Origin of the sequence: Enterobacter cloacae complex sp. EB5 (assembly GCF_031432835.1) — a bacterium.
Taxonomy (GTDB): domain Bacteria; phylum Pseudomonadota; class Gammaproteobacteria; order Enterobacterales; family Enterobacteriaceae; genus Enterobacter; species Enterobacter hormaechei_C.
On sequence record NZ_CP133860.1, the window covers coordinates 1,370,921 to 1,486,263 of the forward strand.

Sequence of the window (115,343 nt, forward strand, 5' to 3'; positions counted from 1 at the left end):
ATAACCGGGTTTGATGTCGCAGATGCGCTGAAAGCCAGCGGGCGGGAAATACCGATCATCTTTCTTACCGGTCACGGCACCATCCCTATGTCCGTCCGGGCGATCAAAGGCGGGGCCTACGAATTTCTCACTAAGCCCGTTGAATCCAGCGCGCTCATTGGCTCCATCGAATCCGCGCTCAGGCTGGCACAGCACAACGCCGCCCGCGTCAAAGAGCACTACGCCCTGAAACAGCGCCACATGTCCCTCACGCCGCGCGAGCACGAAGTGCTTGAGCTGGCCATCAGCGGCAAGCTCAACAAGCAGATCGCCGCCGAGCTGGGCGTCAGTGAGATTACGGTGAAAGTGCACCGCCGCCGGGTGATGGAGAAAATGCAGGTCCGCTCCGTGGCCGAGCTGGTCAGGGCCGTCGAGCGCCTGACCAAACATCAGCCAGCGGAATAACCGTTACTCCTCCTGTCCGGCAAGCGGCAACGCGAAGGTAAACACCGTGCCGTACGGCTCTCTGCGGCGCGCGCTCAGTTTCCCCCGGTGCCGTTCAATGATGCTGGCGCTGATGGTCAGCCCCATCCCCATTCCCTGCGCTTTGGTCGAATAGAACGAGTCAAAGATCCGCTCGGTGAGCGCCGGCTCAATGCCGCTGCCGGTATCGGCGATCTCGAAGATCACCTTTCCCTCGGCGCAGTTCGCGGTGGAGATCGTGATGCTGCACGGGCGATCCGTCACTTCCGCCATCGCTTCCATCGCATTCATCACCAGGTTAAGCAGCACCTGCTGGATCTGCACGCTGTCACCGATGATAAAGCTGTCGTGAGCGTTCAGGAGATAATCAACGCTTATGTGTCGCAGCTCAAGTTCGCTGCGGGAAAGCATAATGATGTGGTGGATCAGGAAGTGCAGATCGATTCGCGTAAACGTGGGGTCCTGTTTGCGCGTCAGAGACTGAATGCTGCGGATGATCTCCCCTGCTCGCTCGCCCTCGGCGGCGATCTCCTCCAGCCCCTCGCGCACCTTGTCCAGCCGCGCCGGATCGCGGTTGAGCCAGCGCAGGCTCGCGCCGGCGTTCGAGACAATCGACATCAGCGGCTGATTGATCTCGTGCGCGATCGAGGAGGTCAGTTGCCCGACGGTAGTGGCTCGTGAGACTCGCGCCAGATCCGCCTGCGCCACCCGCATCGCATCCTCTGCCGCTCGCTGGCTGGTGATGTCGGTAATGATGCCGTAATACTCATTCACCTCGCTGCCGACGCCCACCGGATCGCCAATCCCGAGGATGTAGCGAACGGAGCCGTCGGTGCGGATGATACGAAACTCCGCGCGCATCGAAAGCCCGTCACGCACGCTCTGATTAACGAGAGTGCTGATCCGCCCATAATCGTCCTCATGCACGAAGGTCAAAAACTCCGCCATTGAGATCATCTTTTGCTGCTCTGGCAGGCCAAGGATACGGGCGTACTCTTCGGACATAAACATCAGATCCTGCACTAGCTCCCAGCGCCAGCTGCCGGTATGGCTGATCTGCTCGCCCAGCATCAGCGAGGTCTGGCTGGCGCGCAGCTCTTTCTCCACCCGTCGGCGCTGGATGTTTTCCTCCAGCAGCTCGGCGTAGAGCCGCGCCGTCTCCAGCGAAACCGCCGCCTGCGCGCCCAGCAGGCTGACCACGCGCGAATGTTCGGCGGTAAACACTTCCGGCATCAGGCGGTTTTCCAGATACAGAACCCCCACCAGCCGCGCCTGTTTGAACATCGGCACGCACATCACGGCGGCGCCGGACGTCACCAGATACGGATCCTGGCTGAACGGGTGGAACTCCTCCGGTTTGCCGGTGCGGATCTCCTGCCCGGTGCGGATCACCGCGGCCAGCACCGACAGCGGCATGTCCGTCGCCATCGGTGACGCTTTCAGGATGCGCACCCGCACGCCGTCGGTACTGGTCCAGGCGCTGGCTTCAATCTCCGGGATGTGATTATCGCTGACGCGCAGCAGCAGGCCACGCTGCGCCCCGGCCCGTTCAAGCAGCAGCGTCATCAGGTTTTCGATTAAACGTTCAAGGTTGATCTCTTCGGACAAGGCGCGTGAGGCTTTGATGACGCTCTGTAAATCGCGGATCACCTCGTTCTGGGCAAACGCCGCCGTGTCATACGCGCGGCTCTGCCCGGAGGCCAGCAGATGCGGGAAATCCTGCTCCAGCTGGCGCACCTTGGCCTGCGCCCCGGCGCGCCCCCAGGCGGCAATCGCGCCGCGGAAATGGGCGTCGGAGGCGGTCGGGTAGCCGCAGGCCAGCGAGAAACGCCCTGCCAGCTCGTGCGCCAGGGCATTGATCGGGTTAAACCCGCCCTCCCGCGAGAGCCGCACCGCTTTTTCATACTGCTCCAGCGCGATGCTGTTCATGCCGTCCAGACGGACGATTTCGGCATAAATCAGCGCCTCTTTATCGGCAAACGTGCCCGGATTGATCCGCGCCCAGAGGGCAATTTTGTCGTAATGGTGATGAATACTGCGGCGATAATCCGCCGAAAAGGTTTCCGGGGTGAGCTGGCGGGAGAGCGCCAGCGCGCTGTAAAAATGGTAATCCAGCAGATGAATATGACCCGGCGCGGACCACGCATACCAGCCCGCCATTTCTAAATCCGCTTGTGCGTCGGCGTATTCGCCGCAGGAAAAGTGCGCCATCCCGCGATAGAGCCAGTACCAGAAGAGCATGGTCGAGGTCTGCTCGGGCGCCTGCTCCGGCGGCGCGGGCAGCAGATCGTCAGGCAGCGCCTGGGCGGCACTCCATGTGCCCGTCACTGGCGTGCGTAAAAACTCCACGTAGCGGCGCTGAATGTGCAGAACGGTTTCAATGTCCTGAAAATCCGTTTTGCGCACAAAGGCCAGACCGCGATCGATGCTGGTCAGCACGCCATCCAGATGATCCCCCCGGGAGAGGAAGTTAATGATCTGATGACAGGCCGCGAAGCAGGCCATCGTCATGTCGCCGTGGGTCACCGCTGAGGTAAAGCAGGCCTTGGCGCACTCGATAGTGTACGACAGCGGCTGGGTCCAGACGCTGAGCTGGTCGAGCGGCAGCAGGGTTTTGGCTTCATAGGCATCATAGCCGTGGCGGTTCACCAGCTCACGAGCCAGCGTGCCGTACTCAAACCCGAGACGGTATTCGGCGTAGCGGTGGCCAATCAGCACGCCAAACCAGGCCATCGCCGTGGTGGAGGCGCCGGTGATGCCGTGATCGAGCGTGAGGTGCATCATCCGGCACAGGAGTAAAAAGTGCAGGCGCGGGCAGGTAAAGCTGGCGAAAATACTGGCGCTGTAAAGCAGGTTCATCACCGCTTCGGTCTCTGCGTTCTCCATCAGCTTAAGCTGAGAAAACGGGTTCTGCGGCGCGTCGGCGGTGCGTTGACAGAACTGCTGCCAGGCCTCGTCACATTCGGCGTTTTCCGGGTAGCGGCTGATCTGGATCCCGAACACGCCCAGCCAGCATAACGACGCCTCCAGCGCCAGGCGGATCTCCGACTGGCGCATATAAACTTCCGCCAGCAGGTTGGCGGCCAGCGCTTTCTCCGTCAGCCCGCCCGGTGAACCGAGGATCGCATCGCACAGCGCACGCGTGCGCTCCAGGTGTCCGAGCGCAAACTCACAGCCCGCCTCTTCGATATCCAGCATAAAGTCCGAGACCGGGCCCGCATTCCCCAGCGCTCTGGCGGTCTGGATGTAGCTTAAGGCGGAAAGGTAATCGCCGGTACGCTTCGCACGCCGCGCGGCCTGAAGGCTCAGCTCCCGGAATCGCTGCCGCTGGGGTGCAGGCTGGATGCAGTCCAGCGCGGCGCTGACGTGGTGAACCGCGCGGAACAGCAGTTCGTTGCCCGCCGTCTGCCGCGCGGCATCCGCCAGCAGGCTGGCGGTGGTCAGGTGCAGATGGCTTTTCTCGCCCTCATCCAGCAGGGCAAAGGCGGCTTCCTGCACCCGATCGTGGGTAAAAGCGTACTCTTTCTCCGTCAGCACAATCAGTTGAGCAGTAACCGCCGGATGAAGCGCATAGCGGATTTCCGCCGCCGACCGCCCCACCACGCGGCACAGCATCTCCAGCTCGCCCGTGCAGCCGAGGCAGGCGATGCTGCCCAGCAGGCGGCGCGTCTCGTCGGGCATCTCCTCCAGCTGTTCAAGCACCAGCGTCACCACGTTCTCGGTGTAGTGCCGGGCGCGGATGGCCTGGAGATCGTAATGCCATTTCCCCTGATATTTGTTGTGCACCACCAGTCCGTCATCGACGATGCGGCGGAAAAATTCCTGCACGAACAGCGGGTTGCCGCCGGTTTTTTCATGGATCAGCGTGGCAAGATCGGCGGTGCCGGTACTGCGGGCATGAAAAATCTCCCCGAGCCAGCGCGCCACGGCCTTCACCGACAGCGGCTGCGGCACGATCGTCGTGGCATGCTGCGCCGCCTCCGGCAGGCTCGCCAGCGCGGTCTGCAAGGTGGGATCAGAAAGCGAACTGAGATCGCGGTGCGCCACCACCACCAGCAGCGGGATGGCGCCGCACGCGCGCAGCAGGTGATCGAGCGTTTGCAGGCTGGCAGCGTCGATCCACTGCACATCATCCAGCAGCACCAGCGGCGCGCCCTGGGTGGCGAAGGTTTTCACCAGCGCCAGCACCATATGGCTGAAGCGCGCCCGCGCGTCGATGGAAAAGGTATCCGCAGAGAAACGCGGTTTGTTCTCAAGGAGTAAATTCAGCTCCGGCACCAGACTGACGGCCAGCTCTTCGTAGCCTTCCAGCGCGCGCGACAGACGGATTTTCCACGTCGCTACCTCCCCGGCTGGCAGCCCGAGCAGGTGCAGCGTGAGCGTCCGAAACGCCGAACTCAGCACGCCGTAGGGCAGCGTTGGGGAATATTGATCGACCTTGCCCACCGCCAGCAGCACCTTGCGCTGTTGCAGCGATTTCAGCGTGGTGGCGATCACGGAAGATTTGCCGATCCCCGAAGGCCCCCCAATCGTCACCAGTTCCGGCGCACCGCTCTGGCTGACCCGCTCAAACGCGGCGATGACGTCGCTGGCCTGCGGATGCGCAGAGAAAAGCGAATCGGCAAGATGGATCGCCGGAGAGCGATCCTGCTGGCCGGGAATAAAGTCGACGATCTCACCTTCGGCGGTCAGCGTCGCCTGGCAGCGCCTGAGGTCGGCAATCAGCCCGTCGACGGTCTGATAGCGATTCTCCGGATTCTTCTCCAGCAGCTTAAGGATAATGGTCGACAGCATGCCGGGTACGTCCGGGCGCACCCGCCCCGGCGCAAGCGGCTCAGAGGCAATGTGGTAATGCGCCCAGTTGGTCTGGTCATCAGCGCTCAGTTCAAACGGCAATCGCCCGGTCAGAAGTTCATAAAGCACGATACCCAGACTGTAGAGATCGCTCCGGCTGTCGACGGCGCGCCGGGTACGCGTGGTGTGTTCCGGTGACATGTAGGCGGGCGTGCCGCCAGACGCGGCAAGCCGTGACTGGGAGAACGCGTCGGAGGTGCCGCAGGAAAGACCGAAGCTGCACAGACGGCAGGTGGCGTCGTGATGAACGAAGATCGCCCCGGGTTTGATATCGCCGTGGATCAGGTTGTGCAGATGCATCTGGCGCAGGGGACCGCAGATGCGGATCGCCATTTCGATAAAGCGGGCGATCCCGGAAATCGCCTTACCTGCCCGGCACGCCAGCAGTTCAAAGCAGAACGGCGCGTAGACCAGCGCAAAACGTCCTCGGTACTGGGTTGAAGCGACGGGCCGGATAGCCCAGCCGTCATGAAGCCGATCGCGCAGGGCAAACTCGTTTTTCAGCAGCCGCGTTGCCCGCTCCTCTTCTTCATCGCTGACCGCGGTGGCAATAATAAACGAACCGCCGGACTGGGGATGCCGCCCGTTCATCCAGGCGATGCCGCCCTCCTGCGCCAGCACGGTAAAAATGACATCCTCTTTCAGAACAAAAGCCCGCCCTTCATGGAGATTTCCCCGGGCGGGCCAAAATGCAGGCGACGTATGTTCGTTCATCCGCGATCCTTATTGTCGGCGGGTCAGCTCCCGCTGAATATGATCCAGCAGAATATCGATGTTAATCGGCTTACGCAAAAATGCAGCGGCGCCCAGACTGAGTGCATACCGCTGCATATTTTCATCAGCATGACCGGAGATAAACAGTACTGGCGGTGGCGGCGTGGCCAGCAACCGCAGCTTCTCAAACAGCTCGATGCCGTTCATGCCGCGCAGCTTGATGTCGGTGATCACCAGCGACGCGCCGGACAGGGCGAGAGGGTGGCTCAAAAACACCTCTGCCGAATCGAAGGTATCGGTAGCATACCCTTCCGATTGCAGCAGGTTACTGAGCCCGCTGCGAACAGAGCGTTCGTCATCAATGATGGCAATGCGCCACAGCAGCGTCATGCTGTCTTTCCTCAAACAAATCGTTACGCGTCGCGGCTTTCCTTCGCGGGCGCTGGGGGCGCGGTACCGCTGATCTTCGGTACGCATTCATGACGAAACCAGGCCAGGGTCAGCGGTTCGCGGCTCACCAGACGCCGTCCGATGGGGATCAGCTGTTCCCCCACCAGCATGCCGAACAGGCCAAGCAGCGCGACGACCGGCGGCGCCGGGGAATGCACGTCGAGCAGGGCGTAAAGTACCCCAGCCGCGACCCCGCACACCAGCGAAATAATCCAGGCCTTCATGTTGACGCTCCGGTCAGGTGCTGAACGTGGGGAACCGTCACCTGCACGCCCGCGGGATTGTCGCGGGATAAAAGATGACGCATTGCCTGTTCCCCCGCCAGCATCCCCAGCAGGCCAATCAGCGCCAGCGCGGGCGGCGCGGGGGAACGCACCTTCAGCACGGCATACATGAGGCCAATCAACACGCCTGCCGCGAGGGATATCAACCCTGTACTCATTGTGAACTCCAGAGAAAAAGGCAGCGGCGAGCCGGATGAGGGACCAGCCCGCCAGCGGGACTTAGCGTGCCGGAACCGGCGCTAAGGTGCGGTGCTCGCTCTTCTGACGAGACGGCGCTTTGTGCACCATGGTGTAGGCGTAATCCACACCCATCCCGTAGGCGCCGGAGTGCTCGCGCACGATATCCATCACCGCGGTGTAGGTCTCTTTGCGCGCCCAGTCGCGCTGCCACTCCAGCATCACCTGCTGCCAGGTCACCGGGATCACGCCCGCCTGGATCATGCGCTGCATCGCGAAGTCGTGGGCTTCTTTGGAGGTGCCGCCGGACGCGTCCGCCACCATATAAATTTCGTAGTCGCCTTCCAGCATCGCGCACAGGGCAAAGCTGTTATTGCACACTTCGGTCCACAGACCGGCGACCACCACCTTCTTCTTGCCGTTGGCCTTCAGCGCGTCGCGCACTTTCTGGTCGTCCCAGGAGTTCATGGAGGTACGCTCCAGAATGTCCTGGCCCGGGAACACGTCCAGCAGCTCCGGATAGGTATTGCCGGAGAAGCTTTCGGTCTCAACGGTGGTGATGATGGCTGGAATGTTGAACACCTTAGCCGCTTTCGCCAGCGCCACGGTGTTGTTTTTCAGCACCTGGCGGTCAATAGACTGCACGCCGAACGCCATCTGCGGCTGGTGGTCAATGAAGATGATCTGACAGTTGGCAGGGGTTAAGACTTCGAGCTTAGAAGTGGTCATAAGAGTATCCAGTGAGGTTAAAGGTTAAAATCGCCGCGAACAGCACGCCGATAAAATCGCGTTCATCCTATGACCCACATCGCCGTGGTGTAATTATCTCTTCGTATAGTTAACCTTAGGTATAGTTATACTTTGGTATACCTATCCTATTGTATAACTGGATCTTTACCGAAACCGGTTCCCATAATCCTGACCATTCCCCTCTGAGTCTGGAGCTATTATGGTTACCCTCGGTAAAGCCGATCTCATTCTGGTTAACGGCCAGTTTCACACCGTCGATCGCGAGAATCCTGTCGCGGAAGCCGTTGCCGTGCGCGACGGGAAATTTCTGGAAGTGGGTACCGTCGCCGAGGTGATGCAACACCACTGCGACGGCACTAAGGTGGTCGACTTAAAAGGCCACACCGCCATCCCCGGCCTGAACGACTCGCACCTGCACCTCATTCGCGGCGGGCTGAACTACAATCTTGAGCTGCGCTGGGAAGGCGTGCCGTCGCTCGCCGACGCCCTGCGGATGCTGAAAGAGCAGGCCCTGCGCACGCCATCGCCCCAGTGGGTGCGCGTGGTGGGCGGCTGGAGCGAGTTCCAGTTCGCCGAGCGCCGCATGCCGACCCTGGACGAAATTAACGACGCCGCGCCTGACACCCCGGTGTTTATCCTCCACCTGTACGACCGCGCCCTGCTCAACCGCGCCGCGCTGAAGGTGGTCGGCTACACCAAAGACACGCCAAACCCGCCGGGCGGCGAGATCCAGCGCGACGCCAACGGCAACCCGACCGGGATGCTGATTGCCCGTCCGAACGCCATGATCCTCTACGCCACGCTGGCGAAGGGGCCGAAGCTGCCGCTGGAGCAGCAGGTTAACTCCACGCGCCAGTTCATGCGCGAGCTGAACCGCCTGGGGCTGACCAGCGCCATCGACGCAGGCGGCGGCTTCCAGAACTACCCGGAAGATTACGAGGTGATTGCCGAGCTGCACGAGAAAAAGCAGATGACCATCCGCATCGCCTACAACCTGTTTACCCAGCGTCCGGGCCACGAGCTGGAAGACTTTGAAAAATGGACCGACATGCTTACGCCGGGCCAGGGCAGCGACTTCTTCCGCCACAACGGCGCGGGCGAGATGCTGGTCTTCTCCGCCGCCGATTTTGAAGACTTCCTCGAGCCGCGCCCGGATCTCGCACCGGGCATGGAGGACGAACTGGAGCGCGTGGTGCGCCATCTGGTGGAGCACCGCTGGCCGTTCCGCCTGCACGCCACTTACAACGAATCCATCAGCCGCATGCTGGACGTGTTCGAGAAGGTGAACCGTGACATTCCGTTCAACGGGCTGCACTGGTTCTTCGACCACGCCGAAACCGTGTCGCAGGCCAACATTGACCGCATCAAAGCACTCGGCGGCGGTATTGCCGTCCAGCACCGCATGGCCTTCCAGGGGGAATACTTTGCCGAGCGCTACGGCATCGAAGCCACCCGCCACACGCCGCCGGTGGCAAAAATGCTTGAGACCGGCGTGCCGGTGGGCTTAGGGACCGACGCCACCCGCGTGGCGAGCTACAACCCGTGGACCGCGCTCTACTGGCTGGTCTCCGGGCGTACCGTTGGCGGGATGCAGATGTACGACCACAGCGCCCGACTGGATCGCGATACCGCCCTGATGCTCTGGACCCAGGGCAGCGCGTGGTTCTCCAGCGAGCAGAACCAGAAGGGGCAGATCAAAGCGGGCCAGCTCGCGGATCTGGCGGTGCTCAGCAAAGATTACTTCCGCGTGCCGGAGGAGGAGATCAAGGGCATCGAGTCCGTCCTCACCGTGGTGAACGGCGATATCGTCTATGCCGCAGGCGCCTTTGGCCCACTCGCGCCGCCCGCCATTCCGGTCCTGCCCGAGTGGTCCCCGGTGGTGAAGGTGCCGGGCCACTACCGCAGCGCGCCGCCGCAGGCCGCACGCGTGGGTATGAGTGTGGCTCACCACTGTAGCGGCCCGTGCGGGGTTCACAGCCACCAGCATGATTTCGCCCGTACGTCAGCGATGCCGGTATCCGACGATAACGCTTTCTGGGGGGCGCTGGGTTGCAGCTGCTTTGCATTCTGATGAAACAAAATGACGTTTCGCCCCGGATCGATCCGGGGCTGTTTTTTCTGCGCCTGACCGGCAGCCTGCTGCTGCTTTACGTGCACGGCCTGCCGAAGGTGCTGCACTTCAGCGAAGAGCTGACGCGCATCGAAGATCCGTTTGGTTTCGGGCCGTATGCCAGCCTGATCCCGGCGATCGTCGCCGAGGTGATCTGCCCGCTGTTTATCATTGCGGGGGTTTACACCCGCCTGGCGTGCCTGCCGATTATTGCCGTGCTGCTGGTGGCGATGCTGGCGGTCCACCCGAACTGGTCGATTGCCGAGGGGCAGTTTGGCTGGCTGCTGCTGATTATCTTCACCACCCTCGCCCTTACCGGGCCGGGCCAGTGGCGAATGCAGCGTAAAACAACGGAGAGGTTCGCATGACCCAGGTTAACGACGTTCGCGACGCACACGTCGAGACGACGCCCGCCCCCGCGGTTTCACCCTGGCAGCCGCTGAGCCAGCCGGTGTTCCGCATGCTGTGGATCGCCACGGTGGTCTCTAACGTCGGCTCATGGATGAGCGACGTCGGTATCAACTGGAGCATGCTGACGCTCAGCGCCGATCCGCTGGATATCGCGCTGGTGCAGGCGGCGAGCAGCCTGCCGATGTTCCTTTTCGCCCTGCCGTCCGGGGTGATGGCGGACATCGTTGACCGACGTAAATACCTGCTCTTCTCCCAGCTGTGGGTGTTCATTGCCGCCGCCGGGCTGACGCTGCTCTCTTTTACCGGACACGTCACCCCCACCGTTCTGCTGGCGGCGACGTTTCTGCTGAGCGTGGGCGCGGCCATGAGTTCGCCGCCGTTTCAGGCGATTGTCCCTGACCTGGTGAGCAAGCCCGAGCTGGGTTCCGCCGTGGCGCTGAACTCGCTGGGGGTGAACATCAGCCGGGCGATTGGCCCCGCGCTGGGCGGTTTTCTGCTGTCTCTTGCCGGACCGTGGATGGTGTTTGCCCTCAACGCGCTGTCCGTGATCGGCGTGGCGTGGGTGCTGTGGCGCTGGCGTCCGGCGCCGTCCGTGCAGCGTTTGCCACCGGAGCACTTTTTCTCTGCGGTGCGCTCCGGGATTCGCTACGTGCACGCCGCGCCGGTGCTGCGCAACGTGCTGGTGCGCACCGTGGCCTTTTTTGTTTTCGGCAGCGCGGGCTGGGCATTGCTGCCGCTGGTGGCGCGCCGCGAGCTGGGCTTAGGCCCGGCGGGCTATGGCGTGATGCTGGCGTGTATCGGCCTTGGCGCCATTGCCGGGGCCATCCTGCTGCCGCGTCTGCGCCAGCGGCTGAACGCCGATCGGCTGATGGTGACCGCCAGCCTGACGTTTGCGATCACCATGCTGGCGCTGGCATTTGTACGTCACTTTTGGCTGCTAAACTTGTTTGAGTTCTTTACCGGCTTCGCGTGGATTGCGGTGCTCTCCACCCTCAACCTTGGCGCGCAGCGCAGCGCCGCACGCTGGGTAAAAGCCCGGGCGCTGGCGGTGTATCTGACGGTCTTTTTCGGTTCGATGACCGCAGGCAGCGCCGTCTGGGGCCAGATCGCCTCGCAGTTCGGCACGCCGGCTTCGCTGGTGGTCGCCACGCTGGGGATGGTGCTGGCGAGCATGACGGTGTTCCGCTGGAAGCTGGAGAAAGATCCGGATTTAAATCTCGACCTGAGCGGGCAGCCGCTGGACGGGGTGGAGATTGAACTCCCGAACGAGCGTGGCCCGATGCTGGTGTCGCATGAGTACATCATCGACCCGCAGAACGCGAAAGCGTTTTTGCAGGCCGTGCACGAGCTACGCCGGGTGCGCCGCCGCGCCGGGGCGATGAGCTGGGCGGTGTACGAAGATATTGAACGTCCGGGTCTGTTTATCGAGACCTTCCTGATGGGTTCCTGGATTGAGCATCTGCGCCAGCAGGAACGCCACACCATGAATGACCTCCTGTTGCAGAGCCGCGTTCTGGCTTTTCATCAGGGCACAACATCACCGGCAATTCGTTATCTGGTCGCGCCGGTCTGAACATAACAATCACCTTTAGAGGAACACACTATGGCAACGTTTAAGGCAAAAGATGGTACGCAGATTTATTACAAAGACTGCGGCGCGGGCAAACCGGTTCTCTTCAGCCACGGCTGGCCGCTGGACGGGGATATGTGGGACAGCCAGCTGAACTTCCTGGCCGAGCGCGGCTACCGCACCATCGCCTTTGACCGTCGCGGGTTTGGGCGTTCGGATCAGCCGTGGAACGGCTATGACTACGATACCTTTGCATCCGACATTAACGACCTGATCACCACGCTGGATCTGCGCGACGTGACGCTGGTGGGCTTCTCCATGGGCGGCGGCGACGTGACGCGCTACATCAACAACTACGGTAGCGAACGCGTGGCCGGTCTCGCCCTGCTGGGCGCGGTAACGCCCATTTTCGGCAAATCCGATAGCTACCCGGAAGGGGTCGATCAGAGCGTGTTCAGCGGGATTCGCGACGGACTGCGTAAAGATCGCGCCCAGTTCATCAGCGACTTCGCCACCCCGTTCTACGGCACCAACGCCGGGCAGACCGTTTCTGCCGGTGCCCTGACGCAGACGCTGAACATCGCCCTGCTGGCGTCCCTGAAGGGCACCATCGACTGTGTAACCGCCTTCGCCGAAACCGACTTCCGCCCGGATATGGCGAAAATCGACGTGCCGACGCTGGTGATCCACGGCAGCAACGACCAGATCGTGCCGTTTGAAACGACCGGCAAGCTGGCGGCAGAGATGATCAAAAACGCCACGCTGAAAGTGTACGACAACGCGCCGCACGGCTTCGCGCTGACCCACCAGGACCAGCTCAACGAAGATCTGCTGGCGTTTGTGAAGTCGCTGTAACATCGTCCAGGGGCATGTTGATTCGGCATGCCCTTATAGATCACTGTTTTAGGTAGTTATTCACTCAGGCTTGCAATCCCGTAAAATTCATTCGCCAGGTTACTGAAGCCTGTAATTTTACTGGAGAGCATATGGACGCAGTTGAGCAAGACGTCAGATTCGAATGGGCAGACTTTTATCAGGCTTTTGCCTCTCAGCTACTGACCTGGCGAAATCGAAGAAAGGAGTTGGTGGCGGGTATTCACCGCATTGCTGCTGAGATTGGTAGTATGTCACACCTACAGGACAAGCCCGCTAATGGCGTCCCCCATCCTTTGAAAGACATTTGTCCTTTCACCACTATGGGCTTGTTTAATCGCTCGCTTACCGTTACCAACCGAAGAAATATCGCAGCCAGCCTGGCAAAACTGATAGGCGTACGCGAAAAGGTTCCTGAATCGTTCGACGGTATTCCGCTACTGAACAATCAGAAATCTTGGTTCTTTGGCTATGAGAAATCACGTAAGCCTGAAGACATCGATACGCTGTGGGAAATGTTTTCTCAGGCAATCTCCTTCGCCGACACCCCAAACGCCGATCCCGCTGACTTCCTCTTTTCTTATGACGCCGCATCTAACGTGCGCAATGTGGGCTGGAACCTGACAATGGGATTGTACTGGCTACGCCCCTGGTTCTACCCTACGCTGGATAGCCAGTCTCAGTACTACATCCAGAAAGTCCTGAACATTAAAATCATTAAAAAAGGTGCCAAAGGGCGCTGTAGCGGACACAACTATCAGACCGTAGCCCTGGCGCTCAAAAAGGCTTTTACCCAGCCAAACTATCCGGTTCACTCCTTCCCTGAACTCTCTCTGGCGGCATGGAATATCGATTTGCAACAGTCAAATGATGAAGTCGAGCGGCTGACATGGAAAGCGTATTTGCTCAATAAGATCAAGGTGCTGTGCCTACGAAAAGACAGCCCCTTTTTCTCTTTGAGGGAGTTAAAAGAGGCCTATCTGGATGAGATTAAGGCGGATTATCCCAATAACAATACTATTGAATCATCCATTTCATATTATCTGCAAAAACTACGTGACGATGATGAACTGGAGTTTCAGACCCCCGGCAATTATGAATACCTCAACTTCGATAAAGGTGAATTGCAGAGCATCACCGAGGAAACGGTTGAAGAGAACGTGCCCGCGGAAATCCCCCACAAGCCTTACACGATAAGCAATTTGATCGATGAGGGCTGCTTTTTAGAAGAGGAAAAAATCCAATTCATCCTTCAGCGGTTACAGGCCAAAAAAAACCTGATCCTTCAGGGCCCGCCGGGAACCGGTAAAACCTGGCTTGCGCGCCGTCTGGCGTATTGTCTGATGGGCGAGGAAACCTCTAAGCGCATCAGCGCGGTGCAGTTCCACCCTACCCTCTCCTACGAAGACTTTATTCGAGGCTGGCGTCCTAACAATGAAGGACGTTTAGCACTGGTAGACGGGCCTTTTCTCCATGCAATCGACAAAGCAGTAAACGATCCGACAACTAAGTACGTGGTCATTATTGAGGAGATTAACCGGGGCAATCCTGCGCAAATTTTTGGCGAAACGCTGACGCTGATGGAGGCGGATAAACGTACGCCGAACGAGGCGCTTGAGCTCTCATATCGATCTGATATGGATGAAAAAACCTACATTCCTGAAAACCTGTATATCATCGGGACGATGAATATCGCTGACCGCTCGCTTGCCCTGCTAGACCTGGCATTACGGCGCCGCTTTGCGTTTATTGATCTAAAGCCCGAGTTTAACGACGCGTGGAAAAAATGGGTTAACCAACGGTTTAATGTGAGCCTGGAAACATTAGCCTTTATTGAATCCAAATTCACCGCGTTAAATGAAAAATTGTCCAGGGATGCGGCCCTGGGACCTCAATTTTGTATCGGGCATAGCTATGTTACCCCACCTGCGGGGTTGAAAATTGACGACGGGATGGCCTGGTACGAGCAGATTGTCGAAACCGAAATCTGCCCTTTACTTGCCGAATACTGGTTTGATGCGCCGGAGAAAGTCCAGGATTCCAGAAAGGAACTTCTCAGCGTATGACCGATCTTGCTGAACGTGACGATACGCAGGCTCGGGCAGCTGTATCGCGTATTCCTTTGCGGAATATCTGGCTATTGATGCTGTACGCCTCCAGCCTGTTTCGCCACCACGGGCGCAGCATGGTTGCCGCTGAAAACAACCCGGAGGAGATCCCGGCGCTGGTGGCCAGGATCCTGCTTCACGAAGTGGAGCAGCGGCTGTTAAGGCATTTAAGTATGGGATACCAAACTCGCCGCGCCACGCTTAACAGGGTAAGGGGACGCATTGATGTTCTGCGCACAACCAGTCGACAATTGCTTGAGCGGGCACAGGTAGCCTGCCAGTTTCAGGAAATGACGCTGGACACACCACGAAATCGCTATGTTCGCTCTGCGTTAGAGCACCTTGTTCCGCTGCTCAGCAACGGCCCGCTGGCTGCGCAATGTCGCGCAATGGCAATCAATTTGCGTCGTCGTGGTATTGAGGGGGGTATGCCCAGTAAAGGTGAACTGCCGTCAATCACACGTTTTGGCCGCCACGATGCGGCGGATAAAGCCATGGTCGATGCCGCGAAGCTGGCATTTGAATTATGGCTACCAACCCAAACTGCGGGGCAAAAACTGTTGCCAACGCCTTCTGATGACCCTTACTGGATGCGCAAGCTGTTCGAGAAAAGTATGGCGGGTTTCTATCACTTCCATCTTCCCAAAAAAGACTGGACAGTCGCTGCCGGAAAAGAGTTGAAATGGGGATTAACGTCTCAAAGTGCAGGGAGCGAAAGTATTTTCCCAACCATGAACTCGGACATTATTCTTGAGCACAAGCAACCTGCACAGCGCGTCATCATCGACACCAAATTCAATAACATTCTGACTAAAGGCTGGTATCGCGATAAGAGCTTGCGCAGCGGTTATATCTACCAGATTTATACCTATCTGCGAACGCAGGAGAACCGAACAGATCCATTATCTCTCCGTTCAGCTGGATTATTACTTCATCCAGCCGTCGATGTAATGCTCTACGAATTCGTTGAGGTACAGGGGCATAAAATCCACTTTGCCACCGTAGATTTAGCAGCAGATGCCGCCACAATGACTCAGCAATTATTGAAATTAGCGCGTGATTGCTGTGGGATAACTGACGTGAATTAAGTTCTGAAGTGGACGCCTGCATGACAGGCGCCCATTTCTCTTAGTTCGCCGGAGCCGGACGCTCCAGCCGCTCATTCTCTGCACGGCTATTTTCTACATGATGCCGACGCTCCGCCAGCAGCCGACACACCTCCGCATGCTTCTCCTCGGTAAAGGTGAAGCGCGACATAAACCCCATTCGAATCAGCGAGCCTATCGCCGGTAACAAACAAATCCCGAAGAACAGCCCCGCCAGCACGCTGTCGCTCTGGGCCTGCGCCTGCGGCACATAGTCGATCATCGTCAGAAACACGCCGATGAGCCCGCCGCCCACCGCCACCGACATCTTGCCGGTAAAGGTCTGCCCGGAGAAGGTGATCGCCGCGCAGCGCTTGTGGGTGTGGTATTCCGCGTACTCAATGGTGTCGGCAATCATCGACGAGGTGAGGATGTTGGTCATCATCACGAACAGCGTGCTCAGGCCGAGCAGGATAAACAGCAGCGCCGTGTGCTGATAGCCCGTGAACCACATCACCACGCGGACCGCCACGTCCAGCCCGCAGAGGATCATAAACAGCTTCCGCTTCTGCATCCGACGGGTCAGCAGCGGGGCGACCAGGCACAGCACCGCCGCCACTATTCCCATCACGCCAATTGCCATTTGCAGGCTGCCGTCGCCCATATTGTTGATAAAGAAGTAGATATAGAGCCCCCCCGCCACGTTATGGAACACGCAGAAAAAGAACGACAGCAGGACGATAAACAGCGGCTTGTTCTGGCGCAGGTTGTGGAAGGTGTCGCGCATCGTCACCTTTTCCGGGCTCGGCGGCACGCGCTCTTTGATCTGCATAAAGCCGTTGAGCATCAGCGGCAGGCCCACCAGCATCATCACCAGCGCCGCCATAAAGTAGCCTTTATCGTTGCTGTACTGGGCAAAGAACGCCGCCAGCTTCGGGAAGAAGATGCTGGCGCAGGCGATTCCGGCGTTTACCCCGAGCATCGCCGCCGTTACCACGCGGGTGCGCTGCCCGGAGTCGTTGGTCATCACCGACGACATCGACCAGAACGGGATATCGGAGATGGCGTACAGCGTCCCCCACAGGATATACGTCACCCCGGCGTAGAGGATTTTGGTGGTCATGTCCGCTTCGATTTTATAGAACGCCAGCAGGGTGACGCCGGTGATCAGCAGCGGCGCAATCAGTAAAAAGTGGCGAAACTTGCCGAACCGGCTGTTAATGGTGTCCATAATGCTGGCAAACAGCGGATCGTGAACCGCATCCCACGCGCGGGCAATCAGGAAGATGGTACTTGCCGCCAGCGCCGAGATCCCCAGCACGTCGGTGTAAAAATAGTTTATAAACGAACCCACTAAACCAAAGCTAAAACATTGACCTAAACCATAGCCAAAGTAAGACCACAACTCGCGAGACGGTATTTTCATTGTCATTGCCATAGTGCGTACCTGGTTGCCCGGCGACAGCGCGCCGGGTCATTATTATTAGCCCTGCGGATTCGGGGCGATTTTGCGCAGCTTCTTCATCAGCGCGATTTCAGCGCGTGAGAACGGGATACCGTTCTCCTCAAACACGTCGTGGAACCACAGGCGGCAGTAGTCCGTGGACTCCTTCATCACTACCGGCCACGGCAGCCAGGTCTGGGTTTTACCGCGCACCAGCCCCCACTGATACGGCGCGACCTTCGCCATGTACATCAGCGGGAGCTGCTCTTCGATGGTGCCGCCCACGTGACGCGCCAGCCATTCGGTGCAGAAGATCGGGCGGCCCAGCGCCTGAAGCTGCTGGATAATCGCCGTCATGCGCCCGGTATTGGTATAGGCGTGGTAGCTCACCACATCTGACAGCGCCAGCGCGGTCTGGTCCAGCGGGTGCTGGTAAAACGTCTCGCCCTCTTCTTCCGCCGGCAGACGCCACGCGCAGACGGTGAGCGGCTGGGTCGGATCTTCCTCACGCACCCAGCGGAACGCCAGCTTCATCAACTCATGCGCGCAGGTTTCCAGCTTCTCGTCGTACAGCACCTCTTCGGTGCCCGTCGCGAAAATGCCGCGGTTGCCCGGCTCGTTGTAGAGATCCCACAGCAATACACGCTTATCCTCGCGGAACTGGCGCACAACGTCGCGGATATAGCGCTCAATCTGTGGCCAGCAGTCGCGATCGCACACCTTATCGCGTCCCGGGCTCGCCGCCGCCTGGCTGTTGTGCTTGCCCGGTACGGGAGGCTTTTGCGGGCCGAGGTACGGCTCGTCGCCGGAGAACCCGCAGTCGTCCATCAGGGTCAGCATGGTGCTGAACCCGTGACCGTCGGCAATCGTCAAAAAGCGGTCGATGCGCGCCATCAGCCCGTCGCGGTCGTGCTCCCAGACGATGAACGGCAGGTTGATGCGCAGGGTGTTATAGCCCGCGTACGCCGCCCAGCCCAGCTCGCGGTCGATGGTGTCGGCATCGAAGGTCTCTTCCTGCCAGATATCGGTCCAGTTCACCGCCGTCGACGGCAGATAGTTAAACCCGCACAGCCAGCCTTTCTGCTGATACCACGCCTGTGCCTGCTCCCTGCTCCACTGCTCTTTCATTACGCGTCCTCTTGCTGATAATATTTAGCTAATAAATATTAGTTGCAGAATAAATGCGCAAACCGCGGCGCTCAGAAAAGCGACGCCTCTCACAAAGTTCACGCTTCGATGGATGAGAAACGTGATCGACGGCGCGGAAGTGCGCGGTTAGGGTATGATGCAAATTCGCGAAAGGGAGAGGACGGATGAAGCGAAAAACAAAAGTGACGATGAACGATATTGCGCGGGCGGCGGGGGTGTCGCAGGCGACGGTATCGCTGGTGCTCAACCAGTCCCGCAACATCAAGCTCAGCGACGACACCCGTCAGCGGGTGATCAACGTCGCCACCGAACTCGGCTATGACCGCCTCCCCGCCATTCACGCTCCGCGCAACCAGGAGGAGATCGCCCTGCTGGTCAGCTCATTGCAGAGCTTCGACCCGTTTATCGACGCCATCAGCCAGGCGCGGGAAGCGGCGTGGCGCAACGAGACCCTGCTCACCGTCTACGACTACGGCGACGACGTGGAACTGGCCCTGAACATTATCCGCCAGTTGGACAAGCGCAACTGCATCGGGATTATCCTTGCCTCTCCGGTCACGAACGTCGTCGATATGACGGCATTCCAGGACTGCACCCGCATCCCGCTGGTGCTGCTCAACCAGCGCGACCCCGGCTCGCCGCTGCTACCGTCGTTTATTCCGGACGACTACGCCAACGCTTTCCAGGTCACTAAACACCTCATCGCCTGCGGCGCCACGCGCATCGCCCACATCACCGGCGAGAGCTGGATGGAGGCCTCGCGCCAGCGTCTGGCGGGCTACCAGGCGGCGCTACAGCAGGCCGGACTCGCGTGCGACGACGGCCTGGTGCGCCAGACCAACTGGCAGTTCAGCGAGTCCTTTACCGCAACAGCTTCCCTGCTGGAACTGGCCGAGCGCCCGGACGCCATCTTCTGCGCCAGCGACTGGCTGGCGATTGGCTGCTATCAGGCGCTGGCGGTGAACGGCGTGCGCATCCCGCAGGACATGCTGCTGGCGGGCTACGACGACCAGAAGATTTCCGAGCAGCTCACCCCGCCGCTGACCAGCATCCAGCTGCCCTACAGCGAGCTGGGACGGCTGGCGGTGGAGTACCTGTGCAATCAGGAAGATGCCGCCACGCACGTGACGCTGGCGGGCAGGCTGAAGGTGCGCGCCTCAAGCAGCGGCGCCTGAGTCGCTTTACCCCTGCGTTTTTGCATGATAGGTTAATTCGATGAACACACGCTCCGCCGTACTCACCATTAAACGCTGGTGGCTGCCTTCTTAAAGGCGGCCCGGAGTTGTTTTCCCCATTTTCAGAGAGCCGCCGAAAGGCGGCTTTCACACATCCAGGACCCCTTTCGGCAATTGCACATTAAGGAGTCTTTATGAACGCACCAACCATCCTCACCGGCGATCGCCCAACCGGCCCGCTGCACCTCGGTCATTTCGTCGGATCGCTGCGCCAGCGCGTGGCGCTTCAGCACACGCACAACCAGTTTGTGCTGATTGCTGACCTTCAGGGGCTGACCGACAACGGCAGCAACCCGCAAAAAATTCGCGACAACATCCCCGAAGTGCTGGCCGACTACCTCGCCGCGGGCATCGACCCGAACCTGACCACGATCTGCCTGCAATCCGCCCTGCCCGCCCTTGCCGAGCTGACGATGCTGTATATGAACATCGTCACCGTCGCCCGCGTGGAGCGTAACCCGACGGTGAAAAACGAGATTGCGCAGAAAGGCTTCGCCCGCTCGCTGCCGGTCGGGTTTATGGCCTACCCCATCAGCCAGGCGGCGGACATCACCGCGTTTAAGGCCGAGTGCGTGCCCGTCGGCGACGACCAGCTGCCGATGATTGAGCAGACCAACGAGATTGTGCACAAGATGAACAGCCTGCTGCCCACCCCGGTGCTGCGCCACTGCAAGGCGATGCTGAGCGACACCAGCCGCCTGCCCGGCATCGACGGCAGCGCCAAGATGTCGAAATCGCTCGGCAACACGCTGCACCTTTCGGCCAGCGAAGAGACGATTCACCGTGCGGTGAGCGCCATGTACACCGACCCGAACCACCTGAAGGTGAGCGACCCGGGGCAGATTGAGGGGAACGTGGTGTTTACGTACCTCGACGCGTTTCATCCGGACAAGGAGAAAGTGGCGGCGATGAAGGCGCATTATCAGGCGGGCGGGCTGGGCGACCGGGCGTGTAAGAACGAGCTGGAGGCGTGTTTGCAGGAACTGATTGCGCCGATGCGGGAGCGGAGGGCGATGTACATGCAGGATAAAGGGGAGCTGATGGCGATGCTGAAGCGCGGAACGGAACGGGCGCAGGGGGTGACGCAGGCGACGTTGAGGGAGGTGAAGGTTGGGCTGGGGGTGCCGGTGTTTTAAAACGCAGCTTAAATAATAATCCCGGCGCAGGGCCGGGATATTTATCAGGCGTTGCGCTTAATCACCGGAATATCACCGGTGTCGTTCAACGCTCCTGGAAATGTATTTAACCATTGTGCGACTTTCTTTTTATTAATATTCACCACGCTCATACCTTCCAGGCATCCCCATAATTCTCTTGTATGTTGTGGCGTAATCACAATGCAGTCTTTCATCGCGCGGATTTTTACGGGCATGCCGTTGATAAAACCTGCGCGGGTTAACCATTCGCCGCCCAGAAGAAGATATTTCATGTCTATGCGCGCATACAGTTCGCAGCAGGCGGCGCTGTCCTGCGGCGTTTCCGCGCGAGGATGAATGGGTGCCGCGTTGGGCTGGTTGCCGTGCAGACGGCGGGCGCTGTTTTTGCGCACCAGCTCGCGGTTTTCAATCATGCCGGTGAAAGCGTCTGATTCTGTTTTGCAAACAGTAAACTCTGGCTTAAAATTCGTCGCAGCCATATACAACTCCTTACTAGTTGGTTGTGGTTAGCGGTATGGGGGTGTTGCAGCACCTTCATATCGCGAATTCTTCTTTAAATAATCTTCGATACTTCCTTTGCCGTTCGGCGTAATTTCTGATGACCATTATACAGGGCTGAATATAAATACAGCGGTTTTGGGTGGGGGAAATTTGGAATTTGCGAGGGGGATTCAGGAAATAGGGTTGGGTGCGGTAAAGTCATGTTTTATTGATTGCGGGTTGATTGGTCTGGGTTTTGCGAGCATCATCGCAATTATTTACCTTCTTCCGTAACGCGATGGCTTCCAGTAAAACTCTCGAACAGGCAATTGCCGACATCACCATCTGGCGCAAAGGCGAACAGCGTGCGCCGCACAAGCCTTTATTGCTTCTGTACGTGCTGGCGAACTATCAGCATGGGCATGCGCGATTGTTTGATTACGGTACGGAAGTACGCGATCAGCTGCACAGCCTGCTGGAACGTTTTGGACCACAGCGTGCACAGTACCGTCCTGATATGCCGTTCTGGCGTTTACAAGGTGATGGCTTTTGGGAACTACAAAATGCTGAGCGCTGTTCCACATCAGGTACCAGCAAACAACCTCCTGCGGGAGAGCTGGTTGAAAATCATGTTGCAGGCGGTTTTGACGAGCCGCATTACACTCGTTTGATAAACAGTAAGAATCTGATTAACTCTATAGCTCAGCAAATCCTCGAAGCACACTTTACCGAAAGCATCCAGGAAGAACTCGCCGACGAGTTGGGATTCGACCTCCTGCAAATTCGCAAACAGCGCGATCCCTTATTTCGACAGCAAGTACTGCGAGCCTATAACTATCAGTGCGCCGTTTGCGGTTTCAATATGCGGCATGATAATACCTCTGTCGCACTTGAAGCCGCTCATATCAAATGGAAGCAATTTGGAGGGCCATGTGAGATCGCGAATGGCTTAGCTCTCTGCTCAATCCATCATAAAGCCTTTGATAAAGGCTCTCTTGGAGTGGATGAAAACATGCGCGTTCAAATATCTTCCGCTGTAAATGGTAATAGCGTTGTATCCAGATTCTTTTGGGACTTCGCAGGAGCTCAAATTCACCTCCCACTACAGAAAGAAAATTATCCGCAGGATAGTTATATAGAGTGGCATATACGCGAAATTTTCAGAAAGTAACTTTTTCATTTTGATGGTGTTAAACATGGCATTCCCGAGTTATAAAGAAATTGAAATCCCCTTACTTTTGAATATTTATAACCGAGGGGGAGAAGTTAGTTCTTCCTCATGTTATGAACCATTGGGGAGGGAGTTCGGCCTTACCGATGAAGAAATGAGCATATTGCTTCCTGATGATAGCAACCGTCCCCAATGGAACAACATGGTCCAATGGGCGCGAAAAAAGCTTGTTGATTACAGGTATCTTCATAATGCCAGAGAATCAGGCCTTGGCATCTGGAAACTCACTCATGAGGGCATCAAAAAAGCAGAATCGCTTTCTTCCAAGTTAGATATCGATTATCCAGATGATGTCCCGGAAACCTTTTATGAAGGGGCCGTAAAACAGATCAAAGTTAACAAGTACGAACGGAGCAAAACAGCAAGAGACAAATGTATAGACCACTACGGCTGCCATTGCACCGTGTGCAATATGGACTTTGAGAAAACATATGGTGAAACCGGCAAGGACTATATCCACGTCCACCATATCACCCCTCTCTCTGAGATTGGAGAGCGCTACAAACTCGATCCTGTAAATGATCTTCGCCCTGTCTGTCCCAATTGCCATGCAATGATCCACAGGCAAAAACCCTCACTTACTATTGAGGAATTGAAGGTCTTGATGACCAAAGCACAAAAAGAAAATGAATCGGCACAGAGCAAGTTAACTCAGTAATTCATCACTTTGGTCAGCTCAACTTCACCCGTAGCGGCGTTAAAGTACAGATAGAAAATGTCCCCGTTTACCTGATCGGGTTTTGACCAGATTTCCTTTTCGCCGAGGCGACGCTTTTCCTTCGTGTATCCCACCGTTTCGAGATACGTACGCAATGGTGCAGCACCGGTATCTCCTTGCTATTTGAAGGGGCATAACCATCACCGGGATGCGCCTCGAAATAGTAATCGTCCGTTACACGCGGGGCGTTTTCAATATCCTTGCCAGTCAGCGTGTGGTAATGCAAAAAGCCATTTTCAGTGTAATTTGTCGTTTCATCCAAACCGATGCCACGAGCCAGACAAACAGCCATCCGAGGATAAAGACTGTGGCGACCGAGAGTGCACACCACTTCAGGACTTTTGAAAGTATTTTCATAGCTTAGCCCCCATGAATGAGAACGATGCTCCATCGTTTGTAATAGATAATTTTCAAGGGAAGGGCTGTTGAGTAAACTCGGAGAAAAGTGTTTAAGGAAACAAAACAAACACAGGATCCTTGTACAAGTGTTCTGCCACTCTGAAGTAATTAACTATATAATTCATTAGGATTATTAGTTTACAGAAAAAATTACAATCAATATAAACTCAAATAGCTGAGCACTTTCACTTCATAAATCGCAAAAATATATTGATATAGCATTAGGTTAAATATTATACTTTTAGCAATATTAATGTTATATAAACCAATGAGGTTCTTATGGAAAGAGATCTTACAATAATCTTAGCTGAGCGAGATGCTATTAAACATAAGATGGAGCTTGAAAAGCTTCGTGATGAAAATTTAAATCTAATGCAACAAATAAGAGACAAGATAGAAAATGCGAAAGTAGAAATAACAGAAAGCGCAATAGATAAGACGATGTCAATCCTAGAAAAGACACGACTCTGGTTAATCTATGGCTCTAGTTTTTTTGCTATATTCATAGGTATTGCAGGGTTTATAGGTTATAAGAGCGTTAACAAGGAAATTACAGATTATTATATAAACACTGTGCATCATTGGTTACGCTTCGATAGCCCAGAAAGTGGGGGAAGCCGAGTTCTCAATGATTTGCGAACTGAGGCCTTGCTCGATTCCTTAACATTGAAATATGAAAGAGAAAAAGTCAACTCAGGTCCGATAAATAATATTAATTTGAACACAGAGGAAAGACTGCGTCTGATGTCATTAATTTTAAACCCCGAAACGGATGAACAAAATTATAGGGATGCCTTACGCTTAATAACTATAAGCAGAGGACTCTATGGTAGATATTACGAAGATGACATCGAAAAAAAAATTGCAAGTATATTGGATAACAAAGAATTTAGTGATAGTAAAAAAATAGATGTAATAAATTACCTAAGTAAAGATCGCGCATTGTTCCCTTGGGCATTAGCAGTAATTAATGATAATAGTCCTCAAATGCATGAGGATTTTCAAATGAAAGCATTTGAAAATGTCAAAAACTTTAATAAAGAGTTAGCCATAAAATTTGCCGAAAGAAATATAACTGAATTTAAAGATATTAGCAATAGAATTCAATTAGGTGTTTTTTTAATTGAAAATGGCATGGATAATAAATCAATCAACAATTTAATCTCGGAATTAAAAATAACAAAAAAAGAAACATTCGCAAGTGACTATAGAGAATTGATTCTAGCAAGAATAAAGAAAGGGTTGGATGATAATAATAAAGAGTTCTTATCAAATTACATATCAGAGAAAATGAATGATAATTTAAGGATCGAATTATCTTCTTTCCTTAATAAAAAGCCTGTATTATCCTTTTCCTTCGGTGATATAACATTTCCTTTCAGAGAGCCCGATAAATTATTTGAAAATAATGCACTTATAGATTCCATTGTAAAAGAAGAATCTTTAACTCTTGATCGCCTTTTAAAATTAACGCAATTTTTTCAACTACAAGACCGAGGTTACTGGATAACAACATTTATGTTCAAACCAGCAGAAAATACAGAGATTATTTTCGACGGCAATGAAAGAATTAAAGGGAATGAAGTGCTTCAAAAAGTCTGGCTTCGAGCTCAAAAAAAAGCAGGAGCAATGACACTAACTGCCACTATGAGAAAAAAAGACGGCGAAATATTTGAGTCTCCTGTATTAAGCATTCGCAATTGTGACCAATGTCATTTTTTCGTTGACTATGACAAAGATCAACTAAGAAATTACACTTGGGTTCCTGACTATGATTACTTTAATTACTGAGAACGCAAGGTATAGAATGTAAAAAATCATCAAAATGCAAGTTTTTTATAACAATAAATGGCCTGTAAAAAAGGCCATTTATAGAAAATCAGTCATATGAATTAAATTAAAAATAAAGTAATAATTGATTTTCAAAGCAAAAGTGAATTTTAAGTTGCGGGATGAAATGTCATTTTTTACGTCTGACAAAACATCCCTTATTATGGCTGATAGTGAAACCTTATGCCCCTTTCAACATATCAAACACCACGCGGGCAAAGCCCTTCGCCAGTTCAGGATTAGAGAGATATTGCACCATCATCTCCTGCTGGGCTTCATTGCTGTCCATAACAGCGTCATCAATCGCCTTCGGGAAATCCCCCAACATCGCCTGTTCGCGCGTATTGTTCGCGATCTGGGTCATCACCGCCTGGTTTTCTGACAGCTTGTCGCGCACCGCAAAGGCATAATTGATCATGTCTTTATCGGTCAGATTATCGGTGACAAAAAGCTCGTTCAGACGAGCCAGGATATTTGAAAGAAACTCCTCTTTCTTGTCCTTTGGTTTCGCCGTTCCGACATCATTACCCGGTTTGATTTTGTATTCTTCAGCATCCTCTTGCAGCTTCAGGTGCTGTTCGTGGAGTTTTGACAGGCGATAATGGCTCATCTCCACATTACTTAAATCAATCTCATCTTCTTCAATACGCTGTTCATGCAGTAACGGACGCAAATGACGGGCGAAGAGACTCAGCTTTTCAAGGTTCTTGTCGTCATAATCTACGATTTGCGACATAAACTCGTAAAAGCGGACAAAACTGCCGAGATCTTTCTTGAAAATATCCAGCTTACTTTTTTCTTTCTCGCAGTCCTTAAAGGTGTTTTCCGCATTGGTGATCAGCACAACATCGCCGGTCTTCTTAGTGCGTTCAAACATCTCTTTGGCCAGCACATAGGCATCAATCGCTGAGGTGTAACGATGCTTCCAGCGCTCTACCGCAGGTTTGCAGATATTGCTAATGGCCGCGTTGGATTTGTTTTTGCTGAAGAACGCCTCACAGAACTGCTCCACTTCGTTCCACAGGAAAATACCGCTGGTACGCAGCTTTTCATAAAGCTCAAAGACTAACTGCGGATCGCTGACATCCATCAGCTCTGCTGTCTGGTAGTACGGCTGGAAAGCCCCCAAAATCTCGTCAGGTTCGTTGTAGAAATCGAGCACAAACGTGCCGGACTGTGCCTTCCCAGGATAGGTACGGTTCAGGCGCGAAAGCGTCTGTACGCATTCCACGCCGCCCAGCTTTTTATCCACATACATGGCACAGAGCTTAGGCTGATCAAAACCGGTCTGGAATTTGTTGGCCACCAGCATCACCTGGTAGTCGTCAGTATCAAACGCTGTACGCATATCCCGGCCTTTCAGGCCTGGATTCATATTGATCTCAGTGAATTTCTGGTTGAGCAGCGCAAGGCTGTTGTGGTCATCTTTATGGAATTCCACTTCCCCGGAGAACGCCACCATTGCGCTAATCTTGTCGTACTTATGCTCGGCAATGTATTTATCAAATGCCAGCTTGTAGCGCACCGCTGCTTTACGCGAACTGGTCACCACCATCGCTTTTGCCTGGCCGGCCAGTAAATGCATAACATGCTTGCGGAAGTGCTCAACAATCACCTTCACTTTCTGCGACACGTTATGATCGTGCAGCGACACCCACTGGTTCAGTTTGATCTTCGCTTTCTTGCTGTCCACTTCCCGATCAGGATCGTTCAGCTTTTGCAGCAGCTTGTACGCCACTTTGTAGTTGGTGTAGTTCTTCAGCACATCAAGAATAAAGCCTTCTTCGATGGCCTGACGCATGGAGTAAACGTGGAACGCTTCCGGTTTGTTCGTTTTCGATGCCGGTTCCTGCGGGTTAGGACGACGGCCAAACAGCTCCAGCGTTTTGGCCTTCGGCGTGGCGGTGAAGGCGTAATAGTTGAGATTGCTGCTGCCTTTACGCGCCGCGACGGTAGCATCCAGAATATCTTCTGAAGAAATCTCCTCATCGTCATCCACTTCTTCGGTCATCAGCACTTCTTTCAGCTGGCGCGCCGTAGAACCGCTCTGCGAGGAGTGCGCTTCATCGGCAATCACCGCGTATCTTCGCTGCTTCAGGCTGACGCTATTTTCAATCGCCTTCAGGACAAACGGGAAGGTCTGGATGGTGACGATAATGATCGGCTGCGAGTTTTCCAGCGCGCTGGCCAGCTTTTCTGATTTAGAACCGTCGCCTTCTTTGTTATTGATACGCCCGACCACGCCATCCTGATGCTCAAACTGATAGATGGTGTCCTGCAGCTGATCGTCCAGCACGGTGCGATCCGTCACCACAATCACCGAGTGAAACTGCTTCTCGCCATTTTCATCGTACAGTCGGGAAAGTTGGTGGGCCGTCCATGCGATAGAGTTCGATTTGCCCGACCCCGCGCTGTGCTGGATCAGATATTTATTGCCGGTCCCCCTCCACCGTGGCAGCGGTGATCAGTTTGTTCACCACGTCCCACTGGTGATAGCGCGGGAAAATCAGGCTCTCGCTTTTGTACTTCAGGCCAATGGCATCTTCTTTTTCGACGATTTGCAGATGCACAAAACTGGCGAGAATTTTCAGCAGGTTGTCCGGCAGCAGCACCTCGTTCCACAGGTAGCTGGTGGCGTAGTCGTTGGCATCTTCTGGGATGTCATTCCCCGCGCCGCCGTCATGGGTGCCTTTGTTAAACGGCAGGAAGAAGGTTTTATCACCCTCAAGTTTGGTCGCCATAAACACTTCGTACTGGCTGACGGCAAAGTGCACCAGCGCGCCGCGTTTAAAGGTCAGTAGCGGCTCGGGTTTATTAGTGCCTGGGTCCTTCGGCAAACGCGTTTTCTTATATTGCGTGATGGCGTTTTGCACCGTCTGCTTAAATTCAGACTTCAGTTCCAGGGTCGCTATCGGCAGGCCATTAACGAACAACACCAGGTCGATGCGCCATTTCTTCGCCTTCACGCCCGTTTCTTCAAATGCGGCGATCGACGCATGCGGGCTGTAAACCAGCTCCGGCACAATGCGGCAGATATTCTGTTTGTAGCGCGTCAGGGTTTCCGGGTTGAGGTTATGTTCCGGTTTAAACTGGCACAGGGAAAAACGCGCGTTATGGCTTTTGATACCATGACGCAGCACGCCGAGCGTACCGTAGGTGCGAGACAAAACATCGGTGGCATTGATATCCGCTTTTTTCAGCTGCGCCACCAGCGCATCGAGGAAATGACGCTCGGTATCGGTAGGATAAATTTTGGCAAACTTCTCCCACTCCTGCGGCTGTGTGGTCTGCACAAAGGTCAGTGCATCCTGCGAGTACAGCGCGCGTTCGCGATCGTAGCCGTCGGTTTTGCCACAAATCCAGCCTTTGGCTTCCATCTGAGCAATCATTTCATTCTGGAAAATCAGCTCTTTGGTGCTGTCCATGCTCATGCGATGGCCTCCTGTGGCTCCTCGAGATCCTGTGTGTCGGGGGCAACCCAATCGCGGACGTCGATTTTACCGGTGACGGCGGCGGAGATCAGGGCGGTGCGGCGTTCCTGGAGAAGTCGGATACCTGTTAATGCTTTTTCTTCCAATAACTCAAAGCGTATCATTTGGCCTGAGATGCTCTTAATTATCGAATGTTGCTCATCTATCGGTGGAACAGGGATCAATCCATTTGCAAGATACTCATGCTCAATGCTTTCGACAGTAGCCCCTTCTTTTGTCCATTCTAACAACAAAGAATTGATATTCCCGTTGATAAAATACGCGGCATAATGAGCCTTCATTCTTTCATTAAATCTTAACGCTTTCATATCCTGATTCATCGTAACCTTTACGATATTTATAGCCACAGGAATATTTCGCTGAAGAATTCCAGAACGAACTACCATGAGCAATGAACCTTCTTCAATATAGTTTGTTGAAGATTCACTTACTGCTTTTGGTGTAACATAATCTTGAGTTTCTGAAATCCAAAAAGACTTCATATCTTTCGGAGAAACCCATGGAACAGTCCCCCCTTGCCAATAAGATAAGTTATCTTTTGTCGGAGTCCCACCCCCACTAAAATTGCACAAGTATTTAAGTGGTACGAGTTCCCAATGATCCGGCACTTCCCCTAACCACTCAACACCAGAATCTTTCATCGGCACATCAGGGTTTAGTCCTTTGGTAACGGCATGACTAATCACTGCTTGGCGTTTTTCTTTCAGTAGTTCAATCAGTTGCTGTTGCTTCTCGATCAGGTTGTCGATTTTTGCGGTTTCGTGATCGAGGAAACTGTATATTTTTTCCTGCTCAGTCTTGTCAGGAAGCAGCAGCTCAATATTTCTAAACTCATCAGGATCTAGATCCCATTGATTGACGCGTATCCCCTTGGAGCGGCTCAGATATTGAGTAACGTAAATCGGGTTACGGAGTAAATAATGCACATACCTTGGGTATGCCAGTTCAAAAAGGACATTGTTGGGTTTATAGACAAAATATGCCGGACTAACTATTCCTTCATACTCTGAAATTGCGATTGAACCTTGCCAGGCTTTCATCTTATTCATAACCAAATCATTTGGCTCAACCAATTGATAGGGTGACAAATCCTCTGAAGGCTTATTATTGTTATCATCTCTGCTTGATTTTGGTATAACACCATAATCTCGATATACGGAAAGCAATTCTTTCTCTGTATATCCGGTACGCTTAATCCTGGAAAACAATCTAGATATGGATACAGTTTTCCAGTGATTCGGAACCTCCCCAAGCCATTCAACCCCTGAATCCTTATACTCCGGATACGCCTTATACTTAGCCATCAGGAATGTACCTCCTGCAGCAGCTTCATAATCTCAGCGCTGACCGCATCCAGATCGGCATCAATCTCTTCCAGCGGGCGCGGCGGCTGATAGACATAGAAATGGCGGTTAAACGGAATCTCGTAACCAACAATCCCCACCTCACAATCTTTCGCATCGCGCTTATCGGCGTTGATCCACGCGTCATTCACGTGCGGTAGTACTTCAGACTCGAAATAGTTTTCAATCAGGTCGCTGGAGGATACCGCCGGGTTCAGCGGCACGTTTTCGTTATCGCGCAGCTCGCCGTCCTGTTCGAACTCAACCACTTTGCCTTTGTATTCAAATGCACCATACAGCGGCTGAGCGGCTTCTTTCAGCACCTTCTTCACCACCGGCTCGGCATCCGGGTTTTTCGTGGTGATTGCATCGATAAACTGCTTGTTCTCTTTCGCATCCAGCTTCACGCCAGCGTTTTTGATGGCCCCTTTCAGGGTCAGTTGGAACTGGTTAAAGTCATTGCTTACCAGCGTCTTGCCACCCGCCTGCGAACCCAGAGCCGTCTGAATCTGCTGCGCTTTTTCCATCAAGGCGCGCTGAGCCAGCCACAGCTTGCTGTCGAGCAGGTCTTTAATCTGCTTCTCTTTCAACTCGGCAAATTCAGCTTTGATAATGGCGCGTGCTTCGGCTTCCAGTTCGGAGAAATCACCATAGCTATCTTCCTGCCATTGGGCTGCGAACTCTTCATACAGACGTTCCATCGGCGCGTTAAACGGCTTCGGTGCAAAGCGCAGAGCCGCAATCGCTTCATCTGTCACCTGAGCGGATAACCGCAGCGGACGTTCAATGGTCAGGCGACGATAGCCAAAGTCGGTACTGTTAAAGATTTTACTGGCGAAGGTTTTCGGCGCTTCGGTTTTGGCGGTGGCTGGCTGACGACCACGGCTGGATTTTTGCTCGGCAACTTTTTCCAGACCAAGCTCTTCCAGAGTTGTGGCATCTACCACTTTAAAATCACCGAAGGTCTGGGTGATCAGTTTGATATCATCTTCGCCCATCAGGTTGCGCTTGGACCCCAGCGATTTACGCATTTTTCCGCACAGGTTGGTGCCATCAATCAGCTGTACTTTACCTTTACGCTCAGGCGCTTTCTTGTTGGAGAGGATCCAGACGTAGGTGGCAATGCCGGTGTTGTAGAACATGTCCGTTGGCAGCGCGACAATGCCTTCCAGCAAATCGGCTTCCAGAATATAGCGACGGATTTCGCTCTCACCGCTGCCCGCACCACCGGTAAACAGTGGCGAACCGTTAAGGATAATCCCGATACGCCCGCCGTTGCTCACGGTGCCATCCACATTGTGGTTGTCGCGCATTTTGCTGATCAGGTGCATCAGGAACAGCAGCGAGCCGTCGGATACACGCGGCAGGCCCGGGCCAAAGCGACCGTTAAAACCTTTCTGCGTATGTTCGTCGTTAATCTCGCCCTCAATCTTCTTCCAGTCCACGCCAAACGGTGGGTTAGAGAGCATATAGTCGAACTGGTCCTGTGGCAGCTGGTCGTTAGAGAGGGTGTTACCCAGCTTAATACGGCTGACGTCCTGACCTTTGATCAGCATGTCGGCTTTACAGATAGCGTAGGATTCCGGGTTCAGCTCCTGGCCAAAAGCACGCATCACCGCGTTAGGGTTCAGTTCGTGCACATATTCCATGCCTGAAGAGAGGAAACCGCCGGTTCCGGCCGTCGGGTCATAAATGGTGCGGATGATACCGGGCTGCGTCAGGGCTTCATCATCTTCCATAAACACCAGCGAGGTGGTCAGACGCACAATATCGCGCGGGGTGAAGTGCTCACCGGCGGTCTCGTTAGAGCTTTCCGCGAAACGGCGGATAAGTTCTTCAAACACCAGGCCCATTTCATAGTTGGAAATCGCCTTCGGGCTCAAATCGGTGGTGGCGAATTTCTTCACCACTTTGAACAGCAGATTGGCGTCTTCCAGCAGGCCGACAAACTCGCTGAATTTGAAGTGTTCGAAGATTTCACGCGCGTCCGGGGAGAACGCCTGTACGTAGCTTTCAAGGTTGGCTTTGATGTCGTTTTGCCCCATCTTGCCCAGATCCATCTTCGAGGTGTTGAAGAAGGAGAGCCCGCTGGCGCGCAGCAGAAACTTCTCTTTGGCATCTTCCGGCAGTGGGCTCATTTTTAATTCATCATATTTCGCCACAACCGCGTCTTTGGTCTCCGCCAACACACATTCAAGGCGGCGCAGCAGCGTAAAGGGAAGGATCACGCGCCCGTATTGAGACTGTTTAAAATCACCGCGCAGCAAATCAGCCACCGACCAGATAAACGCAGCCGTTTGAGAAAAGTTAGTGTTAGTCATGAAGCCCTCGGGGAGATCGCAGCCATAATGCAAATGTGCACAGGCAAATATTCATTTTTGGAATCCAGTGCGCAAAATCATACCCGCTATAAAGGCTATCGCAAACGATACAGGGCAAAGAAATGAACAATGATATTGAATAACTGATTATCAGCAGAGTGAGTAATGTGGATTCTGCTTGCTATTCATGAAGGAACATAATTGGGTGGATAGGGAATTTCAGACACAAAAAAAGCCGCCTTTAAGCGACTTTGATTTGCATCTTTTGGTGCCGAAGGCCGGACTCGAACCGGCACGTATTTCTACGGTTGATTTTGAATCAACTGCGTCTACCGATTTCGCCACTTCGGCACTGAAGGGGATGCGGAAACGTTGTGGATTATACCTGTCGCGCGCCGCCATGCAAGCGACGACGCGCTAAACCCGCGCTAAGTGCCCAAAAAACCAGCGCCCTTCGTCAGTCCAGCTCAGACACCGCCAGCCGAATCACCCTCGCCGCCTTCTGCTCCGGCAGCGCCAGCACCTTCGCCCACATCTCCTGCACCATATCGCAAGAGAGCTTCTCTTTGCCCGCCGCCTTCTCCGGCATCTGCAGCAGCTGGATGTCCTCGCCGTACTTATCGGCAAGCGCCTTCATAATCGGCCGCACATCCTCGACAGCCGCCTCGCGTTCGGCCGGGGTCACGGTGTGGCGGTTTTTGCCGTAGGCCGCGCGCATCATGTCCGCGTCGGCCTGCATGCGCCGCGCCATCAGATCTTTATCCAGCATGCGCATCGGGTTGATGCCGCCCTTCACCATCGGGTAGAGGAAGCGGAAGCAGGCGTCGTCGCTCACCTTCTGGATGGCGGCGGTCTGCTCCATATTGATGGTCATGTAGTTCACCACGTTGGCGTCCGGGGCGTTTTGCAGGCGCGACATCTGCAAGTGCAGGATCTGCGGCTGGATGGTGTCGATAATCTGCTGCTCCGGCTCGCCCGCTTTTTGCAGAGCGGCCATCTGATCGAGAATGCGCTGATGGAGCGCGGGCTCCTGCTCCTTAATTACCTGCCAGGCAGGCATCGCGTTAAGAGTGGTATCAATCTGCGCTTCCGGAGCGCGTTGCCTGTCAAAGAACACCCAGAACGCCACGGCGGCGACCGCGACAATAACAACGACCGTACTGATCCACGTTTTTTTCATCTCGCATCCTTATCCTTGCGTTATGCCGGTTTACACCGGCACGCCGCTGTGGAAGCGAAACTCGTGGTCCGGTGTCGAGATAAGTGTGGCTTCAATTTCGCCAAAAAGCTGTATGCGCGGTGAGATATCGTCGTCGCTCACCTGCCGGGCCAGCGTCAGGTAGTCCTGATAATGGCGCGCTTCCGAGCGCAGCAGCGAGAGATAGAACTTCTGTAAGTCATCGTCGAGGAACGGGGCCAGCGCGGCGAAGCGTTCGCAGGAGCGGGCTTCGATGTAGGCCCCGCAGATGAGCTTGTCGATCAGCGTCAGCGGTTCGTGGGTGCGCACTTCCTTCAGCATCCCTCTGGCGTAGCGGCTGGCGGTGATTTTGACGTACGGAATATCACGGGCCAGCATCGCCTCGCGCACCTGCCAGAAATGGTGTAGCTCCTCTTTAATCAGCAGCACCATGCTGTCGATGAGCGCCTGGCCCCACGGGTCGTCGGTTTTGGGCATCACGCTTTTGCCAATCTGCCTGTGCAGGGCGATGAAGTCCGGCTCCGGGCCGTCGCGAAAGGTGAACTGTTCGTAGGGTTTGAGCCAGTCGAGCAGCGCGTCGGCACCGCTTTCGTCGGCGACGTATTTACGCACCAGCAGCAGCGCGGTCTGGGCGGCCTTGAGCTCGCACACCATGTGGTCGGTGAGCAGCAGCGGCAGGTTCGCCGGGTCGCGGGCTTTATCAATCCATGCTTGCGGGGTCGGGCACTGGAGGAAGTTGAGTACGGGGGCGAGTATCTGCGGGTAATCCATGGTTCTGCCTTGAAAAAAGCGGTGGCGCGCGCCACCGCCTGAAACGCTTAGTGACGCACGCCGTCGTCGTCTTCGTCGATGTAATTTTCGTCGTCGCCTTCTTCGCCGTCTTCACCGTTCGGATCTTCGAAGTAAGTTCCCCAGCCGTCGTATTCCACTTCAAACTTCTCGGCCAGGTTCATCAGCTGTTCGACCTGCGCGTCGATCAGCTCCGCCTTCAGCGCGCCTTCGCTCAGGATGTCGCAGCAGATGACGGTGTCGCCCTCTTCCACTTCCAGCTCTTCGGGCTCGGTCACTTCGTAACCCAGCTTGAAGGCTTCCACGGCCATTTTTTCCAGCGCTTCAAAGTCGTCCGCAGAGAAATGGTGCTCGATAGTGTACAGCGCGTCCGGATCGCTACCGTCTTCCAGCAGTTCTTCAATAATCAGACGCGTCTCTTCGCGTTGCTCTTCCAGTAATTCCGGGTTTGCCATGGGTCAATCCTCTTTAAAGTGCGGCAGATACTTCTATTTTCACACACGGACGGGTTTGCCTCCACCTTTGTTGGAAAGATTTGTGAAACGGGGTTGCAAATGAATAATTACACATATAAAGTGAATTTTAATTCAATAAGTGGCGTTTGCCATGCGAGGATAAAATGGCCGATTTGTATAAGAAACACTTTCTGAAATTGCTCGACTTTACCCCTGCACAGTTCACCTCTCTGCTGACGCTTGCCGCACAGCTCAAAGCCGATAAAAAAAAGGGCAAGGAAGTACAAAAGCTTACCGGTAAAAACATCGCGCTCATCTTCGAAAAAGACTCGACCCGTACACGTTGCTCTTTCGAAGTTGCCGCATTTGACCAGGGCGCGCGCGTCACCTATTTAGGGCCGAGCGGCAGCCAGATTGGGCATAAAGAGTCAATTAAGGACACCGCGCGCGTGCTCGGGCGGATGTACGACGGCATTCAGTATCGCGGGCACGGCCAGGAAGTCGTCGAAACGCTGGCGCAGTATGCGGGCGTGCCAGTATGGAACGGGCTGACTAACGAGTTCCACCCGACGCAGCTGCTGGCGGACCTGCTGACCATGCAGGAGCACCTGCCGGGCAAGGCGTTTAACGAGATGACGCTGGTCTACGCGGGCGACGCACGCAACAACATGGGCAACTCGATGCTGGAAGCGGCGGCGCTGACGGGGCTGGATCTGCGCCTGGTGGCTCCGAAGGCCTGCTGGCCGGAAGAGAGCCTGGTGGCAGAGTGCAGCGCGCTGGCGGAGAAGCACGGCGGGAAGATCACCCTGACGGAAGACGTGGCGGCGGGCGTGAAGGGCGCGGATTTTATCTATACAGACGTGTGGGTATCGATGGGCGAAGCCAAAGAGAAGTGGGCGGAGCGTATCGCGCTGCTGCGCGGGTATCAGGTGAACGCGCAGATGATGGCGCTCACCGGCAACCCGGACGTGAAGTTCCTGCACTGTCTGCCAGCGTTCCATGACGACCAGACCACGCTCGGCAAGCAGATGGCGAAAGAGTTCGACCTGCACGGCGGAATGGAAGTGACGGACGAGGTGTTTGAGTCGGCGGCGAGCATCGTGTTCGACCAGGCGGAAAACCGGATGCATACGATTAAGGCGGTGATGGTGGCGACGCTTGGGGAGTGATCCCCTCTCCCACGTTATTGATTCGGTGCGCTCTTCTTGCCGGGTGGCGCTGCGCTTACCCGGCCTACAAGTCCCGTAGGCCCGTGCAAGCGAAGCGCCGCCGGGCAAACCGGCTCCATTTCATTGATTTTTCACCCCGAAAAAGGTACGTTTTCGCCTTCATTCCAGCGTGGACATGCCAGCATTATGCCGATTATTCAGTCTGTTGAACGTGCGTTGCAGATCCTCGACCTGTTCAACGAGCAGGCCACCGAGCTTAAGATCACCGACATCAGCAAACTGATGGGGCTGAGCAAGAGTACCCTCCACTCGCTGCTGAAAACACTCCAGCTTCACGGCTATATCGATCAGAACCCGGAAAACGGTAAGTATCGCCTCGGCATGAAGCTGGTCGAGCGCGGGCATTTTGTCGTGGGCTCGATGGATATTCGCCAGAAGGCGAAAGGCTGGCTGACTGAGCTGTCACAGCGGACCGGACAGACCACCCATCTGGGGATCCTGGACGGTCGTGAAGGGGTCTATATCGAGAAGATTGAAGGCAAGCTCGCTGCCATCGCCTATTCACGCATTGGCCGCCGCCTGCCGGTTCACGCCACCGCCATCGGCAAGGTGTTGATTGCCTGGCTGGGCGAGGCCGAGCTGAACGCCCTGCTGGAGGGCTATCAGTACACCGCCTTTACGCCCGCTACCCTCGCCTCTCGTGAAACCTTAATGAGCGCCCTGGCGCAGACCCGCGAGCAGGGTTACGCCCTGGATAGCGAAGAGAACGAGCAGGGCGTGCGCTGCGTGGCGGTGCCGGTGTGGAACCACGAATCCCGCGTGATTGCCGCCCTGAGCCTGTCGACGCTCACCTCCCGCGTGGACGACGCCGAGCTGGCTAATTTCCGCGAGCAGCTTCAGCAGGCCGGGCTCCAGCTCTCACGCGCGCTGGGCTATACCGGCTCGTAGGTGAAGTAGTCGAAGTCCGCGTGGCAGCCGTCGCCGCTGATGTCCTCGCAGTGCAGCCCCACAAACGCGCCGGTGAAGAAGCCGCGCCCGCCGATGTAGTCGTCCGACAGCTTCCACGCCTCATACGTTACCGGCACGGTGTGCCACGTCTCGCCGTCGAACGAGTAGCTGTAGCGGTAGACCAGCCTATCCACATCCACCCGCAGCCAGACGCTCTCGGCCTGTTCCGGCACCGGAATCGGCTGCTCGTGCAGCGGCCATGACGGCACGTTGTGGTCAAGCTGGATCACCTTAATCGTTCTGCCCTGCCCCTCCTCGTAATCCACAAAGCAGTAGCTCCAGTTTTTGCTGTTGTAGTAGCAGGTCAGCCCCGCGCTCTGCTGGAAGTGGACCGGCGAGAACTGCATCCGCGTCTCGGCCCGGAAGGTGAAATGCTGCCACCGGCGCGCCACGGTCGACTGGGTAAAGGTCGAGTTGAGCGAGTCGTTGCCGTACAACCGTAAATAGCCGGGACGGGCGGTGAGCGAGCCGAGGATGTCGTCGAACGGAATGCGCAGGGTCTGCAATTCAGGGTCAAGCGAACTGGCGTCGAAATCATCCCGCCAGCTGCCCTGAGCGGCGGCGGGCTGCTCCGCCATCTGTGGGCCTTTCACGGTCAGCTGCGCGTGCTTGCCGCCCTCCACGTACGGCCAGCCGTCGCGCCATTCAATGCGGGCGATGCCGGTCTCGCGCCCCAGCGGGCAGTAGCCGCGTCCGCCGGAGGCCAGCAGCGGCACGCCGGGCAGGCGCAGCGGGCGGCTGGTAAGGTAGGCCATATACCACTCCCCGGTGTGGGTTTGCAGCAGCGAGCCGTGGCCGCTCTTTTGCAGCGGGTTCTCCGGCAGGTGCCAGCTGGTCATCATCGTCACGTCCGGGTGCAGCTCGTACGGCCCGTCGATGGTTTTTGCGCGCAGCACCACGACGGCGTGCTCGTAGCTGGTGCCGCCTTCGGCAACCATCAGGTAGTACCATCCCGCGTGGCGATACAGGTGCGCCCCTTCGGTGTAGCAGAGCGGCGTGCCGGTAAACAGCGTTTTGCGCTCGGGCGAGAGGGTGCCGGTCTGCGGGTCAAACGCCTGCATCACGATAGTGTTATACGGGTTGCTGTGGTGGCGCGGCCCCCACGGGCGGTAGAGGTAGTATTTGCGGCCATCGTCGTCGTGGAACAGGGACGGATCGAACCCGCCGTTGCCCATCGGGATCGGCTCGCTCCATGGCCCCTCAATGGACGGCGCGGTGACGAGGAAGTTGCGGCCATTTTTCCACGGCGAATCGACAATCTTCACGTCGGTGTAGAGCAGCCAGAATTTGCCGTCGGCGTAGCTCAGGCACGGCGCCCAGATGCCGCCGGAGTCCGGGTTGCCCTTCATGTCCAGCATCGACACGCGGTCCAGCGGGGTGCTGACCAGCGACCAGTTTTTCAGATCGCGGGAGTGATAGATGCGCACGCCCGGGAACCACTCGAAGGTCGAGGTGGCGATGTAGTAGTCCTCGCCCTGGCGGCACAGGGACGGGTCCGGGTTGAAGCCGGTCAGGATTGGGTTAGTAATTTCCATGTTGCCTCCGGTTAATGGGATGCGGCTGTCGCGGCGTCGGGAATGGCCTCGCCCTGCGCCGCGCGGTGCTTGATCAGCTGCTGGCTGATGGCCTCCACGCGGGCGTCGGTGAGCTTGTAGAACGACAGCATGATGAACATGCCCGCGTAGAGCACCACCGGCACCACGCAGAACAGAATTTTGATGGTGGTCAGCACCTCGACCGGCTGCACGCTACTGCTGGCGGAGTAGTTCACCCAGGCCAGGATCCAGCCCACCACCGCCCCACCAATCGCCAGGCCAATCTTCAGGCTGAACAGGTAGGTGGAGAACACCAGCCCGTCAAGGCGGCGACCACTGCGGCTCTCCTCGTAATCCACCACGTCAGAGGCCATCAGCCACTGTAGCGGCGTGGTGGTGTTAAAGACGAACAGGAACAGGATGTTGAGGGCGAAAATCAGGGCAATATGCTCTGCTGGCGTGACGAAAATCAGCAGGCTGATGAGCGAGTAAGCGACGATGATCCACTTAAAGGCGGTGACGCGGTCGAAGCGGCCCAGCAGACGAGACGAGCAGAGCGAGCCGAACATGGTGGCGAGGCTGCCGTAAAGTAAAAACTGGGTCGCCATTTCCGGGTGATCCATCACGTATTTCACGAAGTAGAGCGTCGCCCCGCCGCGCACCACGTTAGAGCAGGTCGCCATCATCTTGAAGGCGCACATGATCCGCCACTGGCCGTTGCCCAGCAGTAGCTTAAGATCTTTCGCCACCGACGAGCCAGGCTGCACTTCAAAGGTGTAGCGCTCTTTGGTGGTGAAGAAGCAGACATAAAGCAGGACCACGCCGGTCAACCCCAGCACGCACATGGCGCCGAAATAGCCCACCTGCTCGTTCCCTTTGCCGATGATGCTCACCAGCGGCAGCGCGATGCCGCTGATGGCGAGCGACCCCGCGGCGGCGAGGAAGAAACGCCAGGACTGAAGGGCATGACGCTCTTTCGGGTCGGCGGTGATCACCCCCGGCATGGCGCAGTACGGGACGTTAACGAAGGTGTAGACCAGAGTCAGCAGAATATATGTCACGCAGGCGTAGATGATTTTGCCCTGCGCGGAGAAGTCCGGCGTGTAGAAGGTTAGCATGCAGACGATGCCAAACGGGATGGCGCCCCACAGCAGGAACGGGCGGAACTGGCCGTGCCGCGTGCGGGTGCGGTCAACCAGCAGCCCCATCAGCGGATCGGTCACGGCGTCGAGCACGCGGGAAACTAAAAACAGCGTCCCCATTATGCCTGCGGAGAGACCGAACACGTCGGTGTAGAAATAGGCCAGCAGGAACATCGTGGCCTGCCAGACGAAGCCGCAGGCGGTATCACCCAGCCCGTAGCCAATTTTGTCTTTCATGGTTAATTGCGTCATCAGAATTACACCCTTATATAGTGTGCTGAATTACAACATCGTGTTAATGGAGTGTAATGAGCTGTTCAATTAATCAGCAATGGTCATATCTTATTTCTGAATTACGTTATTTCGCTTTTGTGACGCCAACGATATATCTCAACTCATTGTTTAAATTAGCAAATTAAAGACAAGCAAAAACCGCCCGCGGAATATTTTCCGTAGACAGTTTTCTCTCAAAAAATAATTAAAGGCCGAGCGCTTTTTTACCGGCGTTAATTACCTCAATGATTTTATCGGTGTCATAAATACAGCCTTTCCAGGTGCCGCCACTCACGGACTGTAATGCCGCCCACAGCCGGGTATCGTCCGGCAAAAAGTCGTGAGCGTGCAGGTCCGGGTGCGTCTGCCGCCGCGCCAGCTCGCGCGCCCCCTCTTCCGGCGTCAGCGGGTTGTCCGCGGTGCCGATAAAGTTCACGCTACCGGTCAGAGTCAGGCGGTCTACGGCAATCTCAATGATGTCGTTGTCGCGCAGCTTGCCAATCGGCCCGCCCGCCAGCGCCTCCGGCGATACGTGGCCGAAGCAGGCCCCCGTCGACACGCCCGAGAAGCGCGCATCGGTGATGAGCGACACCGTTTTGCCCCACGAGATATGCTTCAGCGCGGAGGTAAGCTGGTAGGTCTCCTCCATGCCGGTGCCGGACGGCCCGCCGCCGATCACCACCATGATATCGCCCTGCTGAATCTCTTCCCGCTTGATGGCCCTGATCGCCTGCGCCTCCGAAACAAACACCCGCACCCGGCCGGTGTGGCGGTAAACGCCATCTTCACCCACTACCGACGGGTCGATCGCCGTGGCCTTGATCACCGATCCTTCCGGCGCGATGTTGCCCGTCGGGAAGCAGACCGTCGAGGTCAGCCCTTTCGCTTTTGCCTTCTCCGGCGGCAGGATCACGTCATCCGGCTCCACGCCGTCCTGCTCACGCAGGCACTGGCGGAAGCGCTTACGGCGTTCGGACGTCTGCCACCAGTCGAGGTTCTCGCCCACCGTCTGGCCGGTGACGGTCATGGCATCCAGATGCAGCAGGCCGAGATCGCGCAGGTGGAGCATCACCTCCGGCACGCCGCCCGCGAGGAAGGCGCGCACGGTCGGGTGGTAGTCCGGGCCGTTGGGCAGCACGCTCACCAGGCGCGGCACCCTGCGGTTGACGCGCGTCCAGTGTTCAACGTCCGGGATCGTGCAGCCCGCCGCGTGGGCGATGGCCGGAATGTGCAGCAGTAAATTAGTGGAGCCGCCGAACGCCGCGTGGATCACCATCGCGTTTTCGATGGCTTTATCGGTGAGGATATCGCGCGTGGTGATGCCGCGGTTATCCAGTTCACTGACCGCGCGTGCCGACTGGCGGGCGATCTCCAGCCACACCGCCTGCCCGGAAGGGGCCAGCGCGGAGTGCGGCAGCGCCAGACCCAGCGCCTCCGCCACTACCTGCGAGGTGCCCGCCGTACCGAGGAACTGACACCCGCCGCCCGGCGAGGCGCAGGCGCGACAGCCCAGCTCAGCGGCCTCCTGCAAGGAGAGTTCATGGTTGGCGAAGCGCGCGCCGATGGTCTGCACCTTGCCCGCGTCTTCCCCCACGGTAGGCGGCAGCGTCGCCCCGCCCGGCACCAGAATGGTCGGCAGATCGTGCATGGAAGCCAGCGCAATCATGGTGGCGGGCAGCCCTTTATCACAGGTCGCCACGCCGATCACCGCCCGCCGCGTCGGGAGAGAGCGGATCAGACGGCGAAACACGATCGCCGCGTCGTTGCGGTACGGCAGGGAGTCGAACATACCGTGCGTGCCCTGCGAGCGACCGTCGCACGGATCGCTGACGAAGGCGGCGAACGGGATCCCGCCGTTGCGGGTGATCTCCTTCGCCGCCGCCTGCATCTGCATGCCGATCTCCCAGTGCCCGGTGTGGTAGCCCAGCGCGACCGGGCGCCCGTCTCCGGCGCGGATGCCGCCCTGGGTGCCGATGATCAGCACCTCTTTGCCGGTGAGTTTGTTGGCATCCCAGCCCATCCCGGCGTTCTGCGTCATACCGAACAGGTTGCCGCTGGGGGATTCCATCAGCATCTGCGGAGTCAGCGGCAGCGCGCCCTGCGGCCCCGCCGCGTGGGTGATCACCGCATAAAACGCGTCGTCCTGTGGGGTAAAAATTTTCTCAATGGTCATCGTTATCGTCCGGCTCAGCAGAGCTTGAGCTGTTGTAACAGGGTTTTCAGCTGCGCCTTACGCTGCTCGTCCAGCGGCGAGGCTGGCGGCAGGACGTGCGTAGAAATCGGACGACCGCAGAGCACGATCGCCTCTTTAATGACGTTCACAAACGGCGTATCCAGCTGATACATCTGCGGGATTTGCAGCAGGGTCTGATGATACTCAGCCGCTTTCGCCACGTGCCCGTCGCGCCAGGCTTTCAGAAGATTCACCGACACCTGCGGGGCAAAGTTGCCGCTGGCCGAGATTGCCCCGTCGCCGCCGAGCAGCAGGGTATTAAACAGATGATCGTCATAGCCGCAGAGCACGGTGAAGTGCGGATGTGCGGCTTTGACGGTATGGATCATGCTGCGCAGGTGGGCGACGGAATCGATGGTGTCTTTGATGCCGACGATGTTGCTGCGCGAGTCGGCGAGGGTTTTCACCAGCGCCGGGGTCAGATCCTGCCCGGTCAGCGCCGGGAAGTTATAGAGCATCACCGGCAGCGTGACGCTGTCGGCCACCTGTTCGAAATAGCGGATCAGGTTTGCTTCCGACACTTTCCAGTAGTAGGGGTTGATCACCACGATGCCGTCCGCCCCCGCCCCCTGCGCGTGCTGGCTCAGTTCAATGGTTTCCCGGGCGTTGGTGCCGCCGGTGCCGATCAGCACCGGCACACGACGATCGACATGATCGATCGCAAACCGGGCAATGGTTTTACGCTCTTCGCCGCTGAGCTGGGAGAACTCGCCGCCGCTGCCCAGGAAGAACAGGCCGTCGACGCCTGCTTTGATCAGATCGTCGATCAGCGCGGCGGTGCCCGACTTATCAAGCTGGCCATCGGCGGTAAAAATGGTGGAGACAGGGGGAATGATACCCGTGAACAACGCGGACTGCGGCATGTGATCTCCTTGCTGAATCATTTTGTTCTATATTATAGAACAGCGTTCATTAATTTAACGATCATACTATGACGCAGAAAAAGCGCAGGTAAATGGGAGATGAGGAGGGAGTGCGGGAAATTTAAGCTGGATCACATTATGCGTGGGTGCGGTCTGGTGCCCTCACCCCGGCCCTCTCCCACGGGGAGAGGGTGTAAAAGTTCCCTCTCCCCGTGGGAGAGGGTTAGGGTGAGGGGTAAGGGTTACTCTACCAGCATCTTCACCACAACCTTACGCACCTGCGCCGGCGCACCCACCGCGCACAGCGGCTTATGCACTTCGCCCGGCCAGAACACCACAAAATCTCCTTCGCTCAGCACCACGGTTTTCTCCTGCTCGCCTTCCGGCAGGAACGCGATGTCTTTTTCCGCCAGCCAGTCAGTGTCCGGCGTACCGTGCGGCAGGGTGCTGAAGGTCATCCCTTCCTGACCCTTCAGCACAATCTGAATATCCAGATAGCGTGCATGGTATTCAGCGCGACGCTCGGCGAACGGCTGGGTCATGTCCTCCGAAACCAGATAAAACAGGCTGTTGCCGTTGATGTCGTGCTTGCCGGTCGGCGTCGCGTCGCTGACGTGCGCCTTAACGTGCTCAATGGCCTGGCGCAGCTCTTCTGGCAGCCAGGACTGGAGATGATGAATATTGCCAATAATCATGATACGACCCTCAGATTAAAACATTGTTTCATTTTCATGTTTTATACGAGAATTGCCTCTTCCATACCAGCCCTTTTTAGACAAGATTTGCGTCAGCGCATGTTTATCGGGAAATGTGTTAATCCACTGTTAATTACACACAGGCATTTATGCAGTGGTTATGCATAACCTCATTTCATGCGCTTTGCACATAGGATCTAACCCACTGAATATACAAAGTAACTCACAAAACCTGTTGGTATATCACACTTTATCACTTCGGTTATTTCCTTTAAAAATCCATAATTATTTATTGATTTCTCTTAAGTGAAAAATAGTTAATTGTCATTATTGCATAGCTATTCCTGGGACTGAATTTTATTGTTTAAAATCAACAGCATAACCAAATATTTCAAAACATGTGATTCTACAAAATAATAACAACTTCAAATATTGCCACCCGTTCCTGCTTAGGTATTCATCCCTTAATAATATGAAATTAATCATTATCTGATACGAATCATGCAATTGAAAACAAACTCATCAATATCGGTTTTCGCGTGAGCAATGTCACAATAACCATTATTTAAGCGCCTACTATAAATCACGAAATCAATTGAGCTTAGCCGCCATGAAATTAAACACATCACATGGCGCATGCCCTTTTTATTCTGAAAAAAAAGTTAAAGGAATAATTATGGAAAAGCATTACGTCGGTTCTGAAATTGGTCAATTGCGTAGCGTTATGCTGCACCGTCCAAATTTAAGTCTGAAACGGTTAACCCCCTCAAACTGTCAGGAGCTCCTATTTGATGACGTGCTCTCGGTTGAACGGGCGGGTGAAGAGCATGACATCTTCGCAAACACGCTGCGCGAGCAGGGTGTGGAAGTCCTGCTGTTGACCGACCTTCTTACGCAAACGCTTGATATTGCGGAAGCAAAAGCCTGGCTTCTTGAAACACAAATCTCCGACTATCGCCTGGGGCCAACCTTCGCCGCCGACGTGCGCGGCTGGCTGGCGGATCTGCCGCATCGCGAACTGGCGCGCAGATTGAGCGGCGGATTAACCTACGGTGAAATTCCTGCGGCTATTAAAAATATGGTGGTCGATACCCACACGGCGAATGATTTTATTATGAAGCCGCTGCCGAACCACTTATTTACCCGCGATACCTCCTGCTGGATATATAACGGCGTCTCCATTAATCCGATGGCGAAACCTGCTCGCCAACGTGAAACCAATAACCTGCGGGCAATATATCGCTGGCACCCCGCATTTGCCGACGGCGAGTTTATTAAGTATTTCGGCGACGAGAATATTAATTACGACCACGCCACTCTGGAAGGCGGCGACGTATTAGTGATTGGCCGCGGCGCGGTACTGATCGGCATGTCCGAGCGCACGACCCCGCAGGGCGTGGAGTTCCTCGCCAACAGCCTGTTTAAACATCGCCAGGCCGAGCGCGTGATTGCCGTTGAGCTGCCGAAACACCGCTCCTGCATGCACCTCGACACCGTAATGACCCACATCGACGTGGACACCTTCTCCGTTTACCCGGAAGTGGTGCGCAAGGACGCCCAGTGCTGGACGCTCACCCCGGACGGGCGCGGCGGCCTGCTGCGTACCCAGGAAACCGACCTGCTGCACGCCATCGAGAAAGCCCTCGGCATTAACCAGGTCCGCCTGATCACCACCGGCGGCGATGCCTTTGAAGCCGAACGCGAGCAGTGGAACGACGCCAACAACGTCCTCACCATCCGCCCGGGCGTGGTGATCGGCTACGAGCGCAACGTCTGGACCAACGAGAAGTACGACAAAGCAGGCATTACCGTGCTGCCTATCCCAGGCGACGAGCTGGGACGCGGTCGCGGCGGCGCGCGCTGCATGAGTTGCCCACTGGAACGCGACGGAATTTAAAGGAGCCATCATGGAACGAAAACCCACTCTGGTTGTGGCCCTTGGCGGCAACGCGCTGCTCAAGCGCGGCGAGCCGCTTGAAGCGGACATCCAGCGCCAGAACATCGAGCAGGCCGCCCGCACCATCGCTGGCTTAACGGAGCAGTGGCGCGTGGTGCTGGTGCACGGCAACGGCCCGCAGGTCGGACTGCTGGCACTGCAAAACAGCGCCTATGACAAAGTCACCCCCTACCCGCTGGACGTTCTCGGTGCCGAAAGCCAGGGGATGATCGGCTACATGCTCCAGCAGGCGCTGAAAAACAATCTCCCGCAGCGCGAGGTCAGCGTCCTGCTCACACAGGTGGAAGTGGACGCCGCCGACCCGGCCTTCAGCAACCCGACCAAGTACATCGGCCCGGTCTACAGCGAAGCCCAGGCTAAAGCGCTGGCCGCAGAGAAAGGCTGGGTGTTTAAGGCCGACGGCAGCTACTTCCGCCGCGTGGTGCCGTCGCCGCAGCCGAAGCGCATCGTCGAGAGCGACGCCATCACGGCGCTGATTCAGCGCGACCACCTGGTGATCTGCAACGGCGGCGGCGGCGTGCCGGTGGTGGAACACGCCAACGGCTATCGCGGCATTGAGGCGGTGATCGACAAAGACCTCTCCGCCGCCCTGCTGGCACGTCAGATCGAAGCCGATGCCCTGCTAATCCTCACCGATGCCGACGCGGTGTATCTCGACTGGGGCAAGCCAACCCAGCGTCCGCTGGCGCAGGTGACGCCGGAGCTGCTCAGAGATATGCAGTTCGACGCGGGATCGATGGGGCCGAAAGTGGCCGCCTGCCGCGAGTTTGTTGAGGCCTGCGGCGGCATTGCCGGGATCGGTGCGCTGGCCGACGGCGCGGAGATCCTGGCGGGCGAGAAAGGCACGTTGATTCGTAACTGAGTCGTTTTCCCCTCACCCTAACCCTCTCCCAAAGGGAGAGGGAATGTACGCCCCCTCTCCCACAGGGAGAGGCCCGGGGTGAGGGCATCAGACAGCTAAATTTTAAAAAGGATTTCCCCATGACCATTAACCTGAAAAACCGCAACTTCCTCAAACTGCTGGACTACACCCCGGCAGAGATCCAGTACCTGATCGACCTCGCCATCGAGCTGAAGGCCGCCAAAAAAGCCGGACGCGAAAAACAAACCCTGGTCGGGAAAAACATCGCCCTGATCTTTGAAAAAACCTCCACCCGCACCCGCTGCGCCTTCGAAGTGGGTGCGTTCGACCAGGGCGCGCAGGTCACCTACCTCGGCCCAAGCGGATCGCAGATTGGCCACAAAGAGTCAATGAAAGACACCGCGCGCGTGCTGGGCCGCATGTATGACGGCATCGAGTATCGCGGCTACGGCCAGGCCATCGTCGAAGAGCTGGGTGAGTACGCGGGCGTGCCGGTGTGGAACGGCCTGACCGACGAGTTCCACCCGACGCAAATCCTCGCCGACCTGATGACCATGCTGGAGCACTCTCCGGGCAAAACCCTGCCGGAGCTGAGCTTTGCTTATCTAGGCGACGCGCGGAACAACATGGGCAACTCCCTGATGGTCGGCGCGGCCAAAATGGGGATGGATATCCGCCTCGTCGCGCCGAAATCCTTCTGGCCGGAGGCAGGCCTGGTTGAGCAGTGCCGCGCCATCGCCAAAGAGACCGGCGCGCGCATCACCCTCACCGACGACGTGGAGGAAGGCGTGCAGGGCACCGATTTCCTCTACACCGACGTGTGGGTCTCCATGGGCGAGCCGAAGGAGGCCTGGGCCGAGCGCGTCAGCCTGATGAAGCCGTATCAGATCAATGCGGACGTGATGAAGGCCACCGGCAACCCGAACGTCAAGTTCATGCACTGCCTGCCTGCGTTCCACAACGAGCACACTAAAGTGGGCCGCGAAATCGAGATGGCGTACGGCCTGAAGGGGCTGGAGGTGACGGAAGAGGTCTTTGAATCACCGAACTCCATCGTTTTCGACGAAGCAGAGAACCGCATGCACACCATCAAAGCGGTCATGGTGGCGACACTCGGCGACTAATCACCGCCCGGCGCGCCGCGGGGTGCGCCGGGTTCAGGAGAACATCATGGGCAAGTTCAAGTTTCCCTCCGCTTACACCATTCTCTTTTTTCTGATTGCCGTGGTTGCCGTGCTGACGTGGATTGTTCCGGCCGGGCAGTACCATATGGCGATGAACGAGGCGCTCGGCAAAGAAGTGCCGGTTGCTGGCACCTATGCACAGGTAGCATCACATCCGCAGGGGCTGGTTTCGGTGCTGATGGCGCCGATTGCCGGGCTGTACGATCCGGAGTCCGGGCAGGCCGGGGCCATCGACGTGGCGCTGTTTATTCTGATCATCGGGGGATTCCTCGGGATCGTCACTAAAACCGGGGCGATAGACGCCGGGATCGAGCGCGTCACCACCCGGCTGCGCGGCCGCGAAGAGTGGATGATCCCGATCCTGATGGCGCTGTTTGCCGCAGGCGGCACGATTTACGGCATGGCAGAAGAGTCGCTGCCCTTCTATACCTTACTGGTGCCGGTGATGCTGGCGGCGCGGTTCGATCCGGTGGTTGCTGCGTCCACCGTGCTGCTCGGCGCGGGGATCGGCACCCTCGGCTCCACCATCAACCCGTTCGCCACGGTGATCGCCGCCAACGCCGCCGGGATCCCCTTCACCAACGGCATCGCTCTGCGCCTGGCGCTGCTGGTGATCGGCTGGATCATCTGCGTGGCGTGGGTAATGCGCTACGCCCGCAAGGTGCGCAAGGATACGTCGCTGTCGATCGTGGCGGATAAGCAGGAAGAGAATCTCGCCCACTTCCTCGGCAACAAGGGCGAGCAGTCGCTGGAATTTACCCCGGTGCGCAAACTCATCCTGGTGATCTTCGCCCTCGCCTTCGCGGTGATGATCTACGGCGTGGCGGTGCTGGGCTGGTGGATGGCGGAGATCTCGGCGGTGTTCCTCGCCAGCGCGATTATCGTCGGGCTGATCGCCCGCATGAGCGAAGAGGAGCTGACTTCAACCTTTATCAACGGCGCGCGAGATTTGCTGGGCGTCGCGCTGATTATCGGCATCGCGCGCGGTATCGTAGTGATCATGGATAAGGGCATGATTACCCACACCATTTTACACAGCGCCGAGGGAATGGTCACCGGATTGTCGACGGTGGCGTTCATCAACGTGATGTACTGGCTGGAAGTGGTGCTGTCGTTTCTTGTGCCTTCTTCGTCCGGCCTGGCCGTTCTGACGATGCCGATCATGGCGCCCCTTGCCGATTTCGCTAACGTCAACCGCGACCTGGTGGTTACGGCTTACCAGTCGGCGTCCGGCATCGTTAACCTGATCACTCCCACCTCTGCCGTCGTGATGGGCGGGCTGGCTATCGCCCGCGTGCCCTACGTGCGCTATCTGAAATGGGTCGCGCCGTTGCTGGGGATTTTAACGGTGGTGATTATGGTGGCGTTAAGCCTGGGCGCCCTGTTGTAATTTGCCGGATGGCGCTGCGCTTATCCGGCCTACGGATCGGTGCGGTGCCACCGGTTATTTCGGGAACTGATATGGGAACTATGATGGATTACGAAGAGTACTCTCCCAAAGAGCAACTACAGCTAACGGTCTGCCAGCGTCTGATCGCGGAAAAGAGCTATCTCTCTCAGGAGGAGATCCGCCGCGACTTACAGGAGCGGGGTTTTGAGACCATCAGCCAGTCCACCGTTTCACGTCTGCTCAAGTTGCTCGGTGTCATAAAAATTCGCAATGCCAAAGGGCTAAAGATTTATTCGCTGAATCCCCAGCTGCGCCCGGCCCCCGACGCGGCGCGTACCGTCTCTGAAATGGTGGTGAGCGTGGAGCACAACAGCGAATTTATCCTTATCCATACCGTCGCCGGATATGGCCGCGCGGTGGCGCGTATTCTGGATTATCACCAGTTACCGGAAATTTTAGGCGTGGTGGCCGGAAGCAGTATTGTCTGGGTCGCGCCCCGCGTGGTGAAGCGCACCGCGCTGGTGCATAAGCAAATTAATTATTTACTCAGAACGCATTAATATTCATAAAGAACCGTTTGCATTGAGTAAAGCGTGCATTAAATCGCTTGATCCCAAAAGCGAGCTGCGTATAATGCCCGACAATTTGCCGGGAGGAAGCATGGTCAAGCGTGTACGACATAACGTCTTACCGCGTCTGAAATCAGACGCTGGCCTGCCGTTTTTCTTCCCGTTGCTAAACCTATTCCCAGAGCCCCTCATTTGAGGGGCTTTTTTTTGCCCGGCGTCAGGAGATAAACATGAATCCGCTTTATCAAAAACACATCATTTCCATAAACGACCTCAGCCGCGAAGAGCTGGAACTGGTTCTGGAAACCGCGGCAAAACTGAAGGCCAATCCGCAACCGGAGCTGCTGAAGCACAAGGTGATTGCGAGCTGCTTCTTCGAAGCCTCGACCCGCACGCGTCTCTCCTTCGAAACCTCCATGCACCGCCTGGGCGCGAGCGTGGTGGGCTTCTCGGACAGCAGCAACACGTCGCTGGGCAAAAAAGGCGAGACCCTGGCGGATACCATTTCAGTGATTAGCACCTACGTTGACGCGATTGTGATGCGCCACCCGCAGGAGGGCGCGGCGCGTCTGGCGACCGAATTTTCCGGCGGCATTCCGGTACTGAATGCCGGTGACGGCGCTAACCAGCATCCGACGCAGACCCTGCTGGATCTGTTCACCATTCAGGAGACGCAGGGCACGCTTGAGAACCTGAACATCGCCATGGTCGGCGACCTGAAATATGGCCGCACCGTCCACTCGCTGACCCAGGCGCTGGCGAAATTTAACGGCAACCGCTTCTTCTTCATCGCCCCGGACGCGCTGGCGATGCCGCAGTACATTCTCGATATGCTGGACGAAAAAGGCATCGCGTGGAGCCTGCACGCCAGCATCGAAGAGGTGATGGGCAACGTGGATATTCTCTACATGACCCGCGTGCAGAAAGAGCGTCTTGACCCATCCGAGTACGCCAACGTGAAGGCGCAGTTCGTGCTGCGCGCCAGCGACCTCGAGGGCGCGCGCGACAACATGAAGGTGCTGCACCCGCTGCCGCGCATCGATGAGATCACCACAGACGTGGATAAAACGCCGCACGCCTGGTACTTCCAGCAGGCCGGAAACGGCATCTTCGCCCGCCAGGCGTTACTGGCACTGGTTCTGAATCGCGAATTGGCACTGTAAGGGGAAACGACAATGACACACGATAACAAACTCCAGGTTGAAGCCATCAAGCGTGGCACCGTGATTGACCACATCCCTGCGCAGGTGGGCTTTAAGCTGCTGACGCTGTTCAAACTGACTGAAACCGACCAGCGCATCACCATCGGCCTGAACCTGCCGTCGGGCGAAATGGGCCGTAAAGACCTGATCAAGATCGAGAACACTTTCCTGACCGACGAGCAGGTTAACCAGCTGTCACTGTACGCACCGGACGCCACGGTTAACCGCATCGACGATTACGACGTGGTGGGAAAATCTCGCCCAAGCCTGCCGGATCGCATCGAAAGCGTGCTGGTCTGCCCGAACAGCAACTGCATCAGTCATGCTGAGCCGGTTTCCTCCAGCTTTGCAGTGAAAAAACGCGCCAATGACATCGCACTCAAATGCAAATACTGCGAAAAAGAGTTTTCTCATTATGTGGTGCTGGCCAACTAATTGAGGTTGGTAATGAAATCCCGGCTGTTATAATGGCCGGGAACATTCTTAACGCTGTAATTCTGGAGAAAAAATGAGCAAAGTACTCGCGACGGAAAATGCACCAGCGGCTATCGGCCCATACGTTCAGGGCGTTGATCTGGGCAGCATGATCATCACTTCTGGCCAGATCCCGGTGAACCCAAAAACCGGTGAAGTACCAGCCGACGTAGCGGCGCAGGCGCGTCAGTCGCTGGAAAACGTGCAGGCGATCGTCGAATCTGCCGGTCTGAAAGTGGGCGATATCGTCAAAACTACCGTGTTCGTGAAAGATCTGAATGATTTTGCGACCGTTAACGCTACTTACGAAGCGTTCTTCACCGAGCACAACGCGACCTTCCCGGCGCGCTCCTGCGTGGAAGTGGCGCGTCTGCCAAAAGACGTGAAAATTGAAATTGAAGCGATTGCCGTACGTCGCTAATTTATTTCAAGAAAGAGAAGGCAGCTCAGGCTGCCTTTTTTTATTTCGACTATTTTTACTCTCTCCGGGAAATGACGCATCCGCCACTCCATTAATAGACTGACGCTGCCTTGCTCTATTCTAATTAATGGATGATGAATGAAACTCTCTAAAATTGCGCTGGCGGTTACTACATTAACGGTTGCGTCTTCCGCACTTGCACACGGATATATAGAATCCCCCGCCAGCCGCACTTATATGTGTAAGCTCGGCAAGAATATTGACTGTGGCTCTGTACAATATGAACCGCAGAGCGTAGAAAAGGCCTCCGGCTTCCCGACGGGTGCGATGCCGCCCGACGGCCAGCTTGCCAGCGCCGGTATTACCAGCTACTCCCAGCTTGATAAGCAGAGCCTGAACGCCTGGACCAAAAATCCTATGACGGCAGGCCCGCATGAATTTGTCTGGCATCATACCGCGCCGCATAAAACCACCAACTGGCGTTATTACATTACCAAACAAAACTGGGACCCCAATAAACCGCTGACCCGTGACCAGTTCGAATTAACGCCGTTCTGTACTATTAACGGACATGGCCAGGCACCGGCGATGACAAAATCCATGACCTGTAATGTCCCGGAACGTACGGGCTACCAGGTTATTTATGGCGTGTGGGAAATTGCGGATACGGCAAACAGTTTCTATCAGGCCATTGACGTTGATTTCGGTAACGGCGGCAACGTCACGCCGGACGACACCCCAGCGGTGATCTCCCAGTGGAGTAAAACCCTGAGCGGACAGATTGCCGGGAATAACCTGAACACGGGCGATAAAGTGATTGCACGCTTCTTCGACGCCAACGGGGAAGTTGCCGCCCTGCGTACCGAGCTGACCATCGGCTCCGTTGCCCAGGGGGATGCGAACCAGTGGTCCTACGATCTGGCGCAGAAGATCAACGCCGCGCACAGCGATGTGCGTGTCGGGGTGAAGGATGAAGCGGGCGAAATTAGCCCGGTTCACGGCGCGAACAGCGTCTTCGTCAAAGACGGCAGCGCCCTCCAGTCCGTTGCGATTTCGTACGAAGAGCAGAAGGCGGAAGTGAATGAAACCATCGCGGTTTCTAACCTGCACTACAGCAAAATCGAGAATGGCAAGGCGACCGTCACCTTCCACGTGAACACCAAAGGCGATGTGAACGTTGAAGCGCACGTGATGAACCACAGCGGTGCGGAAAAGGGGTATCTGAAGCAGGAGATGAATAACGCCAGCCAGGACGTGACCATGACCCTGACTGACGTCACGGCGGGGCACCATATGCTGAAATACTACGCCACCAACAAAGACGGCACCCTGTTCGCGCAGGACGTGCTGGATCTGATGCTGGAAAGCGACGCGGCGGACAGCAACGGCCCGCATGACTTTATCTTCCCGGATAACGTCGCGTCCTACAAAGCGGGCACCGTAGTGCTACAGCCGAAAGACGGTAAGACCTACGAATGCAGGCCTGTCCCGTTCAGCGGCTACTGCGTGCAGTACAGCCCAACCGCAAACCAGTTTGAACCAGGCGTGGGCGCGCACTGGAGAGAGGCGTGGGTGTTGAAGAACTGAGTTGCCTTCACGCCCGGCGGCACTTCGTTTGCCGGGCCTACACGTCACGTAGGCCCGGTAAGCGTAGCGCCACCGGGCGCATTTGTTACTGATTCCGCGTCGCCCTAAGCAGCGTCTCCAGCGGGTACACCGCCGCAATCACCACCTCGTCCTGGATCGTCGCCGCGTTATCCAGTTCGCTCTGGATCGACGCGATCTCGTTGTCGTCCAGCGTGCCCTGACGCGCCACCAGATCCGTCAGCCTCAGACCAATCGAGGCCAGCTTATCCACCTCCTGGATCACCGGCTTTATGGCCTTCAGCTGATAGCTGTTTTCGCTTAGCGCCTGCGCATCGCTGGTGTTGTTCTGCCAGCGGTTAAAGACGTGGCGCAGCGCATCGGCGCTTTCCGTGTCCTCCGCGTCGCTCACCAGACGGTCCGCCCATTTATTCATCTGACGCACGGTGGCGCTTTCCGCGTTTAGCGCGTCAGCGAGCCGGTTGAGCGGCTCAAACTGATGATAGTTTCCGGCCTGGAACTTAAGATGCTGGCGGGTGTAATACTGCGCCGGTTCAAGCGCCTGGGCGAGAATTTGCAGCGGCAGGGTATCCGCATTGTTGGCGAGGCGCGTGAACTGCACCTGCTGCTGGGTATGCTGCTGTAGTCCAGCCGACACCGTCGACCAACTGTCCATCGCCTGGAGCCGGGTATACATGTTGTCGATGTCGTTGACGTCCTTCGCCGACCATAGCCGCTCCGCCACTGCAAAGGCGCGCGGCCACAGACGGATATCCAGCACCGGCGCGACCACGTTTTCCGCCCACAGCGCGGCTTCGCCGCCGAGCAGATTGGCCTCGTTCGCCGGGTCCGGCACCACCGGCGGTATGCCTTTTGGCACCGCGTCCAGACGCGTGCCGTCGATCGGGTAGCGGGCGTTACCCACCAGGAAATAACCGCTGAGCTTATCGTTCTCAACGGAAACGACCGGACGCGTTTCACCCATCCAGGTATCAACGGTAAACGTTACCTGGTTGTCGTCCCGCCACTGAATGTTATCCACCGCCCGACGCGATTTCCCGGCAAAATCAATAAATCCGCGCCAGCCGGCATCGCCTTTCACCAGCGTAAAGCTGCCTTCCACCGGCTTGCCTTTCAGGCGCGGCATAGAGAAAGCCCAGCTCTGGACGCTGTCGGTGTCCGCTATCACATCCACGCCGTTCAGCCCCTGCGGCACAATTTCATTGCGGTAGTGGTAGGCGGTGGATTGCGGCTGATCGAGGTAGAAACCGGTTGAAAGAATGCCCTTATAGCCGTTCTGCGCCACCTGCCCCAGCGCGTCCTGTCCCTGCCAGGACTGGATCAGAATGCTTTTCGGCAGATCGGGATGGTAGATCTCATCCCAGCCAACCATCTGCCGGTGATGCTTCTCAAGGATCGTCTCCAGCTTGCGGTTGAAATACGCCTGCAACGCGTGGCTGTCCGCCAGTTTGTTGTCGCGCATGAACGTCTGGATCGCAGCGTTCGCTTTCCACTGGCTGTCGTCAACCTCATCGCCGCCAATATGCAGATACGGATCCGGGAAGATCGCCGCCAGTTCGCTGACCATCGCGTCGGCAAAGGTATAAGTTGCCTCTTTGGTTGGATCCAGCACTGGCTTCAGCACGCCCCAGTGGCGCTCCATGGCGTACGGCCCCGGCGCGCTCATCAGCTCCGGGTAGGCGACGGCAATCGCCGAGGCGTGGCCCGGCATATCAATTTCCGGCACCACGCGTATGCCGCGCTCGGCAGCGTAACGCACAATCTCGCGCATCTGCTCCGGGGTGTAGAACAGCCCGTCGCTGGCAAGCTGGGTTAATTTCGGATAACGCTTCGAGGTAAAGCGCCAGCCCTGATCGTCCGTCAAATGCCAGTGCAGAACGTTGAGTTTTGCCGCGGCCATGCCGTCGATCTGGCGTTTAATATCCGGAATCGGGAGGAAGTGGCGCGCCGAATCGAGCAGCAGCCCGCGCCACGGGAAGCGCGGCGAATCTTCAATGGTCACCCACGGGATCGAGGTGTTTTCGACGCCGTTCTGCATCAGCTGAAGCAAGGTTTCCATGGCGCGCAGCGCGCCGAAGCGGGTGTTGGCGGAGATATTTACGCCGTTGGCGTCTACCGTGAGTTTATAGCTCTCATCGCTGTCCGGCAGCGGCTGCGGCTTCACCTTTTTGGCGATGGCGATGCGGATGGTCGGCTTGTCAGGTTTTTCGGCCTGCGGCTGAAGCGTCCAGCCGGTTTGCAGCGCAATGCGCTGGCGCAGGCGGTTGACCGCATCCCCCAGATCGTCGCCGCTGACGCTCACAGCGAGTTGATTGTTAAGCACCAGCGCGCCCTGAGTAGTCGGGCGTTCAACCTTCGCAGGCCAGGGCATTAAGGGAAGGTCGCCTGCCGGGGCGGCAAAGGCGGAAGCGCCGAGCATAAGCCCGGCGGTTAAGAGACTGTACCGTAACATGAATGTTCCTTATCTGACGGGCCAAATAAAGGCAAAACATTCTGTTAACATGCGCTCAAATTGTCGTCAAGCGAATGCGCCGACAGAGATCACAGGTTGTTGAATTTGGGAGGAAAGCTATTGCCCGGTGGCGCTGCGCTTACCGGGCCTACGTTTCGGGAGTAGGCCGGGTAAGGCGAAGCCGCCACCCGGCAAACATGATTTACTGCCACCCATACCGACGGCTATAGAACCCTTTCACCATCTGCGTCAGTACCATGTAGCCCGCGAGGATCGCCACCAGCCACGGGAAGTAGCTCAGCGGCAGCGCCTGAAGTTGCAGGTAGCTTGCCAGCGGCGAGAACGGCAGCGCGATCCCGAGCGCCATCACAATGCCCGTCATCACAATCAGCGGCCACGCGGCACGGCTCTGGATAAACGGAATGCGGCGGGTGCGGATCATGTGCACAATCAGCGTCTGGGACAACAGCCCCACCACGAACCAGCCGGACTGGAACAGCGTCTGGTGTTCTGGCGTATTCGCATGGAACACAAACCACATCAGGCAGAAGGTCAGAATGTCAAAGATGGAGCTGATCGGCCCAAAGAACAGCATAAAGCGCCCCAGATCGGCGGGGTTCCAGCGCTGCGGCTTCTGGATCTGCTCGTCGTCCACGTTATCAAACGGGATCGCCACCTGAGAGACATCGTACATCAGGTTCTGGATCAGCAGGTGCAGCGGCAGCATCGGCAGGAACGGCAGAAACGCGCTCGCCACCAGCACGCTGAAGACGTTGCCGAAGTTGGAGCTGGCGGTCATTTTGATGTATTTGAGCATATTGGCGAAGGTGCGACGCCCTTCGATGACGCCCTCCTCCAGCACCATCAGGCTCTTTTCCAGCAGAATGATGTCCGCTGCTTCGCGGGCGATATCCACCGCGCCGTCCACGGAGATACCGATATCCGCCGCACGCAGGGCTGGCGCATCGTTGATGCCGTCGCCCATAAAGCCCACTACGTGCCCTTCACGACGCAGCAGAGTGACGATGCGTTCTTTATGCATCGGCGTCAGGCGGGCAAACAGCGTGGTGCGTTGGGCAAGCTCGGCCAGCTCATCGTCGGACAGGTGCTCAATGTCGCTCCCCACGACGACGTCACCCGCGTCCAGGCCGACTTCGTGGCACACTTTGGCCGCCACCAGCTCGCTGTCGCCGGTCAGGATTTTGACGGTGATCCCGCTCGCTTTCAGCGCTTTCAGCGCGGGCGCGGTGGTCTCTTTCGGCGGATCGAGGAATGCGATGTAACCTTCGAGGATCAAATCGGATTCATCGATACGCTGGTAGTCCCCTTCCCGCGCGGGCAGGAACTTGCTGGCTACCGCCACCACGCGCAGCCCCTGACGGTTCAGGTTATCGGTGACGCGTTTGATGCGGCGCAGCATGGTCTCATCCAGCGGCACGATCTCCCCGTTATGGCGCACCTGCGTGGAAACATTCAGGATCTCCTGCAATGCCCCTTTGCAGATCAGCTGGTGCACGTCCGGCTGCTCGCTGACCACCACCGACATGCGGCGCCGTTCAAAGTCGAACGGAATTTCGTCCACCTTCTGCCAGCGGCCGGAGAGCATGCGGGCAGACTCCTCGTCCACCCCTTCCAGCACCGCCACGTCGAGCAGGTTTTTCAGCCCGGTCTGATAATGGCTGTTCAGCCACGCGCTGTACAGCACCCGTTCGCTGGTCTTTCCGGCGATATCGGTGTGGTTCTCCAGCACGATTTTGTCCTGCGTCAGGGTGCCGGTTTTATCGGTGCAAAGAATGTCCATCGCGCCAAAGTTCTGGATGGCGTCGAGGTGTTTAACAATCACCTTTTGTTTAGAGAGTTTGACCGCCCCGCGCGCCAGCGTGGAGGTGACAATCATCGGCAGCATTTCCGGCGTTAAGCCAACGGCCACGGAGAGCGCGAACAGCGCCGCCTCCCACCAGTCGCCTTTGGTGTAGCCGTTGATCAGCAGGACAATCGGCGTCATGACCATCATAAAGCGGATCAGCAGCATGCTGACGCGGCCAATGCCTTTCTGGAACGCATTCGGCTCGCTCTCCTGCTCGCTGACGCGTCCGGCAAGCTGTCCAAACCAGGTATTGCCGCCGGTGGCGGTGACAATCGCCTGCGCCGTGCCGCTAACCACCGTGGTGCCCATAAAGCACAGGGTGTCGCACTCCAGCGGGTTCATCTGCTGCGGATCGCGGGTCCGCGCCACCTTCTCTACGGGCAGAGATTCACCGGTGAGTGACGCCTGCGCGACGAACAGATCCCGCGCCTGGATGATACGTAAATCCGCCGGGATCATGTCCCCCGCCGCCAGCTTCACCAGATCGCCCGGCACCAGCTGGTCAATGGGAAGCTCAATCCAGGCGTTTTCGCCGAGGTCGTTAATCACGCGCGACACGGTGGCGGTATTGCTGACCATCGCTTTCAGCGCATCCGCCGCTTTGGTGGAGCGCGCTTCCTGAATAAAGTTCAGCAGCGTGGAGATCCCCACCATCAGGGCAATCACGCCTGCGGCAAACAGATCTTCAGTGGCGTAAGAGATAATCCCGAGCACCGTCAGCAGCAGGTTGAACGGATTGCGGTAGCAGAGCCACAGATGGACCCACCAGGGAGAGGGTTTCTGCGCCGGGATCTGGTTATCGCCATGTTCCGCGCGGATTTTTAACACTTCTTGCGCGTTCAGCCCTTCCGGGTGGCCGCCAAAGGCGCGCCAGACTTCGTTTTCATCCATCGCCGCCACGTTCAGGCAGCGCTCGGTCAGGGAAGCGGGGATTGCCGCTCCCGCCATGGTGTTGGCATTTGGCAGCGGATCGCGCGCAATCAGGCGATGTGGCAGGTGACGGCTCAGCAGCGCTTGCAGCTGCCGGGTGATATTTTTCAGCATAGTCATTCCCCCGCATCCGCAAAGGCGGACGCAGTTTTCCCGCAGGCGTGGCAAAGCCGTACCTGTCAGGCACTTTATTTATCAAGCAGGAACGTATGAACGTTGCTGCCTCACGCCGGTGAGACAGCAAAAAGCTGGCTTACCGGTAAGAAGGTTTTCTCCGTGTCAGGAGAGGTGTGGGATCGGGATCCATGTGGCCTCCGGTAAGTAAAAAGTTGGGTATCGGCGCGCAGTATAGAGATTTATCCATACCGTTTGTGACTAATCGGGCGGTATTATAACGCCCTGCAAATAAACCGAACGTAAACCAGACTTTGCCCATAGCGAATTCGCAGGATAGCATTAGGCTCAATTGATTATTTTATCGTTGTTACAGGGAATACAGCATGCAGAACCGCCTTACGATTAAAGACATCGCGCGTTTAAGCGGCGTGGGGAAATCGACTGTCTCACGCGTGCTGAACAACGAAAGCGGTGTCAGCGAGCGCACACGCGAGCGCGTCGAGGCGGTGATGAATCAGCACGGTTTTTCCCCTTCCCGCTCCGCGCGCGCCATGCGCGGGCAGAGCGATAAAGTGGTCGCCATTATTGTCTCGCGTCTGGATTCCCTCTCCGAAAACCTCGCCGTACAGACTATGCTGCCCGCGTTCTACGAGCAGGGCTACGATCCGATCATGATGGAGAGCAAGTTCTCCGCGCAAATGGTGGAGGAGCATCTCGGCATGCTTCAGCGCCGTAATATTGATGGCGTGGTGCTGTTTGGATTTACTGGCCTTAAGGAGGACGTGCTCAAACCCTGGCAGCCGTCACTGGTGCTGCTGGCGCGCGACGCCAGCGGGTTTGCCTCTGTCTGTTACGATGACGAAGGGGCGATCGTGATCCTGATGCAGCGCCTGTATGAACAGGGCCATCGGCATATCAGCTATCTCGGCGTGCCCCATGCCGACATCACCACCGGCAAGCGTCGCCATGAAGCGTACCTGGCGTTTTGTAAAAAACACAATCTCCCCGCCGTGGCCGCGCTGCCAGGTCTGGGTATGAAACAGGGATATGAACAGGTCGCCAGCGTGCTGACGCCACAAACCACCGCCCTGGTGTGCGCCACGGATACTCTGGCATTAGGTGCGAGCAAATATTTGCAGGAGCAGCGCATCGGGGAGCTGCAATTAGCGAGCGTGGGAAGCACGCCGCTGATGAAGTTCTTACACCCGGAGATTATCAGCGTTGATCCGGGTTACGCCGAGTCTGGGCGACAGGCGGCCGCGCAGCTGATCGAGCAGATTACCGGGCGTACCGAGCCCCGTCAGATCGTTATTCCTGCCCATCTCTCATAATTCTTTTGAATAGATTATTGTGATCTTCGCCCGATTTCGGGAACGTTCCCATTTTCGCCGTCACGTTGAAGGAGTAGGCTTGCGCACAGGTCATAACCCCTATCACCATCTGTCATGAGGTTTCATGATGAGTAAAGTCAAACAAACAGATATCGATCAGCTGATCGTCCTGGTCGGCGGACGCGATAACATCGCCACCGTCAGCCATTGCATTACCCGCCTGCGCTTCGTGCTGAACGATCCGGCAAAAGCCAACCCGAAGGCCATTGAAGAGCTTTCCATGGTTAAAGGCTGCTTCACCAACGCCGGGCAGTTCCAGGTGGTGATTGGTACCGAAGTGGGCGATTACTATCAGGCTCTACTGGCGACTACCGGGCACTCTTCCGCCGATAAAGAGCAGGCAAAGAAGGCCGCGCGCCAGAATATGAAATGGCATGAGCAGCTGATTTCCCATTTTGCGGAGATCTTCTTCCCGCTGCTGCCAGCGCTGATCAGCGGGGGCTTAATTCTGGGCTTCCGTAACGTCATCGGCGATGTGCCAATGAGTGACGGCAAAACACTGGCGCAGATGTACCCGGCGCTGCAAAGCATCTATGACTTCCTGTGGCTGATTGGCGAAGCGATCTTCTTCTATCTGCCGGTCGGGATCTGCTGGTCCGCGGTGCGCAAGATGGGCGGAACGCCAATTCTCGGTATCGTGCTCGGCGTGACGCTGGTCTCTCCGCAGTTAATGAACGCTTACTTACTTGGTCAGCAAACGCCAGAGGTGTGGAACTTCGGCCTGTTTACCATCGCCAAAGTGGGCTATCAGGCGCAGGTGATCCCGGCATTGCTGGCGGGTCTGGCGCTGGGCTTTATTGAGACGCGCCTGAAGCGCATCGTGCCGGATTACCTGTATCTGGTGGTGGTCCCGGTCTGCTCGCTGATCCTGGCGGTGTTCCTGGCGCATGCCTTTATCGGTCCGTTTGGCCGCATGATTGGCGACGGCGTGGCCTTCGCGGTCCGTCACCTGATGACCGGCAGCTTCGCGCCAATCGGTGCCGCGCTGTTTGGCTTCCTCTATGCTCCGCTGGTGATCACCGGCGTGCACCAGACCACGCTGGCGATCGATATGCAGATGATCCAGAGCCTCGGCGGTACGCCTGTCTGGCCGATCATCGCCCTGTCTAACATTGCGCAGGCCTCGGCGGTAACCGGCATCATCATCGTCAGCCGTAAGCACAACGAGCGTGAGATCTCCGTTCCGGCTGCTATCTCCGCCTACCTCGGCGTCACTGAACCGGCGATGTACGGTATCAACCTGAAATATCGCTTCCCGATGCTCTGCGCGATGATCGGCTCCGGTCTGGCGGGCTTGCTGTGCGGCCTGAACGGCGTGATGGCGAACGGGATTGGCGTCGGCGGCCTGCCGGGTATCCTCTCCATTCAGCCCGCGTTCTGGCAGGTATTTGCGCTGGCGATGGCGGTGGCGATTATCATCCCAATGGCGCTGACTACCGTGGTTTACCAGCGTAAGTTCCGTCAGGGCACGTTGCAGATTGTTTAATTCTCTCTTTCGGGGCGCAGTTGCGCCCCTTCGCATTTGCAGGAACGTACTATGAATACCCTTCCTCACTGGTGGCAGAACGGCGTCATCTATCAGATTTACCCAAAGAGTTTCCAGGACACCACCGGCAGCGGCACGGGCGATCTGCGCGGCGTGACGCAGCGCCTGGACTACCTGAAAACCCTCGGCATTGACGCCATCTGGCTGACGCCGTTTTATATCTCCCCGCAGGTGGATAACGGTTACGACGTGGCGAACTACACTGCCATCGACCCGACCTACGGCACGCTGGACGACTTTGACGAACTGGTTGCCCGGGCGCATGAATACGGCATCCGCATCGTGCTGGATATGGTCTTTAACCACACGTCCACCCAGCACGCCTGGTTCCGCGAGTCGCTGGATAAAGCGAGTCCGTACCGCCAGTTCTATATCTGGCGCGACGGTACGCCGGATACGCTTCCCAACAACTGGCGCTCCAAGTTTGGCGGCAACGCCTGGCGCTGGCACGCCGAAAGCGAGCAGTATTATCTGCACCTGTTCGCGCCGGAGCAGGCGGATCTCAACTGGGAAAACCCGGCGGTGCGCGCCGAGCTGAAAAAAGTGTGCGAGTTCTGGGCCGATCGCGGCGTGGACGGCTTGCGTCTCGACGTCATCAACCTGATTTCAAAAGATCAGGATTTCCCGGACGATACCCTCGGCGACGGTCGCCGCTTCTACACTGACGGGCCGCGCATCCACGAATATCTTCAGGAGATGAGCCGCGACGTCTTTACGCCGCGTAACCTGATGACGGTGGGCGAGATGTCCTCCACCTCGCTGGAGAACTGCCAGCAGTACGCATCTCTTGACGGCCGCGAGCTGTCGATGACCTTTAACTTCCACCACCTCAAGGTGGACTACCCCGGCGGCGAAAAATGGACGAAGGCGAAGCCGGACTTCGTGGCGCTAAAAACCCTTTTCCGCCACTGGCAGCAGGGGATGCACAACAAAGCCTGGAACGCGCTGTTCTGGTGTAACCATGACCAGCCGCGCATCGTGTCGCGCTTTGGTGACGAAGGGGAACACCGCGTGGCGGCGGCGAAAATGCTCGGCATGGTGCTGCACGGGATGCAGGGCACACCGTATATCTACCAGGGTGAAGAGCTGGGTATGACCAACCCGCATTTCAGCCGTATCACCGACTACCGCGACGTGGAAAGCCTGAACATGTTCGCCGAACAGCGGGCTAACGGTCGCGATACGGATGAACTACTGGCGATTCTGGCGAGTAAGTCACGTGATAATGGCCGCACGCCGATGCAGTGGGACGCCTCGCATAATGCGGGCTTTACCGAGGCCGAGCCGTGGATTGGCGTCTGCGACAACTACGAAACCGTGAATGTCCGCGCGGCGCTGGATGACCCCAATTCGGTGTTCTACACCTATCAGTCGCTGATTCGCCTGCGCAAAACCCTGCCGGTACTGACGTGGGGGGATTATGAGGATCTCCTGCCTGACCACCCTTCCCTGTGGTGCTACCGCCGCCAGTGGCAGGGACAAACGCTGATGGTGGTGGCGAATCTGAGTCATTCGCCTCAGGAATGGCAAGCGGACGCTCTCAGCGGCGAGTCGCAGGTGGTGATAAGTAACTACCCCGCCCCTCAAACCTCAACGCTTCGTCCGTTTGAAGCCGTGTGGTGGTTAAAGCAGTAATTCCTCCGCCGGGCACGATGCCGTGTCCGGCTTACTTTGCTGTTTTTGTTGAATAATTAATCAGATTTTTCCTTCGCGTCTTTACAATTGCCCCAGCGCCCGCCGTTTGTACTCTCGTCTTTTTACTTTGTTCTGCATCAAAAAAATCGCAAACTTGTTTGATGCAAATCACTATATGTAGCACTTAAAATGCACGCCGACCCAACATCTTGTATTTATCGTCTACTATTCCAACAACAAGACGGCGCTTACGCTGGCCGGAATTGTGGATAACACGGGCTGGGCACGCGGGAAGTCTTTGCCGCGGCGAGGAATACGCCCGGTGAATACTTCTCCACCTCTGTGGATAACCTGTTTTTAAAATGGAGTGATCATGACACCGCATGTGATGAAACGTGATGGCTGTAAAGTGCCGTTTAAATCAGAGCGCATCAAAGAAGCCATTCTGCGTGCAGCTAAAGCAGCGGGAGTCGATGACGCAGATTACTGCGCCACCGTCGCAGAAGTCGTTAGCAGCCAGATGCATGAACGCAGCCAGGTGGATATCAACGAGATCCAGACCGCGGTTGAAAACCAGCTGATGTCTGGTCCGTACAAGCAGCTGGCGCGCGCCTACATTGAGTATCGTCACGACCGTGACGTCCAGCGTGAGAAACGCGGTCGCCTGAACCAGGAGATCCGCGGCCTGGTAGAGCAAACCAACTCGTCGCTGCTCAATGAAAATGCCAATAAAGACAGTAAAGTGATCCCGACCCAGCGCGACCTGCTGGCCGGTATCGTCGCCAAGCACTATGCCCGTCAGCATCTGCTGCCGCGCGATGTGGTATCAGCGCACGAGCGCGGTGAGATCCACTATCACGATCTCGACTACTCGCCGTTCTTCCCGATGTTTAACTGCATGCTTATCGACCTGAAAGGCATGCTGACCCACGGTTTTAAAATGGGTAACGCCGAGATTGAGCCGCCGAAATCCATCTCCACCGCGACGGCGGTCACGGCGCAGATCATCGCCCAGGTGGCGAGCCACATCTATGGCGGCACCACCATTAACCGCATCGATGAAGTGCTGGCCCCGTTCGTGACCGAAAGCTTCAACAAACACCGTAAAACGGCGGAAGAGTGGCAGATCCCGGATGCCGACGGTTACGCCCGTTCCCGCACCGAGAAAGAGTGCTACGACGCGTTCCAGTCGCTGGAATATGAGGTAAACACGCTGCACACCGCCAACGGCCAGACGCCGTTTGTGACCTTCGGGTTTGGCCTCGGCACCAGCTGGGAATCACGCCTGATCCAGCAGTCAATTCTGCGCAACCGTATCTCCGGCCTCGGTAAAAACCGTAAAACGGCGGTGTTCCCGAAACTGGTGTTCGCCATCCGCGACGGCCTGAACCACAAGTTTGGCGATCCGAACTACGACATCAAGCAGCTGGCGCTGGAGTGCGCGAGCAAGCGTATGTACCCGGATATCCTCAACTACGACCAGGTGGTGAAAGTCACCGGTTCGTTTAAAACGCCAATGGGCTGCCGCAGCTTCCTCGGCGTGTACGAGGATGAGAACGGCGAGCAGATCCACGACGGGCGCAACAACCTGGGCGTCATCAGCCTGAACCTGCCGCGCATCGCGCTGGAAGCCAAAGGGAATGAAGCGGCCTTCTGGACGCTGCTGGATGAACGTTTACAGCTGGCACGTAAGGCGCTGATGACCCGCATCGCCCGTCTTGAAGGGGTGAAAGCCCGCGTCGCGCCAATTCTCTATATGGAAGGGGCCTGCGGCGTGCGCCTGAAGGCGGACGATGATGTGTCGGAGATCTTCAAAAACGGTCGCGCGTCGATCTCTCTTGGCTATATCGGCATTCACGAAACGATTAACGCGCTGTTTGGCGACAAGCATATCTATGACAACGACGCCCTGCGTGAGAAAGGTATCGCGATTGTGCAGCGCCTGCGCGATGCGGTAGACCAGTGGAAAGAGGAAACTGGCTACGGTTTCAGCCTGTACAGCACGCCGAGCGAAAACCTCTGCGATCGCTTCTGCCGTCTGGACACCGCCGAGTTCGGCATCGTGGAAGGCGTGACCGACAAAGGTTACTACACCAACAGCTTCCACCTTGACGTTGAGAAGAAGGTGAACCCGTACGACAAGATCGACTTCGAAGCGGCTTATCCGCCCATCGCGAACGGCGGTTTTATCTGCTACGGCGAGTACCCGAACATTCAGCACAACCTGAAGGCGCTGGAAGACGTGTGGGATTACAGCTATCAGCACGTGCCGTACTACGGAACCAACACGCCAATCGACGAGTGCTACGAGTGCGGCTTTACCGGTGAGTTCGAGTGCACCAGCAAAGGCTTCACCTGCCCGAAATGCGGTAACCACGATGCAGCTCGCGTCTCCGTGACCCGTCGCGTGTGCGGCTACCTTGGCAGCCCGGACGCCCGTCCGTTTAACGCCGGTAAGCAGGAGGAGGTGAAGCGCAGGGTGAAACATCTGGGGAATGGGCAGATCGGGTAAGTTCTGCGCAGGGTTTCCCCCTCACCCTACCCCTCTCCCTCAAGGGAGAGGGAACCGATCGAGCACATTGTTATTCCGGCCACCGGTTTTCTCCCTCTCCCTGTGGGAGAGGGCCGGGGTGAGGGCATCAGGTTAACGCTATGAACTATCACCAGTACTACCCCGTCGACATCGTCAACGGACCCGGCACCCGCTGTACCCTGTTTGTATCAGGCTGCGTTCACGAGTGCCCCGGCTGCTACAACAAAAGCACCTGGCGGCTGAACTCGGGTATGCCGTTTACCGCTGAGATGGAAGACCACATTATCAACGACCTGAACGACACGCGCATCAAACGCCAGGGGATCTCGCTCTCCGGCGGCGACCCGCTCCATCCGCAAAACGTGCCGGCGATCCTGAAGCTGGTAAAACGCATCCGCCGCGAGTGCGCGGGAAAAGACATCTGGGTCTGGACGGGCTATAAGCTGGATGAACTGAATGCGCAGCAGATGGAAGTGGTGGATCTGATTAACGTTCTGGTCGACGGCAAGTTCGTGCAGGATCTAAAAGATCCTATGCTTATCTGGCGCGGCAGCAGCAATCAGGTTGTGCATCATCTGCGTTGAATGCAGGCGGATATCCTCTGTCCGCCTGAACGTCAAAACCGACTCAAACTCTCCATCGCCTCAGCCTTAAACGCCGCAAAATTCTCGCACTGGCACAGGCGCGCCATCGCGCGTTCACGCAGGAAGGTGACAAAGATGTCGTAAATCGCCATTGCCTCTTCGTACTCGCTTTTGCTGATGGCGAGCAGGAAGATGACATGGGCGGTTTCATCTCCCCACTGAATGCCCTGCGGCGCCAGCACGGTGTAGACCACCGTTTTTTGCGCCAGCAGGCCGAGGGAGTGCGGCAGCGCGATGCCGTCGCCGAGCATGGTGCTGACGATGGCTTCACGCTCAATAACCGAATCCAGAAACTCCGCGCCAACAAAACCTTCCCTTTCAAGCTGCCCGCACAGTTCGCGGAACAGCGTTTGCTGGTCGACAGGCTTGTCGAGAATGCGGAAATGGGCCGCGTCGAAGTATTTTTCCAGCATCCACGGGCGGGTGCGATCCACCAGCACCAGCTTGCCGATCTGCTCTAACTGATAATCGGTCGGGAACGGGGCGATCATCACCACCGGTTTGGATTTTTCGCTCACGCGGGCGGTGGAGATCACGAAGTCTTCGCCAATGGCATCGGCAAGCTCGTACTCGCGCAGGGTGAGCGTGCGCGTCACCTCAATCTGCGGGTATTTACGCTGAAGCACCGCCTCGATCATGCGCACCATCGCGTTACCGGCATCGCATACCAGCAGCACCCGCGGCTGGCGCTGGTAGCCGATGTTGTAATGGCGCTCCAGCCCAACGCCGATATGCAGCACCAGAAAACCAATTTCGTTTTCGCTGATCACATACGGCGTGTATTTGCCCCAGCTCGACACCGCCGCGAGGGTCATATCCCACGCCATCGGGTAGTGCTGCTTGATGTTATCCAGCAGCGGATTGGGGATCATGATTTGATACCGCACGCGGGTGATCATGGTTTTGATGTGCGTGAGCAGATCTGCATGCAGTTGCTCATCGCTGAGCAGGTTGTAGTTATAGTGGGTGTTGATGTAGCGCAGAATGTAGTTGACCAGGGCTTCGTCGTCGTCGGCGTTAATGGCGCTCGGGGCGATCTCCTGGATCTGCCGCGCCGCAATGTGCACGCACAGCCAGCTCTCTTCTGACGGCGACAGCGCTTTGCCCGCCAGCTCCTGGATAGCCACCGCGATATCTTTCGCCGCCTCACGCACGTTCTCTTCCACGTCTTCCGCGTGGAATTCCGGCAGCGGATACCCTTCGCTGATGCGCCGCACCGACACCGCGCAGTACAGGCGCAGGAACAGCTCGCCTTCATCGGTCAGGCGAATGTGATGGCGCGTCAGCGCATCGTGCAGCACCGGCACCATCTTTTCCGCCACGCCCGCGTTCAGCGCCACGTCGGTCACCAGCGGGTTCAGGCTGTCCTGCTGCGCCAGCTCCCACAGGAGGTCGGTCAGGCAGGCGCGGATCGCCATCTCGCTGCCAAACAGCTTCATGCCGTGGCGCGGGCGGGTTTCCAGCGTCAGGTTATAACGGTGAAACCACTCACGCACTTCCACCATGTCGCTCTGCAACGTGGCCCGGCTGACGAACCACTCATCGGCCAGATCCTCCAGCTTGAGGGAAAAGGCAGACGTCAGAAAACGCACCACCAGATAGTGCACGCGCTCCGGTCCGGTTCGCGGAATACGCAGCGCGCGCGGGTGGGACGCCTGCAATTGCTGATAGCGCGTCACATCATTGATTTTGAGCTGATAGCCGTTGCCCCGGCTCAAAATGAACTGCGCGCCGTGGCTGGCCAGCAGCGCGTTCAGGGCGGTGATATCCGCCCGGACGGTTCGCGTGGAGACCGACAGCCGCTGCGCCAGCTCGTCCTGCGGCAGCGTCTCGTTTTGCAACAGATCGAAAAGTTGCGCTAAACGTTGGTTCGGAAATCGCACATCGTTGTCCTCTTACTGCTCAGGGTGAAATGACCATCTGGGATGGGCTGCCGACCGGGGTATAGTCTGGCTCGGCGCTCAGCTTGCCGTCCGGCGCCACGCGGAAACGGGTGATGTTGTCGCTGCGCTGGTTCATGACGTACAGCCAGCGACCCTGCTTATCGAGCGTCAGGGTGCGCGGATAGTCGCCGCGCGTCCAGACATCATCCTGATGCGTCAGCGTACCCTCCGCCGTTACGGTAAAGTGACCGATGCTGTTATGCAAACGGTTAGCGACATACAGCTGTTTCCCGTCGGCGCTTAGCGCCAGCCCGGCAGCAAAACTGGTGCCTTTATAACCGTCCGGCAGGGCTGAAACCGTTTTACCCTCTTTCAGCCTGCCATTACTGTCCAGCGCATAATGGGTGAGCGTAGACGCCTCTTCGTTAATCAGCCACAGGGCATCGCCTTTCGGCGTAAAGACGAAGTGGCGCGGCCCGGCCCCTTTTGAGGAGGCGCTGATAAACGGCGGATCGTTCGGGGTCAGCTTTCCGGTTTGATCGTCTAAACGGTACTGATAGATGCGATCCAGCCCCAGATCGGTGGAAAAAACGTATTTCCCGCTCGGATCGGCGGCGATCATGTGCGCATGCGGGCCGTTATGATCGCTGATGGCAAAACTGCCCTTGACGGCAGCTTCCGGCTTCGCCGCGCCCGGTTCGCCTTTGTCCTGATGGGTGTCCGTAGCATCGCCCAGGCTGCCGTCTGCGTTAACGGGCAGCACCGCGACAGTTCCGCTGACGTAGTTTGCCGCCAGCAGATGTTTGCCGTTCGGCGTCAGGGAAAGATACACCGGCCCCGCGCCGCCGGAGGCCACCTGATTCAGCTCGCTCAGCGTGCCGTTATCGCCGATGCGCAACGCCTGCACCACGCCCTGCTCCACTTCGCTTGCCAGATACAGCGTTTTGCCGTCGTGTGAGACGGTTAACTGCGCGGCGTTCGGCAGTTTGCTCACCAGTGTTTTATCGTTCAGCGCACCGGTTTGCGGGTCGACGGTAAAGCGGTACAGCCCTTCACCGTTCGGATTATAGGTGCCCACCCAGGCGTACTGGGTTTGAGCGATTGCAGAGGTAGCAAGTAAAGAGAGTGAAGCGACAAGCAGGGTACGGGTGTGCATGGTGGCTCCTTCGGGTGTGTGCGGTTTGTTTTCCCTCACCCCGGCCCTCTCCCAAAGGGAGAGGGGGCAAAAGTTCCCTCTCCCTTTGGGAGAGGGTTAGGGTGAGGGCAGATACTACTTCACCAGCTTCTTCGTCATCGCCAGCAGCGTACGCACATCTTCCGGACGCGTATCGCCGCTGGCTTTATCGATAATCGAGCTGTAGATATGCGGGATGATTTTGCTCACGCCCGCATCCAGGGCGATCTGCAAGATCGCCTCGAAGTTCTCCAGATCGATTCCCCCGGTCGGCTCCAGCCAGAAGTCGTGACGGGCGCAGGCTTCCGCCACCGCCTGGTATTCGTCACGGCATTTCAGGCCGCCCATCGGGAAGTATTTGATGGAGCTACCGCCGAAATCTTTTAGCAGGGCGATAGCGGTTTCAACCGGTACGATGCCGTCAGGCGCGTTGCTGCTCAGCGGTCCGGTGGAGATTTTCACCATCCCGACGGTGCCGGTCGGGGAGACCAGACCGTTGACCACGGACTCATTCTGCCCCAGCAGCGCGCGGCTGGTGGCCACGCCGGTAAAGACCTGGTTAACGTGCTGCGGCTGTACCTGGCGGGAGATTTCACTCACCATCGCCGACTGGTTCGGATCGCCCGCGCCCAGCCCCACGGAGAGCGCGTTATCAATCAGGGCTGCGTACTCACGCATATCGGCAACGGCGCTCGCCACGTCCGGGTAATTTTTGGAGAGCACGCCCACCAGCACATGACCTTCCGCCGCCTCGTAAATGGCGCTGGCGTTGGTTTTCGATCCTGCCAGCACGTTCAGGCAGACGCGGTCACGGTAAAAGTTGGGGGTCAGTTTCATGCGTTTTTCTCCTGTCCTAATACTTCGCTAATGCGGCGGTACACGATGTTCAGCTGGTCAGCATTTACGCTGCGCACGTCCGCTTCGATAATCCCTTCGTTGGCTTTATAGCCACGGAAGTAAATGGCGTATTCGCCCTGCTTCAGCGCGTTCACCAGTTCACCGGTGCCAACGCCGGTGGTGGCTTCGTCGAACTTAATCTCGGTGCGGGCGATGTCACGCCCGGCGCTGTCCCAGACCACGCGCGCGGTAACGCCGTTCAGGGTGTTGAGCGCGTCGATAAATGGCGTCATCTTCGCCACCATCTCGGCCCCGCTCTCTTTGGTGGCCGTCAGGTAGTGTTCGATGGCGCAGGTCAGGCCAAGAATGCCCTCTTTGCCCACCTTCATCGCGCGGCCAATGCCCGCCGTCTGGCGCTTCACCCACTCAACGTACTGGGTTTTGCCGATCACCAGGCCGCTGGTTGGCCCTTCAATCGCCTTCGCGCCGCTGTAGATCACCAGATCGGCGCCGGATCGGTAATAGGTATGCAGATCTTCTTCCGCCGCGGCATCAACGATCAGTGGTAAGTCGTGTTTACGCGCCACAACCGCCGCCTGCTCAACGCTGAGCATGCTTTTCTGCACGCAGTGGTGCGATTTAATGTAGAGGATCGCCGCCGTGCGCGGGGTGATCGCCGCCGCCAGCTGATCGGCAGAGCATTCGTTGGCGTAGCCCGCTTCCACCAGCCTGCCGCCGCCCAGCGCCACCATGGTGCCCACCGGCGCGCCAAAGTTCACGTTGTGGCCTTTCGGCAGGACGATCTCGTTATTTTCAATCGGGGTGACGTGCAGGTTTTCCAGCAGCCAGTCGCTGTCTTTCACCAGCACCGCCGCCACGGACTGGGCAATGCCCGCCGACGCGCAGGAGACCACCGTCGCCCCTTCCACCTCCAGCAGCTTCGCGATGTATTCCCCGGTTTTATTGACCAGATCCTTCATCTCGAAGTAGTGATTCATGCCGTCCATCGCCGCCTGCACCACTTCCGGGCGCGGCGTGGAGACACCCAGCGCCGTCATGCGGCCAGAGGTGTTGATAACCTGCTTTAAGTTGTACTTCTCATAAATCGAAGGCATGTTCCGTGCTCCCTTGTTCGGTCATGTAGCCCTTGCCCGCGCGGATCGCGGCAAGCGGCACCAGAATGTGTTCAGCCTGTAGGCTGTCGTTTTCGGCATCCGTCAGCACCGTCGGCTGGCGCTTGAGGGTAAACAGCGTCAGATCGGCGTCGAGGCCAGACTGAATGCGGCCTTTGCGCGTCAGGCGCAGGCCGTCGGCGGCGTTGGCGGTGACGCAGTCAATCACCTGCGGCAATGACATGCCGATGGCGAGGAATTTTGACATCACGCTCGCCATCGAGCCGACCGGGCCGTTGATGCGGTTGCGGCAGTAGATATCCGAGCTGATGGTGTGCGGCAGAATGCCCATCGCGATGGCGCGTTTCGCCACCTCAAAGCTGAAGCTCGCCGTGCCGTGGCCGACGTCCAGACGCACGCCGCGCTTCAGGGCGGAGGTGATGGAGGCGCGCAGCTCGCCGGAAGGCGTCAGAATGCGGTTAGGCTTGCCGTTGTAGCAGTGGGTGATGATGTCGCCGGAGCTCAGCAGTTCGGCAATCTCATCGAGGTTCGGCGGGTTGTTGCCGATGTGGACCATCAGCGGCAGGTCGCCGTTCTCTTTCTGAATCGCTTTCGCCCGCGCCAGCGGGGTGATGCCGTTTTCACCGACCACGCTGCTGCTCATGCGCGCCTTCAGGCCAACGATAAAATCCGGGTGGCGCTTTACCGCCTGCTTCACCGCGTCGGCGTCAATATTGGCCATATTGGCCAGCTCGTTCTGGGCGATCAGCCCCACGCGGGAGATGTTCAGCAGGGCAAAAACCTCGGTGGAGGCCTTGCGGGTGATCTCATAGAAATCGTCCACGTCGTCGGCCCCGGTACTGCCCGCGTCCACCACGGTGGTGACGCCGGTGGCAATGCCCACGCTGTCCGGCTCGTCGTGGTAAATCGGGGAGTTCGGGTAGCAGTGGACGTGGGAGTCAATCCAGCCCGCGCTAACGAACACGTCACCGTTAAGCTCAACCGTTTTGCGGGCGGGAGCGTCAATATCGCCTGTCGCGGCGATCTTCCCGTCCTGAATGGCGATATCGGTCAGGGTATCGTCGGCGAGGCGCGCACGGCGCAGGAGTAAATCAAACATGAGGATCTCCTGATAAAGCGGGCACCGAAGCGCCCGCGGGTATTAAAGGGCGACCGGGAACAGCCAGCCCAAAATCATTGCGCCGAGGATGGCGCCACCGGTAATCGGCTTCTGCCAGATGTAGAACAGCAGCGCGCCCACCAGCGAACCGACGCCGATTGGAATGGAGGCGGTCATGGCGCTGAGGATAATCAACGGCCCGAGGAAGCGGCCGGAGGCGTTACCCGCACCCATCATCACGTCTGCACCGTAGGTGGAGTTGCTCTGGTTGATGGTGAACTTGCGCGCCAGGATGATGACGTAGCCAATCGCCAGGCCAATCACCAGGCCGGTAATCAGCGAAGCAATGAAGTTGGTCACCGGGAACATGATCCCCGCGCCCAGCAGCAGCGCCGGTACGCCGAGGCCTACGCCGGTCTGGATCGCCCCGCCGATATCAAGAATACCCACCAGCGACCCTTCGATAATACGGGCGAACAGGAAGCTCGCGCCAAATGCCGCCACCGCGCCGTAGACGCCGGTATCGATTCCCGCTTTCAGCATCGCCACAAAGGCCACTTCGTTAAACGCGCCGATGCCGTAGAGGTAGTACATGTGCGTCCCGGCAAACACGCCGGAGGAGAGCAGGCCAACGAAGATCGGGAACGACCAGTCGGCATACCAAAAACCTTTATTCTGTTCCATGTAGAGGCTCCTGTTATTTACCGCTGAGCGAGTTGTGGATCATGTCGAGCCAGTTCGGCACGGTCAGATGGAAGGATTCGATCATCTTCATGTCGAAACCGCGGAAGAAGCCGCTCAGCACGAAGAGCAGGACGATCGCCGCCATCATCACTTTGGTGACGTGGTTCCAGCCGCTCTCTTCCACGCCTTTACCAATCAGAATACCCAGTACCAGGCCCGGTACGGCGTTACCCATGATCAGCTGTGCCGCGCCGCCAAAGATGGTGGCCCAGAAGCCCGATTTTTTGCCCGCGTCGATGGCCGCCAGCCAGAAGATCACCGGCATGACGGTGTTGACCAGCAGGTTCGCCGCCGGTACCAGCACCTTCACAGCGGTGACCTGAAGCGCTGCCGGAACGGAGGAGGCGGTCAGGTTAAGGAAGGTCACGACAATCATGCCGATGATGCCGCAGGCAATCGCCATTTTGCGCGGATCATGCAGCGTTTCACCGACATTACGGTTTTTGATCATCAGTGCAGCAGCACCCCAGTTCGGGATGATGCGGTGGTCAACGTCCTGTGTGAAGGCACCTGCGGCCACGGAAGAGGCCCAGGCGTTAAAGAAGAAACCTAACCCAAAGGAGAAGTGGGACGCCGGATCCCCTTCGCAGGAGTTCAGTTCCCCCAACGTACGAAACGCGCCCATACCCTGAGTGGTAGGCGCATGAAACATGCGTGCAGCCCCGGCGCCAACACCGACGCCAACCAGGCCGCCAATGATGAGCGATTTTATTAATATAATTAAGAACATCAGTCTGCCCTTTTATGAATAATCAGCGTTGCGTGACGAAATCCACCTGGTCGAGATTGATGGCGGTCACGTTGACGGTCACATCCAGCTCCACGCTGTAGGTGCGTCTTTCCCGACGCAAAAAGAAGAACAGAAACGCTTCTTTTCGCACCGCTTCTTGCGCCTGAACAACCTGCACATCCTGTGGCTCAATACGCAGTAAGATATGCGGTGAGGCTTTCATCACCGCGGCCTGAACGTGGTTGAGGGCGTCGGCAAAGGCGCGCGCTTTGGCGTCGCCCTTCCCCTTCACTCTCACCGTGGTTGTGAACTGTTCTTTCATGCTTACGCGCCGTATTTCTTCTGCCACGCCTGTACCAGACGCTCGCCCAGCTCTTCTTTATCCATAAAGCCAAAGCCCAGCACGTTGCAGCCTTCGTTGATGGCGGTCACCCCCTCATCCACGGAGCGCATGCCGTATTTGGCCTTGTAGCCATATTTGGTCTGAGCGGTGATGGCGCCCGCGCCGCCGCTGCCGCAGAAGGAGATCCCGAAGGTGGCGTTTTCCGCTTTCATCACGTCACCGAGCTTCATATCCGCTGCCATGCCCGGTACGACAACCGCGCGTCCGCCGGCTTTTTCCACACCCGCAGCCACTTTCTGACCTTTACCCAGGCGATCGCCAATCACGACTGTAATCTGTTCCATGTGTTGCTCCTTAAAGGTTGTCTTTCGCGACTTCGAAGTGAACGGAGAGCAGCCAGGCCTCTTCATCAGGAAGGTTGCCGAACTGCGCTACCACTTCACGGGCAAGTTGCATTGAATCTGGTGAAATTTCGTCGAACAGCTCTGCTTCAACCTCCGGCAGCGGCTCGCCGGTCACGGACCGGTGCGCCATTGCGCGAACGTGGGAGGTCAGCATCTGCTCCTGTACCGCGTTGGGAATGATGTTGTGCCGGGCCAGCAGGGCGTAGACCTGCTGAAGCATGGTGTTCGCGAGCTGTTCTGTTTGCACCGCCTGTTCCCCAACGTCGTTCATTACCGCTCCGTTAATCACTCGTCTTACCCCGTTAATGGCTCTGGAATAAAACTAACGTCGAGGGGGAATTGTTTGTAGCGAGTTGTTTTCCACTTCGAAGTGGAAAGGCGAGCAGCGGCAGTGATCTGTGCCACATAAATGCGGTGAATCTGTATAAATCGCTGGATTTACGTGATGAATATCACGCTATTACGCGGCATTAGACTGCTAAGCGGAGTGGAAAAGATTACGAGCAGGCTCGTAGAAATGTGACGTGGATAAGGTTTTCTTATGGGGATTGGGTAGAGTGGCTGCGGGTGCTTGAGACTGACCGTCTCAGGCATGGGACGGAAAGTGGAAAGCCCCGCCTGATAAAAAATCAGGGCGGGGGCTCGAAACGACACGTCACGACCGTGGAGTTCGCTACCTCGCCCGCTTTAAAGCAAGGAGGCATCCATGAAACGCCAGTCCCCAATTATCCGGGTTTTGATGATTATTGCTTTGACGATAATCATCTTAACGCTGGTGACGAGGAAAACACTGTGCGAGATCCGCTATCGTAACGGCTCGCTTGAAGTGACAGCGCGGATGGATTGTCGCTCCGGCAAGTAGGGAGCAACGATGCGGGGGCGCATAATGCGCCTCCGCATACGAAGAGAGGACGTACAGCTCAGGCACCCAATTAACGATATTTTTTGTGGTACGTGTTGCGGGTCGCGACAAACTGATCGGCTGCCGCCTGGGCTTCCTTCACTTTGCCTTCGTTCGCCAGCTTCAGCGCGCCGTCAATCTGGCCGACCAGCACGTCAAAGCCGTGACGGTAGTCTTTCATCTCGGCGCTGTTCGCCGCTTTGCTTTCCAGCTTCGGCGGCGTCGCTTTTTGCGCATCCAGCGCGGCTTCACGCATCTTGGTCAGTGCGTCTTTCATTTCCGCCGCATTGTCGGTTTTCTGCACCACCTTCAGATTTTGACTGAGGATGTCCATGTTGTCTTCGAGATCGGCAGCAAACGCAGATGAGCCAAGAACCAGCGTTGAAGCCGCGACGATCGCTAACAGGTGTTTACGCATTGCTCACTTCCTTTTTTATTATTAATCACGCTCTTACAGGGATTATTGCCCGGCGATTTTCATCTCCGGCAGTAATACAGAACCACACTGAATATTGCTGCGTGTTTCAATATCGTTACCGACCGTAACAATATTGCGCCACATGTCCTTGAGGTTCCCGGCGATGGTGATTTCGCTCACCGGATACTGAATTTCACCGTTTTCAACCCAGAAGCCCGCCGCACCGCGAGAGTAGTCGCCGGTGATACCGCTCACGCCCTGCCCCATCAGCTCGGTGACCACCAGGCCGGTGCCCATCTCTTTCAGCATCTGTTCAAAATTCAGGCCCTGTCCGGCAATGCGCCAGTTGTGGATGCCGCCCGCGTGTCCGGTGCTTTTCAGCCCCAGCTTACGCGCGGAGTAGTTGGTCAGCAGCCACTGGGTCAGAATGCCGTCTTTAACGATATCCCGGCGTTCCGTGCGTACGCCTTCGCTGTCGAACGGCGTGGAGGCCAGCCCTTTCAGCAGGTGTGGGTGCTCTTCGATGGTCAGCCATTCCGGCAGGATCTGCTTGCCCAGCGAGTCGAGCAGGAAGGTTGATTTACGGTACACCGAACCGCCCGCAATCGCCCCCACCAGATGACCAAACAGACCGGTTGCCACTTCGTTGGCAAAAATGACCGGCGCTTTCATGGTGGAGAGTTTACGCGGCGACAGGCGTGACAGCGTGCGTTCGGCGCACGCTTTTCCCACCCACTCCGGAGACTGCAAATCCCCCAGCGCGCGGCCAATGGTATACGCGTAATCACGCTCCATATCGCCGTTTTCTTCGGCGATGACGCAGCTGGAAAGCGAGTGGCGGGTTGAGCAGTACCCCTGCAACATGCCATGGGAGTTACCAAACACTTTGATGCCGTAGTGGCTGTTAAAGCTGCCGCCTTCGGTATTGGTGATGCGTTTGTCAGCCTGCAAAGAGGCCTGCTCGGCTCGCGCGGCCAGCTCAATGGCTTCGTCCGGCGTCACTTCCGCGGGATGGAACAGATCGAGATCCGGCGCGTCAAACGCCAGCAGCTCTTTATCGGCCACACCAGCGTAAGGGTCCGGGGAGGTGTACCGCGCGATATCCAGCGCCGCCTGCACCGTACGGGCGATGGCATCCGGACTGAGATCGGTAGACGACGCGCTGCCTTTGCGATTCTGGTGATACACGGTGATCCCCAGCGCGCCATCGCTGTTAAATTCTACATTCTCCACTTCGCCATAGCGGGTGCTCACGCTAATGCCAGTGGTTTTGCTGACCGCCACTTCGGCGCCATCTGATTTACCTGAAGCGAGCGTCAGCGCGGTGGAGACGGCTTCTTCCAGGATCTTACGCTGCGCTTCAACTTGTGAGGTTACTTTCATCGCAAATGCCATACTGTAAGAGAGAGTTAAGTGAAGTCTAACAGAGAACCGTTTTTCAGTGCGCGTCTTAACTGGTAACATTAGCCTCTTTTTTTTAAGGAGCCTGACATGACTAAGCAGCCCGAAGACTGGCTCGACGACGTTCCCGGTGATGACATCGAAGACGAAGATGATGAGATCATCTGGGTCAGTAAAAGTGAAATTAAACGTGACGCCGAAGAGTTAAAACAGCTTGGCGCAGAAATGGTAGAACTGGGTAAAAACGCGCTGGATAAGATCCCGCTCGACCAGGATCTGCGTGATGCCATTGAACTGGCACAGAAAATCAAGAAAGAAGGGCGTCGCCGCCAGCTTCAGCTTATCGGTAAACTGCTGCGTCAGCGCGACGTGGAGCCGATCCGTCAGGCGCTGGACAAACTGAAAAACCGCCACAACCAGCAGGTTGCGCTGTTCCATAAGCTGGAGCAGATCCGCGATCGTTTGATCGAGCAGGGTGATGACGCGGTACCTGAAGTGCTGAACCTGTGGCCCAATGCCGACCGCCAGCAGCTGCGATCGCTTATCCGCAACGCGAAGAAAGAGAAAGAAGGGAATAAGCCGCCGAAGTCTGCGCGCCTGATTTTCCAGTATCTGCGCGAGCTGTCTGAGAACGAAGAGTAATCTGTGCGGGTTTGCGCCGGATGGCGGCGTAAACGCCTTATCCGGCCTACAAGGTCGTGCGAAAAAATGTAGGCCCGGTAAGCGCTAGCGCCACCGGGCTTTTTTTACTCTGCGGCCGCGGCTTTCTTAGCCAGACCGTCCAGCAGCTTCTGATGGATCCCACCAAACCCGCCGTTGCTCATCACCAGAATGTGATCGCCAGGCTGTGCGGCTTTCACCACCATATCCGCTAAGACATCCACGTCCGCACTCCAGTGCGCTGGCTGAATGCAGGCGTCTGCCACTTCGGCCACCTGCCACGGAATATGCTGCGGTTGCAGCAGGAAGACCTCGTCGGCACGCCCTAAGGACGGCGCGAGATCGTCTTTGCAGATGCCCATTTTCATGGTGTTCGAACGTGGTTCCAGCACGGCCAGAATGCGCGCGGTGCCGCCAACTTTGCCACGCAATGCGGCAAGCGTCGCCAGAATGGCCGTTGGGTGGTGCGCGAAATCGTCGTACACCGTCACACCGTGGGCTTCACCGCGCAGTTCCAGACGGCGACGGGCGTTGATAAACGAGCCCAGCGCATTGGCGGCATCCGCAGGCAGTACGCCCACGTGACGCGCCGCGGCGATCGCCATCAGGCCGTTGTGCATGTTGTGTTCGCCCACCAGGCCCCACTTCACCTCGCCCACTTTCTCACCGTCGAGCAGCACTTCCCATTCGGAGGCATCGGCGTTGAGCTTTTTCGCCTGCCAGTGCCCCTGCTCGCCCACCAGCTCCTGCTCGCTCCAGCACCCCATCGCCATAGTCTGCTTCAGGTTGATGTCGTTCTCCGGCAGGATAATGCGGCCCTGACCCGGAACAATGCGCACCAGATGGTGGAACTGTTTCTGAATCGCTTTCAGGTCGTCAAAGATATCCGCGTGATCGAACTCAAGGTTGTTGAGGATCAGCGTGCGTGGGCAGTAATGCACGAATTTAGAACGCTTGTCGAAGAACGCGCAGTCGTATTCATCCGCTTCAATCACAAAGAACGGGCTGTCGCCCAGACGCGCGGAGACGTCGAAATTGCCCGGTACGCCGCCGATCACGAAGCCCGGCTTGTAGCCGCAGGCTTCGAGGATCCAGGTCGCCATACCGGCGGTGGTGGTTTTGCCGTGCGTCCCGGCAACGGCGACAACCCAGCGGTCGCGCAGGACAAAATCATGCAGCCACTGCGGGCCAGACATGTACGGGATATTGCGTTCCAGCACCGCTTCAACGCATGGATTCCCACGGGTCATGGCGTTACCCACGATCACCAGATCCGGCTGCGGCTCCAGCTGGCTGGCGTCATATCCCTGAATCAGAGAAATTCCCTGCTTCTCGAGCAGCGTGCTCATCGGCGGATACACATTGGCGTCCGAACCTGTCACTTCATGGCCCAGCGAGCGCGCCAGCATTGCCAGTCCGCCCATGAAAGTGCCACAAATCCCCAATATATGAATGCGCATACGTCACTATCCTTCTTCAATGTGGCGCACATTTTACGCACATGTCAGCGGCTGTGAAACGCATTTCAGGTAAATCCGTATTTTGCTGGCGCGATTCACCTCTGCGCTAATATTTGAATGTTTGTTAAGATTGTTGGACATCAACCGCTTTACTCAACATAAGATGCAGGGAAAGTGTTATGAAAACGTTAGGTGAATTTATTGTCGAAAAGCAGCACGAGTTCTCTCATGCTACGGGTGAGCTCACTGCTTTGCTGTCGGCAATAAAGCTGGGCGCTAAGATCATCCACCGCGATATCAACAAGGCCGGTCTGGTCGATATCCTGGGTGCCAGCGGTGCCGAGAACGTTCAGGGTGAGGTTCAGCAGAAACTCGACCTGTTCGCCAATGAAAAACTGAAAGCAGCACTGCGCGCGCGCGACATCGTTGCGGGTATCGCCTCTGAAGAAGAAGATGAGATCGTCGTATTCGAAGGGTGTGAACACGCGAAATACGTTGTTCTGATGGATCCGCTGGACGGCTCCTCCAACATCGACGTTAACGTTTCTGTCGGTACCATTTTCTCCATCTACCGTCGCGTCACGCCGGTTGGCACACCGGTGACGGAAGAAGACTTCCTGCAACCGGGCAGTAAACAGGTTGCTGCCGGTTATGTGGTGTATGGCTCGTCCACCATGCTGGTGTACACCACCGGCTGCGGCGTACACGCCTTTACCTACGATCCGTCCCTGGGCGTGTTCTGCCTGTGCCAGGAGCGTATGCGCTTCCCGGAGAAGGGCAACACCTACTCCATCAACGAAGGCAACTACATCAAATTCCCGAACGGCGTGAAGAAGTACATCAAATTCTGCCAGGAAGAGGATAAAGCCACCCAGCGCCCGTACACCTCGCGCTATATCGGCTCGCTGGTGGCGGATTTCCACCGTAACCTGCTGAAGGGCGGTATTTACCTCTACCCAAGCACCGCCAGCCACCCGGACGGAAAACTGCGTCTGCTGTACGAGTGCAACCCAATGGCGTTCCTGGCCGAACAGGCAGGCGGCAAGGCGAGCGACGGTAAAGAGCGTATTCTGGATATCGTGCCGGAAAGCCTGCACCAGCGCCGTTCATTCTTCGTCGGCAACCGCCATATGGTGGATGACGTTGAACGCATGATCCGCGAATTCCCGGACGCGTAACGCATAGAAAGGGGAGCCCGTCAGGCTCCCCTTTTTTTCAGGCCGTTTGCGTCGTCAGCTTGAAGGAGGCCATCGCTTCCATCAGCTCGCGCGACTGCTCCTCCAGGGAACGTGTTGCCGCAGATGATTGCTGGACCAGCGCCGCATTTTGCTGCGCCGTTTCATCCATCTGGTTGACGGCGATATTCACCTGCTCAATGCCGCGGCTCTGCTCCTGAGACGCCGTCGCAATTTCACGCATCAGTTTGGTCATACGCAGTACTTCGGTGGCGATCTCGTCCATCGTCTCACCGGCCTGCTGCGCCAGCTCGCTGCCCTCGTTCACGTGGGTTTGCGAATCGCTGATAAGCGAGCGGATCTCTTTCGCCGCATCAGCACTGCGGCTGGCGAGATTACGCACCTCACCCGCCACGACCGCAAAACCTCGCCCCTGCTCACCCGCACGCGCCGCTTCAACGGAGGCGTTCAGCGCCAGAATATTGGTCTGGAAGGCAATGCCGTCGATGACGCTCAGGATATCGGCGATGCGCGCCGAGCTGCCGGAGATGTCGCGCATCTTCTCAATGACATAACAGACCATTTCGCTGCCGTGATCGGCGGTATCGGAGACCGACTTCGCCAGCTGGTGCGCCTGCTCGGCGTTATCGGCGTTAAGTCTCACCGTGGCGGTGATCTCTTCCATGCTGGCGGCCGTCTGCTCCAGCGAGGTGGCGGTGGATTCCGTGCGCTGGGCCAGGTTCATATTCCCGGCCGTCAGCTCGCGGCTGCCGGTATCAATCTGCGAGCTGGCGTCACGCACCCGCAGAACCGAGTCCATCAGCGACTGGCGCATCTCTTCGATCGCCGCGTTAAGGCGATTAAATTCCTGGCTCGCTGGCGCGTTCAGGGTATGGGTTAAATCCCCGGCCGCCACATGTTCCAGCTGGGCAATCGAGGCTGAAAGCGGCTTGAGCAGCATATGGCGCAGCACCAGCCAGGCCAGCACGATAATGCCAGCCGTCAGCAGCGCCGCAACGATAATCAGGATCAGCACGCGGGTTTTACTCGCCTGCACGGCGCTCACCTCCGCTTTGCCGCGCGCCTCGCTCCATGCCTGGAACGCCTGCATATCGTTATCAAACTGCTTCGCCACCGGGACCAGCTTGTTTTCCAGCAGATCGTAATAGCTGTCCGCGCTTTGCTCGTTCAGGGCTTTCAGCATCGGGCTGATACCCTGCTGGTTGTACACCGCCAGGCTCGCGGCGACGTTATCCAGCAGCTTTTGCCCCTGCTCATCCGCCACGCCGCTGCCGATCACGCCCTTCAGCGTTTTCTGTGCCAGCGCCACTTCCTGGTTAATGGTTTTGACCGCCCTGGCCGCATCGTCCAGCAGGCCGACCTCCATCATGCGGACGGCCTGCCCCGCTTCGTTTCGCGCGCGCAGGATCAGCGTATAGCCGGCATTCAGCTGCACCATCTGTTCACCCTGAAGATGATTGATGCGCTGGAGAGAAGCGGAACTTTGTGTAAGGGCATAAATGCCGATGCCGCTGACAATCAGCAGCAGAAGGGTCATAACGGCCAGTAAAGAGAGCAAGCCGGTACGAATCGATAGCGTTTTAAGCATGATGTTATTTCCGGTAGCGAGATATTTCTGGGCATAAAAAAAGAGTATCGGCCGCTACCGGAAAATGTTTAGAGTTTAAGCAATTTCAGCATGTTATCGTCCTGTTACAGAGGTATTCACCCGGGTAACAGGCGAGCTCTGGCGGTTCTCCCACAGCACCGTCAGGCCGCGCTGGAGCGCGATGAAAATAAACAGCAGAATGCCGATGGCGATTTTGGTCCACCAGGAGCTGAGCGTGCCATCGAAGTTGATATAGGTCTGAATCAGCCCCTGGATCGCCACGCCAAACAGCGTGCCGAGCACCGTCCCCACCCCGCCACTGAGCAGCGTACCGCCAATCACCACCGAGGCAATGGCGTCCAGCTCAACGCCCACCCCCGCCAGGGCATAGCCTGCCTGGGTATAAACCGAGAAGACAATCCCCGCGAGGGTGGCCAGCCCGGTCGAAAGCATGTAGATGCGAATAGTCGTGCTACGCGTGGAAATTCCCATCAGGTTCGCGGACGTGGCGCTGCCGCCAATGGCATAAACCTGGTTACCAAATCGGGTACGGTGGGCGAGGAAGATCCCGATCACCACCACGCCCAGCATCAGCAGCCCCATTGCGCTCAGGCGCCCCCCGCCGGGGATTTTCCACGCCAGACTGGAGAGCGTGTCGTAGATCGGATGGTTAATTGGAATTGACTCCTCCGACACCAGATAGCTCACGCCGCGCAGGAAGAACATCCCGGCGAGGGTGATGATAAAGGCCGGAATTTTCAGCGCATCGATCAAAAGCCCCATAAAGGCGCCGAACGCGCAGCCCATGACCAGCATCAGCGGAAAAGCCAGCAGCGGCGAAATCCCCCAGAAGCCAATCGCCTTGGCAAGGAACACGCCGGTAAAGGCGATCACCGACCCAACGGAGAGATCGATCCCGCCGGAGAGGATCACAAACGTCATGCCGACGGCGATAATGCCTAAAAAGGCGTTGTCGGTCAGGATGTTGCAAATCACCCGCGTGGAGGCGAAGCCCGGGAACTGGGTCAGGCAATAGAGGTACCCCAGCACGAACACACCCAGCGTGATCATTAACGGCAAATTACGTTTTATCATGACCGCGGAACCCCTTAATGAGAGTGATAAAGCGCGGCGACTGCACGATAAGCACGATAAGCACCACGACCGCTTTGACGACCTGATTCAGCTCCGGCTGGAACCCGGAGAGCAAAATACCGGTATTCATACCCTGAATAATCAACGCCCCCACCACCGAGAGCAGCAGATTAAAACGTCCGCCCATCAGCGACCCACCGCCGATAACCACCGCAAGGATCGCATCCAGCTCGAGCCAGAGTCCGGCGTTATTGGCATCCGCACCGCGAATATCAGCGGCCACGATCACCCCGGCAATCGCAGCACAGACGCCGCTCAGCACGTAAGTCAGCATCACCATCAGCCGCGTATTTACCCCGGCGTTTTTCGCGGCCCGAATGTTAATCCCCACCGCTTCGATGAACATCCCGAGCGCCGTTTTGCGGGTGAAAAGCCAGAACACCACCAGCGTTACCAGCGCGACGATCACTGGCGTCGGGAAGAACAGAAAATTACCGCTGCCGATCCACGCCAGGCTCGGGGAGTTAAAGGTGACGATTTGACCGGAGGTGATAAGTTGCGCCACACCGCGCCCGGCCACCATCAAAATCAACGTTGCGACAAACGGCTGGATCTTGAGCACCGCGACCAGAATGCCGTTCCATAGCCCGGCTAATACACCGGAGCCCAGCGCGGCCAGCAGAACCACCGGCAGGCTGTGCCCGGCGACGGTCATCGAGGCGGCGGTGGCGCCCGCAATCGCCATTACCGCACCGACGGAGAGGTCGATCCCGCCGGTGGCAATGACCAGCGTCATACCAATCGCCAGCAACGCCACGGGCGCGGCACGGTTTAAGATGTCGATTGGGCTACCAAACAGGCGGCCATCCTGCACGACAATCTGAAAGAAATGCGGAGCCACCAGGCTATCCACCAGCAGCACCAGCAGCAGCGCCACGATTTGCGGCGTGCCGGTCGGCCAGCTGAAGCGGCGCTTCGCTTCGCCAGTTTGCGAAAGAGAACGGGACATCACATTTGACTCCTTACGCCGCGATGGCATTCATGATCGCCGGAACCGACAGTTTATCCAGCGGGATCTCTGCCACCTGCCTGCGATCGCGCATGATGATGACGCGATCGGCATAGCCGACCAGCTCCTCCAGCTCAGACGAGATCACCAGCAGCGCCAGACCGTCGGCGCACAGCGTTTCGATAAGCCGGATGATTTCGGCGTGCGCGCCCACGTCGATACCGCGCGTGGGCTCGTCGAGGATCAGGAACTGCGGTTTAGTCAGCAGCCAGCGAGAGAGCAACACCTTCTGCTGATTACCGCCCGAGAGAAACTCGATGGGCTGTTCCGCGCTCGGGGTACGGATACCGAGCTGGCGGATGAAGCGCTCGGCAATCGCATTCTGCTCGCGCTTAGGGATCGGACGCAGCCAGCCGCGCTGGGCCTGTAGCGCCAGAATGATGTTTTCCCGCACCGAGGCGGCGGCAATAATCCCGTCCGTTTTCCTGTCCTCCGGACAGAAGCCCACGCCGAGGCACGACGCCTGATGCGGTGAACGTAGCGTTTGTGGTTTGCCTTTGATCAGCGCCGTTCCGCTGTCGGCAGGTTTGATCCCGAAGATAACTTCGGCGGTTTCGGTGCGCCCGGAGCCTAACAGCCCCGCCAGACCCACAATTTCACCGGGCCGTACCTCGAGGTTAAACGGCGCGATGGTCCCTTTTCTGCCGTAATCGTGAAACGCGGCGATCGGTTTTTCGCTCAGCAGCGTACGGCCCGCGCGCTGAAGCGCGTTGGTCTCCAGCTCGCGGCCCAGCATCATTTTGACCAGCTCTATCTGCGGCAGCTCGCGGGTTTCCCGGCAGCCGACAAAGCTGCCGTTGCGCAGCACCGTAATACGGTCGCTCACCTCGTAAACCTGATCGAGGAAATGCGTCACGAAAATCAGGCTAACGCCCTGATTACGCAGCTGGCGCATCAGGGTAAAAAGCATCTCCACTTCCTGGGTATCGAGGCTGGCGGTGGGTTCATCGAGGATCAGCACTTTCGCCGAGAGATCGATAGCGCGACAGATCGCCACGATCTGCTGCATCGCCACGGAAAAACGGTTCAGCGGTTCGCGCACGTCGAGAGAGAAGCCATACGATTCCATCAGCTTCGCGGCGCGCGCTTCCATCTCTTTGCGGCGCAGCAGGCCAAAACGTCTGGGTTCGCGGCCTATAAACAGGTTATCCGCTACCGACATGTTTGGCAGCAGGTTCACTTCCTGGTAGACCGTGCCGATCCCCAGTTGCTGCGCATGCGCGGTGTTTTTGGGCGAAATGGCGTTACCTTCCAGCCAGATAGCGCCGCGATCGGCGTGATAGACCCCGGTCAGGGTTTTAATCAGCGTCGACTTCCCCGCCCCGTTTTCGCCGAGCAACGCCATGATCTCCCCACGCCGCAGGCTGAAATCAACGTTATCCAGCGCCTTAACGCCAGGGAAAAATTTACTCAGGCCCTCTGTGCGGAGGATTTCCTGGTGTTGTTCGGTGGTCATGGTTCCCCCTGCATCAGGCCGGATGACGCTACGCTTATCCGGCCTACAAAAGAGCGTATCGTAGGCCGGGTAAGCGCAGCGCCACCCGGCAATTTCACTGGATCAGTAGCCCATATTTTTCTTCTTCTCTAACTCTTCTTTCGCCGTGTCCGGCAGGTAGAGCGTGGATTTGGTGATGGTCAACTTCTCAGGCTGGGTGCCGTCTTTCTTGAATTTCTCCAGCGCATCGAATGCCGGGCCCGCCATATTTGGCGTCAGCTCCACGCTGGCGTTCGCTTCGCCGTCAATCATCGCTTTGTAGATGTCCGGTACGCCGTCGATCGAGCCGGTGAGGATATCTTTGCCCGGCTTCAGGCCCGCTTCTTTGATGGCCTGGATGGCACCGATCACCATGTCGTCGTTGTGGGCATAAACCATGCAGATATTTTTGCCGTTATTTTCAGCCTTGATGAAGCTTTCCATGACCTCTTTACCCTTGCTGCGGGTGAAGTCGCCGGACTGAGAACGGATAATCTTAATGTTTGGTGCTTTGGCGATGGCCTCCGCGAAACCTTTTTTACGGTCGATAGCCACGCTCGCCCCGACGGTGCCCTGCAACTCAACCACGTTACACGGCTTGCCATCCACCTGCTTCACCAGCCAGTCACCAATCAGTTTGCCTTCCAGCACGTTATCGGCGGTGACGGTGGTCATATAGAGAGATTTGTCTTTTACGTCGATGGAACGGTCGAGCAGGAAGACCGGAATTTCAGCATCTTTGGCTTCCTTCAGCACCGGCTCCCAGCCCGTGGCGACAACCGGGGCAATAAAGATGGCATCCACGCCCTGAGCGATAAACGAGCGCACCGCTTTAATCTGGTTCTCTTGCTTTTGCTGACCATCGGCGATTTTCAGCGTAATACCGCGCTTTTCAGCCTCACTTTTCGCCACATTCGTTTCAGCGGCGCGCCAGCCGGATTCAGATCCGACCTGCGAAAATCCAACGGTTAAAGGTGCGGCCATCGCCATAGACGACATGGCTGCCGAAACTGCTGTAACAAGAAGTAAGCGCTTCCACATATGAACGTCCTCGTAGGGTAGGTTATTGTTGGTTAAAAGATGTTCCGCGGATGAACTATAGCCAATCGAATATGTTACGGATTGCGTTACATCACACTTCAGAAAAGTGAATAAAACGTTAATCACAAGTTTGTAATCGCTTTCATTTCAACATTTAAAATGCGGCTGAGTTTATGGATTATCCTGTCATGGAAACGGTCTGAAAAGTGAAGGCGCGAGGGAGAGAAGACGAAAACAGGCGGAGACTTTCAGCGCCAGTTGGCTATAATACCTGCCACTTGTTTACCATCCATTTTAAAGGACACCGACATGAGCTTACTCAACGTCCCTGCGGGTAAAGAACTGCCAGAAGACATCTACGTTGTGATCGAAATCCCGGCCAACGCAGATCCAATCAAATACGAAATCGACAAAGACACCGGTGCGCTGTTCGTTGACCGTTTCATGTCTACCGCCATGTTCTATCCGTGCAACTACGGCTACATCAACCACACTCTGTCTCTGGACGGTGACCCGGTTGACGTACTGGTCCCAACGCCATACCCATTGCAGCCAGGCTCCGTCATTCGCTGCCGTCCTGTTGGCGTGCTGAAAATGACTGACGAAGCGGGTGAAGATGCGAAACTGGTTGCCGTACCGCACACCAAGCTGAGCAAAGAGTACGATCACATTAAAGATGTGAACGACCTGCCAGAGCTGCTGAAAGCGCAGATCGCCCACTTCTTCGAGCACTACAAAGATCTCGAAAAAGGCAAATGGGTTAAAGTTGAAGGCTGGGATAACGCAGAAGCGGCGAAAGCAGAAATCATCGCCTCTTTCGAGCGTGCGGCTAAGAAGTAATTCTTACTGCTGAGACTAAGCCCCGCGCGTCGGGGCTTTTTTGTGCCTGTCGATGCCCCCGGCGGCGCTACGCTTGCACGGGCCTACAATCAGCAAGAGGCGCAAAACGACAACGCCACCTTACGGTGGCGTTGTCGTTTTTCAGAACTGGTCTCTGTCTAACCAGTTACCGCTTTCAATCAACGTTAACCCGTCAACCGAACGTTGGTACACGTACATCCATGCACTGCCGTAAGGCGTCTGGATCAACTGGCGAGCGTATTCACCGCCCCTGGTGCGCAAGGCATCAAGTTCGGCCAGCGTAGCATTATCAATACGATAAACCTCACCCTGTACCGTTCCGTTCCCCGGAACCGCGCCTGGATAGTGGCCCAGACTGTACAACTGGTAGTTTTCGATTGTGTAATTTCCCAGCAACTGGGCGTTGGTCATCCAGTGGCTGTTGCCTTGCCTGGTTCGTAAACTGCCGTAAACAAATATTCGCATTGCTAAAACTCAAACTGATAGAGCAGATCAAGTGCCTGGTCTACGCCGGACACTGCTTCCAGATATAGCTTAGGCATCAGGCGATAACGTAACGTGAGTGTAGCCAGTGAGTCAAAGATCCCCACGCCATATTTTACCTGTAGACCCGGCATTACATAGCCGCTGACCACTACCTGCGAAGAGTCACCCACGCCCTGAGTGTCCAGCGCCAGATTGCTTACGCCAAACGTCTCGCCGATTTTACCCACAACCTGACCACTTTGTGCAACCCCCAGACCGACTAACATTGATGTCATTGCCGCACCATCGCCCTGTTGGCTATCCAGACCCTGGCCGCGCAAGAGGTAAGAGAGCGCTTCCTGTTGCGACATGGCCGGGTCAGAGAAGATCTCTGCCTTAGGTTCATCGGCGGAGCCCGTCACGCGCACTCCCGCAATCACATCATCTTCGGTGGCTTCCGGGTTACGGATCGCTTCGATATTGAGTACCGGCTGATCCGGTGGACCGGAGAACAGCAGCTCGCCTTTACGCACAATCAAATCCTGACCGTAGGCATGGAAGCGCCCTTCAGGAATATTGATTTGTCCATTGAGGCCAAGCCCCTGTTGATCCTGCGCCACTTTCAGGTCACCCGTGAGTCTCGCCTTCAGCCCAAACGCGTCCAAACGCACGTTATTCCCCACGTGCACGATAAGATTACTATTGATCGGTATGCCAGCGCTCTTCTGTTCAACAGGTTTCAGATTTTCATTGAGCATAACTTCATCACTGGAGACGCCAACCGCGCTTTCCGGCACCTCGTGAACCACGATGCGCGCCCAAGGTACGTCAACACGGCCGTCCAGGGTGAAGAGACTCGGCGTTGCCTCAAAGACCACGTCTGGCGACACGTCCAGGCGCACCATCGGCGGTACCGTGATACGCACCCTGCTGCCTTTGGCCGCAATACGGGCGCGCCAGTTGTCGAGCTGGCTCCAGTCTGCGTCACCGCTCAGGTTGATTTGTCCCTGCTGCGTCAGCACTGAGCCACTGAGGGTTGAGCTTTGGCCGTTAAAGTTCATCGCCAGCTGGCTTGGCTGCATATCGAACGGCATAAAGTTACCGTCAATGTCCACGCCGTTTAACCGCATCTGGCCAAACAGCTGCGGGCTTTGCGCATCCCCCGCCAGACGCAGGTTGGCGCTGAGCATCCCCGCGGCCTTTTCTCCCCGCGAGAAGATCGGATTCACCATCGCCAGGTTGAAGTTGCGAATATTGACGTTGCCGCCGAGATTGCGCCGCCCTTGCGGATCGGTAATTTGCACCTGTCCGTCAAACTGACCGTTGTTGGTCAGGCGGATTAGCCATCCCAGTTCCGCACGATTGTTACGCAGGTCAGCGTTCACATTCAGGGTGTCGAACGCCACCGGCAGCGGCGCGTCATTGACCTCCTGCGTCACCTTCACGTTACGCCCGGAGAGGGTAACGCTGCCCTGCGGCAGTCCCTCTTTGGTGGTGTCCCACGCGACGTCCGCTTTACCGCTGAAGACCCCGCTGGCCTGGGTGGTTTCCGGCATAAACGGTTTCAGCATCGCCAGGTCGAAACGGTTGAGGTTGATCTGCGCGCGTCCTTCCGCGCCCGCATCAATGGTCTGCGGCACGCACAGCTCAGCATTCGGGTTGGTCCAGCAGTGTGGCCCAATGCTGATCTTTTGCTCCGCGTTGCGGTAATCCAGCGCAACAGACCGCGACAGCACCAGCGGGCCGACCGGCGTGCTGAAGCGGGTGTTATCCAGCACGCCTTTCCAGCGCGTCGCCTGGCGGTCAAAACTGCCCGTCAGGTGCAGCTGCCCGGAGACCGGCTCGCCCTGTACCCGTAGCTGGAGATCGTGCTGCTTTTCGTTACCTTTTGCCGCCAGCGTGACCAGACTGATGTTCACGTCCGGCTGAGAGATACGCTCCACGCGCAGATCCAGGTTTCCGCCGATCTGATCGGTGGATTTCACGTCCCCCTCGACGCGTACGCGGGCAATAGAAAGTTCCTGCCAGCGCAGGTTATTGGCGGTGATGTCCGCCAGCAGCTGCGGCGCCTCCACCGTACCGCGAACCTTCACTAACCCCTTCGCCGTGCCGCCAAGACCCGGCAGGGCGTTATCAAGATTTGGCGCGTCGATGGTGGCATCCAGATTGAGGTCTTTCACGCCCAGCTCGCCTTTAATATCCGCCGTGTTGCGACCCAGCGCCACGTGCAGGCCCGGGATCACCCACTGGAGATAGCTGTTGCCCTTAAGCGAGCCCTCGACGTTGACTTTGTTCTGCTTCACGTTGCCGGTGAGCTTGAGTTCCGGCACGTCCATCTGCCAGGTTCCACCGTACAGGCTACCGCGGGTTTTGATCAGGCCATCCAGTTTTGACGGCCAGTCCGGGACCTCTTTAGCGGTGTTGATCCCGGTCAGCTTCAGCTCGCCGCGCCAGCTGATCGCCTGCTGCCAGTCGAGCAGCGCGGTCAGCTCGGTTTTTCCTTCCAGCGCCGCCACGGTCAGCTTGTCGAGGTTAACCTGCAACTCGTTACCCTTCGCATCCAGGGTGATATCGGCGGGCGGTACCCCCTGCCCCTTCACTGCCGTGCGGAACGACAGCGTGTAGTCGGTCATTTTGCCACTTAGCTTCAGCTTCAGATCGTCAGCCTGGAACTGTTTTTCGCCGGTGAACGGCCAGTAAAGCTGCTTGCTGACCACCTCAAGGTTGAGCGGTAAACCGGCCTCTGCCAGCTGGGTTTGCCCGCGCAGCACCATATCCACCGGTCCGGAGAGGTTCACGCCGAACTCCAGCTTCTCGCGCAGCGCGCCGCCGACTTTCACCTTCACCTTTTCGCCTTTCAGCGGATCGATGTTCAGGGCGCTGTTCAGCGTAATGTCTACCGGCCAGTTGTCGCGCAGCAGCGCATTGCCTGAGGCGTTGACCGACCCCTGGTTAGTATCAATATCCAGCGCGTCGAGCTTCATGTTGCCGTCGATACTGCTGACTTTAAGCAGCATGTTGAAGACCGTCAGATCGGTATCGCCGGTCAGACGCAACTGCTCGCCTTTAAACTCTTCGATATTGAGGTTCAGCGGCAGATGCACGTCGGTCATCTCCGGCAGAACTGGTTTCGAGAAGAGATCTTTCAGCGTTTCGCCCAGCGGTTTTTCTTCCGGCTGCGGGTTCTGGATCTTCGGCTCGACGATCTCTTCCTGCGCCACGTCGGCCACCTTCGGCAGCGCAATCAGCAGCCCTTGCAGGGAGGTTGGGGTCAGGGTGAGGTTTTTCTCCTGCCAGCGCAGACCGGAGGTGAAATCCATCACGGATACCGTCGTGTCGTCGATTTTGATATTGACGTTATCCAGCGCGACCCGGTAGAGCGCAATCGGGTACGGCGTGGAGAGATTCAGCGGGCCGCTGTCCTCTTCTTCGACAGGCTCGGACTTCGGCATTTTTTTGGAATCTATCGCCACGTTAACGTCTTTTAGCGACAGATCGTTTACACATAGCTGGCTGTCACGCAGGCAGCCGAGCTTGACCGCCAGATGAAACTCGCCCGCGTTCACCGCCACGCCGGGCTGTTCGTAACGGATATTTTTCAGGCGCAGATCGCGCCAGCCGCCCGTTACCTGGCCGATTTCCAGCCCTGGCACCCAGCGGTTCGCGGCGTTAAACAGCAGATGCAGGCCCGTGGTGGTGCCCACCAGAAACGCCACCGTACCGAGCAGTAATACGATAAAAATCAGCACCCCGAGGCTTATCTTCTTCCATAAACTCATAATTCAGGCCCCAGACCGATGTAAAACTGTAAACCGTGTTCATCTTTGTCGCCCACCGGAACGGCGAAATCGAGCTTGATTGGCCCGACCGGTGACTGCCAGCGCACGCCCACACCCGCGCCGGTTTTGAAATCGCTGCGGCGGATATCGTTCACCGCTTCACCGCCGTCAACGAACATCGCGCCCCACCATTTGCCGCTGACGTTGTACTGGTACTCCAGCGAGCCGGTCGCCAGTTTTGACGCCCCGGTCAACTGGCCTTTGTCGTTTTCAGGTGAGATCGATTTGTACTTATACCCGCGGATGCTGCGGTCGCCCCCGGCGAAGAAGCGCAGATCCGGCGGAACGCGTTCGAAATCACCCGTCTCAATCCAGCCGAGGTTACCGCGCATCACAAAGCGGTGTTTGTCGTACAGCGTGCGGATCCAGACGTTTTGCGCCTGAAAGACGGAGAAGTCTACGTCGGAGCCCCAGGCGGTGTTGGAGTAATCGATGGAGTAGCGCTGAGAATCGCCCCAGGTCGGCATCAGGCCACCGCGCGAGCGGGTACGGCTGATCATCACGCCCGGATAAAGCAGCATGGTGGTGTTGGTGACGTTTGCCTGGGTAAAGTGGTCGAGGCTCCAGCGCAGGTTAATGGCGCGCTGCCAGCCGCTGGAGAGATCCCAGAAGCGTGATACCGCAAGCGTCGTCGAGTCCTGCTCGGTATCGTTCAAATCGGTACGCTTAAAGCCGCCCTGCACGAGGTAGTATTGCTCAAGCGGATTTTTCAGCAGCGGCATTTTATAGCTGAAGTCCAGCTGCTGTTCAGGTGCAGACAGGCTGACGCTGGTGGTCAGGCTGTGGCCGTAGGAGTTCATCCACGGTTTTTTCCATGAGGCTTTCACGCGCGGGCCGACGTCCGTGGAGTAGCCAACACCGGTCTCAATGGTGTTCTCGGTGCGCGGAGAGACCACGCCATGCAGCGGTAACACTTTCGTTTTACGGGATTTATCAAATTCCGGCGCTACCACCACGGAGTTAAACCAGCCCGTCGCGGACAAACGACGGTTCAGCTCGCCCAGGTCGCTGGACTGGTAGTAGTCGCCCTTTTTAAACGGCACCAGATTTTGCAGATACTCGTCACGGATTTGCGATCCTTCGAAGGTCACATCGCCAAACCGGTAGCGCTCGCCGCTGTCGTAATCGATATCCCAGAATGCCTGACGTCGCTCAAGCGCAACGCCAAGCTGGCTTTTGTTGAACTGGCTGTCGAAGTAGCCTTTGCGCAGCGAAACGCTGGTTAAGGATTTTTTAAAACGATCGTAATCCCCGTGATTGAGCACGGTGCCCACTTTCGGGCGGGTGCTGAGTAGATCCAGGTAGTCACGATCCGTGCGCGCACCGCCGCGCAGCACCACGTTCGTGCCGCCAATCAGGACGGGTTCGCCCGGCGAGACGCGGGCAATCAACACCTGGCGTCCTTTCGCCGGCGGCGGGCGTAAATCGAAATCGATGGTGGGTTCGTAGTACCCCAACGCCTTTAAGCCTTCGCGGATGGCGTCATCCACGCGCGCGCGAAAACGCCGATCCGGCGTGACCTCATCGCTCTGGATGGTAGAAAGCTGCGCACGCACGTTTTTTTCCAGCGCCCCGGATAACCCCTCAACCTGCAAACGGACATTCGCCGCGCTGGCAATCCCGCTGGTCAGCATTAAACTGACTAAACATAACTGGCGGATCTTTGTCACGTTTTCTCCTGAATATCCCTGTTTCCACCCTGGAAGCAAATGCAGTGCCGCTCCGCGGCAAAATACGGCCTGAAAGCCAAAAACCCAAATTACGGGTTGAAAAAGGGTGTAACACCCAAATATTTCTTATGATTAAATCTAGACTCATTCATCGCATTTATTGTGTTCAATTAAACGCTTCGTGACAACCTTAACCGAAACAACGCTACCCCGGAGGCCCCACCGTGAGTTTATTTGATAAAAAGCATCTGGTATCACAAGCCGATGCGTTACCGGGACGCAACACCCCTATGCCAGTGGCGACATTACACGCCGTAAACAACCATTCAATGACAAACGTTCCTGATGGAATGGAGATCGCCCTGTTTGCCATGGGCTGCTTCTGGGGCGTAGAACGCCTGTTCTGGCAGCTGCCGGGCGTGTACAGCACCGCTGCGGGCTACACCGGAGGATATACGCCTAACCCAACCTACCGCGAAGTCTGTTCCGGTGAGACCGGGCATGCTGAAGCGGTGCGTGTGGTGTATGACCCGAGCGTCATTAGCTATGAACAACTGCTCCAGGTGTTCTGGGAAAACCATGACCCGGCGCAGGGCATGCGTCAGGGTAACGATCACGGCACTCAATACCGTTCGGCCATCTATCCGCTCACCCCAGAGCAGGAGGCCGCCGCCCACGCCAGCCTGACGCGTTTCCAGGAAGCGATGCATGCGGCCGGTGATAAACGTCAGGTCACGACGGAAATCGCGACCGCGAAACCGTTCTACTATGCCGAAGACGACCACCAGCAGTACCTGCATAAAAATCCGTATGGCTACTGCGGCATTGGCGGCATCGGCGTTTGTCTGCCTCCACAGCAGGACTGATTACTGCATCAGCGCCACGCGAACCGCGTGGCGCGCAGCCTCTCCCTCCGGCCACTTTTTGCCGAAAACGTGACCTCTGGCAGGTTTACACGTCTTTACGCTATACTACCGCTGAAATAATCGGCTCAACGCTACGAGCTGAGTTCAATGTGTCTTCACACGAATGGTATCAACTCCCCTTCTGAGGATCTGGCGAGAAGCCGGATAAACTATGTTAAACAGTATTTTAGTAATACTTTGTCTTATTGCCGTCAGTGCATTTTTCTCGATATCGGAGATCTCGCTGGCTGCCTCCCGTAAAATCAAACTGAAGCTGCTTGCCGACGAGGGCAACATCAACGCATCACGCATTCTGAAAATGCAGGAAAACCCCGGCATGTTCTTTACCGTGGTGCAGATTGGCCTGAACGCGGTCGCCATTCTTGGCGGTATCGTGGGCGATGCAGCGTTTTCTCCGGCGTTTTATAGCCTCTTTGTTAAGTACATGTCCGTAGAGCTGGCCGAGCAGCTGAGCTTCATCCTTTCCTTCTCCCTGGTCACCGGCTTGTTCATTTTATTCGCGGACCTGACCCCGAAACGCATCGGTATGATTGCGCCAGAAGCTGTGGCTTTGCGTATCATCAACCCGATGCGCTTCTGCCTGTACGTCTTCCGTCCGCTGGTGTGGTTCTTTAACGGCCTGGCGAACGTCATTTTCCGCATCTTCAAGCTGCCGATGGTGCGTAAAGACGACATCACCTCCGATGACATTTATGCCGTGGTGGAAGCCGGGGCGCTGGCAGGCGTACTGCGTAAGCAAGAGCACGAGCTGATTGAGAACGTTTTCGAACTGGAATCCCGTACCGTGCCGTCCTCCATGACCGGCCGTGAAAACATCATCTGGTTCGATCTGCATGAAGACGAGCAGAGCCTGAAGACCAAAGTGGCGCAGCACCCGCACTCCAAGTTTCTGGTCTGTAACGAAGATATCGACCATATCATCGGCTACGTGGACTCCAAAGACCTGCTGAACCGCGTGCTGGCCAACCAGAGCCTGGCGCTGAACAGCGGCGTGCAGATCCGCAACACCCTGATAGTGCCAGATACCCTGACGCTCTCCGAAGCGCTGGAAAGTTTCAAAACCGCCGGGGAAGACTTCGCGGTGATCATGAACGAATACGCGCTGGTGGTGGGCATTATCACCCTCAACGACGTTATGACGACGCTGATGGGCGACCTGGTCGGCCAGGGACTGGAAGAGCAAATTGTGCAGCGTGATGAGAACTCATGGCTCATCGATGGCGGTACGCCGATTGAAGACGTCATGCGCGTACTCGACATCGACGAGTTCCCGCAGTCCGGTAACTACGAGACCATCGGCGGCTTTATGATGTTTATGCTGCGTAAGATCCCGAAACGTACCGACTCGGTGAAGTTCTCCGGCTTCAAGTTTGAAGTGGTGGATATTGATAACTACCGCATCGACCAGCTGCTGGTAACGCGTATTGATAGCAAACCGACCGTGCTGGTGCCGAAACTGCCGGATGCGGAAGAGAAGGTATCGGCGTAATTTTGTACGCCCCACAAACATCAACGGCTCCCATCGGGAGCCGTCTTTTTAACTACTACTGCATAGCACGTTGGTTAAGCCATCTCAGTTTGCAGACGCATAACCTGACGGTTGACTTCGGACATCACAGACAGGTGCTGTTTGTCCTTCACTTTCGGGATAAGGATTTTGCCCTTATCAAACTCAAAAGCGCCAACATCCTTGATGTACAACCGTCCACGGAACAGGATCTTCACGTACTTCGCCACCTGAAGCGGGTTGTAGCGTTGGAAAATTTTCATTCTTGTATCTCCTGCGAATCATACGCTCTTGCGGTGCCACAATCGGCCCGACTGTCCTGAGCGCAAATTTTGATGCCCAATGACTATAGACCAGAACCTCGTACTTACCCAGTGTGCATAAGTTTATTTACCGTTTGATTACAATTATTCAGAATAATCTTTGCAAAGCGTGATACAGCGCAGTATATGCCGTCGTTTTTGCATGGATATGTGCGTTCGCCCGCAAACTGGCATCGGGATTGCGGGAAAAGCCTATTGATCGCACTTATGATTAAAAGCGCATGACCAAGTGGTCGGATCACCTGCTAACAATAAGGAAACACCATGACCCTACGTAACCTCCTGGCAGCAGCTTGCCTGTTGCTGCCGCTAATGGCTTCCGCACACAACATTGAAAAAGGACAACGTGTCCCGCCGGTCGGCATTGCTGACCGGGGAGAATTGATTCTCGACAATGATAAGTTTAGCTATAAAGCCTGGAATAGCGCGCAGCTTGCGGGCAAAGTGAGAGTTGTACAACATATTGCCGGGCGTACATCCGCTAAAGAGAAAAACGCTACCCTCGTGGAAGCGATCAAGGCCGCAAAACTCCCGCACGATCGCTACCAGACCACCACCATCGTGAACACCGACGACGCGATTCCCGGCTCCGGCATGTTTGTGCGCTCAAGCCTTGAGAGCAATAAGAAGCTCTATCCCTGGTCGCAGTTTATTGTCGACAGCAACGGCGTGACGCGTAAGGCGTGGCAGCTGGAAGAAGAGAGTTCAGCGATTGTCGTGCTGGACAAAAACGGTCGCGTACAGTGGGTTAAAGACGGCGCGCTGACGCAGGATGAGGTGCAGCAGGTGGTTGCCCTGCTGCATAAGCTGCTGACTCAGTAAAGTGATACCCGGAAGCCCGGATTCAGGAATGACTCGCGCGGGGTGTAGTCCAGTGGCTTACCCTGCCAGTCATGCACATGCGCGCCAGCGGCCGCCGCCACCGCATGCCCTGCCGCCGTATCCCAGACGTTCGTCGGCCCGAAACGGGGGTACAACTGCGCCTGCCCTTCCGCCACCAGACAGAACTTCAGCGACGAGCCAATCGACGTCGTCTGGTGTTCCCCCAACTGTTGCAGATACTCCTCCAGCTCGCTGTCACTGTGCGAGCGGCTGATCACCACCAGCGGAGGACGGGCATCACGCACCTGGATCTGCTTACGCACGCCGCACTCTTCCTTCCAGGCTTTACCTTCCGCCGCGCTGTACATCACCTTCATTACCGGGGCGTAAACCACGCCAAGCACCGCTTTTCCTTTTTCAATCAGGGCGATGTTGACGGTGAATTCACCGTTACGCTTGATAAACTCTTTCGTGCCGTCCAGCGGGTCGACCAGCCAGTAACGCTGCCAGTGCTGACGTTCATCCCAGCTCTGGGGCGCTTCTTCAGAAAGGACCGGAATATCCGGCGTCAGGGCCTGCAACCCTTTCAGGATCACCGCATGCGCCGCGATATCCGCCGCCGTCACCGGGGAGTCGTCCGCTTTGCTGACAACATCCATTGGTTTCGCACCGTCGTACACCTGCATAATGGCATCACCCGCATCCCGTGCGAGCTGACAAATTTTATCTAACATTCTCCACCTCTTCGTTAACGCAGTGGGCATAACTTATTGTTTTAGTTATATCGTAATGTGAACAATTCCGCTATCTGTGAAGCAATTCTGGTTTCAGCGCCCTTTTTTCTGGCAGCATTCACACTTCTGTAAGCAACAAATACTACATACATATTCTTTTGTGGCTTGGATCGAAAAAAGGACTCCTCAGATGATTAAGTTTAGCGCAACGCTCCTGGCAACGCTGATTGCGGCAAGCGTTCAGGCAGCGACGGTGGATCTCCGTATTCTGGAAACCACCGATCTGCACAGCAATATGATGGACTTCGATTACTACAAAGATACCCCTACGGAAAAATTCGGACTGGTGCGCACGGCAAGTTTGATCAACGCCGCCCGCGGTGAAGTGAAAAACAGCGTGCTGGTCGATAACGGGGACTTAATTCAGGGCAGTCCGCTCGGCGATTATATGGCGGCGAAGGGGCTGAAAAAAGGCGAGGTCCACCCTGTCTATAAAGCGATGAACACCCTGGATTATGCGGTTGGCAACCTGGGCAACCACGAATTTAACTACGGTCTGAAATACCTGCACGACGCGCTGGCAGGGGCAAAATTCCCGTACGTTAACGCCAATATCATCGACGTTAAGACGCAAAAGCCGCTCTTTACCCCTTATCTGATTAAAGAGACCGAGGTTGTCGACCAGGACGGTAAAAAACAGACGCTGAAAATCGGCTATATCGGTTTTGTGCCGCCGCAGATCATGACGTGGGATAAAGCCAACCTCGACGGGAAAGTGACCGTCAACGACATTACCGAAACCGCGCGCAAATACGTGCCGGAGATGCGGGCGAAAGGCGCGGATGTGGTCGTCGTCGTGGCGCACTCTGGCCTCTCGGCCGACCCGTATCAGGCGATGGCTGAGAACTCCGTGTACTATCTCAGCCAGGTGCCGGGCATGGATGCGATCCTGTTTGGTCACGCCCATGCCGTCTTCCCGGGCAAAGATTTCGCTGATATCAAAGGCGCGGACATCGAAAAAGGGACGCTCAACGGTGTGCCATCGGTGATGCCGGGCATGTGGGGCGACCACCTTGGCGTGGTGGATCTGGTGCTGAATAACGACAGCGGAAGCTGGAAAGTCACGCAGTCGAAAGCGGAAGCGCGTCCGATCTACGACGCAGCGACCAAAAAATCTCTGGCAGGGGAAGATAAAAAGCTGGTCGACGTCCTGAAGCATGACCACGACGCGACGCGTGAATTTGTCAGCAAGCCGATCGGTAAATCGGCTGATAACATGTACAGCTTCCTCGCGCTGGTACAGGATGACCCGACCGTGCAGGTAGTCAACATGGCGCAGAAAGCCTATGCGGAGCACTATATTCAGGGCGATCCGGATCTGGCAAATCTGCCGGTCCTGTCTGCCGCGGCGCCATTCAAAGTGGGCGGACGGAAGAACGATCCCGCCAGCTACGTTGAGGTGGAAAAAGGCCAGCTGACCTTCCGTAATGCCGCCGATCTCTACCTCTATCCCAACACCCTCGTGGTGGTGAAAGCCACCGGGAAAGAGGTGAAGGAGTGGCTGGAGTGCTCTGCCGGACAGTTCAACCAGATCGATCCGCACAGCAGCAAACCGCAGTCGCTGATTAACTGGGACGGTTTCCGCACCTACAACTTCGACGTGATCGACGGCGTGGAATATCAGATTGATGTTACCCAGCCCGCGAAATATGACGGCGAATGTCAGGCCATTAATCCGCAGGCAGAACGCATCAAAAACCTGACCTTCAACGGCAAAGCGATTGATCCGAATGCCACTTTCCTGGTGGTGACCAACAACTACCGCGCCTATGGCGGCAAGTTTGCCGGTACGGGTGACAGCCACATCGCCTTTGCCTCGCCGGATGAGAACCGTTCGGTGCTGGCGGCGTGGATCAGCGCGGAGTCGAAAAAGGCGGGTGAAATTCATCCGGCGGTGGATAACAACTGGCGTCTGGCGCCGATCCACAGCGACACGAAGCTGGATGTTCGCTTTGAGACATCTCCGTCCGATAAAGCAGCCGCGTTTATCAAGGATAAGGCACAATATCCGATGAAAAAGGTCGCGACGGATGATATTGGGTTTGCGATTTATCAGGTGGATTTGAGCAGATAGCGATGATTGTGCCGGGTGGCGGCTTCGCCTTACCCGGCCTACCCGCAATCCTCGATCCCGTAGGCCGGGTAAGCGCAAGCGCCACCCGGCATTTCATGCCGCACGCTCTTCCCGGTTTGCCAGCACCTGCGGCGTATTGACCTCAATCCAGTCGGCCAGCGCGGCCACCTTCTCGCTTACCTCCTGCCCCATCGGCGTCAGGCTATACTCCACATGCGGCGGCACGACCGGATACGACACGCGATCGACAAACCCGTCATGCTCCAGTGCCTGTAAAGACTGAGCCAGCATCTTCTCGCTGACGCCGCCCATCTTGCGGCGCAGATCGCTGAAGCGATGCGTCCCCTGACGTAACGCCACCAGGATCAGCACGCCCCAGCGGCTGGTTACGTGTTTGAGCACCTCCCGTGATGGGCACTGTTCCGCAAAGAGGTTGCCATCGCGCATTTGCTCGCTGAGCGTCGGTATTGTTGTTTTCATACTTACCTTTTTGTACGTACTTACTAAAAGTTAGTTATGGTGATAGTGTGCCACAACACCAGACAAACACGAAGGAGATTCATCATGATCGCGATTACCGGCGCAACCGGCCAGCTTGGCCAACACGTTATTGAAGAACTGCTGAAAACCGTTCCGGCCAGCCAGATCGTGGCTATTGTGCGTAACCCGGCGAAAGCCGAAGCGTTGCGTCAGCAAGGGGTCGTTGTGCGCCAGGCGGATTACACCGATGAAGCCGCATTTACCACCGCGCTGAACGGCGTGGATAAACTGCTGCTCATCTCCTCCAGCGAAGTGGGTCAGCGCGCCGTACAGCACCAGAACGTGATAAACGCCGCCAAAGCCGCCGGGGTGAAATTCATCGCCTATACCAGCCTGCTGCATGCTGACAAATCTCCGCTGGGTCTGCACGTGGAGCACGTCGAAACCGAAAATGCCCTGGCGGCCTCCGGCGTGCCTTACGCCCTGCTGCGCAACGGCTGGTACACCGAAAACTACCTGGCAAGCGCGCCGCCAGCGCTGGAACACGGCGTATTTCTGGGGGCCGCAGGCGAAGGCAAAATTGCCTCTGCGACCCGTGCCGATTACGCGGCGGCGGCAGCGAAAGTGATTTCTGAAGAGGGGCATGCCGGTAAGGTGTATGAACTGGCGGGTGATAATGCCTGGACGCTGAGCGAACTGGCTGCGGAATTGAGCAAGCAGAGCGGTAAGCCGGTAACGTATCAGAACCTCAGCGAAGCCGATTTCGCCGCTACGCTGAAGGGCGTTGGTCTGCCTGCCGGGCTGGCGGAGATGCTGGCGGACTCCGACACCGGCGCGTCCAAAGGCGGCCTGTTCGACGACAGCCGTACCCTGAGCAAACTGATCGGCCGCCCAACCACATCGCTGGCGGAAAGCGTCAAAGCCATCCTGTAGTTGTTAAAAATTGGTTATTTTTTGTGGCATCCCCTCGGGTCATCTCTGATAATGAAGCGATGACCCACAAGGAGGCTCACCGTGCAAGGCGTACCGGAACAGTTCACTGATGAGAGAGACAGCGCGCGCTTTCGCCATCTGGCGCAGCTGCCGGGCCTGGAGCTCTATCACGCCCATATCTCTGACTACGCCTTTGAGCCTCATACTCATGAAGCCTTCGGTATCGGCACCATCGAAACCGGTGCCGAACGCTTCCGCTATCGCGGCACCCAGCATCTTGCCGCGGAAAAATCCGTCGTGACCATGAACCCGGACGAGATCCACACCGGGGAATCCGCCACCGAAGGCGGCTGGCGCTACCGGATGGTCTACATCGAACCCGACCTGCTGGAAGAGGTCACCGGCCTGCGCCACTGGTGGTTTAATGATGTCACGCGCCACGACCCTTTGCGCTCGCAGCTGATTGGCCGGTTAATTTACGGCTTGTGGCACACCAACGATCCGCTGGCGCAGAAGGGGCTGCTACTGGATTTAATTCAGACTTTTCAGCCGCTGGCCCACCATGCGCCGGTGGTGCAGGAGGCCGCGCACCGCTTCGAACGCGTTCGCGACTATCTGCACGACAACTATATGCGCTCGCTGACCCTGGACGAGCTGGCTAACGTTGTCTCGCTCAGCCCGTACCATTTTCAGCGCCAGTTCAAAGCCCATTTCCACGTTACGCCCCACCAGATGCTGATGGCCATCCGGCTGTGGCGCGCAAAAGCATTCCTCACCCACGGCATGCCTGCCGCCGAGGTGGCCGCCGCGACCGGGCTGACCGATCAGTCGCACCTGACCCGCGCCTTCACCCGTCGCTACGGCATCACGCCCGTGCGCTACCAGAAGCAGGTTATGCCGCGCTAATGCGCAACCTCATACAATACGCGCGCGTTTTGCCCTCCTACACTGAGCGCAAAGTGAATCAAGATGGATGGAAAAATGATTAGCGGCGTGTTGTATGCCCTGCTTGCGGGTTTGATGTGGGGGCTGATTTTTGTCGGCCCGCTGATTGTGCCGGAGTACCCGGCAATATTGCAGTCGACCGGACGTTACCTGGCGCTGGGGCTGATTGCCGTGCCGCTGGCGTGGCTGGGGCGCGCGCGTCTGCGTCAGCTGGGCCGCCAGGACTGGCTCACCGCGCTGGCGCTGACCATGATGGGTAATCTGATCTACTACGTCTGTCTGGCGAGCGCCATTCAGCGCACCGGTGCGCCGGTGTCGACCATGATTATCGGCACGCTGCCGGTGGTCATCCCGGTGTTCGCGAACCTGCTTTACAGCCAGCGTGACGGCAAACTGGCGTGGTCAAAAATGGCGCCGGCGCTGGTCTGCATTGCCGTGGGGCTGGTGTGCGTGAATATTGCCGAGCTTCGCCACGGCCTCGAAAACTTCAGCTTGTGGCGTTACGGTTCAGGGATCTTTCTGGCGTTTATTTCGGTTGTCTGTTGGGCCTGGTATGCCCTGCGCAACGCACGCTGGCTGCGGGAAAACCCGGATAAACATCCGATGATGTGGGCGACGGCGCAGGCGCTGGTCACCCTCCCTGTCTCGTTGCTGGGCTATGTGGGCGCGTGTGTCTGGCTGGGTAGCCAGCAACCGGCATTTACCCTGCCCTTCGGACCGCGCCCGTGGGTATTCGTCGGGCTAATGGTCGCCATTGCCGTGCTCTGTTCGTGGGTGGGCGCGCTGTGCTGGAACATTGCCAGCCAGAAGCTGCCGACGGTGATACTGGGGCCGCTGATTGTCTTTGAGACGCTGGCCGGGCTGCTCTATACCTTCCTGATGCGTCAGAGCGTGCCGCCGCTGCTAACGGCCTGCGGGATCGCGCTGCTGGTCGTTGGGGTGGTGATTGCGGTGAGAGCGAAGCCGGAAAAACCGATGGTCGTTCCGGCGTCGGAGGGGTGATTTCTGCCGGGTGGCGCTGACGCTTACCCGGCCTACAAAATAACGCCTCGTAGGCCCGGTAAGGCGTAGCCGCCACCGGGCAAGCCTTTAGAACGTCTCCCAGTTCGCTTCAGACGCCGTTGCTACGGGCTGCGCCTTAGGCGCGTAAGCCTTCACGGGCGCGGCTTTAACCGCCTGGTTGCGGGTGATCTTAAACACCGCCACCGCGTCGTTCAGGCGTGCTGCCTGATCTTCCAGCGCCGCCGCTGCCGCCGCAGACTCTTCCACCAGCGAGGCGTTCTGCTGGGTGACGCGATCCATCTCCGCCACCGCCTGACCCACCTGGTCGATACCGCGGCTCTGTTCGTCGGAGGCCGACGCAATCTCACCCATGATGTCCGTTACGCGCGTAACCGCATTGACGATCTCCGCCATCGTCGCGCCCGCTTCATTTACCAGCTGAGAACCCGCGTTGACGCGTTCGCCGGAATCATCGATCAGCGCTTTGATCTCTTTCGCCGCCTGCGCGCTGCGCTGCGCAAGGGTACGCACCTCACCCGCGACAACCGCGAAGCCACGTCCCTGCTCGCCCGCGCGCGCCGCTTCTACCGCCGCGTTCAGCGCCAGGATATTGGTCTGGAAGGCAATGCCGTCGATCACGTTAGTAATTTGCGCGATTTTGCTGGAACTGGTGGCGATTTCATCCATGGTGCGCACAACGCCCTCGACCACGTTACCGCCCTTCTTCGCGGTGGAAGAGGCGTCCAGCGCCAGACGCGACGCCTGACGCGCGTTATCGGCGTTTTGCTTCACGGTGGCGGTTAACTGTTCCATGCTGGCTGCCGTCTCTTCCAGAGAAGCGGCCTGTTGCTCGGTACGAGAGGAGAGATCGTTGCTGCCTGCCGAGATTTCACCCGCGCCGGTGTAGATGGTATCTGCGCCTTCACGCACCACGCCCACCGTGTTGGCCAGCGCAGTCTGCATCTCCTGAACGTTGCGCGCCAGGATCGCCATTTCATTTTTACCCTCAGCCTGAATCGGCTGGGTTAAATCCCCTGCGGCAATGGCGCGGATATGGTTGATCACCTCTTCCAGCGGCAGCAGCAGCACGCGGCGCATCGCAATCCAGCTGGAAATAATCACCGCGATCACCAGCAGCATCACCGCAGAAAGGATCCACAGAATGCGTTTGTAGTCGCTTTCATTGTCCTGGATACCTTTGGCGGTCAGCGCGGCCTGCGCCTCACGCCACTCGCGATAAACCTTTTGCATCGCGGTCTGCTTCTGTTCGGCATTTTGTTTGAACATATCTTCCAGATTGCCCTGCCCCAGCAGAACGTTCATTTGCGTCAGCGTGGCGGAGTAGACGCGGTACTGCTCTTCCAGACGATCGGCCAGGTGCTCGTCCATACCCGGCGTTTCCGGCAGCGCGTAGTATTTATCGTAATGGGTCTGGGCATCGGCCAGCAGGTTTTTCGCGGTATTGACCAGCTCGTTCAGTTGCCCGCCGTTAATCTGCGACGCCATGCTGCTTTGCAGGCGCAGCATGCCGCGGTTGAGGGTGACGCGCGCCTGGTTCAGGCTGATCCAGGCGTCGGTAAACTCCGCGACGTTCTGGCTGGAAAGCTGAGAAACGGTGAAGTTCTCTTTATCGTTATTGAGCGCATTGATGAAAATGCCAGCGGAGATCAGTTGCATGATGCCGAGCACAAGCAGCACCGAAATCAAAAGAGTAATGACTTTTATACGTTTAAACATGCGTTGCCTTTTTTATATACAGGTATTGTCTGACCTGTATCTATCGGCACGTGCGGCAGGTTGTTTACTGTTTCTCCACCTTTAAAAACTTTCGAAAGCCCTTTTCTGCATTCAATCAGCAAGTTAAAAGCACGCTTTTTTTGTGATCCCCTTCTCATTTTCACCCTTGCCTCTAAAGGGTTATAGCATCCATTTAAAGATGCATTTAAAATGCATCTTATATTCCTGATGATGAGGTAACTGCTATGGCCTTCCGCGACCAACCCTTAGGCGAGCTGGCGCTCTCCATCCCTCGCGCTTCTGCGCTGTTCCGTAAATACGATATGGATTACTGCTGCGGTGGTAAGCAAACGCTGGCGCGCGCAGCGTCGCGTAAAGAGCTGGATGTGGAGGCTATCGAAGCGGAGCTGGCTCAGCTGGCTGAACAGCCCGTCGACAAAGACTGGCGCACCGCGCCGCTGGCTGAAATCATCGACCACATCATTGTGCGTTACCACGACCGTCACCGCGAGCAGCTGCCGGAGCTGATTTTACAGGCGACCAAAGTTGAACGCGTTCATGCCGATAAACCTTCCGTACCGCGCGGCCTGGCGAAATACCTGACCATGCTGCACGAAGAACTTTCCAGCCACATGATGAAAGAGGAGCAGATCCTCTTCCCGATGATCAAACAGGGCATGGGCAGCCAGGCCATGGGGCCCATCAGCGTGATGGAAAGCGAACATGATGACGCCGGCGAACTGCTGGAAGTGATCAAACACACCACCGACAACGTCACACCGCCGCCAGAAGCGTGCACCACCTGGAAAGCCATGTACAACGGCATTAACGAGATGATCGACGATCTGATGGAACACATCAGTCTTGAGAATAACGTTCTGTTCCCGCGTGCATTATCGGGTAAATAAAAAAGCCCGGTGGCGCTAGCGCTTACCGGGCCTACAACATCCGCGAACGTAGGCCGGGTAAGCGTCAGCGCCACCCGGCAACATGCTTAGCGCATGCCCGCCATACGTTTCTTACCGATAAACAACCAGCCCAGCCCCAGCGCGATAAACCACAGCGGCGTGACGATCAGCGCCTGTCGGGTATCTTCTTCCAGCGTCAGCAGCACCAGCACGAAGACGAAGAATGCCATGCACACCCAGCACATCAGCTTGCCCAGCGGCATCTTGTAGATCGACTTTTCATGCAGGTGTGGACGCTGTTTGCGGTACACCAGGTACGAGCAGAGGATGATGGTCCAGACGAACATGAACAGGATCGCCGACACCGTGGTGATCATGGTGAACGCGCCGATTACGCTCGGGTTGACGTAGAGCATCACCACACCGCCCAGCAGACAGATGCAGGAGAAGGTCAGCCCTTTCGCCGGTACCGCGCGTTTAGACAGTTTGGCAAACGCGCTCGGAGCAACGCCCTCCTGCGCCAGACCGAACAGCATACGGCTGGTGGAGAAGACGCCGCTGTTCGCGGAAGAGGCCGCAGAGGTCAGCACCACGAAGTTAATCAGGCTCGCGGCAGCAGGCAGCCCCACCAGCACGAACAGCTCGACGAACGGGCTCTTGGTTGGCACCACCGAGCTCCATGGCGTCACGGACATAATGACGATCAGCGCGAACACGTAGAACATGATGATACGCAGCGGAATGGAGTTGATCGCGCGCGGCAGGGATTTCTCCGGATCTTTGGTTTCCGCCGCCGTGGTGCCCACCAGCTCAATCCCGACAAACGCGAACACTGCAATCTGGAAGCCGGCAAAGAAGCCGCTGATCCCTTTCGGGAACCAGCCGCCGTCATTCCACAGATGGGCAAACGACGCCTGTACGCCGGTTGGCGACTGGAAGTGCGTCAGCACCATCACCAGCCCGACGACAATCAGCGCGATGATGGCGACGATTTTGATCATCGCGAACCAGAACTCCATCTCACCGAACATTTTAACGGTGGCGAGGTTCAGGCTCAGCAGCAGAACAATCACCGCCAGCGAGGCCACCCAGTCCGACAGGCCGGGGAACCAGAATTGGGCGTAGGCCGTAATAGCGACAACATCCGCCATGCCGGTAACCACCCAGCAGAACCAGTAGGTCCAGCCGGTAAAATAGCCCGCCCACGGGCCGAGCAGGTCTGACGCGAAGTCGCTGAAGGATTTGTATTCGAGATTCGAGAGCAGCAATTCACCCATTGCACGCATCACGAAAAAGAGCATAAAACCGATGATCATATAAACGAAGATGATCGACGGGCCGGCAAGACTGATGGTTTTGCCCGAGCCCATAAACAGCCCGGTGCCGATGGCTCCGCCAATGGCAATAAGCTGAATGTGACGGTTCGTGAGATTTCGCCGTAGCGACTGTTCAGACGTCGCCTCTTCTGCGGCGGCGACTTTGACCTGATCTACCATGTGATATTTTCCTGTTTATGCCTGTCTGTGTTGTTAAGGCTCTTCTGGCCTTTATTTACGCCAAATAAATGACGGCCCCTGTGTAAGGACTAATCGATAGTAGGTAAGAATCGGCGGGATGAATACTATGATTTGAATATTATGTTAATAATATGTTGAAAGTGAGTGTCATATCACTCATACAGCGCGAAACAGCTCACAAAAATACACGTAACAGTTTCGTTTGCAATACAAAATGTTGATTCCGTCGTAACTCCGGGTTTTATCGCTATTTTCCTCTCCCCGATCGGAGAGAGGAAAATAAGAAAAACCGATTACAGGATTTCCAGCAGCTCGACTTCAAACACCAGGGTGCTGAATGGCGGAATGGAAGCGCCAGCGCCACGCTCGCCGTAAGCCAGGTTGTGCGGGATAGTCAGTTCCCATTTGGAACCTACTGGCATCAGGGTCAGGGCTTCGATCCAGCCTGCGATAACGCCGTTAACCGGGAATTCAGCCGGTTCGCCACGCGCGACGGAGCTGTCGAACACGGTACCGTCGATCAGCTTACCGGTGTAGTGTACGCGAACGTGGTCGGTGCGCGCCGGGATTGCGCCATCACCCTGATTGATTACGCGGAACTGCAAGCCGGACTCGGTGCTGTTCACGCCTTCACGCTCACGGTTCTCTTCCAGATATTTCACGCCTTCTGCCGCCATCTCTTCGAAACGCGCGCGACGTACGGCGTCAGCACGTTCGTGGATTTCACGCAGCGCACGGTGCACAACGTCAACCGGCACAGCGGGCTGCTTGCCTTCCAGCGCGTCAGCGATACCCGCCACCAGCGCTTCCGGTAACAGACCTTCCAGGCCGGATTCGCTCAGCTGCTGTCCTACCTGCAAGCCGATGCCGTAGCTTGCCTGCGCTTCGATAGTGTCAAAAGTCGGGGTGGTCATGGGTTTTCCTTCCATCACATTTAAAGTAGCGGGCAGCATATCAGCCATGCCCTTATGGGTAAAACTTTGTCTTAAGTAAAGGTGACAAACTGCGACGAAACGGAAACAATAGTAGCCGTCAGGATTTTCCCTAATATATGTCACGAAAGCTGGCTTTGTTACGCCCATCAGGCAGTTAGCAAACTACACTTCTCAGGACAGGATAAAAAGACGCGGAGCAGGAGGAGAGCCATGCCCGGGCGATTTGAACTGAAACCTACCCTGGCGAAAATCTGGCATGCGCCGGATAACTTTCGCATCATGGACCCGCTGCCGCCTTTGCACCGCAGAGGCATTATCATCGGCGCGTTGCTGATCGTCATCGGCTTCCTGCTTCCTTCCGGCAGTGACAACGTTGATACCGCGCCGGTCAGCCGGAATGCTGAGCTCGATATCCAGTCGCAAAGCCAGCCGCAGCCTGATTCACAGCCGATGCAGACGCAGCTGGTCACACCGTCTAACGATCCGGGCCAGGTTGCGCCGGTTGAGCCTGAACCGGTTCAGGAAGATCAGGAGCAGGCCGCCGCCCCTTCAGAGCCACAGGCGCAACAGCCCACCGGCATTGAGCAGCAGTGGCGTTCGTATCGCGTAGAGCCAGGGAAAACCCTTGCCCAGCTGTTCCGCGACCACAATCTGCCAGCAACGGATGTGTATGCCATGGCGCAAGTCGAGGGGGCAGGCAAGCCGCTCAGCAACCTGCAAAATGGTCAGATGGTGCAGATCCGCCAGAACGCCAGCGGCGTGGTGACCGGGTTAACGATCGATACCGGAAACGGGCAGCAGGTACTGTTTACCCGCCAGCCGGACGGCAGTTTTATCAGAGCACGTTAATGGTCCAGGCCGGGTGAGGCGAAGCCGCCGCCCGGCACTTTTGTTCTCAGGCACGCCGTTTATTCACCCACCCGATCCCCGAGCAGACCAGCACCAGCGCAATCGCGTATTTGATGTCCAGAATGTTTTCGCCGAGGAAGATGGCGGAGAGCACCGTTCCTGCTACAGGAATGACAAAGTTGAACGGGGCAATCATACTCACGCGGTTCACTTTCAGCAGCGCGCTCCACAGGGCGAACGCCACGGATGAGAGCAGCGTCAGATACCCCAGCACGGCGACGGCTTTCATGCTGTGCACCTCCAGCGTCCCGCCCGTGGCATAGCCTCCCGCAACCAGTGCCGCCCCGCCAATCCCCAGCTGCCAGCCAGTCATCACCGTCGGGTCAACGGTCTGGGAAATGCGTTTCCCGTAAAGCGTGGCCGCAGAGAGAATAAAGGCCGCCAGCACCACAAATCCGTCACCTTTCCAGACAAACTGGAAATCGCTTAACCCGCTGTGGAAGTTCACCAGCATCACCCCGGCAAAGCCCAGAACACAGCCCAGCGTTTTGTTATAGCTGAGTTTGTCGTTGTGGTAGATAAAGTGTGCCAGCAGCACGCTGAAGAAGGTCCCGGTGGCATTCATGATGGAGCCGTTCACCCCGGTCGTGTAGGCCAGGCCGATATAAAAGAAGGTGTACTGGAGGGAGGTCTGGGTCAGTCCGAGGAGCGTGAGCTGGCCAAACTGCGTGGGCGTGAGCCTGCCAATCGGCTTTCGCTGGGCCAGGGCAAAAAGCAGCAGCAACGCACCGGCAAAAAGAAAACGGTATCCGGCAAAAACGACTTTGGAGGGGATATCGTCGGTCGCGATCTGAAAGAGTTCGTAGCCACTTTTAATGGCCGGGTACGAGCTTCCCCAAAGCAGACAGCAGAGCGTGGCGCAGGCATAGGCCACATGTCGACGGGCAAAGACGGGCGTGGGCAGAGCGGTATCCATGACAAATCTCATAAATAAAATTGCGTTTCAATTTATTATCAGAGAATGCGTCAGGAATAGCGACCTTACAAGAGCAAAAGATGACGTAGGGTCATGCTAAAAAGCAAAACGCCGGCACAAGGCCGGCGCTTCGACGTGAGCAGAGTAAAAAATTACTCAGCTACTACGTTAACAACCAGTTTAGCGAACACTTCGCTGTGAACCTGGAAGTCAACTTCGTGCTCACCAGTGGTACGCAGAACGCCGTTCGGCAGACGAACTTCGCTCTTAGCCACTTTAACGCCTGCCGCAGTAACTGCATCAGCGATATCGCGGGTACCGATGGAACCGAACAGTTTACCTTCGTCGCCAGCTTTAGACGCGATAGTAACGGTGCCCAGTGCGTTGATTGCTTCAGCGCGAGCGTTAGCAGCCGCCAGAACGTCAGCCAGTTTGGCTTCCAGTTCAGCACGACGTGCTTCGAAAAACTCTACGTTTTTCTTAGTAGCTGGAACAGCTTTACCCTGTGGAACCAGGAAGTTACGAGCGTAACCCGCTTTAACGTTTACCTGATCACCCAGGCTGCCCAGGTTTGCTACTTTATCAAGCAGAATAACTTGCATTACCTTATCCTCTTAAAGTCGTATTAATGGACCGTGCCCGATTACTGATGACGATCAGTGTACGGCAGCAGAGACAGGTAGCGAGCGCGTTTGATAGCGCGAGCCAGCTGACGCTGATATTTTGCACGAGTACCGGTGATACGGCTTGGGACAATCTTACCGCTTTCGGTGATGTAGTTTTTCAGCGTTGCGATATCTTTATAGTCGATCTCTTGAACGCCTTCCGCGGTGAAACGGCAGAACTTGCGACGACGGAAATAACGTGCCATATGGCTAGTCTCCAGAATCTATCAAATCAATCTGCTCGGCATGCAGAACCATTTTGCTCAGACCGTTCTTTGCCTTGTGGCAAGAAATGAACCCCTGAACGATTACTGCGCTACCGACCGTTAAACTGTGAGTAATGGCCTGGTTTTCGTGTCCGCTAATAATCACGGGCATTTGGCACCACGCCTGCCGGTGAAACCCGGCTTCCTCTTGCACAGAACGATGCTCAAGCACGAACTGGCAATGCGGAATTCCTGATGGGCTGACCTTTCGAAGGGGGGTCCTGCACACGGTGCCGGACAACACCAGACGGTTGGTCATCAGAAATTACTCTTCAGAATCCCCAGCATCAGAATCATCTGCGGTTTCGTTTGCGAAATCATCGCGACGCTCACGGCGCTCGTCTTTCGCTTTAACCATCGGAGATGCTTCGGTCACTGCGTGTTTGGTACGCATAACCATGCTGCGGATAACGGCATCGTTGAAGCGGAAGGTAGTTTCCAGCTCATCGATCACTTCCTGCGGAGCTTCAACGTTCATCAGAACGTAGTGTGCTTTGTGCAGTTTGTTGATCGGGTAAGCCAGCTGACGGCGGCCCCAGTCTTCCAGACGGTGGATCGTGCCTTCTGCACCAGTGATGGCAGCAGAGTAACGCTCGATCATGCCCGGAACCTGTTCGCTCTGGTCAGGGTGGACCATAAAAACGATTTCGTAATGACGCATCGAATTGCTCCTTACGGATTATTCAGCCTCCTGTCTGGGTCAGCCGAGGCCCGGGGAGGCAAGGAACGTGTTAAAGGTCGGCTGAAAAATTGACGCGTCATAATACTTGCGCCCCCCAGGAAACTCAAGCTGATTGCACAAATAATTCGCACAAAGGGTAAAGCTGTTCTAAGTGGGTGATTTAAAATCGCACTCATCAGAAGCGCTGTTTTTTTGAACAACACCATCAGAAATGGTCACCCATCGCTACCCGAGTAGCGATTACACTTTAATCAGAAACCCTGAACAGAGAAGGAGAGCATTACCCCGTATCACAGCACGTAGTCGTGGAGCGCATATCATGAAAAGAATCGCAATCGCCATTTTGGCTGCGCTTTTGCTCAGTGCAAACGCGATGGCAGCCATCAGAATAGACAGCCAACAGGCCAGAAACATGGATGATGTGCAGAGCTTAGGCGTTATTTACATCAATCATAACTTCGCCACTGAAAGTGAAGCAGATCAGGCGCTTAATGAAGAAACCGATGCGCAGGGCGCAAAATACTATCACGTCATGCTGACACGTGAGCCCAGCAGCAACGGTAATATGCACGCCAGTGCAGATATTTACCAGTAACGCTTTATTGCCAGCACCAGGAAAGCCAACGAAAATCAAAGCCATATATGATTTGCCCCCTGCCCGGGGGCTTTTTTTTATGAATGGCTCCGGAATACCACCGGTTACAACTGTTTCGGTATTCCAGAGCACTTATTCACTTCTGCCCGTAATAAGCATTCGGGCCGTGCTTACGCATGAAATGCTTGTTCATCAGGTAATCGTCAATGCCCTGAAGCTGTGGGTTAATGCCGCGCGCAATCCACGCCATTCGAGCCACCTCTTCCATCACCACCGCGTTATGCACGGCGTCATGCGCATCTTTACCCCAGGAGAACGGACCATGCTGGTACACCACAATACCCGGCGTATGCAGTGGTTCCGTCTCACCCAGCGTTTCGATAATGACCCTGCCGGTGTTAAGTTCGTACTCGCCTTCGACCTCAGCCTGCGTTAACGCTCGCGTGCAGGGAATATCGCCGAAGAAGTAATCTGCGTGCGTCGTACCCAAAGCAGGGATCGCCAGCCCGGCCTGTGCCCAGGCGGTGGCGTGCGTGGAATGGGTATGCACAACGCCCCCCAGGGACGGGTAACGCTGGTACAGCGCCAGATGGGTTGCCGTATCAGAAGAAGGTCGCCATTTGCCTTCAACGACGCGTCCCTCCAGGTCAACCACTACCATATCGTCCACTTTCATGGCGTCATAGGCCACGCCGCTCGGCTTAATGACCACCAGCCCCTGCTCGCGATCGATGGCGCTTACGTTGCCCCAGGTAAACGTCACCAGTCCATAGCGCGGCAGATCCATATTGGCTTCAAAGACCTGCTGTTTCAGCTTAAGCATGTTCCGCCTCCATCAGCCCTGCCCGCGCCATGCGCTCGCGCACCCAGTCCCGGGCTTTCGCCACTTCTGCCGCCGGGTCGTCCGCGGTTTCGCTCCACATCTCAATCAGGTAAGGCCCGCAATAACCTGTCTGTTTGAGCGTCTGGAAGCACCGTTCGAAGTCCACCACCCCGGTACCGAACGGTACGTTTTTGAACACGCCAGGACGGGTATCTTTTACGTGTACCGCCACGATATGCCCGATGCCCGCCTGAAGCTCCATCTGTACGTCGTTATCCCATGCCGACAGGTTGCCGATATCCGGATAAAGCTGGAACCACGGGTTATTCAGATAGTGCGCGTAGCCCAGCGCCTTGCTGATGGAGTTCATCAACGGATAATCCATGATCTCCATCGCCAGCGTCACCTGCGCACGGCTTGCCATCTCAACGCTCTCTTTCAGGCCGTCACGGAAACGACGGCGCGTTTCATCGTTGGCTTCCTGATAGTAAACATCGTAACCCGCCAGTTGGATCACGCGGATGCCGACATCCTGTGCAAAGCGAATGGCTTTACGCATGATCTCCAGCCCTTCGGCGCGTACGGCATCATCTTCGCTGCCAAGCGGAAAACGACGATGAGCGCTCAGGCACATGGATGGCACGCGCACGCCGGTTTCGGCAATGGCGCTCACCAGCGCCAGACGCTGGTCGCGGCTCCAGTCCAGGCGAGCAAGACGCTCGTCCGTCTCATCCACCGACATTTCGACAAAATCGAAACCCAGCTGCTTCGCCAGCTGTAACCGCTCCAGCCAGCACTCCCCCGCAGGGAGTGCCTTTTCATAGATGCCAAGCGGGACCTGTTTTGACAACATACCCGCTCCTTAACCCCAAAGCTGAGCGATTGAGCGTTTAAACTGACGCGCAGCTTCCACCGGAGATTCCGCATCGCGAATGCTACGACCGGCAATAAAGACGTGAATTGGAATCCCCTTGAACAGAGGCAGATCTTCCAGCGCCAGGCCACCGGTGACGGTCACTTTGAAGCCCATATCGGCCAGACGTTTGATCGCGCTGATATCGGCTTCGCCCCACGCCACGCCTGCGGCCTGCGCATCACGGCTGCGGTGATAAACCACCTGCTGGATACCCGCTTCGCGCCACTCCTGCGCCTGCTCCCAGGTCCAGAAACCGGTCAGTTCAATCTGCACGTCGCCGTTGAACTCTTTCGCCACGTCCAGCGCGCCTTTCGCGGTGTTGATATCCGCACAGCAGATCACGGTGACCCAGTCGGCGTTGGCTTCAAAGCACATGCGAGAGAGGATTTTGCCCGCGT

The 115,343-nt window shown here is 56.8% G+C and carries 100 protein-coding genes, 1 tRNA gene and 2 pseudogenes (2 of these 103 running past the window's edge); 44 read left to right on the forward strand and 59 right to left on the reverse strand.

What is annotated here, in order from left to right:
• Positions 1-444 carry the 3' portion of a response regulator transcription factor gene (locus RHN82_RS06595; RefSeq protein WP_047052558.1) on the forward strand. 174 nt of this gene lie to the left of the window's left edge, so only the last 444 of its 618 coding nucleotides appear in the window; its start codon lies beyond the left edge, outside the window; its stop codon occupies positions 442-444.
• A gap of 3 nt (positions 445-447) precedes the next feature.
• On the opposite strand, the gene RHN82_RS06600 is transcribed toward RHN82_RS06595, so the two are convergent.
• The 5 genes from RHN82_RS06600 to RHN82_RS06620 form a co-directional block, all read right to left on the reverse strand.
• The gene (locus tag RHN82_RS06600; protein WP_047052559.1) at positions 448-6,030 is read right to left on the reverse strand and encodes an ATP-binding sensor histidine kinase; all 5,583 of its coding nucleotides are present in this window, start codon (positions 6,028-6,030) and stop codon (positions 448-450) included.
• A gap of 9 nt (positions 6,031-6,039) precedes the next feature.
• A complete protein-coding gene (locus RHN82_RS06605) occupies positions 6,040-6,420 on the reverse strand; it encodes a response regulator transcription factor (protein WP_047052560.1) in 381 nt (126 codons plus the stop codon).
• 23 nt (positions 6,421-6,443) lie between these two features.
• Entirely contained in the window at positions 6,444-6,704 is a 261-nt protein-coding gene (locus RHN82_RS06610; RefSeq protein WP_003863056.1) for a XapX domain-containing protein, read from the reverse strand.
• Entirely contained in the window at positions 6,701-6,922 is a 222-nt protein-coding gene (locus RHN82_RS06615; protein WP_047052561.1) for a DUF1427 family protein, read from the reverse strand. The genes RHN82_RS06610 and RHN82_RS06615 overlap by 4 nt, the downstream gene beginning before the upstream one ends.
• 61 nt (positions 6,923-6,983) lie before the next feature.
• Entirely contained in the window at positions 6,984-7,670 is a 687-nt protein-coding gene (locus RHN82_RS06620; RefSeq protein ID WP_045331699.1) for a hydrolase, read from the reverse strand.
• Positions 7,671-7,890: 220 nt separating this feature from the next.
• On the opposite strand from RHN82_RS06620, the gene RHN82_RS06625 reads away from it, so the two are divergent.
• The 6 genes from RHN82_RS06625 to mcrC all read left to right on the forward strand — a co-directional run bounded on the left by RHN82_RS06625 (position 7,891) and on the right by mcrC (position 15,851).
• A complete protein-coding gene (locus RHN82_RS06625) occupies positions 7,891-9,762 on the forward strand; it encodes an amidohydrolase (protein ID WP_047052562.1) in 1,872 nt (623 codons plus the stop codon).
• Positions 9,762-10,169 carry a DoxX family protein gene (locus tag RHN82_RS06630; RefSeq protein ID WP_047052563.1) on the forward strand — a complete coding sequence of 136 codons (408 nt, stop codon included), beginning with the start codon at positions 9,762-9,764 and terminating at the stop codon, positions 10,167-10,169. The genes RHN82_RS06625 and RHN82_RS06630 overlap by 1 nt, the downstream gene beginning before the upstream one ends.
• Positions 10,166-11,785, forward strand: coding sequence for an MFS transporter (locus tag RHN82_RS06635; RefSeq protein ID WP_047052564.1), 1,620 nt, complete (start codon positions 10,166-10,168; stop codon positions 11,783-11,785). Before RHN82_RS06630 ends, RHN82_RS06635 begins: the two co-directional genes overlap by 4 nt.
• A 30-nt stretch (positions 11,786-11,815) precedes the next feature.
• Positions 11,816-12,637 carry an alpha/beta fold hydrolase gene (locus tag RHN82_RS06640; protein ID WP_047052565.1) on the forward strand — a complete coding sequence of 274 codons (822 nt, stop codon included), beginning with the start codon at positions 11,816-11,818 and terminating at the stop codon, positions 12,635-12,637.
• A gap of 131 nt (positions 12,638-12,768) precedes the next feature.
• Entirely contained in the window at positions 12,769-14,721 is a 1,953-nt protein-coding gene (locus RHN82_RS06645) for an AAA family ATPase (RefSeq protein ID WP_047052566.1), read from the forward strand.
• A complete protein-coding gene (mcrC, locus tag RHN82_RS06650) occupies positions 14,718-15,851 on the forward strand; it encodes a 5-methylcytosine-specific restriction endonuclease system specificity protein McrC (RefSeq protein WP_047052567.1) in 1,134 nt (377 codons plus the stop codon). The genes RHN82_RS06645 and mcrC overlap by 4 nt, the downstream gene beginning before the upstream one ends.
• 40 nt (positions 15,852-15,891) lie before the next feature.
• Here mcrC and RHN82_RS06655 read toward each other — a convergent pair whose 3' ends face one another.
• Positions 15,892-17,286, reverse strand: a complete 1,395-nt coding sequence (locus RHN82_RS06655; RefSeq protein WP_047052568.1) for an MFS transporter — start codon at positions 17,284-17,286, stop codon at positions 15,892-15,894.
• A 45-nt stretch (positions 17,287-17,331) separates the two neighbouring features.
• Positions 17,332-18,420, reverse strand: a complete 1,089-nt coding sequence (locus tag RHN82_RS06660) for a cellulase family glycosylhydrolase (RefSeq protein ID WP_047052569.1) — start codon at positions 18,418-18,420, stop codon at positions 17,332-17,334.
• Positions 18,421-18,605: 185 nt separating this feature from the next.
• Here RHN82_RS06660 and RHN82_RS06665 point away from each other — a divergent pair, with 185 nt between their 5' ends.
• Positions 18,606-19,616: a LacI family DNA-binding transcriptional regulator gene (locus RHN82_RS06665; RefSeq protein WP_047052570.1), complete on the forward strand. Its 1,011-nt coding sequence runs from the start codon at positions 18,606-18,608 to the stop codon at positions 19,614-19,616.
• A gap of 194 nt (positions 19,617-19,810) precedes the next feature.
• A complete protein-coding gene (gene trpS / locus RHN82_RS06670) occupies positions 19,811-20,812 on the forward strand; it encodes a tryptophan--tRNA ligase (protein WP_047052571.1) in 1,002 nt (333 codons plus the stop codon).
• 44 nt (positions 20,813-20,856) lie between these two features.
• Here the strand turns inward: trpS and RHN82_RS06675 are convergent, their stop codons facing one another.
• On the reverse strand, positions 20,857-21,312 hold the full coding sequence (locus RHN82_RS06675; protein WP_072203510.1) for a SymE family type I addiction module toxin: 456 nt from the start codon (positions 21,310-21,312) through the stop codon (positions 20,857-20,859).
• A gap of 299 nt (positions 21,313-21,611) precedes the next feature.
• Between RHN82_RS06675 and RHN82_RS06680 the strand changes: the two genes are divergently transcribed.
• Together RHN82_RS06680 and RHN82_RS06685 are read left to right on the forward strand one after the other, a co-directional pair.
• Complete coding sequence (locus RHN82_RS06680; protein ID WP_047052572.1) at positions 21,612-22,484, forward strand: phosphorothioated DNA-binding restriction endonuclease; 873 nt, start codon at positions 21,612-21,614, stop codon at positions 22,482-22,484.
• 25 nt (positions 22,485-22,509) lie between these two features.
• On the forward strand, positions 22,510-23,202 hold the full coding sequence (locus RHN82_RS06685) for a winged helix-turn-helix domain-containing protein (RefSeq protein WP_224213921.1): 693 nt from the start codon (positions 22,510-22,512) through the stop codon (positions 23,200-23,202).
• Positions 23,203-23,269: 67 nt separating this feature from the next.
• Here the strand turns inward: RHN82_RS06685 and RHN82_RS06690 are convergent, their stop codons facing one another.
• Positions 23,270-23,728: a hypothetical protein gene (locus RHN82_RS06690; protein ID WP_224213920.1), complete on the reverse strand. Its 459-nt coding sequence runs from the start codon at positions 23,726-23,728 to the stop codon at positions 23,270-23,272.
• A gap of 212 nt (positions 23,729-23,940) precedes the next feature.
• Here RHN82_RS06690 and RHN82_RS06695 point away from each other — a divergent pair, with 212 nt between their 5' ends.
• Positions 23,941-25,452: a hypothetical protein gene (locus tag RHN82_RS06695; RefSeq protein ID WP_047052574.1), complete on the forward strand. Its 1,512-nt coding sequence runs from the start codon at positions 23,941-23,943 to the stop codon at positions 25,450-25,452.
• Between the two features lie 220 nt (positions 25,453-25,672).
• Here RHN82_RS06695 and RHN82_RS06700 read toward each other — a convergent pair.
• The 7 genes and pseudogenes from RHN82_RS06700 to rraB all read right to left on the reverse strand — a co-directional run bounded on the left by RHN82_RS06700 (position 25,673) and on the right by rraB (position 35,088).
• Positions 25,673-28,922 (reverse strand): annotated as a pseudogene (locus RHN82_RS06700) (type I restriction endonuclease subunit R).
• Positions 28,919-30,286, reverse strand: a complete 1,368-nt coding sequence (locus RHN82_RS06705) for a restriction endonuclease subunit S (RefSeq protein WP_047052576.1) — start codon at positions 30,284-30,286, stop codon at positions 28,919-28,921. Before RHN82_RS06705 ends, RHN82_RS06700 begins: the two are co-directional and overlap by 4 nt.
• Complete coding sequence (locus RHN82_RS06710) at positions 30,286-32,646, reverse strand: class I SAM-dependent DNA methyltransferase (protein ID WP_047052577.1); 2,361 nt, start codon at positions 32,644-32,646, stop codon at positions 30,286-30,288. Before RHN82_RS06710 ends, RHN82_RS06705 begins: the two co-directional genes overlap by 1 nt.
• 266 nt (positions 32,647-32,912) lie before the next feature.
• A tRNA-Leu gene (locus RHN82_RS06715) sits at positions 32,913-32,997 on the reverse strand.
• 106 nt (positions 32,998-33,103) lie between these two features.
• Complete coding sequence (locus RHN82_RS06720) at positions 33,104-33,826, reverse strand: hypothetical protein (RefSeq protein WP_047052578.1); 723 nt, start codon at positions 33,824-33,826, stop codon at positions 33,104-33,106.
• 30 nt (positions 33,827-33,856) lie between these two features.
• On the reverse strand, positions 33,857-34,615 hold the full coding sequence (gene miaE, locus RHN82_RS06725; protein WP_047052579.1) for a tRNA isopentenyl-2-thiomethyl-A-37 hydroxylase MiaE: 759 nt from the start codon (positions 34,613-34,615) through the stop codon (positions 33,857-33,859).
• Between the two features lie 47 nt (positions 34,616-34,662).
• Entirely contained in the window at positions 34,663-35,088 is a 426-nt protein-coding gene (gene rraB, locus RHN82_RS06730) for a ribonuclease E inhibitor RraB (RefSeq protein ID WP_047052580.1), read from the reverse strand.
• Positions 35,089-35,187: 99 nt separating this feature from the next.
• Here rraB and argL point away from each other — a divergent pair, with 99 nt between their 5' ends.
• The 3 genes from argL (at position 35,188) to xynR (ending at position 37,205) form a co-directional block, all read left to right on the forward strand.
• Complete coding sequence (argL, locus tag RHN82_RS06735; RefSeq protein ID WP_218058351.1) at positions 35,188-35,283, forward strand: putative translational regulatory protein ArgL; 96 nt, start codon at positions 35,188-35,190, stop codon at positions 35,281-35,283.
• Entirely contained in the window at positions 35,253-36,257 is a 1,005-nt protein-coding gene (gene argF, locus RHN82_RS06740) for an ornithine carbamoyltransferase (RefSeq protein WP_047052581.1), read from the forward strand. Before argL ends, argF (RHN82_RS06740) begins: the two co-directional genes overlap by 31 nt.
• A 186-nt stretch (positions 36,258-36,443) precedes the next feature.
• A complete protein-coding gene (gene xynR, locus RHN82_RS06745; protein ID WP_047052582.1) occupies positions 36,444-37,205 on the forward strand; it encodes a DNA-binding transcriptional repressor XynR in 762 nt (253 codons plus the stop codon).
• Here xynR and RHN82_RS06750 read toward each other — a convergent pair.
• From RHN82_RS06750 to RHN82_RS06770, 5 genes are all read right to left on the reverse strand, one after another.
• Entirely contained in the window at positions 37,190-38,800 is a 1,611-nt protein-coding gene (locus tag RHN82_RS06750) for a glycoside hydrolase family 43 protein (protein WP_047052583.1), read from the reverse strand. The two genes, xynR and RHN82_RS06750, sit on opposite strands and share 16 nt — an antisense overlap.
• Before the next feature lie 11 nt (positions 38,801-38,811).
• The gene (locus RHN82_RS06755) at positions 38,812-40,194 is read right to left on the reverse strand and encodes an MFS transporter (protein ID WP_047052584.1); all 1,383 of its coding nucleotides are present in this window, start codon (positions 40,192-40,194) and stop codon (positions 38,812-38,814) included.
• Positions 40,195-40,420: 226 nt separating this feature from the next.
• Positions 40,421-42,388, reverse strand: a complete 1,968-nt coding sequence (gene yagF, locus RHN82_RS06760) for a xylonate dehydratase YagF (protein WP_047052585.1) — start codon at positions 42,386-42,388, stop codon at positions 40,421-40,423.
• Between the two features lie 14 nt (positions 42,389-42,402).
• Positions 42,403-43,311, reverse strand: a complete 909-nt coding sequence (gene yagE / locus RHN82_RS06765) for a 2-keto-3-deoxygluconate aldolase (RefSeq protein ID WP_047052586.1) — start codon at positions 43,309-43,311, stop codon at positions 42,403-42,405.
• A 242-nt stretch (positions 43,312-43,553) separates the two neighbouring features.
• Positions 43,554-44,006 (reverse strand): YhcH/YjgK/YiaL family protein, encoded by a 453-nt coding sequence (locus tag RHN82_RS06770; RefSeq protein ID WP_047052587.1) that lies wholly within the window; start codon positions 44,004-44,006, stop codon positions 43,554-43,556.
• Between the two features lie 676 nt (positions 44,007-44,682).
• Here RHN82_RS06770 and arcA point away from each other — a divergent pair.
• The 5 genes from arcA to RHN82_RS06795 all read left to right on the forward strand — a co-directional run bounded on the left by arcA (position 44,683) and on the right by RHN82_RS06795 (position 49,959).
• Entirely contained in the window at positions 44,683-45,903 is a 1,221-nt protein-coding gene (gene arcA, locus RHN82_RS06775) for an arginine deiminase (protein WP_047052588.1), read from the forward strand.
• A 10-nt stretch (positions 45,904-45,913) separates the two neighbouring features.
• Positions 45,914-46,825 carry a carbamate kinase gene (locus tag RHN82_RS06780; RefSeq protein ID WP_047052589.1) on the forward strand — a complete coding sequence of 304 codons (912 nt, stop codon included), beginning with the start codon at positions 45,914-45,916 and terminating at the stop codon, positions 46,823-46,825.
• A 119-nt stretch (positions 46,826-46,944) separates the two neighbouring features.
• On the forward strand, positions 46,945-47,949 hold the full coding sequence (gene argF / locus RHN82_RS06785; protein ID WP_003863360.1) for an ornithine carbamoyltransferase: 1,005 nt from the start codon (positions 46,945-46,947) through the stop codon (positions 47,947-47,949).
• A gap of 46 nt (positions 47,950-47,995) precedes the next feature.
• Entirely contained in the window at positions 47,996-49,399 is a 1,404-nt protein-coding gene (locus tag RHN82_RS06790; RefSeq protein WP_047052590.1) for a YfcC family protein, read from the forward strand.
• 80 nt (positions 49,400-49,479) lie between these two features.
• Positions 49,480-49,959, forward strand: coding sequence for an arginine repressor (locus RHN82_RS06795; protein WP_003863366.1), 480 nt, complete (start codon positions 49,480-49,482; stop codon positions 49,957-49,959).
• A 3-nt stretch (positions 49,960-49,962) separates the two neighbouring features.
• Here RHN82_RS06795 and RHN82_RS06800 read toward each other — a convergent pair.
• Positions 49,963-50,080, reverse strand: a pseudogene (locus tag RHN82_RS06800) (hypothetical protein).
• On the opposite strand from RHN82_RS06800, the gene RHN82_RS06805 reads away from it, so the two are divergent.
• From RHN82_RS06805 to gbpA, 5 genes are all read left to right on the forward strand, one after another.
• The gene (locus RHN82_RS06805) at positions 50,060-50,164 is read left to right on the forward strand and encodes a pyrBI operon leader peptide (protein WP_022646880.1); all 105 of its coding nucleotides are present in this window, start codon (positions 50,060-50,062) and stop codon (positions 50,162-50,164) included. The pseudogene RHN82_RS06800 and the gene RHN82_RS06805 overlap by 21 nt on opposite strands.
• 34 nt (positions 50,165-50,198) lie before the next feature.
• Complete coding sequence (gene pyrB / locus RHN82_RS06810; RefSeq protein ID WP_003863368.1) at positions 50,199-51,131, forward strand: aspartate carbamoyltransferase; 933 nt, start codon at positions 50,199-50,201, stop codon at positions 51,129-51,131.
• Positions 51,132-51,143: 12 nt separating this feature from the next.
• Entirely contained in the window at positions 51,144-51,605 is a 462-nt protein-coding gene (gene pyrI, locus RHN82_RS06815; RefSeq protein WP_003863370.1) for an aspartate carbamoyltransferase regulatory subunit, read from the forward strand.
• A 73-nt stretch (positions 51,606-51,678) separates the two neighbouring features.
• Positions 51,679-52,065, forward strand: a complete 387-nt coding sequence (ridA, locus tag RHN82_RS06820; protein ID WP_003863373.1) for a 2-iminobutanoate/2-iminopropanoate deaminase — start codon at positions 51,679-51,681, stop codon at positions 52,063-52,065.
• 138 nt (positions 52,066-52,203) lie between these two features.
• Positions 52,204-53,652 (forward strand): N-acetylglucosamine-binding protein GbpA, encoded by a 1,449-nt coding sequence (gene gbpA / locus RHN82_RS06825; protein WP_047052591.1) that lies wholly within the window; start codon positions 52,204-52,206, stop codon positions 53,650-53,652.
• A gap of 85 nt (positions 53,653-53,737) precedes the next feature.
• Here gbpA and RHN82_RS06830 read toward each other — a convergent pair whose 3' ends face one another.
• Positions 53,738-56,122, reverse strand: coding sequence for a beta-N-acetylhexosaminidase (locus tag RHN82_RS06830; protein WP_047052592.1), 2,385 nt, complete (start codon positions 56,120-56,122; stop codon positions 53,738-53,740).
• Between the two features lie 202 nt (positions 56,123-56,324).
• Positions 56,325-59,033, reverse strand: coding sequence for a magnesium-translocating P-type ATPase (gene mgtA / locus RHN82_RS06835; RefSeq protein ID WP_047052593.1), 2,709 nt, complete (start codon positions 59,031-59,033; stop codon positions 56,325-56,327).
• Positions 59,034-59,419: 386 nt separating this feature from the next.
• On the opposite strand from mgtA, the gene treR reads away from it, so the two are divergent.
• From treR to nrdG, 5 genes are all read left to right on the forward strand, one after another.
• Complete coding sequence (gene treR, locus RHN82_RS06840) at positions 59,420-60,367, forward strand: trehalose operon repressor TreR (protein ID WP_015572520.1); 948 nt, start codon at positions 59,420-59,422, stop codon at positions 60,365-60,367.
• Between the two features lie 127 nt (positions 60,368-60,494).
• The gene (gene treB, locus RHN82_RS06845) at positions 60,495-61,913 is read left to right on the forward strand and encodes a PTS trehalose transporter subunit IIBC (protein WP_003863402.1); all 1,419 of its coding nucleotides are present in this window, start codon (positions 60,495-60,497) and stop codon (positions 61,911-61,913) included.
• A 51-nt stretch (positions 61,914-61,964) separates the two neighbouring features.
• Positions 61,965-63,608: an alpha,alpha-phosphotrehalase gene (treC, locus tag RHN82_RS06850; RefSeq protein ID WP_047052594.1), complete on the forward strand. Its 1,644-nt coding sequence runs from the start codon at positions 61,965-61,967 to the stop codon at positions 63,606-63,608.
• Between the two features lie 373 nt (positions 63,609-63,981).
• Positions 63,982-66,120, forward strand: a complete 2,139-nt coding sequence (nrdD, locus tag RHN82_RS06855) for an anaerobic ribonucleoside-triphosphate reductase (RefSeq protein ID WP_023305323.1) — start codon at positions 63,982-63,984, stop codon at positions 66,118-66,120.
• A 140-nt stretch (positions 66,121-66,260) separates the two neighbouring features.
• The gene (gene nrdG / locus RHN82_RS06860) at positions 66,261-66,725 is read left to right on the forward strand and encodes an anaerobic ribonucleoside-triphosphate reductase-activating protein (RefSeq protein WP_047052595.1); all 465 of its coding nucleotides are present in this window, start codon (positions 66,261-66,263) and stop codon (positions 66,723-66,725) included.
• Positions 66,726-66,757: 32 nt separating this feature from the next.
• Here nrdG and RHN82_RS06865 read toward each other — a convergent pair whose 3' ends face one another.
• The 10 genes from RHN82_RS06865 to RHN82_RS06910 all read right to left on the reverse strand — a co-directional run bounded on the left by RHN82_RS06865 (position 66,758) and on the right by RHN82_RS06910 (position 75,421).
• Positions 66,758-68,668 (reverse strand): transcription antiterminator, encoded by a 1,911-nt coding sequence (locus tag RHN82_RS06865; RefSeq protein ID WP_045614781.1) that lies wholly within the window; start codon positions 68,666-68,668, stop codon positions 66,758-66,760.
• Between the two features lie 19 nt (positions 68,669-68,687).
• Positions 68,688-69,824 (reverse strand): lactonase family protein, encoded by a 1,137-nt coding sequence (locus RHN82_RS06870; RefSeq protein WP_048982379.1) that lies wholly within the window; start codon positions 69,822-69,824, stop codon positions 68,688-68,690.
• 114 nt (positions 69,825-69,938) lie between these two features.
• Positions 69,939-70,679, reverse strand: a complete 741-nt coding sequence (gene dagF / locus RHN82_RS06875; protein ID WP_047052597.1) for a 2-dehydro-3-deoxy-phosphogluconate aldolase — start codon at positions 70,677-70,679, stop codon at positions 69,939-69,941.
• Positions 70,676-71,794 (reverse strand): DgaE family pyridoxal phosphate-dependent ammonia lyase, encoded by a 1,119-nt coding sequence (locus RHN82_RS06880; protein WP_047052598.1) that lies wholly within the window; start codon positions 71,792-71,794, stop codon positions 70,676-70,678. Before RHN82_RS06880 ends, dagF begins: the two co-directional genes overlap by 4 nt.
• On the reverse strand, positions 71,778-72,911 hold the full coding sequence (locus RHN82_RS06885) for an amidohydrolase/deacetylase family metallohydrolase (RefSeq protein ID WP_047052599.1): 1,134 nt from the start codon (positions 72,909-72,911) through the stop codon (positions 71,778-71,780). The genes RHN82_RS06880 and RHN82_RS06885 overlap by 17 nt, the downstream gene beginning before the upstream one ends.
• A 42-nt stretch (positions 72,912-72,953) precedes the next feature.
• Entirely contained in the window at positions 72,954-73,595 is a 642-nt protein-coding gene (locus RHN82_RS06890; protein ID WP_003856081.1) for a DUF4310 family protein, read from the reverse strand.
• Between the two features lie 13 nt (positions 73,596-73,608).
• A complete protein-coding gene (locus RHN82_RS06895) occupies positions 73,609-74,385 on the reverse strand; it encodes a DUF4311 domain-containing protein (protein ID WP_006810337.1) in 777 nt (258 codons plus the stop codon).
• Positions 74,386-74,407: 22 nt separating this feature from the next.
• On the reverse strand, positions 74,408-74,707 hold the full coding sequence (locus RHN82_RS06900; RefSeq protein WP_006810338.1) for a DUF4312 family protein: 300 nt from the start codon (positions 74,705-74,707) through the stop codon (positions 74,408-74,410).
• Between the two features lie 2 nt (positions 74,708-74,709).
• Positions 74,710-75,072 carry an SFCGS family glycine-rich protein gene (locus RHN82_RS06905; RefSeq protein ID WP_006810339.1) on the reverse strand — a complete coding sequence of 121 codons (363 nt, stop codon included), beginning with the start codon at positions 75,070-75,072 and terminating at the stop codon, positions 74,710-74,712.
• Positions 75,073-75,082: 10 nt separating this feature from the next.
• On the reverse strand, positions 75,083-75,421 hold the full coding sequence (locus tag RHN82_RS06910; RefSeq protein WP_026080657.1) for a PRD domain-containing protein: 339 nt from the start codon (positions 75,419-75,421) through the stop codon (positions 75,083-75,085).
• A 417-nt stretch (positions 75,422-75,838) separates the two neighbouring features.
• On the opposite strand from RHN82_RS06910, the gene RHN82_RS06915 reads away from it, so the two are divergent.
• A complete protein-coding gene (locus tag RHN82_RS06915) occupies positions 75,839-75,994 on the forward strand; it encodes a Hok/Gef family protein (protein WP_047052600.1) in 156 nt (51 codons plus the stop codon).
• A gap of 70 nt (positions 75,995-76,064) precedes the next feature.
• On the opposite strand, the gene cybC is transcribed toward RHN82_RS06915, so the two are convergent.
• Together cybC and pmbA are read right to left on the reverse strand one after the other, a co-directional pair.
• Positions 76,065-76,451, reverse strand: coding sequence for a cytochrome b562 (cybC, locus tag RHN82_RS06920; RefSeq protein WP_047052601.1), 387 nt, complete (start codon positions 76,449-76,451; stop codon positions 76,065-76,067).
• A gap of 42 nt (positions 76,452-76,493) precedes the next feature.
• The gene (gene pmbA, locus RHN82_RS06925; RefSeq protein ID WP_015572506.1) at positions 76,494-77,846 is read right to left on the reverse strand and encodes a metalloprotease PmbA; all 1,353 of its coding nucleotides are present in this window, start codon (positions 77,844-77,846) and stop codon (positions 76,494-76,496) included.
• Positions 77,847-77,942: 96 nt separating this feature from the next.
• On the opposite strand from pmbA, the gene yjgA reads away from it, so the two are divergent.
• Positions 77,943-78,494 carry a ribosome biogenesis factor YjgA gene (gene yjgA / locus RHN82_RS06930; RefSeq protein ID WP_003856072.1) on the forward strand — a complete coding sequence of 184 codons (552 nt, stop codon included), beginning with the start codon at positions 77,943-77,945 and terminating at the stop codon, positions 78,492-78,494.
• Positions 78,495-78,598: 104 nt separating this feature from the next.
• Here yjgA and mpl read toward each other — a convergent pair whose 3' ends face one another.
• Entirely contained in the window at positions 78,599-79,972 is a 1,374-nt protein-coding gene (gene mpl, locus RHN82_RS06935) for a UDP-N-acetylmuramate:L-alanyl-gamma-D-glutamyl-meso-diaminopimelate ligase (RefSeq protein WP_017694649.1), read from the reverse strand.
• A gap of 179 nt (positions 79,973-80,151) precedes the next feature.
• Between mpl and fbp the strand changes: the two genes are divergently transcribed.
• Complete coding sequence (gene fbp / locus RHN82_RS06940) at positions 80,152-81,150, forward strand: class 1 fructose-bisphosphatase (protein ID WP_003856070.1); 999 nt, start codon at positions 80,152-80,154, stop codon at positions 81,148-81,150.
• A 37-nt stretch (positions 81,151-81,187) separates the two neighbouring features.
• On the opposite strand, the gene RHN82_RS06945 is transcribed toward fbp, so the two are convergent.
• The 5 genes from RHN82_RS06945 to ytfQ all read right to left on the reverse strand — a co-directional run bounded on the left by RHN82_RS06945 (position 81,188) and on the right by ytfQ (position 87,435).
• Positions 81,188-82,756 carry a methyl-accepting chemotaxis protein gene (locus tag RHN82_RS06945; protein WP_047052602.1) on the reverse strand — a complete coding sequence of 523 codons (1,569 nt, stop codon included), beginning with the start codon at positions 82,754-82,756 and terminating at the stop codon, positions 81,188-81,190.
• Between the two features lie 93 nt (positions 82,757-82,849).
• Complete coding sequence (gene yjfF, locus RHN82_RS06950) at positions 82,850-83,851, reverse strand: galactofuranose ABC transporter, permease protein YjfF (protein WP_047052603.1); 1,002 nt, start codon at positions 83,849-83,851, stop codon at positions 82,850-82,852.
• Entirely contained in the window at positions 83,838-84,863 is a 1,026-nt protein-coding gene (ytfT, locus tag RHN82_RS06955; protein WP_161956914.1) for a galactofuranose ABC transporter, ATP-binding protein YtfT, read from the reverse strand. Before ytfT ends, yjfF begins: the two co-directional genes overlap by 14 nt.
• Before the next feature lie 10 nt (positions 84,864-84,873).
• Positions 84,874-86,376, reverse strand: a complete 1,503-nt coding sequence (gene ytfR / locus RHN82_RS06960) for a galactofuranose ABC transporter, ATP-binding protein YtfR (RefSeq protein WP_017383923.1) — start codon at positions 86,374-86,376, stop codon at positions 84,874-84,876.
• A 102-nt stretch (positions 86,377-86,478) separates the two neighbouring features.
• Positions 86,479-87,435 carry a galactofuranose ABC transporter substrate-binding protein YtfQ gene (gene ytfQ / locus RHN82_RS06965; protein WP_017383924.1) on the reverse strand — a complete coding sequence of 319 codons (957 nt, stop codon included), beginning with the start codon at positions 87,433-87,435 and terminating at the stop codon, positions 86,479-86,481.
• 309 nt (positions 87,436-87,744) lie between these two features.
• Here ytfQ and ppa point away from each other — a divergent pair, with 309 nt between their 5' ends.
• Positions 87,745-88,275, forward strand: coding sequence for an inorganic diphosphatase (gene ppa / locus RHN82_RS06970; RefSeq protein ID WP_006810347.1), 531 nt, complete (start codon positions 87,745-87,747; stop codon positions 88,273-88,275).
• Between the two features lie 141 nt (positions 88,276-88,416).
• Here the strand turns inward: ppa and RHN82_RS06975 are convergent, their stop codons facing one another.
• Genes RHN82_RS06975 through tamA form a run of 3 tightly spaced genes read right to left on the reverse strand, consistent with a single transcriptional unit; the run spans position 88,417 to position 94,270 of the window.
• Positions 88,417-88,761: a gamma-glutamylcyclotransferase gene (locus RHN82_RS06975; protein ID WP_017383925.1), complete on the reverse strand. Its 345-nt coding sequence runs from the start codon at positions 88,759-88,761 to the stop codon at positions 88,417-88,419.
• Between the two features lie 2 nt (positions 88,762-88,763).
• Positions 88,764-92,540 (reverse strand): autotransporter assembly complex protein TamB, encoded by a 3,777-nt coding sequence (tamB, locus tag RHN82_RS06980; protein ID WP_047052605.1) that lies wholly within the window; start codon positions 92,538-92,540, stop codon positions 88,764-88,766.
• A complete protein-coding gene (gene tamA / locus RHN82_RS06985) occupies positions 92,537-94,270 on the reverse strand; it encodes an autotransporter assembly complex protein TamA (RefSeq protein ID WP_047052606.1) in 1,734 nt (577 codons plus the stop codon). The genes tamB and tamA overlap by 4 nt, the downstream gene beginning before the upstream one ends.
• Positions 94,271-94,494: 224 nt before the next feature.
• Here tamA and msrA point away from each other — a divergent pair, with 224 nt between their 5' ends.
• On the forward strand, positions 94,495-95,136 hold the full coding sequence (gene msrA, locus RHN82_RS06990; protein WP_047052607.1) for a peptide-methionine (S)-S-oxide reductase MsrA: 642 nt from the start codon (positions 94,495-94,497) through the stop codon (positions 95,134-95,136).
• 211 nt (positions 95,137-95,347) lie between these two features.
• Positions 95,348-96,685: a hemolysin family protein gene (locus RHN82_RS06995; RefSeq protein ID WP_006810357.1), complete on the forward strand. Its 1,338-nt coding sequence runs from the start codon at positions 95,348-95,350 to the stop codon at positions 96,683-96,685.
• A gap of 74 nt (positions 96,686-96,759) precedes the next feature.
• Here the strand turns inward: RHN82_RS06995 and RHN82_RS07000 are convergent, their stop codons facing one another.
• Complete coding sequence (locus RHN82_RS07000) at positions 96,760-96,966, reverse strand: DUF1107 domain-containing protein (protein WP_003856054.1); 207 nt, start codon at positions 96,964-96,966, stop codon at positions 96,760-96,762.
• A gap of 324 nt (positions 96,967-97,290) precedes the next feature.
• Between RHN82_RS07000 and RHN82_RS07005 the strand changes: the two genes are divergently transcribed.
• A complete protein-coding gene (locus tag RHN82_RS07005; protein WP_017383934.1) occupies positions 97,291-97,848 on the forward strand; it encodes a YtfJ family protein in 558 nt (185 codons plus the stop codon).
• Here the strand turns inward: RHN82_RS07005 and cysQ are convergent.
• Positions 97,842-98,582, reverse strand: a complete 741-nt coding sequence (gene cysQ / locus RHN82_RS07010; protein ID WP_015572488.1) for a 3'(2'),5'-bisphosphate nucleotidase CysQ — start codon at positions 98,580-98,582, stop codon at positions 97,842-97,844. The genes RHN82_RS07005 and cysQ overlap by 7 nt on opposite strands.
• A 190-nt stretch (positions 98,583-98,772) precedes the next feature.
• Here cysQ and RHN82_RS07015 point away from each other — a divergent pair, with 190 nt between their 5' ends.
• On the forward strand, positions 98,773-100,716 hold the full coding sequence (locus RHN82_RS07015; RefSeq protein ID WP_047052608.1) for a bifunctional 2',3'-cyclic-nucleotide 2'-phosphodiesterase/3'-nucleotidase: 1,944 nt from the start codon (positions 98,773-98,775) through the stop codon (positions 100,714-100,716).
• Positions 100,717-100,809: 93 nt separating this feature from the next.
• Here the strand turns inward: RHN82_RS07015 and RHN82_RS07020 are convergent, their stop codons facing one another.
• Entirely contained in the window at positions 100,810-101,196 is a 387-nt protein-coding gene (locus tag RHN82_RS07020; protein WP_047052609.1) for a helix-turn-helix domain-containing protein, read from the reverse strand.
• 84 nt (positions 101,197-101,280) lie between these two features.
• On the opposite strand from RHN82_RS07020, the gene RHN82_RS07025 reads away from it, so the two are divergent.
• The 3 genes from RHN82_RS07025 (at position 101,281) to RHN82_RS07035 (ending at position 104,076) form a co-directional block, all read left to right on the forward strand.
• Complete coding sequence (locus RHN82_RS07025) at positions 101,281-102,129, forward strand: SDR family oxidoreductase (RefSeq protein ID WP_047052610.1); 849 nt, start codon at positions 101,281-101,283, stop codon at positions 102,127-102,129.
• A gap of 81 nt (positions 102,130-102,210) precedes the next feature.
• A complete protein-coding gene (locus tag RHN82_RS07030) occupies positions 102,211-103,035 on the forward strand; it encodes an AraC family transcriptional regulator (protein ID WP_047052611.1) in 825 nt (274 codons plus the stop codon).
• Positions 103,036-103,110: 75 nt separating this feature from the next.
• A complete protein-coding gene (locus RHN82_RS07035) occupies positions 103,111-104,076 on the forward strand; it encodes a DMT family transporter (RefSeq protein ID WP_017383939.1) in 966 nt (321 codons plus the stop codon).
• A gap of 87 nt (positions 104,077-104,163) precedes the next feature.
• Here RHN82_RS07035 and RHN82_RS07040 read toward each other — a convergent pair whose 3' ends face one another.
• Entirely contained in the window at positions 104,164-105,813 is a 1,650-nt protein-coding gene (locus RHN82_RS07040) for a methyl-accepting chemotaxis protein (RefSeq protein ID WP_023315271.1), read from the reverse strand.
• 245 nt (positions 105,814-106,058) lie between these two features.
• On the opposite strand from RHN82_RS07040, the gene ytfE reads away from it, so the two are divergent.
• Entirely contained in the window at positions 106,059-106,721 is a 663-nt protein-coding gene (gene ytfE, locus RHN82_RS07045; protein ID WP_017383941.1) for an iron-sulfur cluster repair protein YtfE, read from the forward strand.
• An 86-nt stretch (positions 106,722-106,807) separates the two neighbouring features.
• On the opposite strand, the gene cycA is transcribed toward ytfE, so the two are convergent.
• A complete protein-coding gene (cycA, locus tag RHN82_RS07050) occupies positions 106,808-108,217 on the reverse strand; it encodes a D-serine/D-alanine/glycine transporter (protein ID WP_045336773.1) in 1,410 nt (469 codons plus the stop codon).
• Positions 108,218-108,531: 314 nt separating this feature from the next.
• Positions 108,532-109,152 (reverse strand): FKBP-type peptidyl-prolyl cis-trans isomerase, encoded by a 621-nt coding sequence (gene fklB, locus RHN82_RS07055; protein ID WP_008502892.1) that lies wholly within the window; start codon positions 109,150-109,152, stop codon positions 108,532-108,534.
• 231 nt (positions 109,153-109,383) lie between these two features.
• Between fklB and RHN82_RS07060 the strand changes: the two genes are divergently transcribed.
• Complete coding sequence (locus tag RHN82_RS07060; protein WP_015572481.1) at positions 109,384-110,022, forward strand: OapA family protein; 639 nt, start codon at positions 109,384-109,386, stop codon at positions 110,020-110,022.
• 46 nt (positions 110,023-110,068) lie between these two features.
• Here RHN82_RS07060 and RHN82_RS07065 read toward each other — a convergent pair whose 3' ends face one another.
• From RHN82_RS07065 to rpsF, 5 genes are all read right to left on the reverse strand, one after another.
• A complete protein-coding gene (locus RHN82_RS07065; protein ID WP_047052612.1) occupies positions 110,069-110,998 on the reverse strand; it encodes a DMT family transporter in 930 nt (309 codons plus the stop codon).
• 152 nt (positions 110,999-111,150) lie between these two features.
• On the reverse strand, positions 111,151-111,600 hold the full coding sequence (gene rplI / locus RHN82_RS07070; RefSeq protein WP_003856039.1) for a 50S ribosomal protein L9: 450 nt from the start codon (positions 111,598-111,600) through the stop codon (positions 111,151-111,153).
• Positions 111,601-111,641: 41 nt separating this feature from the next.
• Entirely contained in the window at positions 111,642-111,869 is a 228-nt protein-coding gene (rpsR, locus tag RHN82_RS07075; RefSeq protein ID WP_000135199.1) for a 30S ribosomal protein S18, read from the reverse strand.
• Between the two features lie 4 nt (positions 111,870-111,873).
• Positions 111,874-112,188 carry a primosomal replication protein N gene (gene priB, locus RHN82_RS07080; protein WP_003856035.1) on the reverse strand — a complete coding sequence of 105 codons (315 nt, stop codon included), beginning with the start codon at positions 112,186-112,188 and terminating at the stop codon, positions 111,874-111,876.
• 6 nt (positions 112,189-112,194) lie between these two features.
• Positions 112,195-112,590 (reverse strand): 30S ribosomal protein S6, encoded by a 396-nt coding sequence (gene rpsF, locus RHN82_RS07085; protein WP_003856034.1) that lies wholly within the window; start codon positions 112,588-112,590, stop codon positions 112,195-112,197.
• 340 nt (positions 112,591-112,930) lie between these two features.
• On the opposite strand from rpsF, the gene yjfY reads away from it, so the two are divergent.
• Entirely contained in the window at positions 112,931-113,206 is a 276-nt protein-coding gene (yjfY, locus tag RHN82_RS07090) for a DUF1471 family protein YjfY (RefSeq protein ID WP_047052613.1), read from the forward strand.
• Positions 113,207-113,342: 136 nt separating this feature from the next.
• On the opposite strand, the gene RHN82_RS07095 is transcribed toward yjfY, so the two are convergent.
• The 3 genes in view from RHN82_RS07095 to ulaD are tightly spaced (at most 9 nt apart) and all read right to left on the reverse strand, a layout consistent with a single transcriptional unit that may run on beyond the window.
• A complete protein-coding gene (locus tag RHN82_RS07095) occupies positions 113,343-114,029 on the reverse strand; it encodes an L-ribulose-5-phosphate 4-epimerase (protein ID WP_047052614.1) in 687 nt (228 codons plus the stop codon).
• Positions 114,022-114,882 carry an L-ribulose-5-phosphate 3-epimerase gene (locus tag RHN82_RS07100; RefSeq protein ID WP_047052615.1) on the reverse strand — a complete coding sequence of 287 codons (861 nt, stop codon included), beginning with the start codon at positions 114,880-114,882 and terminating at the stop codon, positions 114,022-114,024. Before RHN82_RS07100 ends, RHN82_RS07095 begins: the two co-directional genes overlap by 8 nt.
• Positions 114,883-114,891: 9 nt before the next feature.
• Positions 114,892-115,343: the 3' portion of a 3-keto-L-gulonate-6-phosphate decarboxylase UlaD gene (gene ulaD, locus RHN82_RS07105; protein WP_003856025.1), read on the reverse strand. It continues 199 nt past the right edge of the window; only the last 452 of its 651 coding nucleotides appear in the window; the start codon falls outside the window, past its right edge; it ends in the stop codon at positions 114,892-114,894.

Coding starts and splice junctions, on each gene's coding strand:
- rplI (WP_003856039.1), bottom strand. CDS start 111,600: ATGCAAGTTATTCTGCTTGATAAAGTAGCAAACCTGGGCAGCCTGGGT.
- RHN82_RS06790 (WP_047052590.1), top strand. CDS start 47,996: ATGGGCAAGTTCAAGTTTCCCTCCGCTTACACCATTCTCTTTTTTCTG.
- RHN82_RS06665 (WP_047052570.1), top strand. CDS start 18,606: ATGAAGCGAAAAACAAAAGTGACGATGAACGATATTGCGCGGGCGGCG.
- tamB (WP_047052605.1), bottom strand. CDS start 92,540: ATGAGTTTATGGAAGAAGATAAGCCTCGGGGTGCTGATTTTTATCGTA.
- RHN82_RS06885 (WP_047052599.1), bottom strand. CDS start 72,911: ATGTTTGATTTACTCCTGCGCCGTGCGCGCCTCGCCGACGATACCCTG.
- ridA (WP_003863373.1), top strand. CDS start 51,679: ATGAGCAAAGTACTCGCGACGGAAAATGCACCAGCGGCTATCGGCCCA.
- priB (WP_003856035.1), bottom strand. CDS start 112,188: ATGACCAACCGTCTGGTGTTGTCCGGCACCGTGTGCAGGACCCCCCTT.
- trpS (WP_047052571.1), top strand. CDS start 19,811: ATGAACGCACCAACCATCCTCACCGGCGATCGCCCAACCGGCCCGCTG.
- RHN82_RS06975 (WP_017383925.1), bottom strand. CDS start 88,761: ATGCGAATATTTGTTTACGGCAGTTTACGAACCAGGCAAGGCAACAGC.
- RHN82_RS06880 (WP_047052598.1), bottom strand. CDS start 71,794: ATGCCTTCGATTTATGAGAAGTACAACTTAAAGCAGGTTATCAACACC.
- RHN82_RS06995 (WP_006810357.1), top strand. CDS start 95,348: ATGTTAAACAGTATTTTAGTAATACTTTGTCTTATTGCCGTCAGTGCA.
- RHN82_RS06680 (WP_047052572.1), top strand. CDS start 21,612: ATGGCTTCCAGTAAAACTCTCGAACAGGCAATTGCCGACATCACCATC.
- RHN82_RS06890 (WP_003856081.1), bottom strand. CDS start 73,595: ATGGAACAGAATAAAGGTTTTTGGTATGCCGACTGGTCGTTCCCGATC.
- cybC (WP_047052601.1), bottom strand. CDS start 76,451: ATGCGTAAACACCTGTTAGCGATCGTCGCGGCTTCAACGCTGGTTCTT.
- yjfF (WP_047052603.1), bottom strand. CDS start 83,851: ATGATAAAACGTAATTTGCCGTTAATGATCACGCTGGGTGTGTTCGTG.
- RHN82_RS07040 (WP_023315271.1), bottom strand. CDS start 105,813: ATGTTTAAACGTATAAAAGTCATTACTCTTTTGATTTCGGTGCTGCTT.
- RHN82_RS06675 (WP_072203510.1), bottom strand. CDS start 21,312: ATGGCTGCGACGAATTTTAAGCCAGAGTTTACTGTTTGCAAAACAGAA.
- RHN82_RS07025 (WP_047052610.1), top strand. CDS start 101,281: ATGATCGCGATTACCGGCGCAACCGGCCAGCTTGGCCAACACGTTATT.
- RHN82_RS06750 (WP_047052583.1), bottom strand. CDS start 38,800: ATGGAAATTACTAACCCAATCCTGACCGGCTTCAACCCGGACCCGTCC.
- RHN82_RS06895 (WP_006810337.1), bottom strand. CDS start 74,385: ATGTTCTTAATTATATTAATAAAATCGCTCATCATTGGCGGCCTGGTT.
- RHN82_RS06705 (WP_047052576.1), bottom strand. CDS start 30,286: ATGGCTAAGTATAAGGCGTATCCGGAGTATAAGGATTCAGGGGTTGAA.
- treB (WP_003863402.1), top strand. CDS start 60,495: ATGAGTAAAGTCAAACAAACAGATATCGATCAGCTGATCGTCCTGGTC.
- pmbA (WP_015572506.1), bottom strand. CDS start 77,846: ATGGCATTTGCGATGAAAGTAACCTCACAAGTTGAAGCGCAGCGTAAG.
- pyrI (WP_003863370.1), top strand. CDS start 51,144: ATGACACACGATAACAAACTCCAGGTTGAAGCCATCAAGCGTGGCACC.
- ytfE (WP_017383941.1), top strand. CDS start 106,059: ATGGCCTTCCGCGACCAACCCTTAGGCGAGCTGGCGCTCTCCATCCCT.
- RHN82_RS06805 (WP_022646880.1), top strand. CDS start 50,060: ATGGTCAAGCGTGTACGACATAACGTCTTACCGCGTCTGAAATCAGAC.
- RHN82_RS06615 (WP_047052561.1), bottom strand. CDS start 6,922: ATGAGTACAGGGTTGATATCCCTCGCGGCAGGCGTGTTGATTGGCCTC.
- fbp (WP_003856070.1), top strand. CDS start 80,152: ATGAAAACGTTAGGTGAATTTATTGTCGAAAAGCAGCACGAGTTCTCT.
- RHN82_RS07060 (WP_015572481.1), top strand. CDS start 109,384: ATGCCCGGGCGATTTGAACTGAAACCTACCCTGGCGAAAATCTGGCAT.
- RHN82_RS06945 (WP_047052602.1), bottom strand. CDS start 82,756: ATGCTTAAAACGCTATCGATTCGTACCGGCTTGCTCTCTTTACTGGCC.
- rraB (WP_047052580.1), bottom strand. CDS start 35,088: ATGGCAAACCCGGAATTACTGGAAGAGCAACGCGAAGAGACGCGTCTG.
- RHN82_RS07020 (WP_047052609.1), bottom strand. CDS start 101,196: ATGAAAACAACAATACCGACGCTCAGCGAGCAAATGCGCGATGGCAAC.
- RHN82_RS06900 (WP_006810338.1), bottom strand. CDS start 74,707: ATGAAAGAACAGTTCACAACCACGGTGAGAGTGAAGGGGAAGGGCGAC.
- RHN82_RS06695 (WP_047052574.1), top strand. CDS start 23,941: ATGGAAAGAGATCTTACAATAATCTTAGCTGAGCGAGATGCTATTAAA.
- RHN82_RS06870 (WP_048982379.1), bottom strand. CDS start 69,824: ATGCACACCCGTACCCTGCTTGTCGCTTCACTCTCTTTACTTGCTACC.
- RHN82_RS06620 (WP_045331699.1), bottom strand. CDS start 7,670: ATGACCACTTCTAAGCTCGAAGTCTTAACCCCTGCCAACTGTCAGATC.
- RHN82_RS06605 (WP_047052560.1), bottom strand. CDS start 6,420: ATGACGCTGCTGTGGCGCATTGCCATCATTGATGACGAACGCTCTGTT.
- RHN82_RS06915 (WP_047052600.1), top strand. CDS start 75,839: ATGAAACGCCAGTCCCCAATTATCCGGGTTTTGATGATTATTGCTTTG.
- mcrC (WP_047052567.1), top strand. CDS start 14,718: ATGACCGATCTTGCTGAACGTGACGATACGCAGGCTCGGGCAGCTGTA.
- RHN82_RS07035 (WP_017383939.1), top strand. CDS start 103,111: ATGATTAGCGGCGTGTTGTATGCCCTGCTTGCGGGTTTGATGTGGGGG.
- RHN82_RS06660 (WP_047052569.1), bottom strand. CDS start 18,420: ATGAAAGAGCAGTGGAGCAGGGAGCAGGCACAGGCGTGGTATCAGCAG.
- ppa (WP_006810347.1), top strand. CDS start 87,745: ATGAGCTTACTCAACGTCCCTGCGGGTAAAGAACTGCCAGAAGACATC.
- RHN82_RS06780 (WP_047052589.1), top strand. CDS start 45,914: ATGGAACGAAAACCCACTCTGGTTGTGGCCCTTGGCGGCAACGCGCTG.
- argF (WP_047052581.1), top strand. CDS start 35,253: ATGGCCGATTTGTATAAGAAACACTTTCTGAAATTGCTCGACTTTACC.
- rpsF (WP_003856034.1), bottom strand. CDS start 112,590: ATGCGTCATTACGAAATCGTTTTTATGGTCCACCCTGACCAGAGCGAA.
- RHN82_RS06710 (WP_047052577.1), bottom strand. CDS start 32,646: ATGACTAACACTAACTTTTCTCAAACGGCTGCGTTTATCTGGTCGGTG.
- RHN82_RS06645 (WP_047052566.1), top strand. CDS start 12,769: ATGGACGCAGTTGAGCAAGACGTCAGATTCGAATGGGCAGACTTTTAT.
- gbpA (WP_047052591.1), top strand. CDS start 52,204: ATGAAACTCTCTAAAATTGCGCTGGCGGTTACTACATTAACGGTTGCG.
- treR (WP_015572520.1), top strand. CDS start 59,420: ATGCAGAACCGCCTTACGATTAAAGACATCGCGCGTTTAAGCGGCGTG.
- RHN82_RS06610 (WP_003863056.1), bottom strand. CDS start 6,704: ATGAAGGCCTGGATTATTTCGCTGGTGTGCGGGGTCGCGGCTGGGGTA.
- treC (WP_047052594.1), top strand. CDS start 61,965: ATGAATACCCTTCCTCACTGGTGGCAGAACGGCGTCATCTATCAGATT.
- RHN82_RS06640 (WP_047052565.1), top strand. CDS start 11,816: ATGGCAACGTTTAAGGCAAAAGATGGTACGCAGATTTATTACAAAGAC.
- RHN82_RS06905 (WP_006810339.1), bottom strand. CDS start 75,072: ATGGAACAGATTACAGTCGTGATTGGCGATCGCCTGGGTAAAGGTCAG.
- argF (WP_003863360.1), top strand. CDS start 46,945: ATGACCATTAACCTGAAAAACCGCAACTTCCTCAAACTGCTGGACTAC.
- mpl (WP_017694649.1), bottom strand. CDS start 79,972: ATGCGCATTCATATATTGGGGATTTGTGGCACTTTCATGGGCGGACTG.
- nrdD (WP_023305323.1), top strand. CDS start 63,982: ATGACACCGCATGTGATGAAACGTGATGGCTGTAAAGTGCCGTTTAAA.
- cysQ (WP_015572488.1), bottom strand. CDS start 98,582: ATGTTAGATAAAATTTGTCAGCTCGCACGGGATGCGGGTGATGCCATT.
- RHN82_RS06770 (WP_047052587.1), bottom strand. CDS start 44,006: ATGATTATTGGCAATATTCATCATCTCCAGTCCTGGCTGCCAGAAGAG.
- argL (WP_218058351.1), top strand. CDS start 35,188: ATGAATAATTACACATATAAAGTGAATTTTAATTCAATAAGTGGCGTT.
- RHN82_RS06600 (WP_047052559.1), bottom strand. CDS start 6,030: ATGAACGAACATACGTCGCCTGCATTTTGGCCCGCCCGGGGAAATCTC.
- RHN82_RS06830 (WP_047052592.1), bottom strand. CDS start 56,122: ATGTTACGGTACAGTCTCTTAACCGCCGGGCTTATGCTCGGCGCTTCC.
- RHN82_RS06755 (WP_047052584.1), bottom strand. CDS start 40,194: ATGACGCAATTAACCATGAAAGACAAAATTGGCTACGGGCTGGGTGAT.
- xynR (WP_047052582.1), top strand. CDS start 36,444: ATGCCGATTATTCAGTCTGTTGAACGTGCGTTGCAGATCCTCGACCTG.
- RHN82_RS07100 (WP_047052615.1), bottom strand. CDS start 114,882: ATGTTGTCAAAACAGGTCCCGCTTGGCATCTATGAAAAGGCACTCCCT.
- yjfY (WP_047052613.1), top strand. CDS start 112,931: ATGAAAAGAATCGCAATCGCCATTTTGGCTGCGCTTTTGCTCAGTGCA.
- RHN82_RS06635 (WP_047052564.1), top strand. CDS start 10,166: ATGACCCAGGTTAACGACGTTCGCGACGCACACGTCGAGACGACGCCC.
- RHN82_RS06625 (WP_047052562.1), top strand. CDS start 7,891: ATGGTTACCCTCGGTAAAGCCGATCTCATTCTGGTTAACGGCCAGTTT.
- RHN82_RS06685 (WP_224213921.1), top strand. CDS start 22,510: ATGGCATTCCCGAGTTATAAAGAAATTGAAATCCCCTTACTTTTGAAT.
- arcA (WP_047052588.1), top strand. CDS start 44,683: ATGGAAAAGCATTACGTCGGTTCTGAAATTGGTCAATTGCGTAGCGTT.
- RHN82_RS06630 (WP_047052563.1), top strand. CDS start 9,762: ATGAAACAAAATGACGTTTCGCCCCGGATCGATCCGGGGCTGTTTTTT.
- ytfQ (WP_017383924.1), bottom strand. CDS start 87,435: ATGTGGAAGCGCTTACTTCTTGTTACAGCAGTTTCGGCAGCCATGTCG.
- yjgA (WP_003856072.1), top strand. CDS start 77,943: ATGACTAAGCAGCCCGAAGACTGGCTCGACGACGTTCCCGGTGATGAC.
- pyrB (WP_003863368.1), top strand. CDS start 50,199: ATGAATCCGCTTTATCAAAAACACATCATTTCCATAAACGACCTCAGC.
- RHN82_RS07005 (WP_017383934.1), top strand. CDS start 97,291: ATGACCCTACGTAACCTCCTGGCAGCAGCTTGCCTGTTGCTGCCGCTA.
- RHN82_RS06795 (WP_003863366.1), top strand. CDS start 49,480: ATGATGGATTACGAAGAGTACTCTCCCAAAGAGCAACTACAGCTAACG.
- yagE (WP_047052586.1), bottom strand. CDS start 43,311: ATGCCGCAGTCCGCGTTGTTCACGGGTATCATTCCCCCTGTCTCCACC.
- cycA (WP_045336773.1), bottom strand. CDS start 108,217: ATGGTAGATCAGGTCAAAGTCGCCGCCGCAGAAGAGGCGACGTCTGAA.
- RHN82_RS07095 (WP_047052614.1), bottom strand. CDS start 114,029: ATGCTTAAGCTGAAACAGCAGGTCTTTGAAGCCAATATGGATCTGCCG.
- RHN82_RS07015 (WP_047052608.1), top strand. CDS start 98,773: ATGATTAAGTTTAGCGCAACGCTCCTGGCAACGCTGATTGCGGCAAGC.
- RHN82_RS07000 (WP_003856054.1), bottom strand. CDS start 96,966: ATGAAAATTTTCCAACGCTACAACCCGCTTCAGGTGGCGAAGTACGTG.
- rpsR (WP_000135199.1), bottom strand. CDS start 111,869: ATGGCACGTTATTTCCGTCGTCGCAAGTTCTGCCGTTTCACCGCGGAA.
- miaE (WP_047052579.1), bottom strand. CDS start 34,615: ATGGATTACCCGCAGATACTCGCCCCCGTACTCAACTTCCTCCAGTGC.
- fklB (WP_008502892.1), bottom strand. CDS start 109,152: ATGACCACCCCGACTTTTGACACTATCGAAGCGCAGGCAAGCTACGGC.
- mgtA (WP_047052593.1), bottom strand. CDS start 59,033: ATGCTGAAAAATATCACCCGGCAGCTGCAAGCGCTGCTGAGCCGTCAC.
- RHN82_RS06720 (WP_047052578.1), bottom strand. CDS start 33,826: ATGAAAAAAACGTGGATCAGTACGGTCGTTGTTATTGTCGCGGTCGCC.
- nrdG (WP_047052595.1), top strand. CDS start 66,261: ATGAACTATCACCAGTACTACCCCGTCGACATCGTCAACGGACCCGGC.
- dagF (WP_047052597.1), bottom strand. CDS start 70,679: ATGAAACTGACCCCCAACTTTTACCGTGACCGCGTCTGCCTGAACGTG.
- RHN82_RS07065 (WP_047052612.1), bottom strand. CDS start 110,998: ATGGATACCGCTCTGCCCACGCCCGTCTTTGCCCGTCGACATGTGGCC.
- RHN82_RS06655 (WP_047052568.1), bottom strand. CDS start 17,286: ATGGCAATGACAATGAAAATACCGTCTCGCGAGTTGTGGTCTTACTTT.
- ytfR (WP_017383923.1), bottom strand. CDS start 86,376: ATGACCACCGAACAACACCAGGAAATCCTCCGCACAGAGGGCCTGAGT.
- yagF (WP_047052585.1), bottom strand. CDS start 42,388: ATGACCATTGAGAAAATTTTTACCCCACAGGACGACGCGTTTTATGCG.